The organism is Methylobacterium adhaesivum (genome assembly GCF_022179065.1).
GTDB lineage: Bacteria > Pseudomonadota > Alphaproteobacteria > Rhizobiales > Beijerinckiaceae > Methylobacterium > Methylobacterium adhaesivum.
Genome location: NZ_BPQD01000020.1, coordinates 115,123 through 203,003 on the forward strand (window position 1 = coordinate 115,123; position 87,881 = coordinate 203,003).

At 68.5% G+C, this 87,881-nt stretch carries 74 protein-coding genes, 1 tRNA gene and 1 other RNA gene; 43 read left to right on the forward strand and 33 right to left on the reverse strand.

From position 1 onward, the window contains the following. Nucleotides 1–365: 365 nt before the first annotated feature. Nucleotides 366–2,897 (forward strand): glycogen/starch/alpha-glucan phosphorylase, encoded by a 2,532-nt coding sequence (locus MFF01_RS15350; protein ID WP_238226809.1) that lies wholly within the window; start codon nt 366–368, stop codon nt 2,895–2,897. 175 nt (nt 2,898–3,072) lie between these two features. Here the strand turns inward: MFF01_RS15350 and rcdA are convergent, their stop codons facing one another. Continuing rightward, nucleotides 3,073–3,600 carry a protease adaptor protein RcdA gene (gene rcdA / locus MFF01_RS15355; RefSeq protein WP_238226811.1) on the reverse strand — a complete coding sequence of 176 codons (528 nt, stop codon included), beginning with the start codon at nt 3,598–3,600 and terminating at the stop codon, nt 3,073–3,075. 339 nt (nt 3,601–3,939) lie between these two features. Here rcdA and rpmH point away from each other — a divergent pair, with 339 nt between their 5' ends. The 5 genes from rpmH to MFF01_RS15380 all read left to right on the forward strand — a co-directional run bounded on the left by rpmH (nt 3,940) and on the right by MFF01_RS15380 (nt 7,754). Then, the gene (gene rpmH / locus MFF01_RS15360) at nt 3,940–4,074 is read left to right on the forward strand and encodes a 50S ribosomal protein L34 (protein ID WP_055947927.1); all 135 of its coding nucleotides are present in this window, start codon (nt 3,940–3,942) and stop codon (nt 4,072–4,074) included. 78 nt (nt 4,075–4,152) lie between these two features. Beyond that, nucleotides 4,153–4,728 carry a ribonuclease P protein component gene (gene rnpA, locus MFF01_RS15365; protein ID WP_238226813.1) on the forward strand — a complete coding sequence of 192 codons (576 nt, stop codon included), beginning with the start codon at nt 4,153–4,155 and terminating at the stop codon, nt 4,726–4,728. Next, nucleotides 4,721–6,583, forward strand: coding sequence for a membrane protein insertase YidC (gene yidC / locus MFF01_RS15370; protein ID WP_238226815.1), 1,863 nt, complete (start codon nt 4,721–4,723; stop codon nt 6,581–6,583). The genes rnpA and yidC overlap by 8 nt, the downstream gene beginning before the upstream one ends. 134 nt (nt 6,584–6,717) lie before the next feature. Beyond that, nucleotides 6,718–7,383 (forward strand): ribosome biogenesis GTP-binding protein YihA/YsxC, encoded by a 666-nt coding sequence (gene yihA / locus MFF01_RS15375; RefSeq protein WP_238226816.1) that lies wholly within the window; start codon nt 6,718–6,720, stop codon nt 7,381–7,383. Further along, on the forward strand, nt 7,380–7,754 hold the full coding sequence (locus MFF01_RS15380) for a DUF423 domain-containing protein (protein WP_238226818.1): 375 nt from the start codon (nt 7,380–7,382) through the stop codon (nt 7,752–7,754). Before yihA ends, MFF01_RS15380 begins: the two co-directional genes overlap by 4 nt. Before the next feature lie 117 nt (nt 7,755–7,871). Here MFF01_RS15380 and MFF01_RS15385 read toward each other — a convergent pair whose 3' ends face one another. Continuing rightward, nucleotides 7,872–8,501: a carboxymuconolactone decarboxylase family protein gene (locus tag MFF01_RS15385; protein WP_238226821.1), complete on the reverse strand. Its 630-nt coding sequence runs from the start codon at nt 8,499–8,501 to the stop codon at nt 7,872–7,874. Between the two features lie 23 nt (nt 8,502–8,524). Then, a complete protein-coding gene (locus tag MFF01_RS15390; RefSeq protein WP_238226823.1) occupies nt 8,525–9,976 on the reverse strand; it encodes a short-chain fatty acid transporter in 1,452 nt (483 codons plus the stop codon). 89 nt (nt 9,977–10,065) lie between these two features. Between MFF01_RS15390 and MFF01_RS15395 the strand changes: the two genes are divergently transcribed. The 8 genes from MFF01_RS15395 to truB all read left to right on the forward strand — a co-directional run bounded on the left by MFF01_RS15395 (nt 10,066) and on the right by truB (nt 20,107). After that, nucleotides 10,066–10,536 (forward strand): hypothetical protein, encoded by a 471-nt coding sequence (locus MFF01_RS15395; protein WP_238226825.1) that lies wholly within the window; start codon nt 10,066–10,068, stop codon nt 10,534–10,536. A gap of 254 nt (nt 10,537–10,790) precedes the next feature. After that, nucleotides 10,791–11,579 carry a ribosome maturation factor RimP gene (rimP, locus tag MFF01_RS15400; RefSeq protein WP_238226828.1) on the forward strand — a complete coding sequence of 263 codons (789 nt, stop codon included), beginning with the start codon at nt 10,791–10,793 and terminating at the stop codon, nt 11,577–11,579. 233 nt (nt 11,580–11,812) lie between these two features. Continuing rightward, on the forward strand, nt 11,813–13,429 hold the full coding sequence (nusA, locus tag MFF01_RS15405; protein WP_238226830.1) for a transcription termination factor NusA: 1,617 nt from the start codon (nt 11,813–11,815) through the stop codon (nt 13,427–13,429). Nucleotides 13,430–13,513: 84 nt separating this feature from the next. Then, nucleotides 13,514–14,332, forward strand: a complete 819-nt coding sequence (locus MFF01_RS15410) for an RNA-binding protein (RefSeq protein WP_238226832.1) — start codon at nt 13,514–13,516, stop codon at nt 14,330–14,332. Next, the gene (infB, locus tag MFF01_RS15415) at nt 14,333–17,263 is read left to right on the forward strand and encodes a translation initiation factor IF-2 (RefSeq protein ID WP_238226834.1); all 2,931 of its coding nucleotides are present in this window, start codon (nt 14,333–14,335) and stop codon (nt 17,261–17,263) included. It begins immediately after the preceding gene. Between the two features lie 185 nt (nt 17,264–17,448). Beyond that, on the forward strand, nt 17,449–18,324 hold the full coding sequence (locus MFF01_RS15420) for a hypothetical protein (RefSeq protein ID WP_238226837.1): 876 nt from the start codon (nt 17,449–17,451) through the stop codon (nt 18,322–18,324). 171 nt (nt 18,325–18,495) lie between these two features. Next, nucleotides 18,496–18,924, forward strand: a complete 429-nt coding sequence (rbfA, locus tag MFF01_RS15425; protein WP_238226839.1) for a 30S ribosome-binding factor RbfA — start codon at nt 18,496–18,498, stop codon at nt 18,922–18,924. Nucleotides 18,925–19,060: 136 nt separating this feature from the next. Then, on the forward strand, nt 19,061–20,107 hold the full coding sequence (truB, locus tag MFF01_RS15430; protein ID WP_238226841.1) for a tRNA pseudouridine(55) synthase TruB: 1,047 nt from the start codon (nt 19,061–19,063) through the stop codon (nt 20,105–20,107). 19 nt (nt 20,108–20,126) lie between these two features. On the opposite strand, the gene MFF01_RS15435 is transcribed toward truB, so the two are convergent. The 13 genes from MFF01_RS15435 to MFF01_RS15495 form a co-directional block, all read right to left on the reverse strand. Next, nucleotides 20,127–21,296, reverse strand: a complete 1,170-nt coding sequence (locus MFF01_RS15435; protein WP_238226843.1) for a M20 aminoacylase family protein — start codon at nt 21,294–21,296, stop codon at nt 20,127–20,129. Between the two features lie 138 nt (nt 21,297–21,434). Further along, nucleotides 21,435–23,912, reverse strand: coding sequence for a heavy metal translocating P-type ATPase (locus MFF01_RS15440; protein WP_238226845.1), 2,478 nt, complete (start codon nt 23,910–23,912; stop codon nt 21,435–21,437). A gap of 91 nt (nt 23,913–24,003) precedes the next feature. After that, nucleotides 24,004–25,281, reverse strand: a complete 1,278-nt coding sequence (locus MFF01_RS15445) for an ATP-binding protein (protein ID WP_238226847.1) — start codon at nt 25,279–25,281, stop codon at nt 24,004–24,006. Nucleotides 25,282–25,311: 30 nt separating this feature from the next. Further along, a complete protein-coding gene (locus MFF01_RS15450) occupies nt 25,312–26,376 on the reverse strand; it encodes a lysylphosphatidylglycerol synthase domain-containing protein (protein ID WP_238226849.1) in 1,065 nt (354 codons plus the stop codon). A gap of 156 nt (nt 26,377–26,532) precedes the next feature. Next, nucleotides 26,533–27,138, reverse strand: coding sequence for a uracil-DNA glycosylase (locus tag MFF01_RS15455; protein ID WP_238226851.1), 606 nt, complete (start codon nt 27,136–27,138; stop codon nt 26,533–26,535). Next, nucleotides 27,135–27,890, reverse strand: coding sequence for a PIG-L deacetylase family protein (locus MFF01_RS15460; RefSeq protein ID WP_238226852.1), 756 nt, complete (start codon nt 27,888–27,890; stop codon nt 27,135–27,137). Before MFF01_RS15460 ends, MFF01_RS15455 begins: the two co-directional genes overlap by 4 nt. Continuing rightward, a complete protein-coding gene (locus tag MFF01_RS15465; protein WP_238226853.1) occupies nt 27,890–29,113 on the reverse strand; it encodes a glycosyltransferase family 4 protein in 1,224 nt (407 codons plus the stop codon). Before MFF01_RS15465 ends, MFF01_RS15460 begins: the two co-directional genes overlap by 1 nt. Further along, a complete protein-coding gene (locus tag MFF01_RS15470; protein WP_238226855.1) occupies nt 29,110–29,955 on the reverse strand; it encodes a sugar phosphate isomerase/epimerase family protein in 846 nt (281 codons plus the stop codon). Before MFF01_RS15470 ends, MFF01_RS15465 begins: the two co-directional genes overlap by 4 nt. Then, complete coding sequence (locus MFF01_RS15475; RefSeq protein ID WP_238226857.1) at nt 29,952–31,541, reverse strand: YcaO-like family protein; 1,590 nt, start codon at nt 31,539–31,541, stop codon at nt 29,952–29,954. The genes MFF01_RS15470 and MFF01_RS15475 overlap by 4 nt, the downstream gene beginning before the upstream one ends. Before the next feature lie 14 nt (nt 31,542–31,555). Beyond that, a complete protein-coding gene (locus tag MFF01_RS15480) occupies nt 31,556–32,557 on the reverse strand; it encodes a Gfo/Idh/MocA family protein (protein ID WP_238226859.1) in 1,002 nt (333 codons plus the stop codon). Continuing rightward, complete coding sequence (locus tag MFF01_RS15485) at nt 32,557–33,741, reverse strand: class I SAM-dependent methyltransferase (RefSeq protein ID WP_238226860.1); 1,185 nt, start codon at nt 33,739–33,741, stop codon at nt 32,557–32,559. The genes MFF01_RS15480 and MFF01_RS15485 overlap by 1 nt, the downstream gene beginning before the upstream one ends. Before the next feature lie 31 nt (nt 33,742–33,772). Then, entirely contained in the window at nt 33,773–34,693 is a 921-nt protein-coding gene (locus tag MFF01_RS15490; protein WP_238226861.1) for an HD domain-containing protein, read from the reverse strand. Continuing rightward, nucleotides 34,693–35,883, reverse strand: coding sequence for an inositol-3-phosphate synthase (locus MFF01_RS15495; RefSeq protein WP_238226862.1), 1,191 nt, complete (start codon nt 35,881–35,883; stop codon nt 34,693–34,695). Before MFF01_RS15495 ends, MFF01_RS15490 begins: the two co-directional genes overlap by 1 nt. Before the next feature lie 316 nt (nt 35,884–36,199). Between MFF01_RS15495 and MFF01_RS15500 the strand changes: the two genes are divergently transcribed. Together MFF01_RS15500 and MFF01_RS15505 are read left to right on the forward strand one after the other, a co-directional pair. Beyond that, nucleotides 36,200–37,357 (forward strand): transglycosylase SLT domain-containing protein, encoded by a 1,158-nt coding sequence (locus tag MFF01_RS15500; protein WP_373319773.1) that lies wholly within the window; start codon nt 36,200–36,202, stop codon nt 37,355–37,357. Nucleotides 37,358–37,521: 164 nt separating this feature from the next. Next, nucleotides 37,522–40,026 carry a PBP1A family penicillin-binding protein gene (locus tag MFF01_RS15505; protein WP_238226864.1) on the forward strand — a complete coding sequence of 835 codons (2,505 nt, stop codon included), beginning with the start codon at nt 37,522–37,524 and terminating at the stop codon, nt 40,024–40,026. 75 nt (nt 40,027–40,101) lie between these two features. Here the strand turns inward: MFF01_RS15505 and MFF01_RS15510 are convergent, their stop codons facing one another. Then, complete coding sequence (locus tag MFF01_RS15510) at nt 40,102–41,793, reverse strand: methyl-accepting chemotaxis protein (RefSeq protein ID WP_238226865.1); 1,692 nt, start codon at nt 41,791–41,793, stop codon at nt 40,102–40,104. Between the two features lie 232 nt (nt 41,794–42,025). Beyond that, on the reverse strand, nt 42,026–43,519 hold the full coding sequence (locus tag MFF01_RS15515) for an AMP nucleosidase (RefSeq protein ID WP_373319768.1): 1,494 nt from the start codon (nt 43,517–43,519) through the stop codon (nt 42,026–42,028). Between the two features lie 121 nt (nt 43,520–43,640). Between MFF01_RS15515 and tsaA the strand changes: the two genes are divergently transcribed. Further along, complete coding sequence (gene tsaA, locus MFF01_RS15520) at nt 43,641–44,132, forward strand: tRNA (N6-threonylcarbamoyladenosine(37)-N6)-methyltransferase TrmO (RefSeq protein WP_238226867.1); 492 nt, start codon at nt 43,641–43,643, stop codon at nt 44,130–44,132. On the opposite strand, the gene MFF01_RS15525 is transcribed toward tsaA, so the two are convergent. From MFF01_RS15525 to MFF01_RS15535, 3 genes are read right to left on the reverse strand one after another with little or no spacing between them, the layout of a single operon-like run. Then, nucleotides 44,133–47,225: an efflux RND transporter permease subunit gene (locus MFF01_RS15525; protein WP_283207198.1), complete on the reverse strand. Its 3,093-nt coding sequence runs from the start codon at nt 47,223–47,225 to the stop codon at nt 44,133–44,135. It abuts the gene before it with no gap. 25 nt (nt 47,226–47,250) lie between these two features. Beyond that, the gene (locus tag MFF01_RS15530) at nt 47,251–48,324 is read right to left on the reverse strand and encodes an efflux RND transporter periplasmic adaptor subunit (protein WP_238226868.1); all 1,074 of its coding nucleotides are present in this window, start codon (nt 48,322–48,324) and stop codon (nt 47,251–47,253) included. Then, nucleotides 48,321–49,445, reverse strand: a complete 1,125-nt coding sequence (locus MFF01_RS15535) for an efflux RND transporter periplasmic adaptor subunit (RefSeq protein WP_238226869.1) — start codon at nt 49,443–49,445, stop codon at nt 48,321–48,323. The genes MFF01_RS15530 and MFF01_RS15535 overlap by 4 nt, the downstream gene beginning before the upstream one ends. 92 nt (nt 49,446–49,537) lie before the next feature. Between MFF01_RS15535 and MFF01_RS15540 the strand changes: the two genes are divergently transcribed. Further along, entirely contained in the window at nt 49,538–50,116 is a 579-nt protein-coding gene (locus tag MFF01_RS15540; protein WP_238226870.1) for a TetR/AcrR family transcriptional regulator, read from the forward strand. Between the two features lie 3 nt (nt 50,117–50,119). Here the strand turns inward: MFF01_RS15540 and MFF01_RS15545 are convergent, their stop codons facing one another. Further along, nucleotides 50,120–51,025, reverse strand: a complete 906-nt coding sequence (locus MFF01_RS15545) for a histone deacetylase family protein (RefSeq protein ID WP_238226871.1) — start codon at nt 51,023–51,025, stop codon at nt 50,120–50,122. 138 nt (nt 51,026–51,163) lie between these two features. Here MFF01_RS15545 and MFF01_RS15550 point away from each other — a divergent pair, with 138 nt between their 5' ends. Continuing rightward, entirely contained in the window at nt 51,164–52,324 is a 1,161-nt protein-coding gene (locus MFF01_RS15550) for a ceramide glucosyltransferase (RefSeq protein ID WP_238226872.1), read from the forward strand. A gap of 36 nt (nt 52,325–52,360) precedes the next feature. Then, a complete protein-coding gene (locus MFF01_RS15555) occupies nt 52,361–53,062 on the forward strand; it encodes a glutamine amidotransferase-related protein (RefSeq protein ID WP_238226874.1) in 702 nt (233 codons plus the stop codon). Between the two features lie 3 nt (nt 53,063–53,065). Here the strand turns inward: MFF01_RS15555 and MFF01_RS15560 are convergent. Further along, nucleotides 53,066–53,150: transfer RNA gene (locus MFF01_RS15560), tRNA-Leu, on the reverse strand. Between the two features lie 132 nt (nt 53,151–53,282). Here MFF01_RS15560 and MFF01_RS15565 point away from each other — a divergent pair. Together MFF01_RS15565 and MFF01_RS15570 are read left to right on the forward strand one after the other, a co-directional pair. After that, nucleotides 53,283–53,864: a YqaA family protein gene (locus tag MFF01_RS15565; protein WP_238226875.1), complete on the forward strand. Its 582-nt coding sequence runs from the start codon at nt 53,283–53,285 to the stop codon at nt 53,862–53,864. Further along, entirely contained in the window at nt 53,865–54,353 is a 489-nt protein-coding gene (locus tag MFF01_RS15570) for a disulfide bond formation protein B (RefSeq protein WP_238226876.1), read from the forward strand. 5 nt (nt 54,354–54,358) lie between these two features. Here the strand turns inward: MFF01_RS15570 and MFF01_RS15575 are convergent, their stop codons facing one another. The 4 genes from MFF01_RS15575 to cpdR form a co-directional block, all read right to left on the reverse strand. Then, nucleotides 54,359–54,829 carry a DUF1178 family protein gene (locus MFF01_RS15575; protein WP_238226877.1) on the reverse strand — a complete coding sequence of 157 codons (471 nt, stop codon included), beginning with the start codon at nt 54,827–54,829 and terminating at the stop codon, nt 54,359–54,361. A 19-nt stretch (nt 54,830–54,848) separates the two neighbouring features. Then, nucleotides 54,849–55,697, reverse strand: a complete 849-nt coding sequence (locus MFF01_RS15580) for a carbon-nitrogen hydrolase family protein (protein ID WP_283207199.1) — start codon at nt 55,695–55,697, stop codon at nt 54,849–54,851. Further along, the gene (grxC, locus tag MFF01_RS15585) at nt 55,694–55,954 is read right to left on the reverse strand and encodes a glutaredoxin 3 (RefSeq protein WP_238226878.1); all 261 of its coding nucleotides are present in this window, start codon (nt 55,952–55,954) and stop codon (nt 55,694–55,696) included. The genes MFF01_RS15580 and grxC overlap by 4 nt, the downstream gene beginning before the upstream one ends. Before the next feature lie 103 nt (nt 55,955–56,057). Further along, nucleotides 56,058–56,414 (reverse strand): cell cycle two-component system response regulator CpdR, encoded by a 357-nt coding sequence (gene cpdR / locus MFF01_RS15590; RefSeq protein WP_003603128.1) that lies wholly within the window; start codon nt 56,412–56,414, stop codon nt 56,058–56,060. A gap of 219 nt (nt 56,415–56,633) precedes the next feature. Here cpdR and MFF01_RS15595 point away from each other — a divergent pair, with 219 nt between their 5' ends. The 3 genes from MFF01_RS15595 to MFF01_RS15605 all read left to right on the forward strand — a co-directional run bounded on the left by MFF01_RS15595 (nt 56,634) and on the right by MFF01_RS15605 (nt 61,360). Continuing rightward, entirely contained in the window at nt 56,634–57,542 is a 909-nt protein-coding gene (locus MFF01_RS15595; RefSeq protein ID WP_238226879.1) for an N-formylglutamate amidohydrolase, read from the forward strand. Nucleotides 57,543–57,704: 162 nt separating this feature from the next. Further along, nucleotides 57,705–59,870 (forward strand): methylmalonyl-CoA mutase, encoded by a 2,166-nt coding sequence (gene scpA, locus MFF01_RS15600; RefSeq protein WP_238226880.1) that lies wholly within the window; start codon nt 57,705–57,707, stop codon nt 59,868–59,870. A 56-nt stretch (nt 59,871–59,926) separates the two neighbouring features. Beyond that, complete coding sequence (locus MFF01_RS15605; protein WP_238226882.1) at nt 59,927–61,360, forward strand: mannose-1-phosphate guanylyltransferase/mannose-6-phosphate isomerase; 1,434 nt, start codon at nt 59,927–59,929, stop codon at nt 61,358–61,360. 1 nt (nt 61,361) lies between these two features. On the opposite strand, the gene MFF01_RS15610 is transcribed toward MFF01_RS15605, so the two are convergent. Then, the gene (locus tag MFF01_RS15610) at nt 61,362–62,897 is read right to left on the reverse strand and encodes a YifB family Mg chelatase-like AAA ATPase (RefSeq protein ID WP_238226884.1); all 1,536 of its coding nucleotides are present in this window, start codon (nt 62,895–62,897) and stop codon (nt 61,362–61,364) included. Nucleotides 62,898–63,051: 154 nt separating this feature from the next. On the opposite strand from MFF01_RS15610, the gene MFF01_RS15615 reads away from it, so the two are divergent. The 4 genes from MFF01_RS15615 to MFF01_RS15630 all read left to right on the forward strand — a co-directional run bounded on the left by MFF01_RS15615 (nt 63,052) and on the right by MFF01_RS15630 (nt 65,834). Continuing rightward, on the forward strand, nt 63,052–63,315 hold the full coding sequence (locus tag MFF01_RS15615) for a PepSY domain-containing protein (RefSeq protein ID WP_238226885.1): 264 nt from the start codon (nt 63,052–63,054) through the stop codon (nt 63,313–63,315). Between the two features lie 84 nt (nt 63,316–63,399). Next, nucleotides 63,400–63,496, forward strand: an RNA gene (ffs, locus tag MFF01_RS15620) — signal recognition particle sRNA small type. A 71-nt stretch (nt 63,497–63,567) separates the two neighbouring features. Further along, nucleotides 63,568–65,451: a DNA polymerase III subunit gamma/tau gene (locus MFF01_RS15625; RefSeq protein ID WP_238226886.1), complete on the forward strand. Its 1,884-nt coding sequence runs from the start codon at nt 63,568–63,570 to the stop codon at nt 65,449–65,451. A 62-nt stretch (nt 65,452–65,513) separates the two neighbouring features. Then, the gene (locus MFF01_RS15630; protein WP_238226887.1) at nt 65,514–65,834 is read left to right on the forward strand and encodes a YbaB/EbfC family nucleoid-associated protein; all 321 of its coding nucleotides are present in this window, start codon (nt 65,514–65,516) and stop codon (nt 65,832–65,834) included. Between the two features lie 41 nt (nt 65,835–65,875). Here MFF01_RS15630 and MFF01_RS15635 read toward each other — a convergent pair whose 3' ends face one another. After that, on the reverse strand, nt 65,876–67,495 hold the full coding sequence (locus MFF01_RS15635) for a phosphoenolpyruvate carboxykinase (RefSeq protein ID WP_238226888.1): 1,620 nt from the start codon (nt 67,493–67,495) through the stop codon (nt 65,876–65,878). A 343-nt stretch (nt 67,496–67,838) separates the two neighbouring features. Between MFF01_RS15635 and recR the strand changes: the two genes are divergently transcribed. From recR to MFF01_RS15660, 5 genes are all read left to right on the forward strand, one after another. Beyond that, nucleotides 67,839–68,444: a recombination mediator RecR gene (gene recR / locus MFF01_RS15640; RefSeq protein ID WP_238226889.1), complete on the forward strand. Its 606-nt coding sequence runs from the start codon at nt 67,839–67,841 to the stop codon at nt 68,442–68,444. 98 nt (nt 68,445–68,542) lie between these two features. Continuing rightward, nucleotides 68,543–69,058: a peptide deformylase gene (locus MFF01_RS15645; RefSeq protein WP_238226890.1), complete on the forward strand. Its 516-nt coding sequence runs from the start codon at nt 68,543–68,545 to the stop codon at nt 69,056–69,058. A 20-nt stretch (nt 69,059–69,078) separates the two neighbouring features. Further along, nucleotides 69,079–70,011, forward strand: coding sequence for a methionyl-tRNA formyltransferase (gene fmt / locus MFF01_RS15650; protein ID WP_238226892.1), 933 nt, complete (start codon nt 69,079–69,081; stop codon nt 70,009–70,011). Beyond that, nucleotides 70,011–70,781 carry a tRNA pseudouridine(38-40) synthase TruA gene (truA, locus tag MFF01_RS15655; protein ID WP_238226893.1) on the forward strand — a complete coding sequence of 257 codons (771 nt, stop codon included), beginning with the start codon at nt 70,011–70,013 and terminating at the stop codon, nt 70,779–70,781. The genes fmt and truA overlap by 1 nt, the downstream gene beginning before the upstream one ends. A 90-nt stretch (nt 70,782–70,871) precedes the next feature. Continuing rightward, nucleotides 70,872–72,407 (forward strand): hypothetical protein, encoded by a 1,536-nt coding sequence (locus tag MFF01_RS15660; protein WP_238226895.1) that lies wholly within the window; start codon nt 70,872–70,874, stop codon nt 72,405–72,407. Here MFF01_RS15660 and dapE read toward each other — a convergent pair. Next, on the reverse strand, nt 72,371–73,564 hold the full coding sequence (dapE, locus tag MFF01_RS15665) for a succinyl-diaminopimelate desuccinylase (protein ID WP_238226896.1): 1,194 nt from the start codon (nt 73,562–73,564) through the stop codon (nt 72,371–72,373). The two genes, MFF01_RS15660 and dapE, sit on opposite strands and share 37 nt — an antisense overlap. A 116-nt stretch (nt 73,565–73,680) precedes the next feature. On the opposite strand from dapE, the gene MFF01_RS15670 reads away from it, so the two are divergent. Continuing rightward, nucleotides 73,681–74,481: a HesA/MoeB/ThiF family protein gene (locus MFF01_RS15670; RefSeq protein ID WP_238226897.1), complete on the forward strand. Its 801-nt coding sequence runs from the start codon at nt 73,681–73,683 to the stop codon at nt 74,479–74,481. Between the two features lie 319 nt (nt 74,482–74,800). Next, nucleotides 74,801–76,153: an L-serine ammonia-lyase gene (locus MFF01_RS15675; protein ID WP_238226898.1), complete on the forward strand. Its 1,353-nt coding sequence runs from the start codon at nt 74,801–74,803 to the stop codon at nt 76,151–76,153. Between the two features lie 227 nt (nt 76,154–76,380). Here the strand turns inward: MFF01_RS15675 and MFF01_RS15680 are convergent, their stop codons facing one another. Then, nucleotides 76,381–76,827, reverse strand: coding sequence for a hypothetical protein (locus MFF01_RS15680; protein ID WP_238226899.1), 447 nt, complete (start codon nt 76,825–76,827; stop codon nt 76,381–76,383). Between the two features lie 956 nt (nt 76,828–77,783). Here MFF01_RS15680 and MFF01_RS15685 point away from each other — a divergent pair. Then, nucleotides 77,784–79,472, forward strand: a complete 1,689-nt coding sequence (locus MFF01_RS15685) for a site-specific integrase (protein WP_238226900.1) — start codon at nt 77,784–77,786, stop codon at nt 79,470–79,472. 210 nt (nt 79,473–79,682) lie between these two features. Further along, nucleotides 79,683–80,501 (forward strand): hypothetical protein, encoded by an 819-nt coding sequence (locus MFF01_RS15690; RefSeq protein ID WP_238226901.1) that lies wholly within the window; start codon nt 79,683–79,685, stop codon nt 80,499–80,501. An 83-nt stretch (nt 80,502–80,584) separates the two neighbouring features. Here MFF01_RS15690 and MFF01_RS15695 read toward each other — a convergent pair whose 3' ends face one another. Continuing rightward, nucleotides 80,585–81,178, reverse strand: coding sequence for a hypothetical protein (locus MFF01_RS15695; RefSeq protein WP_238226902.1), 594 nt, complete (start codon nt 81,176–81,178; stop codon nt 80,585–80,587). A 216-nt stretch (nt 81,179–81,394) separates the two neighbouring features. Between MFF01_RS15695 and MFF01_RS15700 the strand changes: the two genes are divergently transcribed. The 4 genes from MFF01_RS15700 (at nt 81,395) to MFF01_RS15715 (ending at nt 84,196) form a co-directional block, all read left to right on the forward strand. Continuing rightward, nucleotides 81,395–82,030, forward strand: coding sequence for a recombinase family protein (locus MFF01_RS15700; protein ID WP_238226904.1), 636 nt, complete (start codon nt 81,395–81,397; stop codon nt 82,028–82,030). Nucleotides 82,031–82,046: 16 nt separating this feature from the next. Beyond that, nucleotides 82,047–82,694: a hypothetical protein gene (locus tag MFF01_RS15705; RefSeq protein WP_238226905.1), complete on the forward strand. Its 648-nt coding sequence runs from the start codon at nt 82,047–82,049 to the stop codon at nt 82,692–82,694. A gap of 225 nt (nt 82,695–82,919) precedes the next feature. Then, nucleotides 82,920–83,546 (forward strand): hypothetical protein, encoded by a 627-nt coding sequence (locus MFF01_RS15710; protein WP_238226906.1) that lies wholly within the window; start codon nt 82,920–82,922, stop codon nt 83,544–83,546. Next, a complete protein-coding gene (locus MFF01_RS15715) occupies nt 83,543–84,196 on the forward strand; it encodes a hypothetical protein (protein ID WP_238226907.1) in 654 nt (217 codons plus the stop codon). Before MFF01_RS15710 ends, MFF01_RS15715 begins: the two co-directional genes overlap by 4 nt. A gap of 1,141 nt (nt 84,197–85,337) precedes the next feature. Here the strand turns inward: MFF01_RS15715 and MFF01_RS15720 are convergent. Beyond that, a complete protein-coding gene (locus MFF01_RS15720) occupies nt 85,338–85,742 on the reverse strand; it encodes a hypothetical protein (protein WP_238226908.1) in 405 nt (134 codons plus the stop codon). Nucleotides 85,743–86,456: 714 nt separating this feature from the next. On the opposite strand from MFF01_RS15720, the gene MFF01_RS15725 reads away from it, so the two are divergent. Next, nucleotides 86,457–87,845 (forward strand): site-specific integrase, encoded by a 1,389-nt coding sequence (locus MFF01_RS15725; RefSeq protein WP_238226918.1) that lies wholly within the window; start codon nt 86,457–86,459, stop codon nt 87,843–87,845. Nucleotides 87,846–87,881: the final 36 nt, after the last annotated feature.

Genomic DNA, 87,881 nt, shown 5'->3' on the forward strand with positions numbered 1-87,881 from the left:
CATCGTTTATGCAATGGTGCAGCAATACGCATGCACTTGGCAATCTCTTGTATACAAGACAGAGCCGTTTTACCGAAATGCGACGGCGGGCTGCGCGTTTCCGCCGCATTCATCGAAACTTCAATCTCTCCCTGTCTCATTGTCGCGCAGATTCCATGCGAGGCGTTTGGGAACCGCACCCTAGGGTTCGGTCCTATCACGCAAGTGGAGGAGCGGTTTCCGCAGGCCTGCGGCATCGCCCCCCCATCGCGCCAACACACAGGTCGCAGCCGCGAGCCCCGAAGGCGCGCCTCCGCGAGGAGGTGGATTTGGGACGTCGCGTTCAAGCGATCGGCTGCGCCTGAGACTTTTAGGGGGATCGAGACGTGTTGATTGAGAAGCTGCTCTCACCCGAGGCCCGCGAGGACGCGGCCGCGGTTCGGGCCAACACCCACGCGGCGCCGCTCGTCACCACCCGCACCTTACCGCTCACCACCCCGTCGGGCGACGCGGTCGCGGACCTGCGCGAGGCGATCCTCGCCAAGCTCGCCTATGCGGTGGGCAAGACCCCGCAGACCGCCCGCGAGCGGGATTGGTTCGCCGCCACCGCCCTCGCCCTGCGCGACCGCATCGTCGATGCCTGCATGGCGAGCGACGGGAGCGTGCCGAACAAGCGGGTCTACTACCTGTCCCTTGAATTCCTCATCGGCCGCCTGCTCTCGGACGCCATGAACAATCTCGGTCTCGTCGAGACCACGCGTGCGGCCCTGCGCGACCTCGGCATCGACCTCGAGTCCGTCGAGGGCGCCGAGCCCGACGCGGCCCTCGGCAACGGCGGCCTCGGGCGTCTGGCCGCCTGCTTCATCGAGAGCATGGCGAGCCTGTCGATCCCGGCCATCGGCTACGGCATCCGCTACGACCACGGCCTGTTCCGGCAGTCCCTCGAGGACGGCTGGCAGAAAGAGGCGCCGGAGACTTGGCTCGCCGAGGGTAATCCGTGGGAGTTCGTCCGCCCCGAGGCGACGTACACCATCGGTTTCGGCGGCCATGTCACCATGTCGTCGGTGTCCGAGGGCGTCATTCGTCGCCACTGGCATCCGGCCGAGACCATCCGGGCCGTGGCCCACGACGTGCCGGTGGTGGGCTGGCGCGGGCGCCACGTGAACACCCTGCGCCTGTGGAAGGCGGAGGCCGAAGCCCCCGTCGAGCTCGCCCGCTTCAACGGCGGCGACCATGTCGGGGCCGTCTCGGCGCGGGCCCGCGTCGAGGCGATCTCGCGGGTGCTCTACCCGAGCGATTCGTCGGACGCCGGCCAGGAGCTTCGCCTGCGCCAGGAATACTTCTTCACCTCCGCCTCCCTGCAGGATCTCGTGCGCCGGCACGTCGCCGAGCGGGGCGACCTGCGCAGCCTGCCCGACCACGCCGCCATCCAACTCAACGACACCCATCCGGCCATCGCCGTGCCGGAGCTCATGCGCCTCCTCCTCGAGGACCATGCCTTCACCTGGGAGGATGCCTGGCACGTCACCACGAACACCCTCGGCTACACCAACCACACCCTGCTGCCCGAGGCCCTCGAGACCTGGCCCGTCGATCTCATGGAGCGGGTTCTGCCGCGCCACATGCAGATCATCTATCTCATCAACTGGATGCACCTCGAGGAGCAGGGCCGGCACGGCCGGGCGAACGCGGAGCAGCTCGCTTCCGTGTCCCTCATCGAGGAGGCCAACGGTAAGCGTGTCCGCATGGGACACCTCGCCTTCCTCGGGGCGCGGCGGGTCAACGGCGTTTCGGCCCTGCACACGGACCTCATGCGCTCGACGGTGTTCAAGGACCTGCACGCCCTCGACACCGACAAGATCGTCAACAAGACCAACGGCATCACCTTCCGCCGCTGGCTGCACAACTGCAATCCGGAGCTGACGCGGCTCGCCGTCGAGGCCGTGGGCGAAGGCGTGCTCGACAATCCCGAACTGCTGACGGGCCTCGCCGAGCACGCCGACGATGCCGGTTTCCAGGATCGCTACCGGGCCATGCGCCGGGCCCGCAAGGACGCCCTCGCGAAGGTGGTGGCCGAGCGGACGGGGATCGTCGTTGATCCGGCGAGCCTGTTCGACGTCCAGATCAAGCGCATCCATGAATACAAGCGCCAGCTCCTCAACGTCATCGAGACGGTGGCGCTCTATCAGGCGATCAAGGCCGAGCCGCACCGGGACTGGACGCCCCGGGTCAAGATCTTCGGCGGCAAGGCCGCGCCGAGCTATGTCCAGGCCAAGCTCATCATCAAGCTCGCCTGCGACGTCGCTCGGGTGGTGAACGACGATCCCGATGTCGCCGGTCGCCTCAAGGTGGTGTTCCTGCCCAACTACTCGGTGAGTCTCGCGGAATCGATCATTCCGGCCGCCGACCTTTCCGAGCAGATCTCCACCGCCGGGATGGAGGCGTCGGGCACCGGAAACATGAAGCTGGCGCTCAACGGGGCCCTGACGATCGGCACCCTCGACGGCGCCAACATCGAGATCCGCGACCATGTCGGCGCGGACAACATCTTCATCTTCGGCCTCGATGCCGCAGGCGTCCAGGCCCGCATGGCGGAGCCGGGTTACGCCAAGGCCGCCATCGCCGCCTCGCCCCGCCTCGCCGCCGCCCTCGACCTCATCGGCGCGGGCGGGTTCTCACCCGACGATCCGGGCCGTTTCCGCCCCATCGTCGACAGTCTCGTCCATGAGGACCGCTACCTCCTCACCGCCGACTTCGACGATTACTGGCGCGCCCAGCGCGCCGTCGATGCCGCCTGGAACGATCCGGGCACGTGGTGGCGAAAGGCTATCCTCAACACCGCCCGGATGGCGTGGTTCTCCTCCGACCGCTCCATGCGGGAATATGCCGAGGAGATCTGGCGGGTGCGCGTCGCCTGACGCGAATCGACTGCGAACAATGGAAAAACCCGGCCGATGCCCATCGGCCGGGTTTTTCGCGTGCGTCATCTGCGGACGATGGCGTCGGGGCGGGCGCTCTCGCCCAGGACACGATCCGCCTCAGGCCGGGCGGCGAGTCGAGGCCCCCTCCCTCGGCGCCGGCCCGTCGCGCGCCTCAGTGCGCGGCGCCGAAGGCCGCGTGCAGCAATCCCTGCTGGGCCGCGACGGGACTCACCACCGGCACCGCGTCCGGACGCCCATCGGTGATTAGACCGTCGAGGTGAAGGATGCGGGCGTGCATCCGGCGCGAGCGCACGATGAGGTCCTGCAGGCGCGACGGCAGCAGGCCGAACACCTCGGCCCGGAACGGCTCGGTGTTGGCCAGACGCACCCGGGTCTTCTCCTCCAGGGCTTCGTTGGGCGTCAGTTCGCCCTCCGACACGGCCCGCTGAACGAGGAGCCAGGAAGCGATCTGCATGAGCCGGGTGGTCAGCCGCATGGTCTCGCCGGCATAGTTCAGGGTGCCGTCCCGGGACATCAGGCGCGATTCCTCGCGACCTTCGCCGTCGAGGTAGGCCGCGGCCTCCTCCACCAGGGTCATGCCTTCGCGAAACAACGTCCGGAACGCATCCGATCCGACATAGGTGTCACCGAAGCTGACCCAGTCGCGCTCGTCCCGGAATGATACGTCGAAACCGTTCATCGTGCCTCCTGCGCGGCGACCGGCCGGTCCGTCGTCCGAAATCGGACCATCACCGCCGCCTGTCGATGGAATTCTGCAATGCTAACGCCGCACGCCCGACGACGCGCCCTTAAGTGAGTTTTAACCTTAATAGCGGCGGGCGAGCGCCCGCTCCGGCGAGGTGGTCGGAGCGCTGACGCGCGTTGACTCCGGGCCGGTCATCCGCCATAAGCCGCGCCATCGCGACGCGGCGTCCTTCTGGGCGCTCTTCGCGCTTGCAGATACATTCTGGACGAGTGACGGGGCCTGCACTGGCGGTGAAGCCTGCGGCACCCATCCTTGGCCATCGGAGACAGCCCCGTGAAAAGAACCTATCAGCCCAGCAAGCTCGTGCGTAAGCGTCGTCACGGCTTCCGCGCCCGCATGGCCACCGCCGGCGGCCGCAAAGTGATCGCCGCCCGCCGCGCCCACGGCCGCAAGAAGCTGTCGGCCTAAGGCTGCTGACGCCACGCGCCGCCCTTGTGCGGCGCGTCCCGCATGAAACTGGCTCCGGGCCGCGAGATCGGAGCTGCCGTGTCGACGATCGGACGGCTGACCCAACGCTCGGACTTTCTGGCCGCGGCGGGAGGACGGCGCTTCCATACGGAGCGCTTCTCCGCTCAAGGACGGCTGCGCGACGGCGATGCGCCGGAGCCCCAACCCGAGGGCTCTAGACCGGCGCAGGGCCTGCGGATCGGCTTCACCATTACCAAGCGGGTCGGCCACGCCACGGAGCGCAATCGCATCCGTCGGCGTCTTCGTGCTGCCCTGCGGGCGGCGAGCGCCGACCTTCCGACCCCCGAGGCCGACGTCGTTCTCATCGCCCGGCGGCCGGCCCTGTCGGCGGCCTTCGAGACCCTGATCGACGATCTGCGCCGGGCCGTGCCCATCGTGACCAAACCACAGACGCGCAAGGATCCGGCGGCCCAGGGGATGCCGGGCTCCGATTCCCGGCGGGGTCGCGGCAAGTCCGGTTCCGGCAAGCCTGCGGCTGGCGCGAAACCCGCGATGCCGCTATTGGCCTCTGGCTCGGAGGCCAACGCCTCGACGGGCCGCGCCACGGCGCCCTCCCCCATTCCCAACGCATGCGACGGACCGACCGATGGGTAATGACAAGACGAACATGATCGTCGCGATCGCCCTGTCGCTGGCGGTCCTGCTCGGCTGGAACTACTTCGTCGCCGCGCCGCGCGTGGAGCAGCAGCGTCAGGCCACGCTGCAGAGCCAGGCCGCGCTCAAGAACGGCGCCGCGACCACGCCCGACGGCGTGCCGAGCGCGAGCCCGAAGGAAGGCGGCCCCTCCGCCCCCGTGCCCGGCACCCTGCCGGGCGCCGCCGCCGGACAGGGCGGCATCGAGCCGCGCGAGGCGGTCATCGCCCGCTCGCCGCGCATCACCATCGACACGCCGGCTCTCGCCGGGTCCATCGCCCTCAAGGGCGGCCGCATCGACGACGTCCTGCTCAAGAACTACCACGAGACCGTGAGCGACGAGAGCCCGCGCATCGTGCTGCTCTCGCCCACGGGAACGGCCAATCCGTATTACGGGGAGTTCGGCTGGGTCGGCCAGAACGCCGGCCCCCTGCCGGGCAGCGAGACGCTCTGGACCGCCGACGCCACCACCCTCTCGGCCGGCAAGCCCGTGACCCTGACCTACGACAACGGGGCCGGCCTCCTGTTCCGCCGCATCATCGCGGTGGACGACAAGTTCATGTTCACGGTGCGCGACGAGGTCGAGAACAAGGGCTCGGCCGCCGTCAGCCTGTACCCGTACGGCCTCGTCTCCCGCTGGGGCAAGCCGACGACGCAGGGCTATTACGTGCTCCACGAAGGCATGATCGGCGTGCTCGGCGCCGACGGCCTACAGGAATACACCTACGACCACCTCGCCAAGGAGCCGGTACTCGGCAACGTCGCCACGAAGGGCAAGTCGTGGACCGGCGTGACCGGCGGGTTCGTCGGCATCACCGACAAGTATTGGGCGGCGGCCGCGATTCCCGATCAGGCCGCGCCCTACACCGGCAGCTTCACCGAGCGCGCCGACGGCGCCACGAAGGTCTATCAGGCGAGCGTGCTCGGCGGTGTGCGCGTCGTCGATCCGGGCACCACGGCCACGGCGACGCAGCAGCTCTTCGCCGGCGCCAAGGAAGTCAACACCATCAACGCCTACCAGAAGGACCTCGGCATCGAGAAGTTCGATCTGATGATCGACTGGGGCTGGTTCCACTTCATCACCAAGCCGATGTTCCGGGCCCTGGATTTCTTCTACCACCTCTTCGGTAACTTCGGTGTCGCGATCCTCGTCGTGACCCTGTGCCTGAAGCTGCTGTTCCTGCCCATCGCCAACAAGTCCTACAAGTCCATGGCCAAGATGAAGGCCGTGCAGCCGGAGATGGCCGCCATTCGCGAGCGCTACGGCGACGACAAGCTGAAGCAGCAGCAGGCGATGATGGAGCTGTACAAGAAGGAGAAGATCAATCCGGTGGCCGGCTGCTGGCCGGTCCTGATCCAGATCCCGGTGTTCTTCGCCCTCTACAAGGTTCTGTTCATCACCATCGAGATGCGGCACGCGCCGTTCTTCGGCTGGATCAAGGATCTGGCGGCGCCCGATCCGACAAGCCTGCTCAATCTGTTCGGCCTGCTCCCCTACGCGGCGCCGGACGTCGTCCACCTCGGCATCTGGCCCATCGTGATGGGTATCACGATGTTCATCCAGATGAAGATGAACCCCGCGCCGCCGGACCCGGTCCAGGCGCAGATCTTCACCTTCATGCCGATCGTGTTCACGTTCATGCTTGGCTCGTTCCCGGCCGGTCTGGTGATCTACTGGGCCTGGAACAACACCCTCTCGGTGATCCAGCAATACGTCATCATGCGCCGCAACGGCGTGAAGGTGGAGCTCTGGGACAATCTGCGGGGCATGTTCCGCAGGAAGCCCGCCGACAAGAACGCCCCGGCCAAGGGCTGATCGCGCCCACCCCGGAGCGGACAGACCTGCTGCACCCCATCGGTCCTCTCCGCCTTTCGGCGGAGGGGACCGTCCTGTTTCTCGCGTGTCGGCTCTCGGGTGGCGGATGCGCCGCTCCGAACGGTATCGATCCCATGTCCCAAGCCGACGAGCCCCGAGCCGAAGACGACGCGCTCCTCGAATCCGGCCGCCTGCTGTTCGCGGGGGCCGCCGACTTTATCGCCTCCGCCCCGAACGTGCCCGCCCTGCCGCCGATGAAGGGCGTCGAGATCGCCTTCGCGGGCCGCTCCAACGTCGGCAAGTCGAGCCTCGTCAACGCGTTGACCGGCCGCAACACCCTGGCGCGGACCTCGCACACGCCCGGACGCACCCAGCAGCTCAACTTCTTCGATATCGGCGGACGCCTGACCCTCGTCGACATGCCCGGCTACGGCTACGCGGCGGTGGAGAAGACCAAGGTCGAGGCCTGGACCGACCTCATCCACGATTACCTCAAGGGCCGCGCCAATCTGGCCCGGGTGTTCATGCTCATCGATTCGCGCCACGGCCTGAAGAGCATCGACACCGACGTCCTCGACGGCCTCGACAAGGCGGCCGTGAGTTATCAGGTGGTGCTGACCAAGGGCGACGCCTTGAAGAAGTCCGAGATCGAGGCCCGCATCGAGAAGACGCGCGAAGCCCTGTCGAAGCGCCCGGCGGCCTATCCGGAGATTCTCATCACCTCGAGCCGCGACGACCGCGGCGTGCCGGAACTGCGCGCCAGCGTCGCCCGGCTCCTGGCCGAGCGTGGCGCCCTATGAAACCGGCGGATCGCCTGCTCCTGGCCTTCGGGGGCCTGGCCGGGCTCCTCGGCGTCGCCGCGAGCGCGGCGGCGGCCCATATGGCCGGAACCGAGAGCCTGAAGACGGCCGCGCAGTTCCTGCTGTTCCACGCCCCCGCCATCCTCGCCCTGGTGGCCCTCACCGCCAGCGGAGCGACGCATCCCATGGCGACCCGGCTCGCTGCCGCCGCCCTCGCGGTGGGCGTGATCCTATTCTGCGGCGACCTCGCCCTGCGGGCGCTCCAAGGCACAGCATTATTCCCCATGGCCGCACCGACGGGCGGCGTGCTTCTCATGGCTGGCTGGGGGCTTGCGGCCGTGGCGGCGTTCATTCCGACCAAGGGCCGTTAGGATAAGCGCCCCTGCCCTCTCGGGCGTGACGCGACCAGTCATCACGGAACTTCCCGCAGGCGGGTTGGGCAACCGGAGCCTACAGCCCCCCTCCCGGACCGCCCCCCGTGTAAACTCCTACTTGATCAGCGGCGGCAGTTGCGGTTGCGCGCCGTCCGGCAACGCCGTGCGGGCCATGTTCATGCTCATGGCGAGCAGCGTGTAGTAGCCGTTGATCCCCGCCATCTCGATGGCGCCCTGCTCGCCGAACGCTTCGACGGCGCGGGCGTAGGTGGCGTCGCTCACTGCCTTGTTGTGGTGAAGCTCCGTCGAGAAGGCATAGACGATCGTCTCCTCCGGCCCCATCGCGTCCGGGCGACGCCCCTCCTGGACCGCCGCGACGATCGCCGGATCGAGACCGGCCTTCAGGGCGATGGGCGCGTGGATGTGCCATTCCAGCTGCTGCGTCCATTCCCGCGCGGTGACGAGGATGATGAATTCGCTGAGCCGCAAGGGCAGCACGCTGCGGTAGCGCAGGTGCAGCCCCATGTTGCTCGCGTTGGTCATCAGCTCCGGGCTGCGCAGGAGCGGCACGAACGGCCCGAACACCGGGGTCTTTCGCGCCGCGAGGAACTGGGCTGCCGCGGCCTTCTGGGCCTCGTTCATCGTATCGGCCGGGATCTCCGGCAGGCGGTCCTGGGCCATGGCGCACGGGGTCCCGAGCAGGAGAAGCGGCAGGATGGCGGCGCGCAGGGATTTCCACATCATGATCGGATCTCTCGCGTGATGGCCTACGGCATGACCGGCGGGTGATACGTCAGGGTGAAGGCGAGCGCCCAGAGTAGGAACAGCACCACCGGCAGATGGATGATGAGCTGCAGGAAGCTGAAGCCGACGATGTCGCGGGCCTTGAGGCCGAGGATGCCCAGCAGCGGCAGCATCCAGAACGGGTTGATGAGGTTGGGCAGGGCTTCCGCCGCATTGTAGACCATCACGGCCCAGCCGAGATGGACCTGCAGCTCGTTGGCCGCCTGCATCACGTAGGGCGCTTCCAGCAGCCACTTGCCGCCGCCCGACGGCACGAAGAACCCGAGCACCGCCGAGTAGACGCCCATGGAGATCGGGAAGCTGCCCGTGGTGTTCAGGCTCACGAAGGCATGGGTGATGACATCGGATACCGAGGTACCGGCGCCGTTCTTCGGTCCCGTCAGCATGGCGGAGATGGCGGCGTAGAACGGAAACTGGATGAGCACGGCGGCGGTGGCAGGCACGGCCCTGCCCACCGATTTAAGGAAGTTCTTCGGCCGCCAATGCAGGAGCAGGCCAAGGGTGAGGAACAGGAAGTTGTAGGTGTTCAGGCTCGAGATCGCGGTGATCCAGGATTGCCGCGCGAATTCCTGCACGAGCCAGCCGACCGCCAGGACGGCGAGGAGCAGGGTGAGGATCGGCGAATGCTCGAGCCACTCGCTCGGCTGGCTCGGGCGGGAGGTATCGGGCTTCTCGCGCGAGACGTCGACGCCCATGGCCTCGGCGGTCACCGCGTTGGCCGGACCCGGGGCCGACACGTAGGCGATGACGATGGAGATCACGAACAAGATCACGGCGATCAGCATCGACTGCCAGAGGAAGATCGTCTCGCTGAACGGGATCACGCCGGTGATGGCCAGGAGATTCTTCGGCAGGCTCGCGGCATTGGCCTGGAGCTGGGCCGCCGAGGAACTCAGGCCCATGGCCCAGGTGGCTCCGAGGCCGAGATAGGCGGCGGCCCCGGCCGCGCGGTAATCCATCTTGAGATCGGTGCGGCGGGCGAGCGCCCGGGCCAGCAGGCCGCCGAAGATGAGGCTCAGGCCCCAGCTCAGGAACGACGACAGCATGGTCGCCGCCGCCACCATGCCGACGGCCCCGCGCCCGCTCTTCGGAATCGCCGCGAGGCGGTCGATGAGGGCCTGCACCGGCGGCGCCGTGGCCACGACGTAGCCGCCAATGGTCACGAAGGCCATCTGCATGGTGAACGGGATCAGGCTCCAGAACCCGTCACCGAAACTTTTCGCGATGGCCGCCGGCGGAGCGCCGTTGGCCAGCGCCCCGAGCGCCACGATCACCACCGCGATGGCAACGAACACGAACGCGTCGGGAAACCACTTCTCCGCCCAAGCCGTGAAGCGGATTCCGAGGCGTGACAGGGCGCCCTCCGTAACTGGTTTCCCCGTCGGACCACCGGAGGGGCGGGAGGTGTTGGACATGGGCGGGCGTTCCGTGGTCGTCCGAGGGGTGAAGCCGCATCTTGCGCGAACGCCCGTCACGCTCAAGCTCGGCCGCCTGACTCATGAACATGTTCGTCATCTTCCGCCGGCCGGAAGGCGCATTGTTCGCGGTTCCTTCAAGATTTACGGCCAAGGATCGGCTTCGGTGGATCGAGCCCCCCGGGGGCGGACGGGATGTGATGGCTAAAGCGTCTCAGAAAGTCGATCTCGACCGCCTGACGGGGACGGGCCGCACAACGCGGCCCCTCATGCGCGACCTGTCGACGGCGACCGGCGGGGTGGCGCCGACCGTGTCGCGGTGGCGGGCGTTCGGAGGCGGACGGGCCTGGCTCATGGCAGTCCTCCTCAACACCGCGCTCTTTCTCGCCGTGGCGTTCAGCGTCGTGCTGGGCCCTCCCCTCTTCGAATGCCGTCAGCGAGCCGAGGCCGGGTTCTTCATGGGCGACACCTTCTCGAAATGCGTCGGCGAGGGGATGTGGCAGCGGCTGGAACGGCTCGAGAACCACCTGAGCATGCTGGTGCGCGGCTCCGGCCACTGAGACCCACCGGAACGCCGCCTGCCCCGAAGGATACGGGCATCCTCACGATGGCCGGCTTCGTCGGCTCCAGGAGAACGCCCGAAACGAAAACGCTTGAAACGGGATCGCGACGGGACTACCTATAACATATCAGTTCTGGTTGCAGTCTTGAGGCTGCGGTTCGGGAGTGGGCCCCACCGGGTCCGCTCTTTTTTATTGCCGCAACCCCCCGTGCCGCCGGATCATCTCACGCAAGGCCGGATTCCAGGCGCAGCATGGCGGACACTTCCGAAAAACGTCTGATCACCGAGACCGGTGTCGCTGCCCGCGTCGTTCAGGTCATCGAGGCTTCCATCGAAGGCCTGGGCTTCCAGGTGGTTCGGGTGCGGGTCTCGAGTGCCAACGGCTGCACGGTCCAGATCATGGCCGAACGTCCCGACGGCACCATGTCGGTGGACGATTGCGAGACCGTAAGCCGGGCGATCTCGCCGCTCCTCGACCTCGACGACCCCATCGGCAAGCCGTACTACCTCGAGATCTCCTCGCCCGGCATCGATCGCCCCCTGGTGCGGGCCGTCGATTTCGAACGCTGGGCCGGCTACGAGGCCAAGATCGAACTCGCGGTGCCGCTGGATGGGCGCAAGCGCTTTCGCGGCATCATCCGTACGCCCAATCCCGACGGGCTCACGGTGCCCATCGACCTGCCCGACGTGAAGGAGGGCCTGCCGAGCCGCATCGACCTGCCGTTGCGCGATCTCGGCGACGCCTATCTCGTGCTCACGGACGACCTCGTGCGTGAATCCCTGCGTCGGGGCGGCGGTCCGCCGCCGATGCTGGACGGCGAGGACGAGGACGAGGATGGCGAAGAGGACGGCCCCGAGACCGAGGCCGCCCCCGCCCCGTTGAAGAAGAAGATTTCCCGGCCCCTGAAGCCGAAGGCCTCGCAGAAGCCGAAGCCGGTGAAGGTCGAGACCGAGGAAAGCCTCGCTATCAAGGCCCAGAACAAGGCCAAGCCCGTTCGCACCAAGGCCGTGCGGGTCAAGGACGACGGCAAGCTCCACTGAGTGAAGCCGCTTCAAGCATCGTTCCGAAAGGTGGCCTCCGGCTTTCGGGACGATGGGAAGACAAGCATTCCAGGGCATCGAACCGGAGGCTCCATCCCCGTTCCGGTGCCAGACCAATCCACGGTGTCGGACCCTCCGTTATCCAGTCCGATGCCCGCCAGACGCCCCGATCGCCATCGGCAAGCCGACGCGATCGCGAAACGATCTTACGACGAAGAGAAGGACGAAAACCGATGGCCGTCGTCAGCGCCAACAGGCTCGAACTCCTGCAGATCGCCGAAGCAGTCGCGCGCGAGAAGGTGATCGACCGCTCCATCGTCATCGACGCCATGGAGGAGGCCATCGCCAAGGCCGCCCGCTCCCGCTACGGCGCCGAGACCGACGTGCATGCCGAGATCGATCCGAAGACCGGGGCGCTGCGCCTCTCGCGCCACCTCGTGGTGGTGGACGAGGTGGAGAACGACGCCCGCGAGGTCACCCTCGATCAGGCGCGCCGCTACAACCCCGGCGCCCTCGTGGGCGACGTGATCTCCGACACCCTGCCGCCCTTCGATTTCGGCCGCGTCGCCGCCCAGTCGGCCAAGCAGGTCATCGTTCAGAAGGTGCGCGACGCCGAGCGCGACCGCCAGTTCGACGAGTACAAGGACCGGATCGGCGAGATCGTGAACGGTCTCGTCAAGCGCGTCGAGTACGGCAACGTCATCGTCGATCTCGGCCGCGGCGAGGGCATCGTGCGCCGTGACGAGATGATCCCGCGCGAAACCTTCCGTCCGGGCGACCGCATCCGCTCCTACCTGTTCGACGTGCGTCGCGAGGTCCGTGGACCACAGATCTTCCTCAGCCGCTCGCATCCGCAATTCATGGCGAAGCTATTCGGCCAGGAAGTGCCGGAGATCTACGACGGCATCGTCGAGGTGAAAGCGGTCGCCCGCGATCCGGGCTCGCGTGCCAAGATCGCCGTGATTTCCCGTGACGGCTCCATCGATCCGGTCGGCGCCTGCGTCGGTATGCGCGGTTCGCGCGTCCAGGCCGTCGTCGGTGAGTTGCAGGGCGAGAAGATCGACATCATCCCGTGGTCCGAGGACCAGGCGACCTTCATCGTGAACGCGCTCCAGCCGGCGGAAGTCGTGAAGGTGGTGCTCGACGAGGAGGCCGACCGCATCGAGGTGGTAGTCCCCGACGACCAGCTCTCGCTCGCCATCGGGCGGCGCGGCCAGAACGTGCGCCTCGCCTCCCAGCTCACGGGCTGGGACATCGACATCCTGACGGAGGCCGAGGAATCCGAGCGCCGCCAAAAGGAGTTCGCCGAGCGCACGGCGATCTTCATGGAAGCCCTCGACGTGGACGAGACCGTGGGCCAGCTCCTCGCGGCGGAAGGCTTCCGCAACGTCGAGGAGATCGCCTATGTGGAACCCGGCGAACTCGCCAACATCCAGGGCCTCGACGAAGAGAGCGGCACGGAGATCCAGGCGCGGGCCCAGGACCATCTCGCCCGCGTCGAATCGGAGTTCGATGCCAAGCGACAGGAACTCGGAGTTCAGGACGAGCTGCGTGAGATCGACGGCATCACCACGCCGATGCTCGTGGCGCTCGGCGAGAACGACGTGAAGACCATCGAGGATCTGGCCGGCTGCGCCACGGACGATCTCGTCGGCTACACCGAGGGCCGTGGCCCCGAGGCCACCCGTCACGCCGGGTACCTCGACGGTTTCGAGGTCTCCCGCGCCGAGGCCGAAGCCATGGTCATGGCGGCCCGCCTCCATGCCGGCTGGATCGAAGCCCCGGCCGAAACCGCCGAGGGCGACGGCGAGGCCGAGGCCGAGGCGAGCGATACGCCCGCCTCAGCCTGAGATCGACAAGCTCGCGACATGGAGGGACCGGACACGCTCCGTCCCTCCATGGTTCCACGAAATCCCGCCGTTCCTCAGGATGCCATGGGCCCGATTCCCGAAAGCCCGGCGGCCGACGCGCCGGACACGGACTTGAGCGACGCCCTCGATGCCGGGCTCGGCCGTGGACGCCAGGGCGCGGAGCGGACCTGCCTCGTCACCCGTGCCAAGCGCGCCCCGAAGGATCTCATCCGCTTCGTGCTCGCGCCCGACGGCACGGTGGTGGCCGACCTGCATGCCCGCCTGCCCGGACGCGGCGCCTGGCTGACGCCGACGCGGGCCGTGGTGGCCGAAGCCCTGAAGAAACGGGCTTTCCAACGCGCCTTCAAGACGAAGGACGCCGCCGCTCCGGCCGACCTCGCGGACCGGATCGCCACCGGCCTCAGGGCCGACCTGCGCCAGTCGCTCTCGCTCGCCAACAAGGCGGGCTGCGTCGTGGCGGGGTTCGCGAAGGTCGAGGCCGCCATCGGCGACAAGGCCGGCGTCGCGGCGGTGATCCAGGCCCATGACGGCAGCGCCGACGGCCGCCGGAAGATCGCGGCGGCATTGCACCGGCGCCATGGCGATGCCATATCACGCATTCCTGTTATCGATAGCCTGTCCAATGAAGAATTGGGCGTGGCCTTGGGCAGGGATCATGTGATACATGCGGCTCTCGTCGCAGGAGTCGGAAGTTCCGGCTGCCTTGCGCGTTGGCGTCGGCTCCGCTCCTTCGAAGGTTTGGCGACGACGGCCGAGGAGGCCGGTTCGGTCCGTCATGGACAAGCCGCTTCCGATCTGCACGACGACGAAGTGACGGATTTGCCCGGCGCACAGCGGTCTGCCGGTTCACGGGACGATGGAAACCCTCAGGGTTTGGACTGAATGAGCGATACGAACAATCCGGGCGACAAGACGCAGGCGAGACCCCCTTCGAAGCCGCTGTCCTTGAAGCGCCCGATCGAGCAGGGAACGGTGCGTCAGAGCTTCTCCCATGGCCGCACCAAGCAGGTCGTGGTCGAGACGGTGAAGCGTCGTGTCATCGGCGCGGCACCGGCCGCACCCGCGCGCGAGACGACACCCGTCGCTCCGGCGACGCGCGTGGCGCCGCCTCCCCCACCCGCAGCTCCCCGGCAGGCCCAGCGCTCGGCATCGGGCGTCGTCCTGCGCACGCTGAGCGAGCAGGAGAGCAACGCCCGCGCGGCCGCCCTCGCCGACGCCAAGCGTCGTGAGGCCGAAGCCAAGCAGCGCGCCGAAGCCGAGGCTGCCGCCGAGCGGGAGCGCTTGGCAGCCGAGCAGCGGGAGCGCGAAGCCGCCGAAGCGCGCAAGCGCGAGGAGGAAGCGCGCCGCCGCCAGGAAGAGGAAGCGCGCCTTGCCGCCGCCGAGGAAGCGCGTCGCGCTGCCGAGGAGGCCGCTAAGGAAGCCGCGAAGGCCGCCAGCGCCGAGGCGACGCCCGCGCCGGCTCCCACCGTTTCCAAGACGGCACCGATGCCGGCCGCGCCCACCATCGTGCGCACGCCACCGGCTCCGCCCCGTGCACCCGCGGCCACCCCGGCTCCAGCCGCCGCGGCCCCGGCCCCCGCACGTCCGTCTCCCGCTCCGGCGGCTCCGGCTGCGCGTCCGCCCCTGACGGCCCGACCGGCTTCGTCCGAGCCGCGCAAGACCATCACGGCCGACGTGCGCAAGCCGCGTGACCTGAACTTCATGGCCCGTCCGGCTCCGGCCCCCGAGCCCGAGCCGACCGCGCCGACGGCGGCCACCACCGCACGTCCGGCCGGTGCCGCCACCACGGCCCGGACCCCGGGCCGTCCGCAGGCCGCCGAGGAGGAGAACGAGCAGAAGCGCGTGATCCGCCGCCCCGGCATGCCGCTCAAGATCATCACGCCGCCCAAGACCCCGAAGCAGCCGGGCGGCGACCGCAATCGTGGACGCCTTACCATTGCCACGGCGACCTCGGGCGAGGATGAGCGCACGCGCTCCGTCGCGTCGTTCCGTCGCCGTCAGCAGCGCATGAGCGGCAACCGTCACGTCGAGCAGAAAGAGAAGCTCTCGCGCGAGGTGACGATCCCCGAGACGATCACCATCCAGGAACTCGCCAACCGCATGTCGGAGCGGGCCGTGGACGTGATCCGCCTGCTGATGAAACAGGGCCAGATCCACAAGATCACCGACGTAATCGACTCGGATTCGGCGCAGCTCATCGCCGAGGAACTCGGTCACACCGTGCGCCGCGTCGCGGAGTCGGACGTCGAGGAAGGCCTGTTCAGCGACGAGCCGGAGCTGGAGGAGGATCTCGATCCCCGTCCGCCCGTCGTCACGATCATGGGCCACGTCGACCACGGCAAGACCTCGCTGCTCGACGCCATCCGCAAGACCACCGTGGTCTCGGGCGAGGCCGGCGGCATCACCCAGCATATCGGCGCCTATCAGGTCGCGGCCCCGTCCGGCGACATGGTCACCTTCATCGACACCCCCGGCCACGCGGCCTTCACCTCCATGCGCGCCCGCGGCGCCAAGGTGACGGACATCGTGGTGCTCGTGGTGGCGGCCGATGACGGCGTCATGCCCCAGACGGTGGAGGCGATCTCCCACGCCAAGGCGGCGGGCGTGCCCCTCATCTTGGCGATCAACAAGATCGACAAGCCCGAGGCGAACCCGCAGCGGGTCCGCACCGAGCTTCTGCAGCACGACATCCAGGTCGAATCCATGGGCGGTGAGACCCTGGAATTCGAGGTCTCGGCCAAGACTGGCGACGGTCTGCCCGAACTCCTCGAGGGTCTGCAACTGCAGGCCGAGATCATGAACCTGCGCGCCAACGAGACGCGCGACGGCGAAGGCACGGTCATCGAGGCCAAGCTCGATCGCGGTCGTGGCCCCGTGGCCACGGTCCTTGTGCAGCGCGGCACCCTGTTCACCGGCGACATCGTCGTGGCCGGCGCCGAGTGGGGTCGCGTGCGCGCCCTCATCGACGACAAGGGCGAGAACGTGCCCTACGCCGGTCCTTCGGTCCCGGTGGAGGTGCTCGGCTTCAACGGTACGCCGGATGCGGGCGACCGCGTCGTGGTGGTGCCGAACGAGGCCCGTGCCCGCGAGGTCACCGAGTACCGCGCCCGCCAGAAGCGCGAGCGCATCGCGGCCCGGACGGGCGGTGCCAACCGTTCGCTCGTCGACATGATGCGCGACCTCAAGGAAGGCGCCGGCCGCAAGGAACTGGCCCTTGTGGTCAAGGGCGACGTGCAGGGTTCGGTGGAAGCCATCACGGGCGCCTTGGAGAAGCTCGGCAACGACGAGGTGTCGGCGCGCATCCTGCTTTCGGGCGTGGGTGGCATCACCGAATCGGACATCACCCTGGCGGAGGCCTCGAAGGCCGTCGTCATCGGCTTCAACGTGCGAGCCCATAAGGAAGCGCGCGAGTCGGCCGAGCGGAACGGTGTCGAGATCCGCTACTACAACATCATCTACGACCTCGTGGACGACATCAAAGCAACCCTCTCGGGCATGCTGCCGCCGACGCTCCGCGAGGAGCGCCTGGGCGAAGCCCAGATCATCCAGATCTTCGACGTGTCGAAGGTCGGCAAGATCGCCGGTTGCCGCGTCACCGACGGCGTGGTCCAGCGTGGCGCCCACGTTCGCCTCATCCGCGACAGCGTGGTGATCCACGAGGGCAAGCTGTCCCAGCTCAAGCGCCTCAAGGACGACGCCAAGGAGGTCATCTCCGGCTACGAGTGCGGTATGTCCTTCGAAAACTTTCAGGACATGCGCGCCGGCGACACCATCGAGTGCTATCGCGTCGAGGAAATCCGCCGGACCCTGTAACGGGGCGGTTCCATTCCGGACGACCGAAGGGCCGCAGCCTCGCGCTGCGGCCCTTTTTCGTTTGCCGGCGAGTTAAGCCTAAGAAAAAGTTTAACCGATCACGCCGTCACCCGGCCCGGACGAACCCCCGGCCGTCCATTATGGTGCGGGGCAACGAACCGATCTCGGGTTCGGCGGAGCCATCGATGCTGAAATCCTACGCCTTGCGACGGGCGCTGACGGACGGAAAATATCGCAAGATCTTCGTCGAACGCCTGACGGAACCGCTCCATCTCAACATCCTGTCGGCCGGTGTCGCCCTGTTCGGCAGCTATCCGGCCAAGGTCGCCTTCGACCTCGTGGTGCGTCAGCAATACGCCTACCCGATCCTATTCGCCGCCCAGGCCGCGAAGAAGCTCGGCCTCCAGCGCATTGCGGTGCTCGAGTTCGGCGTCGCGACGGGTGCCGGCCTGCTCAACATGTGCGAACTCGCCGCGCGCACGGAAGCCGCCACGGGCGTGCTCATCGATGTCGTCGGCTTCGATACGGGTTCCGGCATGCCCCCGGCCGTGGACCATCGCGACCTGCCCGAGTACTTTCAGGAGGGCGATTATCCGATGGATTTCGAGGCCCTGCGCCGCGCCCTGCCGGCGCGCTGCCGCCTCATCCTCGGCGATGTCGCCGAGACGATTCCGGGCTACCTCGCGAGCGTCCGCCCCGACGCGCCCATCGGCTTCGTCTCGGTGGACGTGGACTACTACTCCTCCACGGTGCGGACCCTGCCGGTGCTCGACGGCGCCGCCGAGCAGTACCTGCCCATCGTACCCGTCTACCTCGACGATGTCGGCATGGACGGCTGCAACCCGTGGAACGGCGAACTCCTCGCCGTGGCCGAGTTCAACGCCGGGCATCCGCTCCGCAAGATCGCGCCGTTCAACCTGCTGCGCTCGAAGCGCATCTTCAAGAACGCCCAGTGGATCGACCGGATGTACGCCGCGCATATTCACGATCACCCGGCCCGGACCCCCGCGACGGCGAAACGTGCGCAACAGGCCTATATCCGGAACGAGTATTTGGGTTAGAAGGGACGCCTTCGACATCCGCTTCGGTCCAGCCAGCCTCCGTTTCCCTGCGGCGGCGGATCGATGCTCCGTTTCAGCGACGTCCGGCTGGCGGCCTTTCTTCGATGCTCCTCCGTGGAGCGGCGGGGACGGCCGCCATCGGCCGTTTCGACCAGACGATCAGAACCGCCCATGGCCCAGAGACAGACCCCGACCGGACCGACGCAGCGTCAGCAGCGCGTGGCCGAGTTGATCCGCCACGCCATCGCGGAGGTGCTTCAGCGCGGCGACGTCCAGGACCCAACCCTGAGCGCGCACGTCATCACCGTTCCGGAGGTGCGGATGTCGCCTGACCTCAAGGTCGCTACGGCCTACATCATGCCGCTGGGGGGCCAGAACGAGACCCAGGTGATCGCCGCCCTCGAGCGCAACAAGAAGGCCCTGCGCCAGGAGGTGGCCCGCCGGGTGAACCTCAAGTTCGCGCCGGATCTGCGCTTTTTGCGCGACGCGACCTTCGACGAGGCCGACCGGATCGACGCCATTCTGCGCACGGACAAGGTGCGGCGGGACCTCGACGCGGCGAAATCCACCGACGACGGCTCCGACCCCCAAGCGGCCTGAGCCGCGCCGTCAGAACCGCCAGGCGAGTCTCGGGCGCTCCCTCGGGAATGCCGGGCCTTCCCGTGCCATCTTTTGCAGACATCAAGACCGGACGGCTCTGGCCCCCACGCGCGCCCCGTCCCCGACCGAGGACAGCATGACTCACGACGACACGACCATCGATTCCCCCGATGAGGCCGCCCCGGCGACCCTCGGCGCGGACGACACGGCCGGCGCGGCCCGTCCCGCCGAGGGGCGTCGCCCGCCGCGCGGCGGCCCACGGCCCGACCGGCCCAAGCGCCGCGACGTCAACGGCTGGGTGATCCTCGACAAGGGCGTCGGCATGACCTCGACCCATGCGGTGGCGGTGGTGAAGCGCGCCTTCAACGCCAAGAAGGCGGGCCATGCCGGCACCCTCGACCCCCTGGCATCGGGCATCCTGCCCATCGCCCTGGGCGAGGCGACGAAGACGGTGCCGTTCGTGATGGATGGCCGCAAGGCCTACGTCTTCACCGTCACCTGGGGCATCGAGACCGACACGGACGACGCCGAGGGCCGTCCCGTCGCGACGAGCGACACGCGCCCCGAGCGCGCGGCCGTCGAGGCGGCCTTGCCGCGCTTCATCGGCGCCATAGAGCAGGTGCCGCCGCGCTACTCGGCCATCAAGATCGCCGGGGAACGGGCCTACGACCTCGCCCGTGACGGCAAGGTGGTGGAACTCGTGGCCCGCCCGGTGCAGATCGATCACCTCGCCGTGGTCGAACACGACGGGCAGCGCACGGTCATCGAGGCGCAGTGCGGCAAGGGCACCTACGTGCGGGCGCTCGCGCGCGACCTCGGGCGGGTTCTCGGCTGCTACGGCCACGTCTCGGCCCTGCGCCGCACCCGGGTCGGCCCCTTCGTGGAAGCGGAATCCTGCCTCGTCGCCACCCTCGAGGAGGCCGGGCCCGATGGGAACGGCCCGCATCTGCAGCCCGTGGAAACGGCCCTCGACGGCGTCCCCTCCGTGCCGGTCTCCCGCGACATGGCGCTTCGCCTCATGCGCGGCCAGCCGGTGATCCTGCGCGGGCGCGATGCGCCGGTGGAGGGCAAGGCCTTCGCCACCTGCGGCGGAATCCTCGTGGCGGTGGGCGATGTCGAGCGCGGTGAACTCGTGCCGCATCGAGTGTTCCACCTCGGCGGCACCGCTCCCCAGCGCGGCTGAGGCACCTCGACCGGGCGCCTCAGCGAAGGGGCAGCCCGGTTTCGATGATGCGGGCCCACAGCGACGCGCCGTAGGGCGCCGCCGCATCGCAGAAATCGTAGTCCGGGTGGTGCAGCCCGGCGCTGTCGCCGTTGCCGAGGAAGATGTAGGCGCCGGGGCGATGGGCGAGCATGTAGGAGAAATCCTCCGCCGCCATCATCGGCGCCACGGCGCGGTCGACCCGCTCCTCTCCCACGAGACCGGCCGCCACGTCGGCGATGAAATCCGTTTCCGCCGTGTGGTTCTCCGTCACCGGATAGCCGCTGCCGAACGCGATGGCGCCCTTCGCGCCGAAGGCTGCCGCCACGTGGGTGACGATCTCCGTGATACGACCTTGGAGCAGGGTGCGGACGGGCTTCGACAGGGCCCGCATGGTCCCCCGCAGGGTCACGCACTGGGGCAGCACGTTGAAGGCCTCCCCGGCCTCCAGGGCGCAGACGGAGACCACGGCGCTGTCGAGGGGATCGACGGCCCGCGCCACGATGGATTGCAGGGCGACCACGATGTGGCTCGCCACCAGGACGCTGTCGATGGCGGCGTGCGGCTGGGCGGCATGCCCGCCCCTGCCCTCGACCGTGATGGTGAAACGGTCAGTGGACGCCATGATGGGACCGGGCCGGATGGCGAAGTGCCCCAGGGCCAGACCCGGAATGTTGTGGAGGCCGTAGACCGCCTCGATGCCGAACCGTTCCATGAGCCCGTCGCGGACCATGGCCTCGCCGCCGCCGCCTCCCTCCTCCGCCGGTTGGAAGATCATCACGGCGGTGCCGTCGAAATCGCGGGTCTCGGTGAGGTAGCGGGCGGCTCCGAGCAGCATGGCGGTGTGGCCGTCATGTCCGCAGGCGTGCATCTTGCCCGCGACCGTCGACCGGTAGGGCAGGTCGCGGGCCTCGTGGATCGGCAAGGCGTCCATGTCGGCCCGCAGGCCGATGGCCCGGTTCGACCCGTGCGCCCGCCCCCGGATCACGCCCACGACGCCGGTGCGGCCGATGCCGGTGACGACCTCGTCGCAGCCGAAGGTCCGCAGCTTGTCGGCGACGAAGCCGGCGGTGCGGTGGACGTCGTATTGCAGTTCCGGATGGGCGTGCAGATCGTGGCGCCAAGCGGTGATCTCCGGCGCCAGGGCTGCGATCCGGTCGAGGACGGGCATGGGACTGACTTTCGCGGGGTCGATCGCTCTCAGGACGGATATCGGATGACGGACACGTGACAGCTCAGCAAACAAGGGGCCAGATGCGCGGTCAATGCCGTCTCGCCCGCCATTGACTGAAATCGCGAGCCTGGGCCGTCATGCGCCGCCGGCCCGGCGCAGCCGAAGGGCATTGGCGAGGACGAAGACGCTCGACAGGGCCATGGCCCCCGCCGCGAGGACCGGCGACAGCAGTGGGCCGCCGAACGGGCGGAGCAGGCCCGCCGCCACGGGAATCAGGGCGACGTTGTAGGCAAACGCCCAGAACAGGTTTTGGCGAATGTTGCGCATCACCGCCCGCGACAGGTGGATCGCCGTGACGAGCCCCCCGAGGGCGCCGGACATCAGCACCACGTCGGCGCTCTCCACGGCGATGTCCGTGCCGGTCCCGATGGCGATGCCGATCTCGGCCTCGGCCAGCGCCGGCGCATCGTTGATGCCGTCGCCCACGAAGGCGACGGCGCCGTGGCGGGCCTTGAGGTCGCGCACGGCCTCGACCTTGCCGCCGGGCAGAACCTCGGCGAACACCACGTCGATCCCGAGGTCCCGCGCTACCCCTTCGGCGGTGCCGCGCGCGTCACCCGTCACCATGGCGACGGCGAGGCCCTCCCGCTTCAAGGCGGCCACCGCGTCGGCCGCACCCGGCTTGATCGGGTCGGCGACGGCGAGGAGGGCGGCGAGGCGTCCGTCGACGGCGACGTAGAGGGGGCTGCGCCCCCGCGCCGCGAGGACCTCGGCTTTGGCTGCGAAGCCCTCGAGCCCGAGGCCGAGGCGGGCCATGTGGCGGGCGGCGCCCACGGCCACGTCCCGGCCGGCGACGCGGCCCACGAGCCCGTAGCCCGGCACGGCCTCGAAGCTCTCGACCGCCCCGGGGGCGAGGCCGCGCGCTTCGGCTGCCGCCACGACGGCGCGGGCGATGGGATGCTCGGAACGCGATTCGAGGGCGGCGGCGAGGCTCAAGACCTCGTTCTCGGCGAATCCCGGCGCCGGGACGAGATCGGTCAGGGTCGGACGCCCCTCCGTGAGGGTCCCGGTTTTGTCGAGGGCGACGACCTGCGCGTCGCGCAGGGCCTGGAGGGCGGTGCCGTTACGAAACAGCACGCCGCGCTCGGCGGCTCGGCCGGTGCCGACCATGATCGAGGTTGGTGTCGCGAGTCCCATGGCGCAGGGACAAGCGATGATCAGAACCGCGATGGCGTTGACGAGGGCGAAACCGAGGGCCGGGCTCGGACCGAAGGCGAGCCAGGCGAGGAAGGTCAGCCCCGAGGCCGCCATCACGGCGGGCACGAACCACGCCGTGACCCGATCGACCAGGGCCTGGATCGGGAGCTTGGCCCCCTGCGCGGCCTCGACCATGGCGACGATGCGGGCGAGCGCCGTTTCGGCTCCCACGGCCTCGACGGTGAGATCGAAGCTGCCGGTGGTGTTGAGGGTGCCGCCGATGACGGGGGCACCCACGCCCTTGGCCACGGGCACGGGCTCGCCCGTCACCATGCCCTCGTCGACGTAGCTCGCGCCCGCCACGACGGTCCCGTCGGCGGCGACGCGCTCGCCGGGGCGCACCCGTACCACGTCCCCGAGGCGCAGATCCGCTTGGGGGACCGACAGTTCCGCGCCGTCGCGGATCACCCGGGCGGTGGTCGGGGCGAGGCCGACGAGGCGCGCGATGGCGGCCCCCGTCCGGCCCTTAGCCCGCGCCTCCAGGGTGCGGCCGAGGAGGATGAGGGTGACGATGAGGACGGACGCCTCGAAGTAGAGATGCGCGGTCCCGGGTGGCAGCCAGTGGGGAGCAAAGGCCGAGACCAGGGAATAGAGGTAGGCGGCCCCGGCCCCGAGGGCGACGAGGGCATTCATGTCCGGGTGGCCGCGCAGCAGCCCCGGGACGCCCTGAGCGAAGAAGCGCCGCCCCGGACCGGCGAGAACCAGGGTCGCCAGGATGGCCTCGATCCAGACGAGGCGCGTCGGCCCGAGGGCGGATTCGATTGCATGGTGGAAGGCTGGGACGGCGTGGCCGCCCATGTCGAGAACCACGATGGGCGCGGCGAAGAGGGCGGCGATGACGAGGTCGCGCGTCAGGGCCGCGTATTCCTCCGCCCGGCGCCCAGCGGGGTCCGGTGCTGCGGCGTCGGACGTCGGAACCGGTTCGTAGCCCGCCCGGCGCACGGCCTCGGCGAGGCTGTCGAAGGCGACCGCCCCTTCCGGGTGGCGCACGACCGCCCGCCCGGTGGCGAGGTTGACGGACGCCGCGCTCACGCCCGGCACAGCGCTCAGGCCCCGCTCGGCCCGGGCGACGCACGAGGCGCAGGACAGGCCCGAGATCTCCAAGGTTGTCGTCGTCTCGGGCACCGCGTACCCGGCCCGGACGACGGCCTCGACGGCGGCTCCGATTTCGGCCCGGTCCAGGCGCAGGCTCGCACGCCCCGTGGCAAGGTTGACGGCCACCTCCGATGCGCCCGGCACCGCCCGCAAGGCGCGCTCGACCCGGCCGACGCAGGAGGCACAGGACAGGCCAGAGACGGGAAGATCGAGGCGCTCGGGCGTGACGGAATGCGGGGCGGTGGCTACGGCTGATGTCATGGCCCCCATGTGGGGTTTCCCCTCCCGGACAGGTCAAGGGCCGGCGCGAAATCGGCAGACCAGCCCGGCGTCCCGCACGGCCTTCCCCGGCCTAGCCCGGTATCGTCTCGGCCGTTTCATCCCGCTCGGCCACGTATTCAGGGAAGAAGGCCCGTACGGTGGTGCCGGCCCCAAGCGCGCTCTCGATGGCGAGGCGGCCGCGGTGGCGGTTGACGATATGCTTGACGATGGCGAGGCCGAGGCCGGTGCCGCCCTGGTCGCGGCTCGATGCGACGTCGACGCGGTAGAAACGCTCGGTCAGGCGGGGAATGTGCTCGGGCGCGATGCCGGGGCCCTCGTCGCGCACGGCGAGGACGACCTGAGCGCGGCGCGGCGGCTCCGCCACCCGCGTGACCGCGACGACGATCCGACCGCCGCTGCCGCCGTACTTCACGGCGTTCTCGACGAGGTTCTCGACGACGCGCAGGAGTTCGTCGCGCTCGCCCGGCACGCGGTGGACGCCCTCGGCCTCCAGGGTCAGTTCGACGCCGCGTTCCCGCGCGAGGGGCCCTTGCGTCTCCACCATCTGGCGGGCGATCCGGGCGAGATCGACGGCCTTCGTCGGCGCCACATGCTCGCGCAGTTCGATCCGCGACAACGACAGCAGATCGTCGATGAGGCGCGTCATCCGGTGCGCCTGGATCTTCATGATGCCGAGGAAGCGTTCGCGCGCCGGGGCGTCGTTGCGGGCCGGCCCCTGAAGGGTCTCGATGAAGCCGAGGAGGGACGCGAGCGGCGTACGCAGTTCGTGGCTCGCATTCGCGACGAAATCCACCCGCATCGCCTCGAGGCGCCGGGCCGACGTGAGATCGCGCAGGAACAGGACGACGTTCGGCTGCCCGCCCGCCGGGCCATCCGGCATCGGCAGGGCGCCGAGCTGCACCTCGAAGGCCCGCTCCGTGGGGACACGGGTGGTGTAGAGGGTCTTCAGGGGTGCGCCCGTGCGCAACACCTCCTCGATGCCGTCGAGGACGTCGGGGGCCCTCAGGGCGAAGGAGAGGGGGTGGCGCAGCTTCAAGGCCGGCAGGAGCGCGCGCGCGGCTGGATTGACCTCAATGACCACGGCGCGCCGGTCCACGAGGATCACCGGGTCGGGAATGTTGGCGAGCAGCGCTTCCGCTACGGAATGCCGGGTGCGGTCCGCCGCCTCGGGCGTGATGCGGATGCGCCCACGAAACTGGCTCCCGACGAACCCGCCGAGACCCAGCGCTGCGACGGAGGCGGCAATCCACGGCGCGTCGAGGGTGTCGCGGGTCCAGGCGAACAGGGCGAGGGCCGCGCTCGCACTGGCGGCGGCGGTCCAGGCGGATCGACGCGCGCCCCGTGCCATGCTGCCCCCACCTCGCCGTTCAAGCCAACCCTACGCCCCCTCGGCCCGGCGCGAACGACCGGCGCGAACGCGCTTCACCACCTCGTAGGCCCCCAACATCAACAGGGCGATGACGAAGGGCACGAGATAGTAGCAGACGCGGAACAGCAGCAGCGAGCCGAGCACCTGATCGCGCGGCAGGCTGGACAGGGCGAGCAGGATCGTCGCCTCGAACACCCCGAGGCCGCCCGGGGCATTCGAGGCGATGCCCAGCATAGCGGCCAGAACATAGATCGCCACGAAGGTGGTGAACCCGATGGCCGTGTCGCCCGGCAGGAGCACGTACAGGGTGGCGGCGGCGGCGCAGACGTCGCCGATGCCCACCACCATCTGGCTCAGGGAAACGGACGCGCCGGGCAGTTCGAGGCGCCAGCTCTTCACCCGCACGCTGCGGCGCTTGAGCGAAACCCAGGCGAGGTAGGCGACCACGGACAGGAGGGCCGCCAGCCCCACGCCCTGATTGAGGCGGATGCTCGTGAAGGTGAGCCCGGCGAGTTGCCCGGCCTCGGCGATGAGGCTCAACCCCAGTACCACCCCCATGCCGAGCCAGAAGGTGAAGCCGGCGATCACTGTGAGGGCCGCGATCTTGGCGGCACTCAGGCCCCGGCCGGAATAGATCCAGTAGCGGATGGTGCCCGCCGTCAGCAGGGGGAAGCCGAGGGTGAAGCTCACGGCATAGCTCGTGAACGAGGCGAGCGCCGTCGTCCGGTAGGGCACCTTGATCTTCAATTGGCGCAGGGCCAGGGCATCGTAGCAGGTGAGGAACAGGTAGCTGACGGCCACGAACAGAAAGGCAAGGCCGAGCTGACCGGGGGTCGCCGCCGTGAAGGCGGCGTGGAGTTCGGCCCAGGTGACGGTCTCGACGAGACGCCACAGGACATAAAGGGAGACGGCGAAGATCACGATGCTGGCGATGGTGCCGATCCAGGCGTAGCGGCCCTTGAACGACCGCTTCGCGGCGGGTGGCTCGGCAATCTCGTGCGCTTCGCCGTCCGGCACGTCGCCGGCGATCGCCTCGGCTCGGCCGAGCTCCTTGTGCTGTCCCGCAAAGTTCATCGTTTCGGCGTCCGCCTCCGCCGGGCGCCCCGCTGGGCCTCGACGGCGGCATGGGTGTTCCGGGCTTGTGCCGGACCGCGGCCCGTCGCCCGCATTTAGGGGCATCGGCCGGCAATTGCCAGCGATGGGCCGATCTTGCCCGTGGGCACGCCGCGCTCAGGCGAGGACGGCCGCCGCTTCGGAGAGCCCGGCGCGGATGCGCGCCGCCACATCAGGCGCGGTGCAGACGTAGGTCGGGCTCGGATGCGGGACGGCGATCACCGGGCAATCGGGGCGCAGGGTCGCGAGGGCGTGACGGCTCAGGCCGGCAACGCGGCCGGCCAGAACCACGACGGCGAGGCGCGGCAGGCAGGCGAGGAGAGGTTCGAGATAGGGTGCCGCCGCGGCGATCTCGGACCGGCGGGGCGCGCGGTTGCGGGCGCCGGGCGCGTGGATCACCCAGGGAACGGCGTTCCAGATCAGGGTGTCGGCCCGGGCGAGGCCCGCCTCGCCGAGAAACCGGAACAGATTGGTGGCCGTGCCCGTGGGGTTGTCGCGCGAGACGAAGCCGGTGCCCCGGGGGCCGGGCGTCTCCAGCAGCAGCAGGAGCCGCGCCCCGGTCCCGCCGTCGAGGGGGTCGGGCTCCGGCACGAGTGCGTTCCGTTCGACGGCGATGCGGCGGGCCAGGGCGCGCAGGGGAACGAGATGCGCGCCCGTCAGGAGATCGCGGCGGGCGGACAGGCACGCCGCGTCCCCGAGGGTCTTTGGCCCGTCCGGCCTCACCCGAGGAGGCGTACGAGGGCGTCCGGCAAGGCACGGCTGCGCCGGAAACGCTCGATCCCGCCTTCGCGGGCCAATTGAGCGGCGAGATTGTCGGCGCCGCCGAACTGGAAGCCGAGCTGGCTCGCATAGGCGGCACAGGCCGTCAGCTTGGCGGCCTGTGCCGCCGCATCGAACGGGATGGCCTCGACGGGAAGCGCGGCGAAATGGTCGGCCAGGGGCTCGCGCGGCACGGCTTCGCGGACGGTGTAGGGAAAATCGCGCCACCACAGGATCGGCGCCTCGGGGGCGAGATCGTCGAGGGCGCGCACGAGCTGGACGTGATCGACATGGCCGCCCACGGCCTGGGGCGCCAGGATCAGGTCGGGCGCCGTCTCGGCGACGAGGTCCCGCAGGGCGCGTGTCAGGTCGGGCACGATGCCGTCATCCGCCCGCACCTCGGCGAACAGCTCCGCCGGGCTGGCATAGCCCCGGTGTGGTGCCTCGCGGAACGGCAGATGGCGCGGCGGCGCGATACCGAGGGCTGCGGCGGCGCCCCGGTCTTCGTCCCGGCGCAGGGCCATGTAGTCGATGTCGGGGGAGAGCCCCTTGTCGGTCTGGCACGCGAGGGCAAAGCCCTGCGGATCGGGCACGGACCCGGTGAACACAGTCGCCATGGTGACGCGCCAGCCCGCCCGCGCCAGGAAAGCGAGGGTGCCGCCGCAGGAAAAGGCCGCGTCGTCGAGATGCGGCGAGAGGGCGAGGGCCGCCGGCATCAGAGCAGATGCGGTTCGGCGCGGAACCGGCAGGTTGGGTCGTGCGGCAGGTCGCCCGAGAAATCCGTCGCGGGCCGCGACCCCGCCACGGCACGGTAGACGTCCATGATCTGGCGGCCCACGGCACCCCAGGAATAGACCCGGCGACACTCCTCCAGGCCGTCGCGGGCGAGACGCTCGCGCAGGGTCCGGTCCTCGATCACCCGTGTCAGGGCTTGCGCCAGGGCCGGCACGTCGCCGGGCTGGACCATCAGGCCGTTCTCGCCATCGCGCAGGCAATCGGAGACACCCACCGAATGGGTCGAGACCACGGCGAGGCCGGCCGCCATGGCCTCGAGGATCGTGTTGGAGAACCCTTCCGCATAGGTCGGCGACACGAAGACGTCGGCGTGCCGGTAGAGGTCCGGCACGGTGTCGTAGTCGGCGTAGCCGGTGAAACGGATCTCGGCCTCGGAGAGGTTCAGCTCGGCGGCGCGGGCCTTCGAGGAGTCAACGTCCGGGCCGATGCCCGAAATCACCGCCTCGAACGGCACACCCTGCCCTCGCATGAGGCCGAGGGCGTCGATGAAGTCGAGGACGCCTTTTCGGCGGTCGACCCGGCCGTGGTAGAACAGGCGCACGGGGCCGGCATGGTCGCCGGAGCCCGGCGTGAACCGGCTCGTATCCACCGCACCCGGCACGATGGTGAAGCGGGCCGGATCCGAGCCGAGGCGGTCGCAGACCTCCGCGACGAAGGAGGCACCGCCGATGAGCAGCGCGTTGGCATGGGCCAGCACCTCGCACATGGCGACCCGGTGGGTCTCGCAGCACGAGCCGACCCAGTGGCCATCCCCACCCTGGATCGACACTACAGTGGGCACGCCGATGGCCTTGGCGGCGAGCTGCGTCGCCCAGCCGGTGGGATAGCCGTACTGCGCGTGCAGGATATCGAAGGGCGCTTTCGCGTGCTCGGCCCGAATCGTCGCCATCATCGTGTCGATGTCGCGCTCGAAATCGCCGTTCGTCTGCTCCCCGATCTGTTCGAGGCCGATGACCGTCACGCCCGGCACCGGCGGGGGCGGTCCGCCGCCGTAGACCCGGGTGCCGAAGGCGTCGCCGCGATACTGCGAGATCATCGTGACGTCGTGGCCGGCGGCCACGAGTTCACGCAGGAGGTTCTGGGCATAGACGCTCATGCCCGAAATGGCCGGAAAGTAGCGCCGGCTGACGAAGCAGATTCTCAAAGCACCGGCTCCGCGTGGGGCTTACGGCATTCGCGCAGGAAATTGAGGGAGGCCGGGACCATCACGTCGGCCCGGTGGCTCTCACGGGAGAGTTCGACGCAGATCAGCTTCTGAAAGCCGATGGCGTCGAGGGCGTCGAGGACGGCCGGCACGTCCATGTCGCCCTCCCCGAAGGGCAGATGGATGTGCTCGCCCCGCTTCATGTCCTCGATGGCGACGGTGCCGATGCGGTCGGCGAACTCGGCCAAAGCCACGGCCGGGTCGCGCTCGCCGGTGACGAGGCAGTGTCCCGTGTCGAGGGCGAGCTGCAGGCCCTCGATCTGGAGCGCGGCGTAATCGTCGAGGGTCTCGACGAGCATGCCGGGCTCGGGCTCCAGGCACGGGACCACGCCCTGGGCACGGGCATACTCCGTCACCTCGGCGAGCCCCTCGTTTAGCCAATGCCGTGCTTGCCCCCGGTCGATGCCGGGCTTCGGCACGCCGGCCCAGAACGAGACCGCCTCGGCGTGAAGGATCGCGCCGATATCGACGGCGCGCTTGAGAAACCCGACGCGGCGCGCCCGGCCGGCGGCGTCGCCGGTCACGAGGGTCGGCTCGTGCTTCGCCTTCGGGTCGAGGAGGAAGCGGGCCCCGGTCTCGATTACCACGCCGAGGCCGAGCTTCTGAAGGCGGCTCGACAGGGCCTCTGCCTCCTGCACCCAGGTCTCGGCGAAGGGATCGAGATGGTGGATGTCGAGGGTCAGGGCGATCCCCTGATAGCCGGCGTCGGCGATGAGATCGATGGCATCGGCGAGGCGGTGGTTGGCCGTTCCGTTGGTGTTGTAGGCGAAACGCAGGCTCATGCGCCCCTCCCCTGCTGGGCGAGGCGGAACGGCGCGTGGTGCGATTCCGGTTCACGGTAGAGGGGATAATGCGCCCCGACGATCCGGTCAGCGAGGGCCGTATCGAACAGGGGCTGGCCGCCGAAGCGCTCCAGGGCCTCGGGCGTGAGGCGCACGGGGCGCAGGGTCTCGCTCGCCTGCCCGAACCGGATCAGCGGATGATCGCGCTCGATGAGCTTGCGGGCGTTGCGTTCGCCGATGCGGTGATAGCTCATGGTCTCGACCTCGAGCCCCGGCACAATGGCCTTGACCACGCCGACGCTGCCGCCGGGCGGAGCGCAATCGACGTAGAGAACGTCGAAGCCCGCCTCCTCCAGGCGCTCGCGGGCGATGCGGCCCCGGGCATGACCATCGGGGGCCGGGGTCGTCGGCAGGTCGGTGAATTTCTTGGTGGACCGCTCGGAATAGACCGTGTCGCGCAGAGTCGCGGCGAGATCCTCGGCCGGGAGCACGATCCATTCGAGCATGGCCTTCAGGGCGCGGCTCTCTTCGAGGTCGAGGCTCGGCAGGGCCTTGTCGATGAACGCCTGGACGTAGCCGGGCGGGGTGACGCGCTCGGCGAATGACAGGGGGCCGTGGCCGAAGGCCTTGCGCACGCGGGCGGCCTGGAATTCGAGGAGCGCCTTGCGCAGGGCCCGTTCGCGGTCGGGATCGCAGGCCTCGCCGCAGGCCGAGAGGGCGATGGGGACAGGCGTGTCGGCGAGATTTCGGTCATGGCCGACAACGTAGATGTTGGTGAGGCCGAACTGGTCGGTGGCGAATTTCGGCAGGGCCTTGATGCCCAACGCCTCGAGGCGGTCGAGCATGCCCCGGGTCTCGGGACCGAGCCCTTCCGACAGGTCGAGCATCACGCCCTGGTCGAGGGCGCGGAACAGGAGGCCGTTGCCGTCGCGCTGCAGCAGTTCGAGGAGGCCGTGGCCGAGGGCGAAGGCGGTGTCCGGACCGGCGCCGAGGCCGTTGGTGATGAGGTTCGTGAAGGGCTTGTAGCCCTCCGACAACTCGAAATAGTCGGTGGCCGCGATGTCGAGGGGCATGAGGACCGTCTCACCCGTGCGGGCGCGGACCGTGGGTGTCCATTCCAGCACGGTGTCGCGACCGACGGGGCTGCCGGCGGGCAGGCACAGGGTCAGCGGGTCGGCGACGCTGCCCGCACCGAACACCTTCACGAGGTCGGTGTAGGAGCCGCGCTCCTTCTTTCGCGGCATGACGGCGAGCGACGGCATGAGATTCTCGGCGATCTCCGCGACGGCGCCGATCAGCGCCTCCTCGTCGGTCGCGCCGTAACCGATGCCGCTCGGCATGGCGCCGACGAAGAACGGATCGTCGAGGAACAGGGACACGAACCAGACCGGAATGCCGGTGCGGTCGAGGGGCGCGAGGGGAAACCCGACGATGCGCCCCTGGGGCAGAATATCGAGGTAGGCGCGCACGGGCTCGGGCAGGGAGGCCGGTAGGCCCTCGATCTGCCGCTTCGCTCCGTAAGTGTAGGCGCGTGGAGCGGTGACGCGCGGATTGCGGGCTCGGGCGTCCTGATCGTGTTCGCTCACGTGATGATCCGTTCTCAAGCCAGGGCGTCGTAGGCGCGCGCCAGGAGCCGCATGGTGTGCAGGTCGCGGGTGGCACTGTAGGCGGCCCGCTCCTCGGGATGGCGCAGGGCGGAGCCGAAGGCCCGCACCTGTTCGAGGAAGGGCGAGGCCGTACCGTCGAAGGCGATGTCTTCCGCCGCCCCCGTCGTCCCATCGATGAAGGTGAGGCTGCCGCCCGCCACCTGCCCCATGGTGTCGATCGCTGTGAGTTGGCCTGCGGTGCCGGTCACCTCGAGGCGCCGGCGCGGCAGGGCGTCGGGGCAATTGTACGCGACGTGCAGGTTGGCGAGCACGCCGGATCCCGTCCGTCCGATGAGCAGGGCTCCGTCGTCGACGGCGTAGTCCTGGGCGCGGGCCTGCGTGAGGGCGGCGAGATCGACGATGGATTCGCCGACCAGGAAGTCGACGAGATCCAGGCCGTGGGGCGCCAGATCCATCAGGGCGCCGCCGCCGGCCTTCTTCGGATCGATACGCCAGTTGTCGTGACCGGCGACCGAGGTCCAGGCCCGGGGCAGCCAACAGGCGTAGACGATCCGCACGGCCGTGACGGTGCCGAGGCGGCCTTGAGCGATCCAGTCGCGCATGGCGCGGTGGGCCGGGTGGTGGCGCTGGTCGAAGGCGGTGCCGTAGAACGTCCGGTTGTCGGACACGGCCATCGCCATGGCCTCGGCGTCCGCGAGGCTCGCCGCCATGGGCTTTTCGCACAGGATCGCCTTGCCGGAGGCGGCGAGCGCTTCGATGGCCTCGCGGTGGAGATGGTTGGGGGTCGCGACGTAGACCGCCTCGATCTCGGGATCGGCCACGAGATCGGCGAGGTCGGCATAGGCACGGGCGCCCAGGGCCTCCGCCGCCGCCCGCGACTCCGCGCCCGGATCGGCGACGGCCAAGAGGCGATGGCCCGCGTCCCGGATGCCCGGCGCCATGTAATCGCGCGCGACCCAGCCGAAGCCGACGATGCCCCAGGTGACGGCGCCCATCACCACCGCTCCGGCAGATCGACGTATTCGCGGGTGCGGATCCGGTCGGCTTCCGGCGAATCGAGGCCGCCGGCCCATTCGAGGACGGCCGGGCCGTCCGAGTGCATGGGATAGGTGGCGAGCCCCGCATACTCGGCCTCGTACCTCTCGGACGGCCAGGCGATGCGCCATCCCCCCGCCGGATCCGGCGCGTAGAGGGGATTGAGGCGCAGGCGCGTGCCGGCACGCGGCAGAGTGATGCCATCGATGATGGCCCGGGGCGCCGGACGCATGCCCGGCCCCGCGACGACGGAGAACGCCTCGACCTCGGTCAGCTCGCTCGGCGCGCGCGGCGCCGGGGCACGGGCTTCGACCAGGGCACGGGTGAGATCGGCGTCGTCGTAGACGAGGCCATCGGGAAACAGCTCCTCGATCTCCGTCGCCGAAACGGCGCGGCCGGCCGAGAAACCCGGCTTGCCGCTGTTGTGGATATGGCTGAGCACGAGCCAGCCATCGTCGCCGGCATTCTGGCGCAGGTTGTCGAGCACGTCGGCCTTGGCATCGAGGAAGTAGAACGCGTCGTTGCACACGACGAGGTCGACGGGCGCCTCGGGGATCGGCCAATGCGGCGAGCCGGCATCGAAGCAGACGAGCTGCGCCTGCGTGCCCACGACCCAGTGCCGGGCGACCCAGAGCTTGGCGAACACCACGTCCGCCCCGGCGACCTTCAGGCCGCGGTGGGCGAATTCGCGCAGATAATGCCCGATACCGCAGGCGAACTCGAAGACGCAGACGGGATCGTTCCAGTGGGCTTCGAGCAAGGCGAGGCCGGCGAGATAGGTCGGGTCGCTCCAGCGATGAACGAAATAGTCGCCGACGCGGCCCCAGCCGAGGAGACGTACGGCGTCGCGCAGGGTGAGTTTGGCCCGGTCGCGCACGAGTTCGTGCAGGTCCAGTGGATCGGCCGGCGGGCCGGTCCACCAATCGTCCTGGTCGGCCAGGAGCCCCTCGAGGGCCAGATCGGTTTCGCCCGCGTCGAGGAGCTTCAGGGTCCGCTCGATGAGGTCTGACCGGTTGGTCCGCAGATATGGGATCCCGTCGATCACCGGCCAGCGCACGCCCGTCCCGGCCTCCCGCAGGGAATGGGCTGTATCGGCCTTCAGGGCCTCGCCGGTTTCCGGCGAGAGGAGGGCAAAGGGAATCATGACGCTGTGTCCGCGTGATCGACGGTTCGGATCACGGAATATGCATGTCCGTCAGGACACGATCGTGAAACCCCTTCACCGGCCCGGCGTGAACGAGTTCCATATCGTCCAGCACGGTGTCCATGGTCAGCCCGGCGGCACGCAGGTGCTGGGCGATCTGGAGCACACGGTCGATGCAGTCGGCGGCGTGGAAGGCGCGGCCCTCCGCCGTGGCATCGTCGGGGAGGACGGCCCGGGCGCGTTCGACGGTTTCACGCAAGGCGGGATCGAGCTCGTCGAGGGCCCATTGGGTGGTGCGGGCCATGATGGACCCGAGGTGGTCGCCGAGCAGCATCTCGCCGGTGAAGCCCGCATCCGGCATCGCCGCATTGTGGAAATGATGGCTCATGGCGGCGAGGAACACGAGGGTCGGATCGGCCCGGTAGAAGGGACTGAGCACGACGCCGTAGACCGCCACCATCAGGCAATGCTCGGCGTGGTTCTCGGGCGGCTCCAACAGGATGCGGGGCTTGCCCGGGCAGGTGACGCCGGCGCGCGGCTGATGCGCGAGGGCGGAGACGAAGGCCGGTAGCGGTCCCGGCAGGACGGCGCTGGGCTCACGCAGGCGCTCGCGCAGGCTGTCCCGCAGGCTCGGCTCGACGCTATCGGTGACGGCCTCGAACCCGGCGACGAGAATGCTCGCCGCCACCGCGTGGTCGAGACCGGCCGCAGCGAGGAACGCCGCATCGAGATCGCACAACCGCGCGGCCGCCAGAGCCTTGGCGGTGATGTCGAGGGCGACGTCCTCCGCCGGGGCGCCGCCCGTGAGGGCACCCCACCCTTGCGCGAAAAGGCGCTCGGCGATGGAGCCCGTGCGGCCGGCGGCGTGGACCCGCTTCAGGTCGTTGAGTTCGACGAGGAGCGGGCGCAGGGCGAGGGGGGCGGCGGGGCCGCCCTCCGGAAGAGCGGTCATTAGTTCACGCCGAGCCAGTCGAGGAGCATGGTCTGCTGCTTGCCGAAGTCGTGCTCCGGGCCGTGGCCGTTCTTGACCATGGGGGCCTTGAAGAACGACGACAGCTGCTCCTGCACGCCACCGTCGCCACGCGTCTTGGCGAGATCGAGGACGCGGGCGATCTCGATGACGAGGGGAGCCGCCAGGATCGAGTCCTTGCAGAGGAAGTTGACCTTGATCTGCATGCGCTGGCCGAGGAAGCCGGTGACGTCGATGTTGTCCCAGGCTTCCTTGTCGTCGCCGCGCGGCCGGTAATAGTGGATGTGAACGAGGTGGTCCTCGACGGGGTAGCCAAGGATCGAATCGAGTACCGTGCCCTTGGTGTTGAGCTTGGACTGAAGCGAGTCCTTGTCGTTGAGGGCAAGCCCGTCACGATTGCCGAGGATGTTGGTGGAGAACCAACCGTCGACATGGAGGGCGCGGGCCTTGAGGGCTGGGGCCAGCACCGTCTTCATCATGGTCTGGCCGGTCTTGCCGTCCTTGCCCGCCACGGGGACGTTCAGGGACTTGGCCATCTCGAGGAGAGCCGGCACATCGGCGGCGACGCTCGGCGTGAAGTTGGCGTAGGGCACGCCGCTCTTGATCGCCGCGTAGGCGTAGAGCATTGCCGGGCTGATGGATTCGTCGCTCGAATCGAGGCCCTTCTCGAAGGCGTCGGCCGAATTCAGGGTCGCGGCGGTCAGGTCGGGCCAGCGTTCCGTCGACGCGAGGTTGATCACCACCACGTCGTCGAGGTTGCTCTCCGCCTTGAAGCGGCGAAGATCGTTGGCAATGACCGAGACTGCCTCGCGGTGGTCGGCCGCCACGATGCGGTTGGCGCCTTCGATGTTCTTGCAGAACTTGGCGCTGCCGACGGCCGGCCACGGCTTGATGCCCTTGAGCACCTTGGCGCCGTTCTCGATGTCCTGCTGGGTGAGCACGCCGTGGCCGGTGGCGGCCGAGGCGAGATCGTCGTCGTTGAGGTCCCATCCGGCGAAGACGAGATCCTTGTAGTCGGCCAATCCGGCGACGGAGAGACCGGCCAGGGGCAAACCGTCGAGGCGGTTCGATCCGGATTTGATCATCTCGATGCCCGCGATGGCTGTGGTGGCGACAGCGCCACCCATGCCAACGAACGCAACGCCGACACGGCGACCGGTCTGCATGCTCATTGGAAAAAGGCTTCCTTCAATGGATCCACGGGGAGTGCTGCCCCACGAACTGGAGCCTCCCTTCAGGTCCTAGCTAACTGGACCGCAACTGCGTCATTCCAAGCCCAGCGGGAGACGCTTTTTGCCGCGGTTCGCCTGAACGCCGGCCGAACACTTCGTTAAAACTTCGTGAAAACAGAGCCTTAACCAGCCGTTAAGCGTGCCACGGTTGAATCACGAGGCTGTCCCATTCTGGTCACAGCGGGCGGCGAGACATCGCCGCGCTGAACGAGCGAAGCCGCGCCCACGAAGGCGGCGGCACGAAAAAGGACCCATGATGGAGGTTTTCCCGGAGCCGGCGCCCCGCGCCGACGACGTGAGCCGTCTCGTGCCTAACGAGACCTTCGAAACGGAATCTTCCGTGGCTTGGTTGCCACGGACCGAGCGCAAGACGCGTCGGACCCTCGCCAAAGCCGGACGCCGGACGCTCGCCACTCTCGTGGCCGGTCTCGTCATCGGCGCTGCCCTGCCGCAGAACGCCCTTGCTCCCGCAGCCCTCGCGCATGCTCGGATCGACGAGCGCGCCGCGACGGCACAGGCCCTCGCCCACACCGATCAGCCCCAGAACGCCCAGGAATGGGCCGGGGTTCCCATCGTCGAGCAAGAACCTGCGACACTCGCCCTCATCGCCGAGGATCTCGCCACCCTCGCCCCGATCCGCGATGCCACCGGAACCGAGCGCCTGCGCTTCGGCGACACTGCGGTGCCGCGCGAACTCGTCGAGACCATCCTGCGCGCCGCGAACGAAACCGGGGTCGACCCGGTCTACATGATGGCGCTCGCCGACAAGGAATCCAGCTTCTCGCCCACGGTGAAGGCGTCCACCTCCTCGGCCGAGGGCCTGTTCCAGTTCCTCTCCGGCACGTGGCTCGAACTCATCCGCACCTACGGCGCCCGCCACGGTCTCGTGACCGAGGCCGCCGCCGTGACGGGACGCGGCGGCGCTCTCTCGATTCCCGACGCGGCCCTTCGCGCCCGCGTCCTCGGTCTGCGGCAGGATCCCTACGTCGCGGCCCTGATGGCGGGCGAACTGATCAAGCGCGACCGCGGCCGGATCGAGCAGCGCATCGGTCGCGACCTGACCACGGCGGAACTCTACTTCGCGCATTTTCTCGGCACGGCGAGTGCCGGCCGCTTCCTGACGCTGACGGCGGAAAAGCCCGATCAGGATGCCCGGCAGGTGTTCAAGGCCGCCGCGAGGGCCAATCGCAGCCTGTTCACCGAGAAGGCCGGCAAGGGTCGGCGCAGCCTCACGGTAGCGGAAGTGCGCGAGAAGATCGGCGGGATGATCGACCGGCGTCTCGACCAATACGAAGGTGTCGCGGCCCTCGTCGCCCCGGAGGTGAAAGTTGAACTACCCACCCTCGAAGCCGAGGCCAGCGAGGAAGCGGTGGTTCAGCGCGTCCGGATCAGCGACGCGACGCCGGCCGAGTGAGACCAGTTCGGCACAGGGATCGAGGGAAGCGCGAATCCGCGTCTCCCGGAGGAAGCGAACAGCTCCTGCCCGAGGCGCGAGCGTAGCCCTTAGCGAAACATTCGGTCTAGAACCGGGGCGCGACCGCCCCGCCCCGTGGGTGCCGACGACCGTCGAGTGGCCCTATGAGCAACGCCGATCCCCGACGACCGCCCTCCCCCGGAGCTTCGCCGCAGGTTCTCCCCGGCAAGGCCGTGCCGGACGAGAACGAGGCGGAACAGACCCGCGCCGCGGCCCGCGAAGCCGCCGCCGCCGCCCGCACCTTCGGGCACCATCTCGGCGTGCTTGTAAGCAGCGCCGCCCGTGGCGCCGGACGCGGCACGGCACGGGTGGCCGGAACCCTCTGGGCGTCCAGACCGAGCCTCGGCCGACGGACGCCCCAGGACACCGCCCCTCCCCCCGCTGGCCCGGCCCGCGTTTCATCCGCGACGCCGACGGGTGCGCCCATACGGCCGGGCTGGATCACAGGCTTGCGCAGGCGCCCGATCCGCCTGGCGATCCTCGCCCTCGTCGCCCTGCCCGCGGCGGCCCTGGCCGGTCTCGTCGTCTACAGTTTCGCCACCCTGCCGCCGCTCGGCGGCGTGGTGCCGGAGACCGGCCAGCGGGCGCTCACGGTGGAGGCCGACGACGGCCGCGTCTTCGCCACGCGCGGCACGTTTCAGGGGCAGAAGCTCACGGCGGCCGACCTGCCGCCGCGCATGGCCCAGGCCATCATCGCCATCGAGGACCGTCGCTTCCGCTCGCACTGGGGCGTGGATCCGCGCGGATTGCTGCGTGCCCTGTGGCGCAACGCCACCGGCGGCGGGATCCGCGAGGGCGCCTCGACGATCACACAGCAATATGTCCGCCTGACCTCGCTCACACAGGAGAAAACCCTGCGGCGCAAGATCCAGGAGGCGTTCCTGGCCCTGCGCGTCGAATCCACCATGTCGAAGGACGAGATTCTGCTGGGCTACCTCAACACGGCGTATTTCGGCGCCGGCGCCTACGGCCTCGACGCCGCCGCCCGGCGCTATTTCGGCAAGGGCGCCAAGGCCCTCACCCTGCCCGAGGCCGCGATGCTGGCCGGCCTCGTGCGGGCGCCCTCGCAGCTCGCCCCCACCCGCAACTTCGGCGGCGCCAAGGAACGGGCCGACGTGGTGCTCCAGACCATGGTCGAGACGGGGGCGATCACGGCGGCGGAGGCCGACAAGGCGCGCGCTCAAACCATCACGCTGCGCACCCCGCCCGAAACCCCTCCGGGCACCAACTACTTCCTCGACATGGTGTCCGGCGAGGCCAAGCGGCTCGCCGACACCGCCGGCGACGTCACCGTGCGCACCACCCTCAACCTCGACCTCCAGAGCCTCGCCGAAGGCGTCGTCGCCCGGCGGATGGATGCGGAAGGGGCGAAGAAGAAGGCGGGCCAGGCCGCCATGGTGGTGATGAACAAGGAGGGCGCGATCCTCGCCATGGTTGGCGGGCGCGACTACGAGGACAGCCAGTTCAACCGCGCCGTCCAGGCCAAGCGCCAGGCCGGCTCGCTGTTCAAGCTGTTCGTCTACCTCACCGCCTACGAGAACGGCTTTACGCCCGAGACCGTCCTCGTCGATCGCCCGATCCAGATCGGCGACTGGGAGCCGCAGAATTCCACCGGCCGGTTCAAGGGGGCGATGCCCCTGCGCGCGGCCTTCGCGCAGTCCGTCAACACCGTGGCGGCGCAACTCGCCGACGAGGTCGGCATTCCGGCCGTCATCGCCACGGCGCGGCGCCTCGGCGTGACCTCCGACCTGCCCAACGTTCCGAGCCTCGCCCTCGGCTCGGCGGAGGTGACCCTGCTGGAGATGACCCGGGCCTATACGGGGGTCCTCGCCGGCCTCGTTCCCGTCGATGCCTACAGCGTCCACGCCATCCGGGGCGGCGCGCCGCAGCCGCTCTATGTTCGTCCAGAGGCACGGGGCGGCAAGGCCCTGCCGACGGAGCCACGGGCCATGATGCTCGAATCGCTCCAGGCCGTGGTCGATGGCGGCACCGGCAAGGCCGCGCGCGTCTCCGGCATGCCGGCAGGCGGCAAGACCGGCACCACGCAGGATTACCGCGACGCCTGGTTCGTCGGGATGACGCCGGATCTGATCGTCGGCGTCTGGGTCGGCAACGACGACAATTCGTCCATGAACCGGGTCGGGGGCGGCGACATCCCGGCCTCCCTGTTCCACGACTTCATCCAGCGCGCCTCGGCCCAGATGGCGCGTGGCCGCAAGCGCCCGTCCGCGGCGCGGGCCGAACCGGCCCCCGCCCGCGAGGTGACGCCGGCCGCCACCGCAACGGCCATCCGGGGCGTGCCCGACGTGATCGATACGGGCACCCTCGCCTTCCGGGGCCGTACGGTGCGGCTCCTTGGCGTGGACGGCGAGGGCGGCGCCCTGGCGCGCCAACTCGCCCGCTACCTGCGCCGCCGCGAAGTCGCCTGCACGCCGGCGGCGGGGGGCGAGACCGGTCCCCTGCGTTGCCAGATCGACGGCGACGACCTCGCCGCCCTCATCCTCGCGGCCGGTGGCGCCCGGGCCTCGGAAGATGCTCCCGCCGATCTCCTGGCGGCGGAGGAGCAGGCCCGCTCCGAGCGGGTCGGCCTATGGGGGCGCCAGCGCTGACGGCGACACGCCCGCCCCTGACGCGAAAAGGCCCCGGCGGACCGAGCTCGCCGGGGCCTTTTCGGTTCTCTCGCCTCAGGCCGCCCGCACGGTCGCGAGGAAGCGCCCGACCTGCGCACCGAGCTGCTCGCTCTGACGCGACAGGCCCGACGCGGCGGTGAGCACGTGACCAGCGGCCTCGCCCGTACCGGCGGCGGCGGCGGCGACCCCCGCGATGTTCGCCGTGACCTCGTTCGTGCCGATGGCGGCCTGGGACACGTTGCGGACGATCTCCTGGGTCGCCGCTCCCTGCTCCTCGACGGCCGCCGCGATGGACGTCGCCACCGAACTCATCTCCTGGACGCGACCGGCGATGCCGTCGATGGCCGAGACGGCCTGATGGGTGGCGGTCTGGATCTCGCCGATCTGCCGGGTGATCTCCTCCGTGGCGCGGGCGGTCTGACCGGCAAGCTCCTTCACTTCCGCCGCGACGACGGCAAAGCCTCGTCCCGACTCGCCGGCGCGCGCCGCCTCGATGGTGGCGTTGAGCGCGAGCAGATTGGTCTGACCGGCGATGCTGGTGATCAACCCGACGACGTCGCCGATCTTGGCAGCACCCCGACTGAGGGCGGCGACCAGGGTCGCGGTCTCGGAGGCCTGCGTCACCGCTCCGTTGGCGAGACTCGCCGCCGAATCGGCTTGGCGACCGATCTCATGCACGGATGCCCCGAGTTCCTCAGCGGCCGTCGCCACCATGGTGACGTTGGCGGCGGCCTGCTTCGCCGCAGCGGCCACGTGGGTCGATTGACCGCTGGTCTGCGACGCCGTCACGGTCATCGACTGGGCGGTCGCCTGAAGCTCGGTGGAGGCCGACGATACGGCCTCGATGATGCCGCCGACGGCACCCTCGAACGACTCGGCGAGTTCGCGCATGGCGGCCTTGCGCTGGGCCTCGACCCTGGCGCGGGCAAGTTCGGCGTCCTGCTCGAGCTGGCGCGTGCGGATCATGGTGTCCTTGAAGACGCCCACGGCCTGCGCCATCGCGCCGATCTCATCGCGCCGGCCCAATCCGGGAACGGCGACATCGAGCTCGTTGCGGGACAGGCGGCTCATGGTGCGGGTCATACCGTCGATGGGACGGCCGATGCCGATCTGGAGGAGGACGAGGGCCGTGCCGGCCACGATCACCATGGCGGCCAGACCGACGACGCACGTCATCCAGGCCGTATCGCTCGCGCGCACCGCCTCGTCTGCGCGAACCTGCAGCAGCGACTTCTCCACCCCGGCAATTTCCGCAGCCTTGCTCCGGAAGGCGTCCATGCTGGCCTTGCCGATGCCGGAAGCCTCGAGCCGGCGCGCTTCCTCGCGCGTCGCCGGATCGCGCATCAGGCGGATTTCCCGTTGTGCGACATCGTCGTGCCACCGGCGAGCCAGCTCCGCGAGTTCGCTGAGGCGCCGCTGTTGCTCGGAATTGTCGGCGGTGAGGGTGCGGGCCGCGGTCAGCGCCGCTTCGAAAGTCTGGCCGCCGGCCTTGAAAGGCGCGAGGAAACCGTCGTCTCCTGAAATCAGGAAGCCACGAACACCGGTTTCCCGATCGATCATCGCCGCGGTGAGAAGGTTGATTTCGTCGAGGACGTCGTGGGTGTGGTCCGTCCAATGTCTTGTGTCCGACATGCTCCCGATGTTGCGCAGCGTCATCGTGGATGACGCGACGGCCAATAAGATGATCACGGTCAAAGCAGCGCCGATCTTGGTCGCGATGTTGAAGTTCTTGATGTTTGCGAACATGCCTTTTGCCCCGATTTCCTTCGCACTATGCGACGAGGCCAGACGCCGTCAGCGAAGGATTTCATCAAGGAAGTGCATCACACTCCTCACCGAACGGTAAAAAAGCTACAATTCGCGTTAAATTTTTGACATCCTTCCAAGCGTCGAAATCGTATCGACGATACTACGCAGAAAATCGATCGCAACATCAAGCAAACATCTTTGGTTCGATGATCGGGATCGAGATATCCGATCATCTAAACGGCGGCTCGTCGAAGCTTCGAAGTTTTCGTGAATGCAGGCCGTGCCGGTCGGCCCGCAGAATATCGAGGGCCGACAGACCGATGAGAAGATGTTCGGCGACGGCACGCTCGTAAAACGCATTGGCCGCGCCCGGAAGCTTGATCTCACCATGCAGGGGCTTGTCCGAGACGCACAGCAGGGTGCCGTAGGGGACCCGCAGGCGGTAGCCCTGCGCCGCGATGGTGCCGCTCTCCATGTCGACGCCGATGGCGCGCGACAGGTTGATCCGCCGCCGCTCCTGAGAGAAGCGCAGCTCCCAGTTCCGGTCGTCGTAGGTCACCACCGTGCCCGTGCGCAGGCGCCGCTTGAGGGCATCGCTCGCCTCGCCGGTGACGCCGGCCGCCGCCGCCTGAAGGGCGAGCTGGACTTCGGCCAGGGCCGGAACCGGCACGTCCGGCGGCACGAGTTCGTCGAGGATGCGGTCGCGGCGCAGATAGCCGTGCGCGAGCACGTAATCGCCGATGGTCTGCGACTGGCGCAGGCCCCCGCAATGGCCGACCATGAGCCAGCAATGGGGGCGAAGCACCGCGAGGTGGTCGGTGATGGTCTTGGCGTTGGCCGGGCCGACGCCAATGTTGACGAGGGTCGTGCCCTGCATGGTGCCGTCGGGGCCACGAGCCACGAGGTGATAGGCCGGCATCTGGTACTTGTGCCACGGCGAGGCGGCGACGAGGGCGGCGGGATCGACGGTGGCGGCCTCCGCCCGCGACACCGAGAGGCCGCCGGGCAGGATCAGGCACTCGAAGCCTTCTTCACCGTGGGCCAGCCGTTCCAGGCCGTACCGGATGAAGCCGTCCACGTAGCGGTGATAGTTGGTCAGCAGGATCCACGGCTGCACGTCGCGCCAGTCGCAGCCCGTGTAGTGAACGAGGCGGCGCAGGGAGTAATCGACCCGGATGGCGTCGAAGAGGGCGAGGGGCCGAGGCGCGTCGGGCAGATCGTGCCACAGGCCGTCGGCGATCTCGTCGCCCACCACGGAGAGCAGGGGCACGGGGAAATAGGTGGCGAGATCGCGTGGGCTCACCCCAGCGCGCCCGAGGTCGAGGCCCGGCTCGATGACATAAGGGTACGGGATTTCCTGGGCGCTCAAGCCGACTTCGAGGCTCACCCCGTAGTCGCGCACGAGGGGCCGCAGCTGTTCGAGCAGATAGGCGCGGAAATGCCCGGGCTGGGTCACCGTCGTGGCGTAGGTTCCGGGCGCCTGAAGCTTCGCGGTGGCGCGGGAGACCCGCGGCATCGGTCCCTGAGGCTGGTAGGTGATGCGCAGCTCGGGGTAGCGGAACCGCAGCCGCTCCGTGGCGTCGGGCGCCGGACCGCCGTCGAGGTAGCGCGCCAAGGCCACCTGGAGGGCGTCCGTCGCCCCCGCATGCAGGGCGGCGAGCCGGTCCACGGCAGTCTCGGGATCGGAAACCGATTCCATCGGTCGCAATTCGTCGCGGATCACGGTGTCTCCTCGCTGAACCCCACGGGGGTGTACACCGCTGTTCCGCACCGCGCGACCACCCCGGTCTTGTCGTCGGAAGGCGAAGTGTCCGACATGCGGCTTTGAGCCGGAGGTCCCCGTCGTGCCCCAGACCGTCGAACGCCGCCCTGGCGAGGACACCATCGCGCTGCCCGCCGCCTATGACGCGGGCCTCTACTTCATCGGCCGTATCCGCACGCCCTGGCCCGAACGCCGGGACTGCCCGAAGAACGGTCTCCAGACGGACGCGGTCTGCACGCTGAATCTCGATCCGGTCTACGGCCCGGGCCTGCAGAACCTCTCGGGCGCGAGCCACCTCATCGTGCTCTACTGGATGGACGAGGCCGCGCGCGACATCGTCCGCCAGCGGCCGCGCCATGCCGACGGCAGCCGCGGCACCTTTTCCCTGCGTTCGCCGGCCCGGCCGAACCCCATCGCGCTGTCGGTGGTTGAGAACCTCGGAATCGACGGCCTCGCGGTCCAGGTGCGCGGCCTCGATTGCCGCGACGGCACCCCGCTCCTCGACATCAAGCCGTATTACGCCTCGACGGATGCGCGCCCCGACGCGACGGTGGCGCGCGCCGGGGCCGCCTGATCAGGCGGCGTGAACCTGCCCGTCGGCGCCGTGGACCTTGCGGGTCGTGCCCTTCGGCGGCGCCTTGATCCGGTACCAGCCGACATAGAGGGCGGGCAGGAAGAACAGGGTCAGGAAGGTGGCGGCGAGGATGCCGCCGATCATCGCGTAGGCCATCGGGCCCCAGAACACCTCGCGGGCGATGGGGACGAGACCGAAGCTCGCCGCCGCCGCCGTCAGCAGGATCGGCCGCATGCGGTGGCAGGTGGCGTCCACGACGGCGTCCCACGGCGCCAGCCCGTCGCGCTCGTACTCGTCGATCTGGGTCACGAGGATCACGGAGTTGCGCACGATGATGCCGATGAGGGCGAGGATGCCGAGGATGGCGACGAAGCCCATGGGCTTGTCGAACAGCAGCAGGGCCGCCGCGACGCCGATGATGCCGAGGGGCGCCACGCTGGCCACCAGGAACAGCTTCTGGAAGCTCTGAAGCTGGATCATGAGGAACACCGCCATGGTGAGCAGCATCACCGGCGCCACCGCCGCGATGGGGCCCTGGCCCTTGGCACTCTCCTCCACGGCGCCGCCCACCGCGAGGGTGTAGCCGTCGGGCAGGGACTTGGCGAAGGCGGTGATATCCTTGTCGAGTTCGGTCACCACGGTCTGGGGCTGTGTCCCATCGGCGATCGAGGCGCGGACCGTGATGGTCGGCAGGCGGTCCCGACGCCAGACGATGGGCTGTTCCAGCTCGTAGCCGATGGTGGCGAACGCCAGCAGCGGCACGACGCTGCCGTTGGCCAGGGGAATCTGCAGGGTCTGGAGCGTGTCGAGGGAGTTGCGCTCCACCGCCTGGGCACGGCCGACCACATCGACGAGGTAGATGGAATCGCGCACCTGCGTGATCGTCCGGCCGCCGACGATGCCGTTGAGGAGCCCGGCGATGTCCTCGGACGTGACACCGAGCTGGCGGGCCTTGTCCTGGATGATGTCGACCTTCAAGACCTTGCCGGGCTCGTTCCAGTCGAAGGTCGGCACGTTGAGGTGCGCATTGGCGCCGACGATGTTGGCGAGCGCCAGGGCGTGTCCGCGCAGGGCCTGGAGGTCGGGGCCGCTGAGGCGGTACTGCACCGGGCGGCCCACGGGCGGCCCGAGGTCGAGGGAGTGAATGAGGAAGTCCGTGCCCACGAACTGTTCACGGGCCAGGGCCTCGAGCTTCACCTTCATGCGCTCGCGGGCCTCGATGGAGGTCGTCTCGATGACGATCTGGCCGAAGAAGGCATTGCCGAGCTGCTGGTCCAGCGGCAGGTAGAAGCGCACGGCGCCCTGGCCGACATAGGAACTCCAGCGGGCGATCTCGGGGTCGCCCTTCAGGGTCGCCTCGAACCGGTCCATCTGGGCCTTGGTCTCCGCTATACTGGCGTTCTGCGGAAGGGTCATGTCGACGAGAAGTTCGGGCCGGTCGGAAGCCGGAAAGAACTGCTGCTGCACGTGGCCCATGCCGACGATGGCGAGCCCCAGGAGGCCGATGCAGGCCGCCACCGTGGTCCAGCGCCAGCGCATGGCGGCGAGCAGCATCGCGGTGAACGCCCCCATGAGGCGACCGGGCTTGCCGTGGTCCTTGTGCTTCATCTGGGCCGGCAGGAGCTTCACCCCGATGAGGGGCGCGAACAGCACCGCCACCACCCATGAGACGAGGAGCGAGGCGGCGATGACCACGAACAGGCTGTAGGTGTACTCGCCCGCCGAGGAGCCGTTGAAGCCGATGGGCAGGAAGCCCGCCACGGTGACCAGGGTGCCGGTCAGCATCGGGAAGGCCGTGGAGGTGTAAGCGAAGGTCGCCGCCTTCTTCAGGCTGTCGCCGACCTCGAGGCGCGCGACCATCATCTCGACGGTGATCATGGCGTCGTCGACGAGGAGCCCCAACGCGATGATGAGGGCGCCCAGCGAAATGCGCTGGAGGGTGACGCCCATCACCTGCATCACCACGAACACGATGGCGAGCACCAGGGGGATCGACAGGGAGACCACGAGGCCGGCGCGCCAGCCGAGGCTGACGAAGCTGACGGCGAGCACGATGACCACGGCCTCCACCAGGGCCTTGGTGAAGCCGCCCACCGCCTCCTCGACGATCTTCGGCTGATCCGAGACGAGGTGGATACCGACGCCGACGGGCAACTCGCCCTCGAGCTTGCGCATCCGCTCTTTCAGGTCGTGCCCGAAGGTAAGGAGGTTGCCGGACGGCTGCATGGCGATGGCGAGGCCGATGGCCGGCTCACCCCTGTAGCGGAACAGGGCGGTCGGCGGATCGGTGAAGCCGCGCGAGATCTCGGCCACGTCGGACAAGCGGAAGAAACGGTCGTTGACCCGCAGGTTGATGGCCCGGAGGCTGTCCTCGGACACGAACTGGCCGCCGACCCGCACGGAGACCCGCTCGGGCCCGGCCTGAATCACGCCGGACGGCGTGATCGCGTTCTGGCTCTGTAGGGTCTTGATCACCGAGTTCATGTCGAGGCCGAGGCCCGCGAGCTTGCGCACGGAGAAGTCGAGGTAGATCACCTCGTCCTGGGCGCCGAGCAACATCATCTTGCCGGCATTGGGGACGGACTTCAGGGCGGCGCGCACGCGCTCCACGTAGTCGCGCAACCCGCGCATGCTCACGCCGTCCGCCGTGAAGGCGTAGACGTTGCCGAACACGTCGCCGAACTCGTCGTTGAAGAACGGCCCCTGCATCCCCTGCGGAAAGGTGCCCTGGATGTCGCCGATACGCTTGCGGACCTGATAGAAGATTGCCGGAATGGTCTTGGGCGGCGTGGTCTCGCGCAACTGCACGAACACCGTGGCCTGGCCGGGCGTGGTGTAGGACCGACTGAAATCGACGGCGTCGATCTGCTGCAATTCCTTCTCGATGCGCTCGGTGACCTGATCGAGGGTGTCGCCGATGGTGGCGCCGGGCCAGCGAGCCTGCACGATCATGGTCTTGATGGCGAAGGGCGGATCCTCCTCGCGGCCGAGCTTCTCGTAGGCGAGCACGCCGGCCAGCACCGAGACGAGCATGAGGAACCAGACGAAGGAGCGATGCTCCAGGGCCCATTCCGACAGGTTGAAATTCTTCACAGAGTCAGTCTCGCGTCCAACCGGGTCAGGGCGTGGCGTCGGGCAGGCGCACGGCTTGGCCCTCGCTCAGGGAATGGATGCCGGCCACGACCACGCGGTCGCCGGCGTTCAGGCCGTCCGTGACGGCGGCAAGGGCCGCATCCCCCTGCGCCACGGTGACGGCCCGGCGGGTCACGGTCTTGCCGGCCGCATCCACGAGCCAGACGGCATCCCGGCCCCCCTCTTTCAGGATGGCGGTGGCCGGCAGGACGAAGCGGGGCGGAACCGGTCGCGACAGGGAGACCGTCAGGGTGGAGCCGAGGCGGAAGGCCGGCGAGGGCGCCAGCAGGGTCATCCGGATGCGCCGGGTGCGGGTGACCCGATCGGCGAAGGGCGCGATCTCGCGGACGCGCGCCGTGGCGGTCACGTCGGGCGCGCTCTGGAGGGCGACGGTGAACTCGGCGTCCTTCGGCATCGCCGCCACGAGGTCTTCCGGGATATCAACCACCGCCTCGCGCTCCTCCGGGCGGGCGAGGGTCAGCACCGCCTGCCCGGCGCTCAACACTTGCCCGACCTCGGCCGACCGCACGGTGACGACGCCGTCGAAATCGGCGTGCAGCTCGGTGTAGCCCATCTGGTCGCGGGCCTTCTGCAGGCTGGCCTGCGCCTGAGCGAGGCGGGCCTGGGCGGTGTCGCGGCTGGCCACGGCGCTGTCGAGCTGGGCCTGTGCGACGTTACCACCGGCCATCAGGCGGCGGCGACGACTCTCCGTGGCGCTCGCGTTCTCGGCCTGGGCCTCAGCATCGGCCAGATCCGCCTCGGCCCGCGTGAGGGCGAACCGCGGCACCACCGGATCGAGGGCGGCGAGGCGCTGCCCCTTCGTCACGACGTCGCCCATGGTGACGTCGCGGGCGACCATGCGACCGGCGATCTGAAAACCGATCTCGGATTGATAGCGCGGCGCGACGAAGCCCGCGAACGGCCCGAACATCTCTGTGGCAACGGGCTTGGCCGTGACCGTGAGGACCGGACGGACGGGGGTCGGCCCGGCCTCCTCTTCGGGCTTGCAGGCGCCAAGGGCGAGGGCGGCGGCGACGGCCAGACAACTGCGGCGGATCACGGGGCGGCTCCGAGGGTCTGGGCGACGGCCACGGTCTGGCCGGGCCGAAGCAGCTGGATGCCGGCGATCACCACCTCCTCGCCGGGCTCGACGCCGCCCGCCAGCGCGATGGTGTCGGGGGCGTAGCGCTCGAGGGTGACGGCGCGCGGTGCGACCGTGCCGGTCTTGGGGTCGCGGATCCACACGGCGGGGCCGTTCTGCCAGCGGTAGAGGGCCGACCACGGCAGGACGATGGCCTCGCGCGGATGGAACTTGCCGGTGCCGATCACCACGGCGCCGAGGGACATGGCCGGTGGCGTGGACTGAAGGCCGACCTTCACCCGCACGGTTCCGGAGGCCGGATCCACGCTCGGGGAGATCTCCCGCACCCGGCCGACGGCCGTCACCTTCGGATCGGCCTGGAGCGCGATGGCCACGGTGTCGCTCTCAGGGGGCGCCGCCAGAACCGCCTCGAAGATGTTGAACACGGCGTCGCGCGGCCCGTCCTGCGCCATCGTCATCACGGTCTGGCCGGCCTGCACCACCTGTCCCACCTCGAAGGATCGGCTGAGGACGATCCCGTCCACGCCCGCCTTGAGATCGGTGTAGGAGAACTGCTCCTGCGCGGTGCCGAGGGCCGCCTTGGCGGATTCCACCGCCGCCTGCGTGGTGCGCAGCCGCTGCTCGGCATCGTCATAGCTCGGGCGCGTCGTGTAGCCGCCGGCCATCAGGCTTTCCTGGCGCTTGAAGCTCACCTTGGCCTGGGTGAGCAGGGCCTCGGCCGAGGTCAGGGCCGCCTGCGCGTTGGCGAGGTTGGCGCGCTGCTCCTGCGGATCGAGGCGCGCCAGAACCTGATCTGCCCGGATCTGATCCCCGACCTCGACGAGGCGCGCGGCGATCTTGCCGGCCGTCCGGAAGGACACGTTGACTTGGGACTGCGCCTCGATGTCCCCCGTGAAGACGAGGTGGGAGCTGATGGTGGTGCGACGCGCCACCACCGTGCGGACCAGGGCGCGCTCGGGCGACGCCTCGGTTCCGGACCGGGGCGCATCCTGCGCCCGGGCGGCCAGAGAGGAGACCGCGAGAATACACAAGATCGCCAAAACGACCGTCCTCGGCCGGATCGCTGAAAAATCCGTCATCGCTTCCCGACAGCCCCGTTCGCGACCTATCGGCGGCGATCCTTATCGGCTATCTTACCGACCGTCCAGACGGTTTTTAACACAGGCAGACGATGACGAAGGCGCGCACGCGGCGTGAGGACCGCCCGGCGATCATCCTCGATGCGGCCGAGCGGCTGATCCGTCGCTCGGGGACCCGCACCTTGACCATCGACGCCGTGGCGGTGGAAGCGGCCTTGAGCAAGGGCGGCGTGCTGCACCATTACGGCTCCAAGGATGCGCTCATCCAGGCCCTGGCCGAGCGCAAGCTCGCGACCATCCGCGACAGCATCGCGGCCCATGAGGCAGAGCAGGGCCCCGGCCCGGCCGCCCTTCCCCTCGCCCTCATCGCCCATGCCCGGCAGATCTACGCCGACGAGGAAGGATTCCCCCGCGCCCTGCTCCTGGCGTCCGCCGAGAATCCGGAGGCCTTCGCGGGCTTCAACGCCTTCCTCAAGGACCGCCTCGCGCAGATGGAGGACGTGGCGTGCTGCCCCGGCGCCGGGGCGGTCCTCACCTTCGCGGCCCTCGGTCTCCTGCTGACGCGGACGCTGGGCTTCCACACCATCGAGGGCGCGGACCTCGCGCGCCTGTTCGACGCCATGGAACGGGTCGCGCGCGAGCTGCCGAAGGGTGGCGCCGGGACGGCGTGAAACTCAATCCTGCGCCGCCGCCATGGCTTCGAACACCAGGGCGTGGCGGGCGGCGAGGGCATCGATGTCGGTGGCGTAGCCGCCGCCGATCACCGCCACGAGGGGGATGCCCCGGGATCGCGCCGCCGCGACGACGTGGCGGTCCCGCGCGGCGAGCCCCGCATCCGTGAGGGCAAGGCGGCCGAGGCGGTCGTCGCGATGGGGATCGACGCCGGCATTGTAGAACACGAGGTCGGGCGCGACGGCGTCGAGCACGGGGCCGACATGGGCCTCCAGGGCGGCGAGGTACGCGGCGTCTTCGAGTCCGTCGGGCAGGCCGACATCGCGGTCACCGGCGATCTTGCGGGCCGGATAGTTCTTCTCGGCGTGGAGCGAGAAGGTGAACACCTCCGGGGTGTCCGACAGGCAGTCGGCGGTGCCGTCGCCCTGGTGGACGTCGCAATCGACGACGACGGCCCGCGCGATCGCGCCCTCGCGAAGCAGGGCGCGGGCCGCGATGGCAACGTCGTTGAAGATGCAGAACCCCGCTCCGGTGTCGCGGCGCGCGTGGTGGCTGCCCCCCGCCGCACTGCCGGCGAGGCCGTGCGCCAGGGCGAGGCGGGCCGCCAGGAGGGTACCGGCGACGGAGGCCCGCGAACGGGCGAGCACGCTGGCCTCGACGGGCAGCCCGATCTCGCGCGCCATGGCCCGCGGCACGTCGAGGGCGAAAATGGCCTCGACATAGGCGGGGTCGTGCACGGCGGCGATGAGGTCGCGATCCGCCGGCTCGGGCCGCACGAAGCCCCCGGGCGCCAGTCCCTTCGCCAGGAGTACCTCGGACAGGCGGTGGTACTTCCCCATGGGGAAGCGGTGCCCGTCCGGCAGGCTCGCCTGATAGTCCGGGTGGTAGACGATGGGGGCAACCCTCACGCGACGGCCATCCGGATATCCCGCTCTCCCCGACCTCTTGCGACCGCCGTCATACGACTGAAGCGGAGCGGCTGTTAGGGCGGTTCGAACGACCTGGGCGCGGCACGATGTCGGCCTTTCGTGCGGGAGACTCGACGGATGCTGGACGACGCCTGGACCGGGACGGACCTCGCCCTGACGTTGTGCCTCGCCCTGACCCTGATCAACCTCGCGAGTCTTGGCCTCGCGGCCCTGCGCCTCGGGGGACGACGCGGCGCCTCGATCTTCCCGGCGAACGCGCCCGTCTCCCTGGTGCGCCCCGTCTGCGGGCTCGAGGCCTTCAGCGAGGAGATGCTCACCCGGGGCTTTCGCCTCGCGTATCCGGACTACGAGCTCATCTTCTGCGTCGCCGACCGGGCCGATCCCATCGTGCCCCTGCTCCGTCGCCTGATGGCAAGCCATCCGGGCATCCCGTCACGTCTCATCGTCGGCGACGAACGCATCAGCGACAACCCGAAGCTCAACAACTGCGTGCGCGGCTGGGATGCGGCGCGCCACGATTGGGTGGTGCTGGCCGATTCCAACGTGATGATGCCGCCGGACTACCTGCAGCGCCTCCAGGCGGCGTGGCGGCCCGACACCGGCCTCGTCTGCTCGACGCCCATCGGCGCGCGGCCGGACGGGTTCTTCGCCGAGGTCGAGTGCGCCTTCCTCAACACCCTGCAGGCGCGCTGGCAATATGCCGGCGAGGCGGTGGGCCTCGGCTTCGCCCAGGGCAAGAGCATGCTCTGGCACAAGCCGTTCCTCGAGGCGCGCGGCGGCATCCGGGCCCTCGCCGCCGAGATCGCCGAGGATGCGGCGGCGACGAAGCTCGTGCGGGCGGCGGGCGCCCGGGTCCACCTCGTGGCGAGCCCGTTCGAGCAGCCCCTCGGCCGGCGCGACCTCGTCGAGGTCTGGTCGCGGCAACTGCGCTGGGCACGGCTGCGCCGCGTGACCTTCCCGGCGTTCTTCGCGCCCGAGATCGGCACCGGACCGATTCTGCCCTTCGGCATCGCCCTCGCCTCGGCCCCCTCGCCCGCCCTCGCCGGCTGGCTCTGCGGCCTCGCCGCCCTCTGGTACGGCGCCGAGTACGCCCTCGCCTTCCGCGCGGGCTGGCACCGCGGGCCGCGCCTGCTCCTGGCCTTCCTCGTGCGGGACACCCTCTTTCCCGCGATCTGGGCCGGCGCCTGGATGAGGGGCGCCATCCTGTGGCGCGGCAACGCCATGGATATCCGGCCCAAGGTGCCGGCCCGCCTGCGCACGCGCGCTACGGCGGTCTGACCTTCCGGGGCGCCCTCCGCCCTGGTAAGCCGGGCCATGAAGATCGGTATTCTCGAGACCGGCAACCCGCCCGAGCGCCTGGCCGCCGACTATCCCACCTACGGGCGGATGGTCGCCGATCTCGTCGGCCCCGGCCATGCCTACACCCACTACCGCGTGGCCGATGGCGTCCTGCCGGCCGACCCATCGCATGAGGAGGCGTATCTCATCACCGGCTCACCCGCCGGGGTCTACGATTCCCTGCCCTGGATCGCCGCCCTCATGACGTTCCTGCGCTCCGTTTCGCCGGAGACGCCCCTCGTCGGCATTTGCTTCGGCCATCAGGTCATGGCGGCGGCCTTCGGCGGACGGGTGGCGAAATCCGACAAGGGCTGGGGCCTCGGCCTGCAGAGCTACGCGATCGAAGCGCAGGCGCCGTGGATGGACGACGCCACGCAGATCGCCGTGCCGGCGATCCACCAGGACCAGGTCCTCGACCCGCCGCCCGGCGCCCGGACGCTCGCCGGCAACGCCTTCACGCCCCACGGCGTCCTCGATTACCGCGACCGGCGGGCCCTCTCGTTCCAGGTCCATCCGGAATTCGCGGCGGACTACGCCACCGCCCTCATCGCCGGGCATCGGCCGGAGGTGCCGCACGCGCCGGCGGCACACGCCGCCGCCCTCGATTCGCTGACGCGTCCCAGCGACGGGCCGCGCCTCGGCGGCTGGATCAGGCGATTTCTGGAAGGCAGGATTTGAGAGTGGTGCGGGCGGTCGGAATCGAACCGACACTCCTTGCGGAACCGGATTTTGAGTCCGGCGCGTCTACCAATTCCACCACGCCCGCAGCCCCCGCCTCATGGCACACCTTCGTGATTCGGGCCAGTGGAGATTTCCCGCGCGTCCGCGCTCGCCACTCCCATCCGGCTGTGCTCAAAGAACACCGCCCGACCTCACCCCACCGGACGCAGACCCGCCCATGATCCGCCGCCTCTACGAATGGATCCTCGCGCTCGCGGGCAAGCCCTCGGCGCCCTGGGCCCTCGGCGCCGTGTCGTTCGCCGAGAGTTCGTTCTTTCCGGTGCCGCCCGACGTGATGATGGTGCCCATGGCGGTGAGCCGGCCCGACCGGGTGTGGTTCTACGCCCTCATCACCACCTTGGCCTCCGTGGCCGGCGGTGTGCTGGGCTACGCCATCGGCGCCCTGCTGTTCGATTCCGTCGGCCAATGGGTCTTCCGGCTCTACGGTCTTTCGGAAAAGGCCGCGACGTTCCAAGCCTCCTATGCCGAGTACGGACACTGGGTGATCCTGCTGAAGGGGCTCACGCCGATCCCGTTCAAGCTCGTAACCATTACGTCGGGCTTCGCCCATTACGACCTGTTCTGGTTCGTCGTGCTGTCGCTCATCACCCGGGGCGCCCGGTTCTTCCTCCTGGCAGGACTTCTCGGGCGCTACGGCGTTCAGATTCGCGGGGTGCTCGACCGGCACCTCAACGTCGTCGCGGCCATCGCGGTCGCGGTCATCATCCTCGGCTTCGTCCTGTTCAAGGTGCTTCTCTAGATGGACTACGCGACTCTGCTGCGCCTGCGTCGCAGCGCCCTGTTCCTCGTCCTCGCCTCGGCCGCGACGGTGGCGGTCGCGCTGACATTCCAGTTCTGGCTCGGCTACGTGCCGTGCAAGCTTTGCCTGACGGAGCGCATCCCGTACTACGCGGCGATTCCCCTCGGGCTCCTCGCCCTCGTCCTGCCCGAGCGGGCGAGCCGCCTCGCCCTGGGGCTCGCGGCCCTCGGCCTCCTCTACGGCGCGGGCTTGAGCGTCTACCATGCCGGCGCCGAGTGGGCCCTGTGGCCCGGCCCGACGGATTGCGGCGGCGGCACCGGAGCGGCACCCGCCACGGTCGGCGACTTCCGCGCCGCCCTCGAGACCACGCGGGTGGCCGACTGCTCCACGGCCGCGTGGCGGTTCCTCGGGGTCTCCCTCGCGGGCTGGAACGCGGTGGTGGCCTTCGTCCTCGCCTCCGTCTCGGGGACGAGCGCGGCGAAGCGCTGAACCCATCAATGCCGGTCGTCGGCGGCCGGCGGCAGGGGGGCCACCTCGATGCCCTCCTCCACGAGGGCGCGGGCCTCGGCGAGACTGGCCTCGCCGTAGATCGGGCGGGTGGGGCTCTCGCCGTAATGCATCCGGCGCGCCTCTTCGGGGAACGCCGTTCCGACATCGTCGGCCGTGCGGGTCACGTGTTCGCGCACGGCCCTCATCAGCGCACGGACACGCTGCTCGGGCTCCGACAGCAGGGGCATCGGCGGAGGCACCGGAAGGGTCTCGGGCGCGGAGGCGACGGGCGGCCGGGCCTCCGCGCGGTCGGTGCGCGCCACGGCCGGCGCCATCATGCCCTTCACCACCTTCGGCGAACCGCAGAGGGGACAGGCGACGAGGCCACGTGCCGCCTGCTCGTCGTAGGATTCGCTCGACGGAAACCAGCTCTCAAAATCGTGGCCGCCGTCGCAGACAAGGGTGTAGCGGATCATAACCGATCTCGGGTCGCCATCAGGCGGAACGTCCGATCCGCTCCACGGTGAACGGCCGGGCGTGCTGGAGTGCCGGGATGCGGGCGCGGGCATCGGCGACCCGCGCGAGGTCGATCTCGGCCAGGATCACCCCGGGGGCGTTGCCGCCGGCATCGGCTAGCACCCTGCCCCACGGATCGACGATGAGCGAGTGCCCGTAGGTGTCGCGCCCGTCCTCGTGATGGCCGCCCTGCGCGGCCGAGATCATGAACGATCCGGTCTCGATGGCGCGCGCCCGGTGCAGCACGTGCCAATGCGCCTCGCCGGTCTGCTGGGTGAAGCAGGCGGGGGCGGTGAGGATCGAGGCGCCCGCCTCGGCCAGGGCCCGGAACAGGGCCGGAAAGCGGATGTCGTAGCAGATGGTGATACCGATGGGCGCCCACGGCGTGTCGGCCACCACGGCGCAGGCCCCGCCCGTGTAGGTGGAGGATTCGCGCCAGCGCTCGCCGTTGGGCAGGTCGACGTCGTAGAGGTGCACCTTGTCGTAGGAGGCCGTGATCGCCCCGTCCGCATCGATGAGGAAGGCGCGGTTGGCGATCTTGTCGCCGTTGCGGACGGCGAGGGACCCGATCTGCACGACGATCCCGCGCTCGCGCGCCACGTCGCGCAGGGCCGCGAGGGTCTGGTCCTCGTCCGGAACCGTGACGTTGGCGAACAGCCGCGCCTTGTCGCGCTCGACCAGAGAGGTCATCTCCGGGGTCTGCACGTAGTGCGCGCCCGCATCCGCCGCCTCGCGCACGAGGGCGACCGCCGCGTCGCGGTTGGCGAGGGGGTCGCGGCCCGAGCGCATCTGCACGCAGGCGGCGACGAAACCGGAGGCCGCGCTCACGATGCGGCCACCATCGGCGTGAGCTTGCCGGCTCCGTCGAGGGCGTAGAGGTCGTCGCAGCCGCCCACATGGGCCTCGCCTACGAACACCTGCGGCACGCTGGTGCGCCCCCCGGCCCGCTGGACCATGATGGCGCGCGAACCGGCCGTCTTCTCGACGTCGATTTCCGTGAAGGCGATGCCCTTCTCGCGCAGGAGGCTCTTGGCCGCCGAGCAGTAAGGGCACCAGGCGGTGGTGTAGATCGTGACCGGCTTCATGTCGCAGGGCCCCAAGGCGTGTTCCCCGCTTATAGGCGAGCCCCGTGACTCTTCCTACTGCGGCGTTCCGCAGAGGGGCGCGGGCCGGTCAGGCCGCCGGCCGTCAGGCTGCCAGGAGCTTCTCGACCTCGTTGACGAGGTCGCGCAGGTGGAAGGGCTTCGAGAGCACCTTGGCGTCCTTGGGGGCCTTCGAATCCGGATTAAGGGCCACGGCGGCGAAGCCCGTGATGAACATCACCTTGATGTCGGGGTCGAGCTCCGTGGCACGCCGCGCAAGCTCGATGCCGTCCATCTCGGGCATCACGATATCGGTGAGCAGCAGCTCGAACGGCTCCTCGCGGAGGCGGTTGTAGGCCGAGAGACCGTTGTCGAACGAGAGCACATCGTAGCCGGCGTTCTGCAACGCCTTGGCCAGGAACCGGCGCATGTCGTTGTCGTCTTCCGCGAGGAGGATCTTCATCGAACGTTGCCTTGTGCCCTTGAGTCGCTTTGTTTTTTCACAAAGCACCAACTTGGTAAACAGACCGTTGCCGGGGCGAATGCGGCGCCCGAGCGCCGCCCCCGCCCGGTTGCACCCTTACGCCCTGCGAGGGGCACGTGTCACGGTAGACACGGCCGGCATCGGCACGCACAGTGTGCGAATGCGTTTTCCCGCCCGGACCGAGGCGCCCGCGCCGCGATGACAGAACCGTTTGCGCCACCGGGTTCGCCGGATCAGCCGTGGTTCGATCCGCCCTTCCGGGTGGACGAGCCCGAGGCCCACACCCTTCCGTTCGTCTTCAACGCGCCGCATTCGGGCGCCGTCTATCCACGCGCGTTCGTCGAGGCCTCGCGCCTCGACGCCCTCGCCCTGCGGCGCTCGGAGGACGCCTATGTCGACCGGCTGTTCGCGCCGGTGGTGGACCTCGGCGCCCCTCTCATGTGCGCACACTTCCCGCGTGCCTATCTCGACGTGAACCGCGAGCCCTACGAACTCGATCCGCGCATGTTCGACGGGCGCCTGCCGGCGTTTGCCAACACCCGCTCCATGCGGGTCGCCGGGGGGCTCGGCACCGTGCCGCGTATCGTCGCCGACGGGCAGGAGATCTATCGCGGCCGCCTGCCCGTGGAGGAGGCGGTCACCCGCATCGAGACCCTGTACAAGCCGTATCACCGTACCCTGCGGGGGCTCATCCAGCGCACGGCCCGGGACTTCGGACAGGCCATCCTCATCGACTGTCACTCGATGCCGTCCTCGAGCCTCGGGCGCGACGAGGCGGCCCGGGCCGATTTCGTCCTGGGCGACCGCTTCGGCACCGCCTGCGCACCGGAACTCATCGGGGCGTTCGAGGCGCATCTGCGCGCGCGCGGGTTCCGGACCCAGCGCAACAAGCCCTATGCCGGCGGCTTCATCACCGAGCATTACGGCGAGCCCAATCTCGGGCGGCACGCCCTCCAGATCGAGATCAACCGCGCCCTCTACATGAACGAGGCGAACCTCGCCCTCGGACCCGGCTTCTCGGAATTGGTCTGGCACCTGCGCGAGGTTGTGGCCGTCGTGGCGGCCGAGGTCGAGGATTGGGCGCCGCGCCGGATGGCCGCCGAATGACAGGCCAGGAACGGCTTGACGTTGCCATCAATTCTTTTTGAGATTTGAGGGCGCAGGCGAAATTTTCGTGACGTCGGCGCGGCCGCAAGGTGGTTAGGAGTAGCCCGCCCCGCCGGCTTACCTATAATGCACGCCGACAGGCCGCCGCACGAGCACGCATCCATGCCCTCCCGCATCCCCGATTTCACATCCGTCGCCTACGCGGCCGATGCCATCGCCGCCCCGGTGCCGCCGCAGGGCGAGCCCTGGATGACCCCCGAGGGCATTCCGGTGAAGGGGGTCTACGGCCCCGAGGATCGGAACGGCATCGAGTTCCTCGACACCTACCCGGGCGTGGCGCCGTTCCTACGCGGCCCCTACCCGACCATGTACGTCACCCAGCCCTGGACCATCCGGCAATATGCCGGCTTCTCCACGGCCGAGGATTCGAACGCGTTTTATCGGCGCAACCTCGCCGCCGGGCAGAAGGGCCTATCGGTGGCCTTCGACCTCGCGACCCACCGGGGCTACGATTCGGACCATCCGCGCGTCTCGGGCGATGTCGGCATGGCCGGGGTCGCCATCGATTCCATCTACGATATGCGCACCCTGTTCTCCGGCATCCCGCTCGATGAGATGACCGTGTCGATGACCATGAACGGCGCCGTGCTGCCGATCCTGGCCCTCTACATCGTGGCGGCCGAGGAGCAGGGCGTGCCGCCAGAAAAACTCGCGGGCACGATCCAGAACGACATCCTCAAGGAGTTCATGGTCCGCAACACCTACATCTACCCCCCTGCGGGTTCGATGCGGATCATCGGCGACATCTTCGCCTACACCTCCAAGAACATGCCGAAGTTCAACTCGATCTCGATTTCCGGCTATCACATGCAGGAAGCCGGGGCGACGAACGATCTCGAACTCGCCTACACGCTCGCCGACGGCGTCGAGTACATCAAGGCGGGCCTCGCCGCCGGCCTCACCATCGACCAGTTCGCGCCCCGCCTGTCGTTCTTCTGGGCGATCTCGACGAACTTCTTCATGGAGATTGCCAAGATGCGGGCCGCGCGCCTGATCTGGGCCAAGCTCGTCAAGGAGTTCGAGCCGAAAAGCGACAAGTCCCTGCCGCTTCGCACCCACAGCCAGACCTCCGGCTGGTCGCTGACGGCGCAGGACGTGTTCAACAACGTCACCCGCACTTGCATCGAGGCGATGGCGGCGACGCAGGGCGGCACCCAGTCGCTGCACACCAACGCCCTGGACGAAGCTCTGGCGCTGCCCACGGACTTCTCCGCCCGCATCGCCCGCAACACCCAGCTCTTCCTGCAGCAGGAGAGCGGCACCACCCGGATCGTCGATCCGTGGGGCGGCTCCTACTACGTCGAGAAGCTGACGCAGGACATGGTCGACCGCGCGTGGGAGCATCTTCGCGAAGTCGATGAGTTAGGGGGCATGGCCAAAGCCATCGAGGCGGGTATCCCGAAGCTGCGCATCGAGGAGGCGGCCGCCCGCGCCCAGGCCCGAATCGATTCCGGTCGCCAGACCATCGTGGGCGTCAACAAGTTCAAGCCCGACGACGATCGCGCCATCGAGCTCATGCGGGTCGACAACGGCAACGTCCGCACCCTGCAGATCGACAAGCTGAAGCGCCTGCGGGCCGAGCGCAACCAGGCCGACGTCGACGCCGCCCTAGCGGCCCTCACGGCGGCGGCGCAAGGCACCGGCAACCTGCTCGAACTCGCAGTGAGCGCGGCGCGGGCCAAGGCGACGGTGGGCGAGATTTCCGATGCCCTGGAGAAGGCCTGGGGTCGGCACCGGGCCGAGATCCGCTCGATCTCAGGCGTGTACAAGCGGGAGGTGGGTGGCATGTCGCCGGCAGTCGAGACGGTCCGTCAGCTCGTGGAAGCCTTCGAGGAGAACGACGGGCGCCGCCCACGCATCCTCGTCGCCAAGATGGGGCAGGACGGGCACGACCGCGGCCAGAAGGTCATCGCCTCCGCCTTCGCCGATCTTGGCTTCGACGTGGATATCGGGCCGCTCTTCGCCACCCCCGACGAGGCCGCTCGCCAAGCGGTCGAGAACGACGTCCACATCGTCGGCGTGTCGTCGCTCGCCGCCGGCCACCTCACCCTGGTGCCGGAGCTCAAGGCGGCGCTCACGGCGCAGGGGCGCGAGGACGTGATGATCGTCATCGGCGGCGTCATCCCGCCCGGCGACTATCCGGCCCTTTACGCGGCGGGCGCCTCGGCGATCTTCCCACCCGGTACGGTGATCGCGGAGGCCGCGGTCAAACTCATTCACGAGTTGAACGGCCGTCTGGGCTACACTGCGCGCGAGGCTGCTGAATAACCGGAACGGCCCCGTCCATGCGGGGCAAGGACCGTTTCGCGCGCGAGTGATCGATCATGGCACAAGCACATCCCGAACTGATCCACCCCGTGATCCTGTGCGGCGGTTCGGGCACACGCCTGTGGCCGGCCTCGCGCGAGAGCATGCCGAAACAGTTCACGCCGCTGGTGAACGCCACCGCCTCGACCTTTCAGGAGACGGCGCGTCGGCTGCTCGATCCCGACGTGTTCGGACGCCCGACCATCGTCAGCAACAGCGACGCCCGATTCATCGTGGCCGAGCAGCTTCTTCAGGTCGGCATCGGCGCCGACATCGTGCTCGAACCGTCGCGCCGGGATTCGGCCGCCGCCGTGGCGGTGGCCGCCCTGCACGCCGCCCGGCGCGATCCGCAGGCCGTGGTGCTGATCCTGGCGGCCGACCACGTGATCGGCGACACGCCCGCCTTCGTAGCGGCCGCCAAGGCCGCCGCCATCGGGGCGCGAGCGGGGCGCATCATGACCCTGGGCATCGAGCCGACGGGGCCGGCCACGGCCTACGGATACATCCGGCGCGGATCGCCCCTCGACGGCGTGCCCGGCGCCTACGCGGTGGAGCGCTTCGTCGAGAAGCCCGATCGTGCCGGGGCCGAGGGCCTCATCGGCGCGGGAGCCCTGTGGAATTCGGGCTACTTCCTGTTCCGGGCGGACGTGATGCTGGCCGAACTCGAAGCGCAGGTGCCCGAGATCCTTTCGGCAACCCGCGCCGCCCTCGAGGCCGCGCAGATCGACCTCGACTTTCTGCGCCTCGACGCCGACGCCTTCGCCCGAGCGCCGAAGACCTCCATCGATTACGCGGTGATGGAGCGGACCGAGCGCGCCGGCGTCCTACCCGTCTCGTTCCCGTGGTCGGATGTCGGCACTTGGGACGCCGTCTGGGAGGTGCTGCCCCGGGACGCCTCCGGAAACGCGCTACGCGGCCGGGTCGAGACCATCGACACCCATGGCAGCCTCATCCACAGCGAGGGCGAACTTCTCACCACCGTGGTCGGCCTGGACGACGTGGTGGTGGTGGCGACCCCGGACGCCGTGCTGGTAACCTCGAAGGCCCGCTCGGGCGAGGTGAAGGATCTCGTCGCGCTGCTGCGCGAAAAGGCCCATCCGGAGGCCGACGCCCATCGCCGAATGTACCGCCCCTGGGGGTGGTATCAGCGCATCGACATCGGCGAGCGCTTTCAGGTGAAGCGCATCATGGTGACGCCGGGCGGCCGGCTCTCCCTGCAGAAGCACTATCACCGGGCCGAGCACTGGGTGGTGGTGCGGGGCACAGCCGAAGTCACCGTCGACGACAGGATCGTGCTCGTGCACGAGAACGAGGCGGTCTACCTCCCCATCGGCTCGATGCATCGCCTGACCAACCCAGGCAAGATCCCCCTCGAACTCATCGAGGTTCAGGTCGGCTCCTACACGGGCGAGGACGACATCATCCGCGTCGAGGACATCTACGGGCGGTGAGTCACGCCGCCACCGGACGCTCGGCACGGCCGCGATACGACAGGGCTTCCGCGAGGTGGACGCGCCGCACCGTCGCCTCGCCGTCGAGGTCGGCGAGCGTCCGCGCCACCCGTAGGGTGCGGTGGAAGCCGCGTGCCGAGAGGCGCATGGATTCGGCGGCGCTTCGGATCAGGGCTGCGCCGTCCGCGTCGGGGGCGGCCACGGCCTCGATCACCGTCGCCGGGCATGTGGCGTTGGTGGTGCCGGCGGGGAGATCACGGGCGGCGTAGCGCGCCGTCTGCAGGGCCCGCGCGGCGGCGACCCGGGCCGCCGTCTCGGCCGAGCCCTCCGCGGGCGGCGGCAGGATGAGGTCGGCGGCCGTCACCGCCCCGACCTCGATGCGCAGGTCGATCCGGTCGAGGAGCGGGCCGGAGATGCGGGCGCCGTACTGGGCGATGCAGCGCTCGTTCGGCCCCTTGCGGCAGGCATAGCCAGGCTCCAGGGCCTGCCCGCAGCGGCACGGGTTCATGGCCGCCACCAGCTGGAACCGGGCGGGGTACGTGACCCGGTGATTGGCGCGGGCGATCATGATTTCCCCGGTCTCCATGGGCTGGCGCAGAGAATCGAGCACCTGCGGTGTGAATTCCGGCAGTTCGTCAAGGAACAGCACGCCGCCATGGGCCAGCGACGCCTCGCCCGGGCGGGCGTTGAGCCCGCCCCCCACCAGGGCCGCCATAGAGGCGGAGTGGTGCGGCTGGCGGAACGGCCGGCGGTTCGACAAAGCGCCGTCCTTCAGGACGCCGGCCACGGACTGGATCATCGAGACTTCGAGGAGTTCGCGCGGCGAGAGCGGCGGCAGGATCGAGGGCAGCCGCGCGGCCAGCATCGACTTGCCGGCGCCGGGCGGGCCGTTGAAACAGATGTTGTGGGCACCCGCCGCCGCGATCTCGAGGGCGCGCTTGGCGCCTTCCTGGCCCTTGATGTCGCGCAGATCCGGCAGGGGGCCGCCGGGCGCCGCGATGGCGGGATCCGGCCGTGCCATCACCTGGGTGCCCTTGAAGTGATTGGCGAGCTGGATCAGCGAGCGGGGCGCCAGCACGTCCATGTCGCCCGCCGCCCAGGCCGCCTCCGGACCGGTGGCCGCAGGGCAGATGAGGCCGAGGCCGCGGGCGTTGGCCGCCATGGCGGCGGGCAACACGCCGGACACCGCCGTGATGGTTCCGTCGAGGGCGAGTTCGCCGAGCACGCAGTAGCCCGCGAGGGCATCGGCCGGCAGGGCGCCGATGGCCGCCATCACGGCGAGCGCGATGGGCAGGTCGTAGTGCGAGCCCTCTTTCGGCAGGTCCGCCGGGGCGAGGTTCACGGTGATGCGTTTTGCCGGCAGCGCGAGCCCCGACGCGATGAGGGCCGAGCGCACCCGCTCGCGCGATTCGCCCACCGCCTTGTCGGCGAGCCCCACCACCGTGAAGGCGACGAGGCCGGGCGCGATCTGCACTTGCACATCGACGGCCCGCGCCTCGATTCCCTCGAAGGCGACGGTGGCGACGCGGGTGACCATGGTTCACTGTCCTGCGGGATCGATCGGCGGACGCAAGCCTAGGCGGCGGCGCGCATCGAGACAACCGGAGCGGGTACGGGACTTTCGCGCGATCGGGAACAGAACCGTCCGGTGCGTCGTTCGCACCGCGTCTCATCAAATCCAAGGAAGACGCATGACCTTCAAGACCGCCGGCCTCGCCGCCCTCGCCCTCGGGATCGCCTTCACCGGATCGGCCTATGCCGACCGTGCGCCCACCCCCGCCGAACTCACGCGCATCGAGGGCGTGCTGAAGGAGGCGGGCTTTACCAAGTGGAAGAAGATCGAGGTCGAGGACGACGAGATCGAGGTGGATGACGCCATCGACGCCAACGGCAAGCAGTTCGACCTCGAGCTCGATCCGAAGACCTACGCCATCGTGAAGCGCAAGGCCGAGTAGGCTCAATCCCCAGGGGCGCCTGCGGGCGCCCCGATCCACAACCGGCCGCTTGCATCCGCCGCCGGCCCCGGCCATATAGCGGTCGGGAGGTTGGCGAGGGACGTTTCACTCGCCAACCGGGTCAGGTCCGGAAGGAAGCAGCCCTAACGAGACCGAGCGGGTCTTCGTCCAGCCTCCCACCTTCGATCTCTCGTCAGTAGCCCGCGTGGCGGCACCCTCCGACCAGGGCGGCGCCAACCCACGCAAGGCGGCATGGACGCGACCTCCGGCATCCCGAGCGACGCCCCCGGCCTGCCGGGCTTTCCCGAGCCGGCGCCCGCCGCGACGCCCTACCGGGTGCTGGCGCGCAAGTATCGCCCCCAGAATTTCGACGATCTCATCGGACAGGGCGCCATGGTGCGGACCCTGGCCAACGCGTTCGCCGCCAACCGCATTCCCCAAGCCTGGATGCTGACGGGCGTGCGCGGCGTCGGCAAGACCACGACGGCGCGTATCCTCGCCCGCGGTCTGAACTACGTCCGCGACGGCCATCCCGATACCGGCCCCACCATCGCCATGCCGGAACTCGGCCGGCACTGCCGGGCGATCATGGAATCCCGGCACATGGACGTGCTGGAGATGGACGCCGCCTCGCACACGGGCATCGACGACGTGCGCGGCATCATCGATGGCATCCGCTACGCGCCGACGGAGGCCCGCTACAAGGTGTACATCGTCGACGAAGTCCACATGCTCTCCGAGAAGGCGTTCAACGCCTTCTTGAAGACCCTGGAAGAGCCGCCGCCCCACGCCAAGTTCGTGTTCGCCACCACCGAGATCCGCAAGGTCCCGGTAACGATCCTGTCGCGGTGCCAGCGCTTCGACCTGCGCCGCGTCGAGGCGGACACCCTGGTGGCGCACCTCGCCAAGATCTGCGCCGCCGAATCCGTCGAGGCCGATTCCGAGGCACTGGCAGCCATAACCCGCGCGGCCGAGGGCTCCGTGCGCGACGCCCTCTCGCTCCTGGATCAGGCCATCGCGCACGGCGCGGGCCTTGTGAGCGCGCAGAGCGTGCGCGACATGCTCGGGCTGGCCGACCGGGGCCGCATCGTCGACCTGTTCGAGGCGGTGATGCGGGGCGACATTCCGGCGAGTTTCGCCGAGGTCCGGGGCCAGTACGAGGCCGGGGCCGATCCGGCCGTGATCCTGTCGGATCTCGCGAGCTTCACCCACCTCGTCACCCGCCTGAAGCTGGTGCCCGACGAGGCCGCCGCAGACCCGACCCTGAGCGAGGCCGAGCGCTCGCGAGGTGGCGATTTCGCCCGAAAGCTCTCCGTGCGGGTGCTGTCACGGGCATGGCAGATCCTCTTGAAGGCGATCCCCGAGGTGCAGACGGCGACGCGGCCCCTCGCCGCCGCCGAGATGGCCCTGGTGCGCCTCGCCTATGCCGCCGACCTGCCGACCCCGGACGAGGCCCTGCGTCAGGCCAGGGGCGAGGCCCTGGCCGCCCCCCCCCGAACCGGACAGGACGCCCCCTCGGGCGGCGCCGTGATGGCGGCCCAGGGCCGCCCGGCCCTGCCACCGATTCCGACCTTCTCGTCGGAGGCGCCGCCGCGCGCGCCCGTCGCCATGGCGGCGGGCGGCGGCGGCAGCCGCCCGGCCCTCAGCATGGTCGCGCAATCGCCGGCACCCGTCATCGCGCCGATGGCGGCCCCGGAGCCCGAGGGCCCACGCCTCGCCCGCTTTTCCGACGTGGTGGCGTTGGCCGATACCAAGCGCGACATCGGGCTGAAGATGGCCCTGGAACGCGAGGTCCATCTCGTGCGCTTCGAGGAAGGCCGCATCGAATTCCGCCTCGCGGAGGGCGGACGCCAGACCCTCGCCAACGATCTCGCCAAAGCCCTCGATGCCTGGACGGGCCGGCGCTGGATCGTCGCCCTGTCGAAGGAGGCCGGCGAACCGACCCTCGACGCCACGGCGCGGGCCGCCACGGAGACGCGGCACCAGAACGCCGCCGCCCATCCCCTCGTGCGGGCCGTGATGGCGGGCTTCCCCGGTGCCCAGATCGTCGATGTGCGTGACCGCGCGCCCGACATCGCCGTGGAAGCCGCGCCGACCGGCGAGGCAGAGACCGAGGAACCGGACGGCGAGGCATAGCGTCGGTCCGAAGCCGTCCCCACCTCAGTCCCGACAGCCAGACACGCGAAGGAATCCCGACGATGCGCGACCTCATGGGCATGATGAAGCAGGCGCAGGCCATGCAGGAGAAGATGGCCGCCCTGCAGGGCGAACTCGACACCGTCGAGGTGTCGGGCGCGTCCGGCGGCGGCGCCGTGCGGGTGACCATGACGGCCAAGGGCCAGGTGAAGGGCGTGCAGCTCGACCCGGCCCTGATGAACCCGGACGAGCGCGAGATTCTCGAAGATCTCATCGTCGCCGCCGTGAACGACGCCCGCGGCAAGGCCGAGGGTGTCGCGGCCGAGCGCATGGGCGAACTCACCAAGGGCCTGCCGCTGCCGCCCGGCCTCAAGCTGTTCTAGGGACAAGGGAGGCGGCCCCAGGCCGCCTCCCGCGAGGACGGTCAGGCCGCGATGGCCTGCGCCGATGGTTCGGCCGCCCGCACCTCGGCATCGACGTGCTCGGCGAAACGCTTGAAGTTCTCTTGGAACATGGCGACGAGGCGCGTCGCCGTCTCGGCGAAGGCGGCCGTGTTGGTCCAGGTCTCCACGGGCGAGAGCACCTGCGCCTCGACACCCGGCACAGCGACGGGCACCTGAAACCCGAAATATGGGTCGCGCCGGAACTCGACCTTGGACAGGGACCCGTCCAACGCCGCCGCGAGGAGGCGACGGGTCACGCGGATTGGCATGCGCCGGCCGGTGCCGACGCCGCCCCCGGTCCAGCCGGTGTTGACGAGCCAGCAATCGACCGCGTGCTGCGCGATGAGATCGCGCAGGAGGTTGCCGTAGACGCTCGGGTGGCGCGGCATGAACGGCGCGCCGAAGCAGGTCGAGAACGTCGCCTCGGGGGCCGTCAGTCCACGCTCCGTGCCGGCGACCTTGGCGGTGTAGCCGGACAGGAAATGATACATCGCCTCCGCGCCCGTGAGCCGGGCGATGGGCGGCATGACGCCAAAGGCGTCGCAGGTGAGCATGACGATGGTCTTCGGGTGCCCGGCGCGCCCCGTGGTGCTCGCGTTGGCAATGAAGTCGAGGGGATAGGCGCAGCGGGTGTTCTCCGTGCGTGAGGCGTCGTCGAAATCCGGCACCCGCGTCACCGGATCGATCACCACGTTCTCCATCACCGTTCCGAAGCGCTCGGTGGTGGCGTAGATTTCCGGCTCGGCGTTGCGCGAAAGGCGGATGGTCTTGGCATAGCAACCGCCCTCGAAGTTGAAGATCCCGTCCGAGCTCCAGCCGTGCTCGTCGTCGCCGAGCAGCATCCGCGAGGAATCGTTGGAAAGGGTGGTCTTACCTGTGCCCGACAAGCCGAAGAACAGGGCCGACGCACCGGCCTCGTCGAGGGCGACGTTGGCCGAGCAATGCATCGGCATCACGCCGACCTCGGGCAGGCGGTAATTCAGGTAGGTGAAGACCGATTTCTTCATCTCGCCCGCATAGGCGGAGCCGCCGATGAGCACGAGGCGACGGGAGAAATCGAGGGCGATCACCGTCTTCGAGCGACAGCCGTGGCGGTGCGGCTGGGCCTCGAAGCTGGGCAGGTCGATGATCGTGAGTTCTGGCACGAAATCGGCGAGGGCTTCGCGCTCGGGCCGGATCAGCAGGTTGCGGATGAACAGGGAATGCCAGGCGAGTTCGGTAAATACCCGCGCGTTGACCCGGTGGCCCGGATCGGCGCCGCCGTACAGATCCTGGGCGAACAGCTCGCGTTCCTCGGCGTGGGTGAGGAAATCCTGGTACAGAGTCTCGAATTGCGCGGGCGTGATGGCGCCGTTGTTCTCCCACCAGACCTGATCCTCGGTCTCGGCATCGCGCACCACGAACTTGTCCTTGGGCGAGCGCCCCGTATGGCTGCCCGTGGTGGCGACGAGGGCGCCGCCCCTGGCGAGTTCGGCCTCGTTGCGGCGTAAAGACTCCTCGTAGAGCCGGGGTGCCTCGAGGTTCCAATGCACGGCTTTCAGGCGGCGAAAGCCGATGGCCTCGGCGCCGTGGCCCGAATTGAATGATCCGACGTTGGTCATGGGCGTTTCTCCTCGGGCCCCTGATCGCTCCGCCGGGCCGGACTCGTTCGCTGGAGCGTCCGCGCGGTCGTTCAGGTCCGCCGCGCGCAGGTTCGCCGCCCCACGAGTCACTGTTGAAAGCCCGGGTCCTCAAGTCTTGCCGAGAAATCCTGCTTTCGACAACGCCAAAAATAATTTGATGCGCCGGTATCCTGTCCGACCGTTGCTCATGGGGGCGAAACCGCGCGGGTGCGGACCTATATGGGCATGATCCCACCCCGTCCCCGGGGGTACGCCGCCCGCCTTCCCTCTATGAACTCCGCCGTGGCTCCGGCCCGGCCGCACGAGCCCAGACGGACCGTCCATGCCCAAAGCCGTCGCCGGTCCCGAGATCGAGCGCCTGATCCAGCTTCTCGCCCGCATGCCGGGCCTCGGCCCCCGTTCGGCCCGGCGCGCGGCGCTGCAGCTCATCAAGAAACGCGAGACCCTGCTCGCCCCCCTGGCCGAGGCCATGCGGGTGGCCACGGAACGCATCATCGTGTGCAGCGCCTGCGGCAACGTCGATACCGCCGAGCCCTGCACCATCTGCCGCGACGAGAGCCGCGACCCCTCGACCCTCGTGGTCGTGGAGGACGTCTCCGATCTCTGGGCCCTCGAACGCTCGGGCGCGGTGACGGCCCGCTACCACGTGCTCGGCGGCGTGCTCTCGGCGCTCGACGGCGTGCGGCCCGAGCACCTCAACCTCGACTCTCTCGTGGCGCGGGCGGCCGATCCGGCCATGCGCGAGATCATCCTGGCCCTCAACGCCACCGTCGATGGCCAGACGACGGCGCACTACGTCACCGAATCCTTGAAGGACCATGGCCTGAAGGTGACCCGCCTTGCCCACGGCGTTCCGGTGGGCGGGGAACTCGACTACCTCGACGAGGGCACGCTGACGGCCGCCATCCGCAGCCGCACGCCGTTCTGAGCGCGGCGCCCCGGAGCGGTCATTTGACCCCACACCGGTGCGACCGTATCTGCTGGGGATCGGGGTGCTGCGCCCCACAACGCCAAGCCCGAATTCCCATGCCCATCCGCCCCCTCGTCATCCTGCCCGATCCGATCCTCCGCAAGGTCTCGGAGCCCGTCGGCCCCGTGACGGACGAGATCCGGACCCTCGTCGCCGACATGCTCGAGACGATGTACGACGCCCCCGGCGTCGGCCTCGCGGCCATTCAGATCGGCGTGGCCAAGCGCGTCGTCACCATCGACACCTCGAAGGACGAGGATGCCCGCCGGCCCCAGGTCTTCCTCGATCCCGAGATCGTCTGGGGCTCGGAGGAGAAGCGCTGCTACGACGAGGGCTGCCTCTCGATCCCGGAATTCTACGGCGAGGTCGAGCGGCCCGACCGGGTCCGCGTGCGCTTCCGCGACCTCGACGGGGCGACGCAGGAGATCGAGGCCGACGGGCTGCTGGCCACCTGCATCCAGCACGAGATCGACCACCTCGACGGGGTGCTGTTCATCGATCACCTGTCGAAGCTCAAGCGCGACCGGGTGCTGAAGAAGTTCACCAAGGCGGCCAAGCGCGACGCCGCCTGACCCATTCGAGGATCGAACCGATGCGCGTCGTGTTCATGGGCACGCCGGATTTCGCCGTGCCGACGCTGACGCGTCTCCATGCCGACGGCCACGCCATCGTGGCCGTCTACACGCGGGCGCCGGCCAAGGCCGGGCGCGGCATGGCCCTGAAGCCCTCCCCCGTGCAGGTGGCGGCCGAGGGTCTCGGCGCACCGGTGCTGACGCCCGCGACCCTGAAGACGGCGGAGGCCGTCGAGACCTTCCGGGCGCATGCGGCCGACGTCGCGGTGGTGGTCGCCTACGGGATGCTGCTGCCGCAGGCGATCCTCGACCTACCGCGCCACGGCTGCCTCAACCTGCACGGCTCCCTGCTGCCGCGCTGGCGCGGCGCCGCCCCGATCCAACGCGCCGTGATGGCCGGCGACCCGGAGAGCGGGGTCGGCGTGATGCGGATGGAAGCCGGCCTCGATACCGGGCCCGTGGCCCTCGAGGCCCGCTTGGCCGTCACACCCGGCATGAGCGCCGGCGCCCTTCACGATGCTCTGATGCCGCTGGGCGCCGATCTCATGGCGGATGCCCTCGCACGCCTGGAGCGCGGCGACCTCACCTTCGTGCAGCAGCCCCCGGAAGGCGTCGTCTACGCCCACAAGATCACCAACGACGAGGCGCGCATCGACTGGACCCGCCCGGCGGCGGAGGTCGCCAACCACATCAACGGCTTGAGCCCCTTTCCCGGCGCCTTCTTCGAGGCCGATCTCGGCAAGGGCGGCGAGCGCGTGAAGGTGCTGGGCGCCGTCGCGGCCGACGGCGCGGGCGCCCCCGGCACGATCCTCGACGAGGCCTGCGCGATCGCCTGCGGTACGGGCGCCGTCCGCCTCACGGGGCTTCGCCGGGCCGGCAAGGGCGGCGCCGCCACCGGACCGGACTTCCTCCGCGGGGCGCGCCTTGCCCCCGGCGCGCGCCTCGGCGCCTGATGCCGCGCTACAAGCTCGTCGTCGAGTACGACGGAACGCCGTTCTGCGGCTGGCAGCGCCAGACCGCGCAGCCCTCCGTACAGGGCGCCATCGAGGCGGCGGTGACGCGGTTCTCCGGCGAGACCGCCGGCCTCACCTGCGCCGGCCGCACCGATACGGGCGTGCACGCCACGCACCAGGTCGCGCATCTCGATCTCGAAAAGGCGTGGCGGACGGACGTGGTGCGCGATGCCCTCAACGCGCACCTGCGCCCGCAACCCGTCTCCATCCTGTCGGCCGAGATCGTCGCCCCCACCTTCAACGCCCGCCATTCGGCGATCCGCCGGCATTACCGCTACCGCATCCTCAACCGGCGCAGCCCGGCGGCCCTCGACCGGGGCCGGGTCTGGCAGGTGCCATGGCCCCTCGACGTCGCCCTGATGCAGGCCGCCGCCCGCCCGCTCCTCGGCTGCCACGACTTCACCGCCTTCCGGGCCGCCGAGTGTCAGGCCCAGAGCCCGATCCGCACCCTCGAACAGCTCGACGTCGCCGTGAGTCTCATGGGCTTCAACGACGAGATCGTGGTGGCGGCCTCTGCCCGCTCGTTCCTTCACCATCAGGTCCGGGGCCTCGTCGGCACCCTGGTGCTCGCGGGCTCGGGGCGGCTCACGGCGGACGACGTCGCCGACATCCTCGCGAGCCGCGATCGCAGCCGCTGCGGGCCCCTGGCCCCGTCCAGCGGGCTGACGCTGGTGGGGGTGGATTACGCAGGACCTCACGAAATCTCATAGCAAATTAACTTCAAGTTGATTTATGCGCGGAAATATCCATGATTCTGCAACTTCGGCGATGAACGCGTCGAAGAACGCAGGATTGTCCCCATGGAACCACCCCTCCGCCTCGCCATCATTCTCGCGGCAGGCTTCACGTTGCTGTCGCCACTGATCTTCATCGCGATTCGACAGGCGATCAAATACGAACGTCAGGAAAGCATCACCGACCTCGCGCTCGTCTTCGAGACGACCGGCGGCGTGAGCCTTTCACCGATCCCGTCGTTCGAGTTCCTGAAATACAAGTACTTCGTGGGCGCGAAGCGTGGGCCGACCCCATCGGCAGTGTTGGCAAGCGCGAATCCGGGAGCCCAGCATCCGGACCGCTACAAGGAAGACTATACGACCCTGCATTGGCTCATCGGCAGCGTGCCGTTCGGCGTCCTCTCCGCCGTCGCTGCGTTCTACGGGCTCTCGATCCTCGTCGCGCTCCTGGATCCCGCCGCGGCGATCGGGTCGCCGTTCCGTTGGCCTGGGGTTACCTATCCCGCTCCCGGCAGTGTCGCCATGGTCTGGCTGCTCGGCCTCTGCGCGGCGCTCGCCGGCAGCTACGTTACGGCCCTGCGCAGTCTCTACCGGGCGACCAAGACCTTCGATCTCAGTCCAGGCAGCTTCGTGAGCGAAACCATTCGGATGCTGCTCAGCGCCGTTCTGGTCCCGATCCTCATCGTCGGCCTATTCTGGATCGGAACCGAAACGATCAAGGCCTTCGTGGTGGATCACGCCCATCTGACGGCGCCGAGCATCGTCGCCGTGATGGTGACCGCCTGCTTCATCGCCGGCATCATGCCGGACGTCGTCCTGCGCAACATCATCCAGGGAGACCGCCTCAAGAACTTCAAGCGCGAGGAAACGGTCTTCGAAGCCTTCAAGATCACGCCGGTGGAAATCATCGACGGCATCGATAGCGAGATCCGGGTCCGCCTCGACGACCACCATATCCGCTCGACCCAGAATCTGGCGACGGCCAATCCCCTGATGCTCTTCGTCGAGACGCCGTACGGGGTATATCAGATCATGGACTGGGTGGCGCAGGCGCAGCTCTGCTGCTCGGTGGGGCGCGACAAGCTCATCCGCCTCTGGTCGCTGGGTATCCGGACCCTGTTCGATCTCGAACGGTTGGCCGCGTCCCGCGATCCGGCGAACGAAGCGCTGCTCCTTGAAGTGGGACGCATTCTTCTGGGCGAAGGGCTCGTTCCCAAGGACGCCACCCCACGCACATCGGCGGCTCTCGTCCGGGCCAACATCGAGTTGCGCCTCGACGATCCCCACGTTCGACGCCTGCGTCAGATCTATATCGCCGTCGGCAACCGCCTCGGAACGGATAGCCGTCGCTTCGAGGCGCACCCGTTCCAGCCGCGGGGCCGCCTTCGTCATCGCTTCACGCGCTGCCTGTACTGGCAGCCGCCTGGGACATCGAGCGCTCCGGGTTCCAAGGCGCACGCTCCATCCGACGCCGGGAAGGTCGCTTCGGTCCCCGCTGCTCCGGAGCCGATCAGGACTGCATCGCCGCCGCGCGGCGCCGGATCGCCTTCGAGCGGGCCCGCCGATCACCCTTCCGAAGCGCGCCCCGCCGCTGCGAAGTAAGCCGCGATCACCCGCGTGTAGATCGCGGTCAGGCGGTTCAGATCGGCCACGGCCACGCACTCGTCGGTCTGGTGCATCGTTTCGCCCACAAGGCCGAACTCGATGACCGGGCAGGCGTCCTTGATGAAGCGGGCATCGGAGGTTCCGCCCGTGGTCGAGAGCTTCGGCACCCGGCCCGTCTCCGTCTCGATGGCGGCGGCGACGAGGTCGGTGAAGGCGTCCGGCTCCGTGAGGAAGGCCGGGGAATTCGAGGGCTGCAGGTCGAGGCTGTAGCGCACGGCGTTGCCCGCCGCCCGCTCCAGACGGTCGCGGATCTCCGCACCGAGGGTCTCGGCGGTCCAGCCCTCGTTGAAGCGGATGTTGAAGGTCGCCCTCGCCTCCGCCGGGATGACGTTGGTGGCCGGGTTGCCGACGTCGACGGTGGTGAACTCGAGATTCGAGGCATCGAAATGCCGGGTGCCGCCATCGAGGGGCTCGGCGAGGAGCGCGCCCGCGAGGCGCAGGAGGCCGGGGATGGGGTTCTCGGCCCGGTGCGGATAGGCGACGTGCCCCTGCCGGCCGTGCACGGTGAGCTTGCCCGTGAGCGAGCCGCGCCGGCCGATCTTGATCATGTCGCCGAGATGTTCCGGGTTCGTCGGCTCGCCGAGCAGACAATGGTCGAATCGTTCACCCCGCGACCGCGCCCATTCGAGGAGCTTGACCGTCCCGTTCACGGCAGGCCCCTCCTCGTCGCCGGTGATGAGGAAGCCGAGGGAGCCGGTGAAGGTCGGCCCGGCGGCCTCGAGGTAGTCGAGGGCGGCGGCGAGCATACAGGCGATGCCGCCCTTCATGTCGACGGCGCCGCGCCCGTAGAGCACGCCGTCCGCCACCGTGCCGGCGAACGGCCCATGGCGCCAAGCGGCCGTATCCCCGGCCGGCACCACGTCGGTGTGGCCAGCGAACAGCAGGTAGGGCGCGCCGGTGCCGATGCGCGCGTAGAGGTTGTCGATGTCGGGCGTGCCGACCTCCGAGAAGCGCGGGCGATGGACCGTGAAGCCCGCCCCCTCCAGTACGCTGCCGAGCCAGGCGAGGGCCCCGCCCTCCTCCGGCGTGACGGAGGGGCAGCGGATCAGGGCCTGGGCGAGGCCAAGCGGCGAACGGTCGAGGGAGTCGGGCACGGCCAGGGTCTCGGCGCAGGATCTCGGCGGATATCTGCCCCGGCCATAGGCGCCGGCCCAGGCGCATGCAAATCCGGGGGCTTCCGGCGGCCGGTCGGGGGGGCTATCTCCCGGTCATGGCCCTGTCATCCGATGAAGTCGAACGCTACGCCCGTCACCTCGTCCTGCGCGAGGTCGGGGGGCCGGGCCAAGCACGCCTGAAAGCCGCGCGGGTTCTCGTGGTCGGGGCCGGCGGCCTCGGCGCACCCCTGATCCAGTATCTCGCGGCGGCCGGCATCGGCACCATCGGAGTCGCGGACGACGACACCGTATCCCTGTCGAACCTCCAGCGGCAGGTGATCCACGGTACGCCGGATCTCGGCCGGCCCAAGGTTGACAGCGCGGCCGATGCCGTCGCCCGCCTCAACCCGCACGTCGCCTTCGTTGCGCACCCCCTGCGGCTGACGGCCGAGAACGCAGCGGATCTCATCGCGGATTACGATCTCGTCGCCGACGGCTCCGACAACTTCGCCACCCGCTACGCCGTGTCGGATGCGTGCTTCCACGCCAAACGCCCCCTGGTGACGGCGGCCCTGGGACAGTTCGACGGCTCGCTCACCACGATCCGGGCGCACGAGACCGGGGCGGACGGACGCCCGAACCCGACCTATCGCTGCCTGTTCCCAACCCCCCCGCCCCCCGGCTCCGTGCCGCCCTGCGCCGAGGCCGGAGTGCTGGGGGCGCTCGCCGGCATCATGGGCTCGCTCATGGCCCTGGAGGTGCTGCGCGCGGTGACGGACTTCGGAGAACCCCTGGTGGGGCGCCTGCTCATGGTCGATGCCCGCTCCCTTCGGTTCGAGACCCTGGCCTATGCCTGGGACGACGCGAACCCCTTGAGCGGGACGGCGGCGGGCTCCACCATAGCCTCCCACATCTGACGGTCTCGGCCTCGCCGAAGCGTTAAAGGACGTCGTCGGCAAGCACTCCCTCGCCCGGCCCGACGTGGTAGCATCCGGAAGCCAGCAACCCGTCGGCCTCGTCTCGGCCGATCCCCATGCGGATGCTCGATCCGTTCCGTCGAGCCAGTGGCGCACGAATTGCGGACGGTTTCAGCGTCTTCGCCCGGTCTTCGTCGATCTCAAGGGAGAGCGCATCAATGCTTGAGGTTCACGACCGCATCGCCCACCCCCGTTCCCTCGGACGGATCACAGTCGCCAAGGCTCCCGGGGTCAGCTCGGCCGCCAAGGCTGCCGCGTGATGATCAGCGCCTTCGATCTCTTCAAGATCGGGATCGGGCCCTCGAGTTCGCACACCATCGGCCCCATGGTCGCCGCGCGTCGCTTCCGCGCGCGCGTCGCCCGCCTCGACGGGGTGGCGCGGGTGAAGGCCGAGATCTTCGGATCCCTCGCCTGGACCGGGCGCGGACACGGGACCGACGTGGCGATCTTCCTCGGCCTCCTCGGGCACGAGCCGGCCACCGTCGATCCGGATCGCGTCGCCGGCTACACCCGGGCGCTGGCTGAGAGCGGCGCCATCGGTCTCGCCGGCATCGCCTTCGACCCCGAGCGGGATCTCCTGTTCAACTTCACCGAGGTCCTGCCGCGCCACACCAACGGCATGCGGTTCCGGGCCCTCGACGGCGATGGGGCGATCCGCGACGAGATGATCTGCTACTCCATCGGCGGCGGCTTCGTGGAGACCGAGGGTGATGCCCGCGAGACCGGCCCCGAGGCCGTCGCGATGCCGTTCCCGTTCGACAGCGGCGCCGACCTCCTCCGGGTCTGCGATGAGACCGGTCTCGGGATCGCCGAGGTGCAGATGGCCAACGAGCGCGCCCTGCGCTCGGAAGCCGAGATCCATGCCGGGCTCGACGCCATCCGGGACGCGATGCTCGCCTGTATCGCCCGGGGTCTGCGCAAGGACGGCGAGTTGCCCGGCAGCCTCAAGGTGCGCCGCCGGGCCAAGCGCCTGCACGAGACCTTGGACGCGTCCCGCCTCAACAACAGCCGGCCGGCCCATCAGATCATGGACTGGATCAGCCTGTTCGCCCTGGCGGTGAACGAGGAGAATGCATCCGGCGGTCGCATCGTGACGGCGCCGACCAACGGCGCCGCCGGCATCGTGCCGGCGGTTTTGCGCTACATCGTCGATTTCTGTCCCGAATGGTCGGACGCACGTGGCCGCGACTATCTGCTGGTGGCTACCGCCATCGGCGGCCTGATCAAGCGTCGCGCCTCCATCTCCGGGGCCGAGGTCGGTTGCCAGGGCGAGGTCGGCTCGGCCGCCGCCATGGCCGCCGCCGGCCTCGCGGCCGTGCTCGGCGGCACTGCCCGCCAGATCGAGAACGCCGCCGAAATCGCCATGGAGCATCATCTCGGCATGACCTGCGATCCGATCGGCGGCCTCGTCCAGATTCCGTGCATCGAGCGCAACGCCTTCGGGGCGAACAAGGCCGTGGCCGCCGCCTCCCTGGCGCTGCACGGCGACGGGCTGCACTTCGTCACCTTCGATCAGGTGATCGAGACCATGCGGCAGACCGGCGCCGACATGCAGGACAAGTACAAGGAGACCTCGCTGGGCGGTCTCGCGGTCAACGTCACGGCCTGCTGATGGCGGGAGATTTCCACCACGCCTGCCGTCGTCGTGTCAAAGATCGGGCCGATGAATGTCCGCTCAGTCGGCTGTCCGACGCGAACGACGAACGGCCCGAGCCCGCACTTCTGGCCCTCACCAAAGCTGTCCCGTAGGCTGGCAATGCCCTGGAGAAGCACCTCGGACGGGATGACCGGCTGGGCCCAGACGGTCCATCGCAGTGAAAGCCGAGTTGTCAGGCTATCCTACGGCTTACCTGCGGCCTTCTTGGACGCCTCGGTGGATTTGATGCTGCCCGTCTCCGAGACGCGATCCCGCGCTTGGTCGAGGCGCTTTTTCGAGGCGACAAGCTCGCGCTGCGAACTGGTCAGCTGACCCTTGGCCGCATCGCGGGCCGTGACAGCTTGGCCGAGTTCTTCACGGACAGACGCGAGCTTGCCCTGCCATTCGCGGAGAAGGTCGAGGTTTGCCTGTTCCAACTCTTTTTGGCGGCCGACCAACGCGTCTCGATCCGTCTGCAGGAGGCTGACCTGATTCGTGAGATCGCGGTTGGCCGACGCCTTGTTCGCGAAAGCTCCCCAGCCCGCAAGGGCGTAAACGCCCAGGATCAGGCTCAGCACATGAGAGCGTTTGGGGGTCCAAGCAAAAAGAGCCTGGATGTTGAAGCGGAGCAGTTCAAGCAGGCGCGGCATAGACTTTCTGTCTCCCGTCGTAACTGAGCGGACCCCGCTGGCCCGAACGGCTGTTCGATCAGGTACGTCACGATGTCAGTGCAGCGTAAAGACTTTCTTACGAGGAGCATCACCAGACCGCATAAGAATAATAAACACGGCCACAGCGAACGACCGCGACGCCCGATGCGCTGCACGACGCGCCTCAGCGGCCAGTGTGCTCCAACATCCGACATCCTCGTCGTCGGCAAGGAGCGCTATGGCGAACTCGACTGTGACGATGGCCCGTTCAACCCGAGATGTTCGTGGGCTTCAGCGGGCGTCATCTGGCGAATGGTCGCGTCCGAGAAGCCTCGGCCGCGCAGTTCCATCCGTTGCCGATTCGTAATCATCAAGGACACGGGGGGAGGTGACGCGGGTTTGGTAGCCGCAGCCTCCACCTGAACAGGCGAAGCTTGGCGCAAGCTGCCAAGGAACGCTTCCTCCGCGGCCGCCTGATCGAGCAGCGTCCGGAGATAAGGGTCCGTCTCGACCATCAGCGCATCCTCCCATCGGGATAACCGGTCGCCCCGCGAGCAGCCCAATGCCGGCCCAGCGGTCCCTGCGCTCCGAGTGATGCCGAGATCGGGGGGCGCTTCGCAAGCTGGCGCGGCGGCGCGCGCTCGACCAAACACCCGATCTCAAGAGTGCCGAGAACCAAGATGGAGCCTGCCGTCGAGACCATCGTCCCCGCAGGTTTGATCCGGCTCTCTACAAGTCGCCCGACGATCTGGGCTAAACTGTTAATCGATTATGATCAGAAGATAAAAATATCTCTGACAAAGCAACAGCTTATGCCACTTGAGTGGCGGAGACGGAGGGAGCCTCCGCCATCGACCCGCAAGTCGTTGATGCCACAGTCAACTCACTGATCGGTCTCGTCTTTCCCCGTTCTCGTGCTACAAAATTCGCAACAAAATCAGAGCGCGGAGCAAGCGGTGGCAGGCAAGGTTCGGCATCTCCTACACGTCAACGGGCGCTACTCGGCGCGCGTCGTTGTGCCGGAGGCCCTGCGCAGCATCGTCGGCAAGCGCGAACTCCTACAGCCCCTCGGGGCTGACCGGGTTGTCGCCTTGCGCAAGCTCCCCGGCGCCGTGGCCGAGATGCAAGCCGTCCTCGACGCCGCGCGGGCCAGGGCGAAGGAGGGGGAGGCACCACGCGCACCAGCACGCCGGGGGCGCCCGCTCACGGCGGAGCAGATGGCGCGCGAGCACTACTGCGCTCAGATCGGGTTCGATCAAGAGGTCCGGGAGAGCGACGAGAGTGCAGGGCTGGGCTTCAACGATGATATCCGGGTTGCGGACCTCGGACGCGCAATGGCCGGCGCTGCCAATAATGCGGAGCTTGAGGCCCTTGTGGGCCACATCGTCGCGAGCTTCCGTCTGCGAGGGCATACCGAGATCACACCGGCCTCACCCGACTTCCGTAGAACGGCGATGGCACTCGCTGTCGCGGAGCGGGAAGCGCTTGCCGTCTCAGCGGCCCGTGATGAGGGCGACACCACAGCGGCGACCTCGCACCCTCTCCTAGCAGCGGAGAAGCCTCTTGAGCCAATGCCGGTCTCGCCGCGCATCCTCGGGCCGCTGAGCGCCAAGACGCTCAGCGAGATCGTCCCATTGATGATGACGGAGAAACGAGCGCGGCCCGCGACCGCCTACGAATATGGCGTCGCCGTGCGCATGTTCGAGGAGCACTTGGGCGAGGCGCGCCCGGTGCACACGATCACCCGACGCGACGTGCTCTCCTACAAGACAGCACTGATGGAGACGCCGGCCAGCTACTCCCTGCGCTTCCCCAACATGCCGCTGCCCGAAGCGATCAAGCGCAACAAGGCGCGAGCGACACCCTTCCCGGTGCTCAATGTGACCACGGTCAACGACAAATGGCTCGCTCGCCTGCAATCCATCTTCAAATGGTGCGTCCTAAACGATGTGCTCCCGGACAACCCGGCGAGCGGCATCAAGGTGGATCAGATCGCGGAGACCTCTGCGCCCCGCGTGCCGTTCACGCCGGGCGACCTCGCCAAGATTTTCGCGCCGCCCCTGTTCCAGAAGGGAGCCGCGTTCGAGGAGCAGCAATGGGCACTCCTCATCGCGCTCCATACCGGCTTCCGGGCCAGTGAGATCGCGCAACTCAAGCTCGACAGCGTGCGACACGAGCGTGGCGTCCTCGCCTTCGCCGTTGAGGAACAGGTGAAGACGCGCGGATCGACGCGCTTGCTGCCGGTCCACTCCGCCCTCACCCGTCTCGGGATCGAGAGCCGCGTCACAGCGCTCCGCACAGCAGGAGAGACCCACCTGTTCCCCGACTGGTATCGCAAGGCCACCGCCGTCTCAAAATCGAATGCCCACCGCGCGCGCACCATCCAGTTCTCTCAGATGATCCCCAGGTGGTTCAATAGGACCTACCTCCCGAGCATCGGGATCATCGACGACCGCAAGGTGTTCCACAGCTTCAGACACGGCATGAAGACGGCGCTTGCTAGGGCTGGCGTCCCACGATCCATCAGCGACGACATCACCGGCCACGACGACCAGACGGCCGGTGGACGGTATGTCCACGAGACATCCATTGAGGCGATGAAAGACGCGCTGGAGAAAATCCACTTCGACGGCTTCACACTGTAGCACTCGACAGCAGCGCCTCACTGAGCCCGACGTGAATGTGCCAGATTGCGCGGCGCCACTGATAATCTCACAAAGGCTCCGCAGGCGCGCATACGCTGGATCGTCGTTCTAAACGTCGCCGGCTCTTGTTCTCCCCGCACCTTTTACGCACGAAATCGCGACGACCTCTCGCTATAATGCGTCTACGAAACGCGAGAACATGGGCGAGACATGGAACAGGGTATCGAGGATGTGCGTCGGTGCGAGGGTGTTGTCAGCCGGTTCGTAGGGGCGGCGATTTCGGGGGACACAAGGGACTTCTACCGAGCCGCGATGGAGATCGACTGGCCCGGCGCATGGCTGGACGTGTTCACGGCGCTTGACCGAGTGCCGCGCGACATGATCGCGGACGATATCCGCTACGCCTTCCTTGTGGCGTGGCGCGGGGACCGGGACTTCAACCCGGATGCGCCATACGCCAACGGCCTGCCCATAGGAGCCAACTGGACACTGACGCACGACCTCGTGGGCAACACCGACCTACTGGTGCGGTGCTTGAAGCTCCTGATGCCGGATCACCGTGTCGCGGAGCTACCGCTGGTGCTGTACCGGGGCCAGTCCCTCGCAGGGCACGAAGCCGGCGAGCATGGCGTCTGGTGGACGACCTACCCGCTCTACGCGGAACGCTTCGCCAAGGGGGGCTCCCGAAGTCACGTCGGGCAAGGCGCTGTTCTTATGACAGTCGATCCGCACAGCGCGATCATCTACAAGCTCAATCAGATGGATTTTCTGCTTGACCCATCGAAGTTGACTGACGTTCGTGTCTTGGACACACCGCTTAGGCACACGGAAGCCAAGACGGGGATGAACGAGCTTGAGCGCGATCTGCGCTCTCGGCTTCTCGGCGTCCCATCGGCCTGCCAGACCGCCGCGACCCGCGAATGGCTCGATCTCGGAGCGCCGCTCGCCGGCCTTCCATCCTGTCGAAAGGCACGCACCGAGTTCTTCCTGAAGGAGCTTGCAGCGGAGACGATGAGGGCCGCCGCGTAGAATTGGTGGAACTTGTCATTATATCCTCCGATCCGCACACGCCGAACGCCAGCGCGGTGAACTGCGAGAGCCTACGTTCGGAGTCAGGGGCGCTTATGCGGCTCGCCGAGCTTCTCAATCTGCTGGGCGTAGTCTTCGGCTGCCGCCGCCATCCGGTTGAAGCGGATCAGCGTCACCGGCTCTCCGGTCGGTTCCGTGAGAGGCCAGTCTAGGTCATGAGGTCTCTGATGTAGGTGGCGTAGATCCCTCGGATCACCCGAGATGATATCGATGACCCGCGCTAGAATATTCAAAGCCAATTTCTCATTCGCCATCACAATGGCATAGCCAATTGCCTTTGGACCATAGCGATGAAAGTGCTCTAAGTGAGCTGTTCGCAGCACTAGGATCATCTCAACTTCTTGTTCGCCAAGATGTAAATTGTTCTGAATGCATAGACGTAAAATCGCACCAAGATCATGCTGTATTCTCTGCTTTCCCATTTCGCGATCTGTCACTCCACGCTCAAGAAGGTAAGACTTGAGAGCGAGTTCCACCGCCATACTCAGCAAATGTCCGACAGGTTCCATGAACTCGACATCGCGACTTTGTTGCGAAAGGATAATTCTGGCGGCGTGCCAATAGCGAATAGCTACTGCAAGCCTTAGGGAGGCCAACGTCTGCTTCAATACGCTCATCTATTTGGCATTCACATTTTTCGTGAAGCCTCCAGCTTAGTCGCCCAGAGGGCATTCAGCTACATCTATGCGCCTGACGCATCCACTCGGGTGTCCGTTGAGGCATGCCCCTGCGGACACCCAAACGAACCGCTGAAACACTGTCCGTAAGGGTTGACCTGTCCATTCGGACAAGCTATCTATCGGACAGCACCACAGCGGACACGGACCATCGCCATGCAGACTGTTCTTTACGCTCGCGTCTCGACTGCCGACCAGACCAGCGCGCACCAGCGCAAGCAGGCCGAAGGAGCCGGGTTCAAAGTGGACGACGTTGTAGTCGATGAGGGCGTGTCGGGCGTGAGCACCACGCTCATGGAGCGCCCCGAAGGTCGCCGCCTGTTCGATAAGCTCCGGGCCGGCGACGTTCTCGTGGTCCGCTGGGTGGACCGGCTGGGCCGCAACTACGCGGACGTGACCGAGACCATCCGGGAGTTCATGCGCCGGGGCGTCGTCGTGAAGACGGTCATCAATGGCATGGTGTTCGACGGCGCGACCACCGACCCGGTGCAGATGGCCGTCCGGGATGCGCTGATCGGGTTCCTCGCCGCGACCGCCCAGGCCCAGGCCGAAGCTACGAAGGAGGCCCAGAAGGCCGGCATCGCACACGCCAAGGCCCAGGACGGCGACAGCTACCGGGGCCGTAAGCCCAGCTTCACCCGCGCCCAGCTTGAGACCGTCCGCGATCTCCTTGTTCAGGGCTCCGGCATTTCGGCCATCGCGAAGGAGACCGGCCTGTCCCGGCAAGCCATTTATAGGATCAGAGACAACCGAGCCGAGGCCGAGGCCGCGCTTGCCCGCTGGGCCGCGTGATGAAGGAGAACACCCCGTGACCGCCCAGCCCGCGAAGCGCCGCTACACCCGCCTCAACGAAGCCGAATGGGCGGAGGCCGAGGCTGTATGGGCCTCCGGTGCTGCCTCGCTCCCCGAGCTTTCACATCGGTTCGGCACTTCAGAGCGGGGTCTACAGGCCCGCTTCGCCCGGCGCGGTATCGAGAAGGGTCAGGCCGCGAAGGCACTCGCCGCCCAGGTTGTCGCACGGGTCGCGGAGGAACAGGCCGCCCAGGTGGGCACTCTCGCCGAACGCGCCACGACGATCCGGGAGGCCACCTACGCCCATGCGGTGAAGGTCGAAGGCATGATCGTGGCTCGGCTCGACGCCGCAGCCGCAGACCCGGCCCAGACGTTCGCTGCCGCTGCCGCGATCAAGATGTTGACCAATGCCGCGTCAGCGCTTGAACGCTTACACAGTCTCAAGCGTAGTGCGCTGGGCATTTCCGACGACGACGTGAACGACGATGAAATCCCGGTGCTGGTGATCCGGGATATGACGGACACTGAGATCGAGGACATGCGTAACAAGCAGGATGAGGAAGATGCACTCAACGGCAGCTTCATCGACATTCGTCCTGATATGTCATCACAGGAAGACGATGATGTTGTGATCGAGGACGGTGACGAAGAAGACGATGTGTAGCTGAGCGCGCCAAAACTCGACGCGATGCGGTTTCTACAAGAGGGGGTGGGGTCGAGGTCGAAGTCCTAGAGAATTTCGACCCCCTGGAAGGGGGTCCAATATGCGTCCACCGGAGATTTTCGACCACGAAATCTGTGAGGTGACGTTCGCGTTTGGTTCTTGAAGGTCGGCATAGGAAGAGCTAATATATAGGCTATCGCCACAGCTTCGGACCTCTTCGCGACCATGCCCACTCCCCACGTCAAGCCGACCCAGGTCATGCTCGGCCTCCCGGCCGAACGCCTCGCCCAGCTTCGCGCTTTGGCAGACCACCGCGGCGTGACCGCAGTCGCGGTGGTCGAGGACATGATCCGGCGCGCCATTGAGGACAAGGAGATCGGAGATGATCTCCCAGGGCTCTGTGAGGTCAAGCCGATCTGGAACGACAGCGTGGGCGTTACGATCCGTGGTCGCCCCCTCCCACCCATGGACCGGCTACAGGTTCGCGCATTCGCCGCACTGCTCAGTGCCGCCGCTGGGCGTGAGGTGCTGCCAGATCGGGACTTCAAGGTCGGCACGGCCATCAGCATCACACTGGACGACGACCGCAGGCTCTACGTCGGTCGAAACGCCAGCGCCGTGCTTCTGGGTCTCGTGGACGGGAAGACCAATGAGACCACTTTCCGCACAGCGACAACTGCAAGTCTCGCGACCGACTTCGCCGCGCTACTCCGCAAGCACGCGGCCGGTATGGCACCGCCCCTCACGAAGACACTGTCGGACGGCTCCGTCACGGCGGCCGACCTTCTCCTCCGCATCCTCAACACCGAGACCACCATGCCCACGATCCCGACCGACAAGGCCAAGCAGTGACCGCCCCTCATATCGACCGGGCAGAGCATGACCGCCCGAGCCCGATCCGTCTCGCTCTCGAAAGCCTGCATCAGGCCGACGTGCTCCGGCGCCTCGTGGCTGGCGCCGCCCAGGGCGACGCGGACGCCTTCTTGGGCGCCGCCGCCCAGGTGACGTGGCCGGGCGGCTGGGTTGACGCACTACGCGCCCTGGTAGCCCTTGGGACCATCCCCAACGCGATCCAGGGCGCCTTCCTCGATGCATGGCAGGCCAGCGCATCGCAGCCGTTCGGGCTGCGCCGGACCATGACGTGCGACCTCCTTGGTCAGGACGCACTCCTCCTCGACGGTCTGAGCGTCCTACTCCCTACGACCCAGCCCATCCCAGCCCACGCCACGTTCTACGCGGTCGCGCCGCTCGACGGCTACAAGTCCGGTCATCTCGGGCTCTGGTGGACTGGAGAACGTAGCTTGGCGCTGCCGGTCTCGGTCGCGACCTCAGCCTTCCACGAGTGGGACGGCGACCTCGTGTTGCTGGCGACGGAGGCACCGGCAAGCGCCATCGTCTACAACGCCGACGACCTTGAGGTGTTGGTGGACCCGCGCCGGCTCGGGCCAGTCCGCGTGCTCGGGACGCTCAAGGACGACCGGGAGAACGCACTGAACGCCTGAAACGAGTGAGCCGCCCGCCCCGGCCAGGGCGAACGGCTCGATCATCATCATGCCCCTTACACCGAAGCTCCCACTCGACGCGGCACATGCCGAGGCGCGCCCATGCTGCGCCCCGGTGCCGGTCTCGTGTGCCGATACCCCGGCCGGCGAGAACGCCCCTGCCGGTGTGCAAAAAAGGCGGAGCGCAAAGCGTCGCGTCAGCCCCCTTGCGGATCGGCAGTTCCTCAACGAGTTCAAGGCACTTAGCGGCGTTGCGAATTACCACGCGCCAGCCGCATCGGACGTGCCCGCTATAGTAAGTATGGGTATGGGGTATGCCCCCTCTGACCCTCTCCCCTCCTACCTGACGAAGACCCCGAGGCACTGGCGCGACGCCACCGACGAGGTTCAGGGGTTCTTCGCGTTCCAGGCCCTCACGGGAGCCGGCCCGGTCGTCGGGTTCACAGTGTGGTGCTCACCGGAGATCGACGCCAAGGCCCGCGCGACCGGGAAGCCGCTCCCATGGCTCCACAAGCGCCTCAAGGAGGCTTTGGACGACGAGCTTGGACCGGTGCAGTGGATGGCCTCCCTGGAGGAGGAGAAGACGGCGGACGGCACGCTCCTCCTGCACGTCCATGGCGCGGGCGCTTTCGGGAACCTCACCCGGAGCCGCCGCAGGGGTATCAGGAAGGCGATGCGATCCGCGCTGGGCTCGTGGGACGGACGCGCCTCGCGGTATCAGTGCAAGCTCAAGATCGCGCGCGACGACGGGTGGGCCTCCTACATGACGAAGCGGTGCTGGCTCGCCCTGCCGGGTGTCCGCAAGCGCTTCGCCTGTGACCGGCCCGGTTCTCAGTGGCGACTTAGCTTCGATGGCCCGGCCTTCACGATGACGAACAGCGTCCGGGCACGGGCCAAGGAGCTTCACCAGCAAGCCCGCGAAATCGTCATAGAAGCCCGTGGGCTGGCAAAGGCGTCGGCTGGCACTCAGTCTGCCCCGGAGACCGAGACGCCTGCCCCTGAGTTTCCGAGGCTACCGCGCGGTGCACTCGCCGCTCAGGAAGAACCGGAAGGGCTCGCACCGGCCCCACGGGCATGCACTTGGGAGCCCGAGACCATCAGGTCCCGGTCGCGAGACCCGCCCGGCTCAGGGGCGAGCGTATCAGCGGGTCCGGACCCGCCCCTGCCCGAACGCCGTCTCGTAGGTCAGGTCGCCGAACACGAACTGACCGCGTTGGCCGTTGCTCAACGCGACGATGGCTGAGCCGGTCATGAAGCCGGCCTGCCGCGTCACGATGGCCTCGCCGCGCACACGGGCGCCGCACGAGACCGGGATGACGATTGTCGGGTTCGGGTCTCGCACTGCCCATGTGCCGGTGCAGCGGATGGAGCCGGGAAATGCGACCCAGAACTCCCCGACGCCATTGTTGTAGCCCGTGGCCTGCCCGGCTGCGGGCGACCCGTTGGTCAACTGCCCGGTGATCGGGATGGCAAACACCGGCGCGGGTTGCGCGAGCGCAACACCGGGCAGGAGAACCGACACAAAGGCGAGGGCGAGTTTCTTCATACCCGGCGCCGTAGCGCCTAAGGCCGAGCTTGTCACCGGAACGTCACGGGCTTTCTGTGAACGATCACGAGAGTTAAGTGGAGTTCAGATAAGTCAGTGCTGACTAATGTCGTTCCCAGTCGATGAACTTGACGGTCACTTCATAGACGACCATGAGGCCGCAGCCGTCAAAGAAGTCGCCTCATGCGAACCGGGCGGCTCTTGGGGAAAACATGCACACAAGAGAGATCGAGGTTGGCGTCCTTCACGCCGATTTATGGGAGGAACTTGTCGTCTCGGGCCGCTGGGTCTCAGGGCCACACGACATCACAGTGGGCGACCACTCGGCCTTAGGCCGGTGCACGGTCTCGCATTACGGGCTTGAGGACCGGATCGTCTGGATCACAGAGCGACCCGTGCCCGAGCCGGTGTAGAACTCACAGGGCCGCTACAAAGCAGCACCCACAAAAGAACTACAAAACACCTCACAGAGGTCAAGCTAAGTAGCTGATTTTACACAAGAAAATGGAATGGCGGAGACGGAGGGATTGTCCGAGATCCTCTGCTAAGCCCTTGTTAACTATATAAGTGCTTGGCTCGGTGGAGGATTCCGGGACATGTCTCGGGACATATCGGGGTCATAAGGCCCTTTATGCACCGGAGGACCTCGTGCCTCGTAAGCCGGACCCAAGGAACGCCTATCTGGAGCTTCACGACGGGTATTACCGCGTGAGTATGGGTGTGCCTGCCCCCCTGCGGTCGCTCGTCGGCTGCGCCCGTCTGAAGCAAGGATTGGGCACCAAATCGCTGCTTTCGGCCAACGTCCTGAAGGGTCCCATCGTCAAGGACTTCAAGGCGCGCCTCGATAAGGCTTGGCTTACGCTGGGAGGACGGAAGGGGTCGGAGTTGCAGGAGGCGACAGCCTGGGCGCGCATCCTCGACCACTCCGGTAAGCCGGGCGACCAGACTTACGACTACTACGCGGCCGCCCTAAGGGATCGGGAAGCCGAGATCTGGTCGGCCGGCTCCCGTACCGAGACCGATCTCGACGAGGATGGAGAGGTCGTCGAGTTCGAAGTGCCCACCCGTGAGGCGAAGGAGAAGGCGGCCCAGTTCGGCGCGGTGGCCCGCGGCACGGCTACGCCCATCGCCCTGCATCATCCCGCCTTCATGAAGACCTTAAAGATCAAGGAGCGGTCGCTGACGGACGACCCCAGGGCGCTCAAAATCCTTCTGGAATGGTGCGCGGCACGGGACGTTCCCCCTTTCCTGGAGCGGTTCGACGTCAAGGCCGCAGTCCGCTTCATGGACGAGTTGCAGGACTTCACGGGCCTGGGCTGGGCGACTGCCACGAAGTACCTTGGACGGCTGCGCCGCTACTGGACCTACCTCGTCCTGCGCACTCCGGTGGACCGTAATGTGTTCGCTGACCTGCACCTGGAAAAGCCATCCGTCGACCACGAAGAGGAGGAACGCGCCTTCACCGACACCGAGGTCCAGACGCTTCTGATGGGTAAGGCCGACCCTGGCATGCTGGACGTCATGCTGATCGCGGCACTTACGGGCGCCCGCCTGGACGCCGTGATCGACCTTAGGGTCGGCGAGTGCGCCGACGGCTGGTTCACGTTCAAGCCGCAGAAAAAGGAGAAATCAGCTCGGGACGTCCCGATTCATTCCGCCCTTCAGGCAATGGTCGCTGGCCGCGCCATGGGCAAGACCCCCGAGGACGATCTCTTTCCGGAATGGCCGGCAGCAGTGGCGAAGGGCTCGATACGGGAGAGGAGCGCCTATTTCTCGAAGCGCTTCACGAAGTACCGACGCGGCCTCGGAGTGAACGAGCAGGTCGAGGGCAAGCGGCGGTCACTTGTCAACTTTCATAGCTTCCGGCGGTGGTTCATCACCAAGGCAGAGCGAGCTGCGGTTGATGGTGATCTTCTGGCCGCCATCGTAGGGCACAAGCGCTCCGGCCTGACGCTCGGACGCTACTCCGAAGGCCCCGAGATGGCGGCTGCAAAGGTCGCCGTGGCGAAAGTCCTGCTGCCCCCGCTGGATGGCAGCCCAGTGACGGAAGCACAGGCTTTGACTCCCCGTCGTCGTAGGAGCGTGGTCAAAGCTGTACCTTGAAACCCTGCTTCCGCTGAGGTGCCGGTTTTCCGACTT

Coding starts and splice junctions, on each gene's coding strand:
- rcdA (WP_238226811.1), bottom strand. CDS start 3,600: ATGAACGGTTTCGACGTATCATTCCGGGACGAGCGCGACTGGGTCAGC.
- yidC (WP_238226815.1), top strand. CDS start 4,721: ATGGGTAATGACAAGACGAACATGATCGTCGCGATCGCCCTGTCGCTG.
- yihA (WP_238226816.1), top strand. CDS start 6,718: ATGTCCCAAGCCGACGAGCCCCGAGCCGAAGACGACGCGCTCCTCGAA.
- MFF01_RS15380 (WP_238226818.1), top strand. CDS start 7,380: ATGAAACCGGCGGATCGCCTGCTCCTGGCCTTCGGGGGCCTGGCCGGG.
- MFF01_RS15385 (WP_238226821.1), bottom strand. CDS start 8,501: ATGATGTGGAAATCCCTGCGCGCCGCCATCCTGCCGCTTCTCCTGCTC.
- MFF01_RS15390 (WP_238226823.1), bottom strand. CDS start 9,976: ATGTCCAACACCTCCCGCCCCTCCGGTGGTCCGACGGGGAAACCAGTT.
- MFF01_RS15395 (WP_238226825.1), top strand. CDS start 10,066: ATGTTCGTCATCTTCCGCCGGCCGGAAGGCGCATTGTTCGCGGTTCCT.
- rimP (WP_238226828.1), top strand. CDS start 10,791: ATGGCGGACACTTCCGAAAAACGTCTGATCACCGAGACCGGTGTCGCT.
- nusA (WP_238226830.1), top strand. CDS start 11,813: ATGGCCGTCGTCAGCGCCAACAGGCTCGAACTCCTGCAGATCGCCGAA.
- MFF01_RS15410 (WP_238226832.1), top strand. CDS start 13,514: ATGGGCCCGATTCCCGAAAGCCCGGCGGCCGACGCGCCGGACACGGAC.
- infB (WP_238226834.1), top strand. CDS start 14,333: ATGAGCGATACGAACAATCCGGGCGACAAGACGCAGGCGAGACCCCCT.
- MFF01_RS15420 (WP_238226837.1), top strand. CDS start 17,449: ATGCTGAAATCCTACGCCTTGCGACGGGCGCTGACGGACGGAAAATAT.
- rbfA (WP_238226839.1), top strand. CDS start 18,496: ATGGCCCAGAGACAGACCCCGACCGGACCGACGCAGCGTCAGCAGCGC.
- truB (WP_238226841.1), top strand. CDS start 19,061: ATGACTCACGACGACACGACCATCGATTCCCCCGATGAGGCCGCCCCG.
- MFF01_RS15435 (WP_238226843.1), bottom strand. CDS start 21,296: ATGCCCGTCCTCGACCGGATCGCAGCCCTGGCGCCGGAGATCACCGCT.
- MFF01_RS15440 (WP_238226845.1), bottom strand. CDS start 23,912: ATGACATCAGCCGTAGCCACCGCCCCGCATTCCGTCACGCCCGAGCGC.
- MFF01_RS15445 (WP_238226847.1), bottom strand. CDS start 25,281: ATGGCACGGGGCGCGCGTCGATCCGCCTGGACCGCCGCCGCCAGTGCG.
- MFF01_RS15450 (WP_238226849.1), bottom strand. CDS start 26,376: ATGAACTTTGCGGGACAGCACAAGGAGCTCGGCCGAGCCGAGGCGATC.
- MFF01_RS15460 (WP_238226852.1), bottom strand. CDS start 27,890: ATGCCGGCGGCCCTCGCCCTCTCGCCGCATCTCGACGACGCGGCCTTT.
- MFF01_RS15470 (WP_238226855.1), bottom strand. CDS start 29,955: ATGAGCCTGCGTTTCGCCTACAACACCAACGGAACGGCCAACCACCGC.
- MFF01_RS15480 (WP_238226859.1), bottom strand. CDS start 32,557: ATGGGCGCCGTCACCTGGGGCATCGTCGGCTTCGGCTGGGTCGCGCGC.
- MFF01_RS15485 (WP_238226860.1), bottom strand. CDS start 33,741: ATGATTCCCTTTGCCCTCCTCTCGCCGGAAACCGGCGAGGCCCTGAAG.
- MFF01_RS15490 (WP_238226861.1), bottom strand. CDS start 34,693: ATGACCGCTCTTCCGGAGGGCGGCCCCGCCGCCCCCCTCGCCCTGCGC.
- MFF01_RS15495 (WP_238226862.1), bottom strand. CDS start 35,883: ATGAGCATGCAGACCGGTCGCCGTGTCGGCGTTGCGTTCGTTGGCATG.
- MFF01_RS15500 (WP_373319773.1), top strand. CDS start 36,200: ATGGAGGTTTTCCCGGAGCCGGCGCCCCGCGCCGACGACGTGAGCCGT.
- MFF01_RS15505 (WP_238226864.1), top strand. CDS start 37,522: ATGAGCAACGCCGATCCCCGACGACCGCCCTCCCCCGGAGCTTCGCCG.
- MFF01_RS15510 (WP_238226865.1), bottom strand. CDS start 41,793: ATGTTCGCAAACATCAAGAACTTCAACATCGCGACCAAGATCGGCGCT.
- MFF01_RS15535 (WP_238226869.1), bottom strand. CDS start 49,445: ATGACGGATTTTTCAGCGATCCGGCCGAGGACGGTCGTTTTGGCGATC.
- MFF01_RS15540 (WP_238226870.1), top strand. CDS start 49,538: ATGACGAAGGCGCGCACGCGGCGTGAGGACCGCCCGGCGATCATCCTC.
- MFF01_RS15550 (WP_238226872.1), top strand. CDS start 51,164: ATGCTGGACGACGCCTGGACCGGGACGGACCTCGCCCTGACGTTGTGC.
- MFF01_RS15555 (WP_238226874.1), top strand. CDS start 52,361: ATGAAGATCGGTATTCTCGAGACCGGCAACCCGCCCGAGCGCCTGGCC.
- MFF01_RS15565 (WP_238226875.1), top strand. CDS start 53,283: ATGATCCGCCGCCTCTACGAATGGATCCTCGCGCTCGCGGGCAAGCCC.
- MFF01_RS15570 (WP_238226876.1), top strand. CDS start 53,865: ATGGACTACGCGACTCTGCTGCGCCTGCGTCGCAGCGCCCTGTTCCTC.
- MFF01_RS15575 (WP_238226877.1), bottom strand. CDS start 54,829: ATGATCCGCTACACCCTTGTCTGCGACGGCGGCCACGATTTTGAGAGC.
- grxC (WP_238226878.1), bottom strand. CDS start 55,954: ATGAAGCCGGTCACGATCTACACCACCGCCTGGTGCCCTTACTGCTCG.
- cpdR (WP_003603128.1), bottom strand. CDS start 56,414: ATGAAGATCCTCCTCGCGGAAGACGACAACGACATGCGCCGGTTCCTG.
- MFF01_RS15595 (WP_238226879.1), top strand. CDS start 56,634: ATGACAGAACCGTTTGCGCCACCGGGTTCGCCGGATCAGCCGTGGTTC.
- scpA (WP_238226880.1), top strand. CDS start 57,705: ATGCCCTCCCGCATCCCCGATTTCACATCCGTCGCCTACGCGGCCGAT.
- MFF01_RS15605 (WP_238226882.1), top strand. CDS start 59,927: ATGGCACAAGCACATCCCGAACTGATCCACCCCGTGATCCTGTGCGGC.
- MFF01_RS15610 (WP_238226884.1), bottom strand. CDS start 62,897: ATGGTCACCCGCGTCGCCACCGTCGCCTTCGAGGGAATCGAGGCGCGG.
- MFF01_RS15615 (WP_238226885.1), top strand. CDS start 63,052: ATGACCTTCAAGACCGCCGGCCTCGCCGCCCTCGCCCTCGGGATCGCC.
- MFF01_RS15625 (WP_238226886.1), top strand. CDS start 63,568: ATGGACGCGACCTCCGGCATCCCGAGCGACGCCCCCGGCCTGCCGGGC.
- MFF01_RS15630 (WP_238226887.1), top strand. CDS start 65,514: ATGCGCGACCTCATGGGCATGATGAAGCAGGCGCAGGCCATGCAGGAG.
- MFF01_RS15635 (WP_238226888.1), bottom strand. CDS start 67,495: ATGACCAACGTCGGATCATTCAATTCGGGCCACGGCGCCGAGGCCATC.
- recR (WP_238226889.1), top strand. CDS start 67,839: ATGCCCAAAGCCGTCGCCGGTCCCGAGATCGAGCGCCTGATCCAGCTT.
- MFF01_RS15645 (WP_238226890.1), top strand. CDS start 68,543: ATGCCCATCCGCCCCCTCGTCATCCTGCCCGATCCGATCCTCCGCAAG.
- fmt (WP_238226892.1), top strand. CDS start 69,079: ATGCGCGTCGTGTTCATGGGCACGCCGGATTTCGCCGTGCCGACGCTG.
- truA (WP_238226893.1), top strand. CDS start 70,011: ATGCCGCGCTACAAGCTCGTCGTCGAGTACGACGGAACGCCGTTCTGC.
- MFF01_RS15660 (WP_238226895.1), top strand. CDS start 70,872: ATGGAACCACCCCTCCGCCTCGCCATCATTCTCGCGGCAGGCTTCACG.
- MFF01_RS15670 (WP_238226897.1), top strand. CDS start 73,681: ATGGCCCTGTCATCCGATGAAGTCGAACGCTACGCCCGTCACCTCGTC.
- MFF01_RS15675 (WP_238226898.1), top strand. CDS start 74,801: ATGATCAGCGCCTTCGATCTCTTCAAGATCGGGATCGGGCCCTCGAGT.
- MFF01_RS15680 (WP_238226899.1), bottom strand. CDS start 76,827: ATGCCGCGCCTGCTTGAACTGCTCCGCTTCAACATCCAGGCTCTTTTT.
- MFF01_RS15690 (WP_238226901.1), top strand. CDS start 79,683: ATGGAACAGGGTATCGAGGATGTGCGTCGGTGCGAGGGTGTTGTCAGC.
- MFF01_RS15695 (WP_238226902.1), bottom strand. CDS start 81,178: ATGAGCGTATTGAAGCAGACGTTGGCCTCCCTAAGGCTTGCAGTAGCT.
- MFF01_RS15700 (WP_238226904.1), top strand. CDS start 81,395: ATGCAGACTGTTCTTTACGCTCGCGTCTCGACTGCCGACCAGACCAGC.
- MFF01_RS15710 (WP_238226906.1), top strand. CDS start 82,920: ATGCCCACTCCCCACGTCAAGCCGACCCAGGTCATGCTCGGCCTCCCG.
- MFF01_RS15720 (WP_238226908.1), bottom strand. CDS start 85,742: ATGAAGAAACTCGCCCTCGCCTTTGTGTCGGTTCTCCTGCCCGGTGTT.
- MFF01_RS15725 (WP_238226918.1), top strand. CDS start 86,457: ATGGGTGTGCCTGCCCCCCTGCGGTCGCTCGTCGGCTGCGCCCGTCTG.